This is a genomic window from Ekhidna sp., from assembly GCF_965228795.1.
Lineage (GTDB): Bacteria > Bacteroidota > Bacteroidia > Cytophagales > Cyclobacteriaceae > Ekhidna.
This window is the reverse complement of sequence record NZ_OZ245839.1, coordinates 1614800-1730142: the sequence shown is the minus strand read 5'-3', so window position 1 is coordinate 1730142 and position 115343 is coordinate 1614800. Positions and strand designations below refer to the sequence as shown.

Here is a 115343-nt window from a genome sequence, read left to right as displayed (position 1 = left end):
TGCCGGTCAATACGGTGCTGGTTCGAATTTGATCAGGTATTTGGTCTACTCCTATTCCCATGGTTGTCAGAGGTTTGGCTACTTCAAATATAGCATCTCCACTCGCTCTGGCATACCAATTTCCACCCATTCTTGCCACCGCATCCAGTTTGTTTGGGTGAATTTTTCCGTTTTCATCCAAAATCCGATCTGCAATATGCATCAACTGCACCTCACAGATCACCAACTGTCCGGCTCCTCCCTGCTCTCCCAGCGATTTCACTTCTATGACCTTACACTCGAAAGAAACGGGTGCCTCTTTTACTCTTGGCGGCTTTACAACTTTCGATTTTTCTTCTGTAAACCCTGCTTTAGCAAATTCATTCACTCCTTTTTCGTACTCTGTACTGCTCAGCGACATCTGTTGCACCATGTCATGGGACACTATATTTACCGTACACTCCGGATGTTCCAGCACATTTTCCAGTGTGTGCTTAGTGGTATTGTCCCTTCCTCTCCGTGCCGGAGAAAAGATCATGATTGGAGGATTAGCACTGAACACATTGAAAAAACTGAACGGACTCAGGTTTACTTTTCCTTCCTTATCTACTGTGCCGGCAAATGCAATAGGGCGTGGCGCCACTGCTCCCAGCAGGTGTCCATGTAATTCCGGTACGGGTATTTCTTTCGGATCGATTGTCATGATATTCAAATAATTATTCCTCCCCCTTAATCCCCCTCCAAAGGGGGAGATTGGGCTTTTACTTAGCTGGCAAAACCTTTGTACTCACCTCACCAAAACCAATACGAACTCCATCCTTCTTCCCATGTCCACGCATGATTACGGTATCACCATCCTGAATGAACTTACGCTCCGAACCATCCGGCATAGATACGGGCTTTGTTCCTTTCCAGGAAATTTCCAGCATTGAGCCAAACTGACTTGCATCCGGACCGGAAATGGTACCGCTACCGTACATATCCCCGGTTTTAATGTTGCACCCATTCACAGTCTGGTGTGCCAGCTGCTGGGCCATGTTCCAATACATGTATTTGAAATTGGAGTTGCCAACCACTTTCTCTTCGCTATCCTCGGGCTGGATGGCAACTTCCAAATCAATATCAAAATGTTTGTTATCCTCATATTTCAAATACGGAAGTACCTCCGGATCCTGCTTCGGTCCCGGGATTCGGAAAGGCTCCAATGCATCCAATGTTACAATCCACGGTGAAATGGAAGATGCAAAATTTTTAGCTAAAAATGGCCCTAGTGGCACATATTCCCATTTCTGAATGTCTCTGGCCGACCAGTCATTAAACAGTACCATCCCGAAAATATGGTTTTCTGCCTCCTCGGTAGAGATGGAATCTCCTAATTGATTTTGGCCACAAGTAATGAACGCCATCTCCAACTCGAAATCCAATAATTTGCATGGGCCAAATACCGGAGGTTCATCCTCATTGGGTTTCTGCTGACCCTTAGGTCGATGTATCGGAACGCCCGATTCGATAATCGAAGATGCCCGTCCATGATAACCTACGGGAATGTGCTTCCAGTTTGGCATCAGTGCATTGTCCGGATCGCGGAACATGGAACCCACATTGAATGCATGCTGCTCACTCGAGTAAAAATCAGTGTAGTCTCCCACTTGTACTGGCAGGCACATCTTCACCTTATCCATGTCGTTTAAAACAGACTGAAGTGCGTAGTGATTTTTTAATTCTTCATTGCCCTCCTGCAATAATTCAGATACACGATCCCTTACCTTTCGAGCGGTCGGCTTACCCAGATTCATGAAATCATTCAGGTATTCCTTATCAAAGATGCCATCAGGCAAACCCATTCCATCAAATAATCCATGATTCTGAAGTCCGGCGAGATCCAAAACCTTTTCTCCAATGGCTACTCCTACACGTTTTACTCCCTCTTTTTTGAAAATACCGAACGGCAAATTCTGGATCGGAAAGTCTGAATTGGCGGGTACCTCTACCCAGGATTTTAGTTTTGGATTATTTGCAGCTATTTCTATCATTTCTTTTGCTTCTTAATTTTTTTTAATTCTTCAATATCCGCCAAGTCTCGAGTTCTTTTTGTAGCTTTTTTCGTCTTTAAAAGCGTTTCATAATTTATTACTCGAATACTCACCTCATTGATTGGGTAAAGTTCAGCATTTGTAAATGCTTCGTCAAATGTAATTCCCCTGCAAGCAGTCATCACATCAATCTGTATAGGAGAAACCCCGAAGGTATAAACATCATATTTTTGAGTATTTAGAAAATTCTCAAGATCACCCATTTCGCCCATCATCATACCAAATTTCTGGTGTACTTTTTTCAACCGGTTATGATTTTCTAAAGTTGGATTTACAAACAAATCCATGTCTCCGGTAGATCGTCTATAACCATGAATGTTAACTGCCATTCCGCCAAGTAATACATACTCAACTTCATAATTATTCAACAATTGGAGGTACTCTAAAAAATCCTGGTTGAAAAGATCAGCCATCAAAGACGTTTTTTTGCTATTGCACTGTTTTTATCCAATAAACTTTCCTGCGATATGCCATGATTCAAGCAATGCAATCTCCAACTCTCTATTAAGCGCTCTTCTGGAGTCTTTTCAAAAGCCCAAAACAAAATATCTTCATAATCTTTTTGCCCTATTTTACCAGCATAAGTTGGTTTCCGAATCATACTTTAAATGTAATAAATCCTTATAGGAAAGCCAGTAAAGAACTAACTTTGCGGCTTCAAAAAAATTAAAGACACAGTAGCGCGCTCATGAGCATTTCCACACAATATGACCCGACGCAGGTAGAAGACAAATGGTACCAGTACTGGATGGACCAAAACTTCTTTCACGCCACACCTAAAACCGGTAAAGAAGCATACACTATTGTCATCCCTCCTCCGAACGTCACGGGTGTCCTCCACATGGGACACATGCTTAACAACACGATTCAGGATGTTTTGATTCGGAAGGCGCGCATGGAAGGCAAAGAGGCTTGCTGGGTACCGGGTACAGACCATGCCTCGATTGCGACTGAAGCGAAAGTGGTGAAGATGCTTCGTGAAAAAGGCATTAAGAAGTCGGATCTTTCTCGTGAAGATTTCCTCAAGCATGCCTATGAGTGGAAAGATAAATACGGCGGCATCATCCTGGATCAGTTGAAAAAACTGGGTGCTTCCTGTGATTGGGAGCGAACTACGTTTACAATGGACCAGAATTACCACGACGCGGTAATCAAGCAGTTTGTTGACCTGTTTAACAAAGGCTACATCTACCGTGGCTTGCGCATGGTCAACTGGGACTGTGAGGCGCAGACCACTATTTCTAACGAAGAGGTTATCTATAACGAAGATGGTGAGAAAGCGATTCTTTATCACGTTAAATACCAGATCAAAGACTCAGACGAGTTTGTTACCATCGCCACGCAGCGACCAGAAACAATCATGGGTGATACTGGAATTGCTGTAAACCCTAACGACGATCGATTCAAGCATTTGATCGGGAAAAAAGCTCTTGTTCCTTTCATCAACCGTGAGATCCCAATCATTGGGGATGATTATGTGGAGCTGGATTTTGGTACAGGCTGCTTAAAAGTGACACCAGCCCACGATCCGAATGACTATGAGATCGGTCAGCGACACAACCTGGAGATCGTAGACACCATCAACCTTGATGGAACGCTCAATGAAAAGTGTGAGATTGACAAGTATGTTGGTCAGGATCGATTCAAGGTTCGCAAGATGGTCGTGAAGGATCTGAAAGAGGCGGGTATCCTCGTTCATGAAGAAGAGTTTATAACCAAGATTGGTCGTTCAGAGCGAACTAATTCTGTAGTGGAGCCTAAGCTTTCTCTACAGTGGTTCATTAAGATGAAAGAGATTTCCAAGCGGGCACATAAAGCCGTGATGGATGATGAAATTCAACTTTTCCCATCCAAATTCAAGAACACTTACAACCACTGGATGGAGAATGTACGCGACTGGTGTATCTCTCGTCAGCTGTGGTGGGGTCAGCGAATACCTGCCTACTACTACGGTGATGGAGAGAATGATTTTGTGGTTGCTGAAAATATAGAGCAGGCTCTTGAAGAAGCACGAAAGACAACAGGGAACGAAAGTCTAACAGCTGATGACCTCAAGCAAGATAAAGATGTACTGGACACTTGGGCATCATCTAACCTATGGCCAATTGCGGTTTTTGATGGGTTTAATGAAAAGTGTTACGATCCTGCAACCGGAAAGATTGACAAGAGCAAGAACGAAGAGCTCAACTTCTTCTACCCGACCAACACATTGGTGACTGCACCTGAGATTCTGTTCTTCTGGGTAGCCCGTATGGTCATTGCCGGGTATGAATACCTGGATGAAAAGCCATTCGAAAATGTGTATCTGACAGGAATCGTTCGTGACAAGCAGCGACGCAAGATGTCTAAATCGTTGGGTAACTCTCCTGATCCATTAGACCTGATCAAACAGTACGGCGCGGACGGAGTGAGAACCGGAATGCTCTTTAGCTCTCCTGCTGGAAACGACCTGCTGTTTGACGAGAAGCTGTGTGAGCAGGGTAGAAACTTTTCTAACAAGATCTGGAATGCCTTCCGACTGGTGAGTGGATGGGAAACGACCGATGAAGCACAACCTGAAGTGAATGCTCAAGCTATTACATGGTTTGAAAGTAAGCTCAATAAAGCATTGACGGAGTTGGAAGATCACTTTTGCAAGTTCCGAATGTCGGATGCCTTGATGACTGCATATAAGCTCGTGTGGAATGACTTCTGTAGCTGGTACCTGGAGTGGATCAAGCCGGAGTACGGCAAACCAATTGATGCTAAAACTAAAGCCAAAACAATCGAACTGTTTGAGCAGGTCTTGAAGGTATTACATCCATTTATGCCGTTCATCACAGAGGAACTATGGCACGAGCTAAAAGATCGAAAAGACGATGAGGCAATCATTGTTGCTGAATGGCCAAAGGCTTCCGGTTTTGATATGGAAATTCTGAAAGAAGCTGATCTACTTTTTGAGATTACGTCAGCTGTTAGAAACATTCGAAGCTCCAAAGGCATTTCTCCTAAGGAAGATTTTGAACTGACAACCAATGCGAAATCCGTAGATTCAATAAGTGAATCATTGAAAAAACTGGCTAACCTGAGTGATATCAAATCAGGATATAAGCCTGAGAATGCATTCAGCTTTGTGGTAGGATCAGATGAGTTCTTTATTCCTGCGTCTGACAATGTGGATATGGAAGCAGAGAAGAAGAAGATTGAGGAAGAACTTAACTACACACGTGGTTTCATGAAGTCGGTGCAGAAAAAGCTTTCCAACGAACGATTTGTAAACAATGCCCCTGAGCAGGTGGTAGCCACAGAGCGTAAGAAACTGGCAGATGCCGAGGCGAAGATTAAGACATTGGAGGAAAGTTTGGCTGGGTTATTATAACGTTCCCCTCTGGCCGGGGAGGCCCTTCTTTCTCCTTAGATGAGAAAGAAGCAAAGAATCAAGCCAAAACCAAATCCCGGCCAACACACTTTCAACCCCGTGGTTTTGGCGATTGTCTCCGAATTCCAGCCCTCCTCCCCATATTGAGCTCAGCAAAATTATATGATTCCATTATGGATATGTTCAAGTAAAACCTGAAACACAAGTTCAAATAAACGGCCAACATGGAAGATATTTACAGGTGGAATATTAATTCTCAATTGCTACGAAAAACTAGGTAATTCCACCAATGGTAATTTACTTGGAGCATTAAATGATAATGACCTTGGTAGGGTTAAGCCTAAAAGTACCCATAGCGGCTAGTTAAATTCAAGATTCGAAAAAACCATCATTATAAAGACCTAAATCCTGGCCGCCATAAACAAGCTGATATCTTTAAAAGCAAGATTAAATCGCTTTGCAAGAGCGAGGTTAGTCAGTGTTCCTTTATAAGAATAAACACCTTTTTGCAGCCACGGATGTGTATAGATCATCTCATCAAACCCGCCACAATCACCAGCCTCCAGTAGAATTGGAGTGAAGATATTAGAAATGGCTAAGGAAGCTGTTCTTGCTACACGCGAGGCGATATTTGGCACACAATAATGTGTCACATCGTGCTTCACAAACGTAGGTTTTTTATGATTGGTGAGCTCAGAGGTTTCGATACATCCTCCCTGATCAATGCTCACGTCTATGATCACAGCGCCAGGTTTCATGCTCATGACCATATCTTCTGTCACCAGCATCTTTGTTTTACCTTTTTCAAAGCGAACAGCACCTATTAACACATCCGCTTCCTTTACTTCTTTGGCTAGTAGCGATTCATCGTAGGTAGAGGTGTATATTTCCTGACCAAGCGAGTGTTTGAGTCTTCTCATCTTGTAAATCTGATTGTCGAAAACGCGAACCTCTGCACCATGACCAAGTGCAGCTCGTGCAGCAAATTCCGCGACTGTACCCGCTCCTATAATTACGACACGTGTAGGAGGAACACCAGTGATTCCTCCAAGAATCACTCCTCTTCCTTCATTGGCACTACTGAGATATTCTGCAGCAATTACCATTACTGTGCTACCTGCCACCTCACTCATAGCGCGAACCAATGGCAATCCACCTACTTTATCCTGAATGAATTCATACCCGATTGCAATGAGTTTCTTCTTGTTGATGGCCTCCAGGTATTTTACATTTTGCTTACCTGCTTGAAAAGCTGAGATCAGTGTACTGCCCGGCTTCATCATTTCAATTTCTTTGATAGTGGGTGGTTCCACTTTCAAGACCACATGACACTCAAAAACCTCTTTCGCACTGTAGGCGATCTTTGCACCCGCATCGCTGTATTCTTTATCTGAAAAATTAGCTGATTCACCAGCTCCAGATTCTATCAACACTTCATGTCCATTAGCTACCATAACACCCACAGAAGAGGGTTTAATTGGCATTCGCTTCTCTTGATCTGCTATTTCTTGAGGAACTCCAATTTGTAAGTTCTGATGCTTTTTAGAGATTTTTGCAGGAGCTTCCTGAGGATAAAGTGTTTGCTCCTGTGCCAACTTCGCAAATCCGGATTTTGACGATTCGTTCATTTAGGTTGTGCAATTAGTGATCGGGTATTATCACCTACTAATTTAATGCTTATTTGCAGGTATTCATCAGGTAAAAGTGGCTGAATAATATCCGGCCATTCTAATAGACAAAGATTCCCTGAAAAAAGATAATCTTCCACACCTATATCGATGGCCTCATCAATATCTTTCAGCCGATAAAAATCAAAATGATAGATTTCGTTCTTATTACTATCCAGATATTCATTGACAATAGAGAAAGTTGGTGAGCTCATTTCATCCTCCACCCCAAGTTCATTACAAATTTGCTTGATCAGTGTCGTTTTACCCGCTCCCATCTCTGCATCAAAGTACCACACTTTCAATCCTCCAAAGTTGCTAATTAGCTTTCGTGCTACTTCCTGAAGCTCGTCTTCATGGTAATTCGGAATTGTCATTTGTTAGAAAGGGTTATCAATGGAATCATAATTTCTTCCATAGAAATTCCTCCGTGCTGGAAGGTGTCTTTATAATGCCTGGCGTAATGGTTGTAATTGTTTGGATATGCAAAGAAATGGTCATCCATTGCAAAAGCATAGCTGGAACTAACGTGGACTTTTGGTAGCCCCAGCTTTTCCGGCTCTCGAGTAAAAAACACACTATCCTCATCGAAAGCTAGGTTTCTTCCTACTTTGTATCTCAGATTGGTGTTGGTATTTCGATCACCCACTATTTTCTGAGGTTTATTCACCCGTATAGTTCCATGATCGGTTGTTATAATCACTTTGACCTTTTGATTGGCCAATGCCTTAAGTGTATCATAGAGCGAAGAATGCGAAAACCATGATTTAGTAAGTGATCGATAGGCTGATTCATCAGGTGCCAGCTCCCTGATCATTTGCATGTCTGTTCGTGCATGAGAGAGCATATCCACAAAATTAAAAACAATGGTGTTCAGCCGGTTACCCATCAAATTTGTGATACTCTCACTTAAGTTTTTACCTTCTTCAGCACGTAATATTTTGTGGTAACTAAATTTTTCCTGAATGCGATTACGGGCCATGTTTGCCTCCAGCAGCTCTGCTTCTTTTAGGTTTTTACCTCCTTCTTCTTCCTCTTCCACCCAAAGATCCGGATATCTCCTGGATATCTCCAAAGGTGTTAAACCTCCAAAAAGTGCATTTCTAGCATAGGAAGTCGTCGTGGGGAGAATTGAGAAATACATCTCTTCAGAATCAATGCTAAACAATTCAGCAACCTCCGGTTCTATCATTTTCCATTGGTCATACCTGAGATTATCGATAACAATAAGGAATACAGGGTCTTCACCAATCTGAGGAAAAACTTTATGCTTCAGCAGATTATGCGAAAGCAGTGGTCGCTCAATATCCGGATCTGTTATCCATGATTCATAATTTGATGTAATGAATTCTGAAAAATTCCCATCTGCTTCTACTTTTTGAGCATTTAAAACTTCAACCATGCTCTTATCCTCTGTTTCGTCTATTTCCAGCTCCCAATAAACCAGCTTTTTGTAAATATCCATCCAGTCGTGATGATCTTGAGCATCCACCACGCTCATTGCGAGTTGCTGAAATTCCTTTTGATATCCCTGATTGGTTTTTTCAGAAATGATTCGTTTGTTGTCCAGAATTTTCTTAACTGAAAGCAGAATTTGATTCGGATTGAGTGGTTTAATCAGATAATCAGCAATTTTAGCTCCAATGGCCTCTTCCATGATTTCTTCAGCCTCATTCCTGGTGATCATCACCACCGGGATATTAGGGTGAGTGGATTTAATATAATTGAGCGTTTCGAGTCCACTCATTCCCGGCATATTTTCATCCAGAAAAACGATATCGAAATAGTTATGGTCTATTTCTTCCAGCGCATCTGCTCCACTGTTGACAGGAGTAAGCTGAAAACCCTTTTGTTCCAGAAATAAAATATGAGGCTTGAGAAGGTCGATTTCATCGTCCGCCCATAAGATTTTAAATTGCTGCATTAATTCAGTTTTGGCATTCTTTTGCTAAGTAAATCACAAACGCTGTTGAACAAAAAGAAAATTCTTAATGATCCGGTTTACGGATTCATCAATATACCCAACGATCTCCTCTTCGACATCATTGAGCATCGTTATTTTCAGCGACTAAGGCGTATCAAGCAACTTGGCCTCACTGATTTAGTCTATCCCGGTGCTTTGCATACCCGATTTCACCATGCTTTAGGGGCAATGGATTTAATGCGAAGAGCGCTTAACTCCCTGCAAGAGAAAGGAATAGAAATTTCAGAAGAAGAACGAAAAGCCAGTATGATGGCTATACTGCTACATGATGTGGGACATGGACCGTTCTCTCACACGCTTGAATTTTCCTTGTTTAAAGGAGTACATCATGAAATGGTTGGCAAATGGATGATGGAACGATTGAATAAAACGTTTAATGGCGCACTCGATTTGACCCTGAAAATATTCCAAGACCAGTATGAGCGTCCATTTTTCCATCAGCTTGTGTCTAGTCAATTGGATATCGATCGGCTGGATTACTTGAAACGAGATTCATTTTTTACCGGCGTTTATGAGGGTGCAATTGGTTCTGAGCGCATTATAAAAATGCTCAATGTTTCCAATGAACAATTGGTAGTTGAAGAAAAGGGCATTTACAGTATCGAAAACTTTCTAAGTGCCCGAAGACTGATGTACTGGCAGGTTTACTTGCACAAGACAGCAGTTAGTGCAGAAGTTATGCTTATCGAGCTGATCAAGCGAGCAAAATATCTTACACAATCGGGAGAAAAACTAACCGCTACCCCCGCCTTAAAGATTTTCCTTGAAAGAAACATTACGATGCAAGACTTTGAGGAAGACCCGGATATACTGGAGATTTATTCTCTTTTAGATGACAATGACATTTGGGGATCTATCAAGTTCTGGCAGGAACATGACGACATCATATTACGCACATTAAGTGAAAAGTTACTGAATAGAAAGCTTATGGGTATTTCATTTTCAAATGATCCCTTAGGGAGAATTGTAACAGATGATTTAATTCATAAGGCCGCTCAAATGTTTGGTGTCAATGATGAAGACGCTTCCTACCTGGTAAAAACTGGCTCTGTAAGCAATTCAGCATACATAGCTTCCGGGCAATCGATCAAAATTCTCAGAAAACACGGAGGAGTCGTAGATGTGGCTGACGCTTCTGATCTACCTAATATTAAGGCTATGAGTAAAATTGTTACCAAACACTATTTATGTGCACCAAAAGAGCTTTTAAGTAATTAACATATGCTGCTGGTTGGAGATAACATTGGCAAAAAGTTTGGAAAGAACTGGATATTTAGAAATCAAAACTTTGAACTTGATCAAGGTAACGTAGTAGCTATAACTGGAAAAAACGGATCAGGAAAATCAACATTACTCCAAATAATGGCTGGATATTTAACACCAAGCGAAGGAAAAGTACTATCAAATGATACCTTACTAGAAGAAGCTCAGCCTTCAATTTCGTTCATTGGACCTTACACTGAAGTCATTGAAGAGTTTACGCTAAGAGAGCTTTTATCTTTTCATCAAAAGTTTAAAAATCCTATTGTAGAGATGAAAGAAATGGCAGAATCAGCTTCTCTACCATTAGATAAGTTAATTGCTGAGTTTTCAACCGGCATGAAACAGCGAACAAAACTGATTACTGCATTTTATTTTGAAAATGACATTTTATTTATGGATGAGCCAACTGCAAACCTTGATCAAGAAGGATTTGATTGGTGGTCAAATGAGCTGAAAAAGTTGTCTAATAAGCTAATTTTAGTGGCCTCTAATGATTCTAATGAAATAAATATGTGTCAAAAAAGCATTAATCTTTAAAAAAAACAGCCTCAGCGAATAATTTCATGAGCATTTTAGAGTTTAGTAGGTATAAATGTCAAAAAGTCCTACTTTTGATTTAATCTTATATCTAATCAGAATACAGAATTTATGAAACGATTATCAAACTTACTTGCTGCCTTAGTTTTTGCTTCCTTAGTTATTTTTATGTCATGCGGTGGCGGTGGTGATGATCCCGCTCCAGATCCATTGGAGGAGCTGGCTGCAGATTTGACTGTTTCCGGATGGGCTCAACCTTCAACAGTGCAAACTGATGACGGTACAGCAGATGGAGACTGGTCTAACTTCAGCATTAGTTTTTCTGGTACCAAAGACGGTGGTTCATACACTGTAAGTGGTGTACCGGATGGATTCAGTGATGTCTGGGCAAATGGAACATGGTCATTCGGAAATTCGTCTGGTTCAGTTATCACCAAAGTTCAAAACGGTGTAACTACCGATATGACTGCATCAGTTTCCGAAAACAGTCTTTCTCTTGAATTTGATGTACAGGAGTCTACAGCAAGGACAAGTGGAATTACCGGAGAGTGGACGTTCGTTTTTAATTAATCAATTAAGATTTTTAAAATTTGAAGGGTAACTTTGTGTTACCCTTTTTTTATGCTCATCGAAGAAAAATATTTTGCTCAGGACAAGAATTATCTCCTTAAGTCCGTTCAGGCTTTCTCCAAGGAAGCACTTCTGAAAAACTGGCTTCACGAAATTTTAAAAGCGTACAACATCCAGCACAACCCTATGGAGCTTGAAGATGACTTTATTATCGAGCTAAAAAAGAAAATCCATTTCGCTAAAGAATTACTCGAAGAAAATTACGACATCCTTGCAGCAATTTATCGACATGACCATGCCGACAATCAGCTAGAGATAATGTGGGATGGCAGATCCCATATGGAAGCTTATGATAGTGACTGGAAAGAAATGTATGCACAATGGGTTTCTAAGCTTTCTTTGATCAAAGAAGTACAAAGACCAATCATCAAGTTTGCTGTTTCAGAAGGAGGTGTTAATCACACGTTTTTGAAACAATCGATTAGGCGCGCCATCCTTTCTAATTTTAACCTGAGGATGCGATCACAGACACTCTATAGAGTGAGTGCCTAACAAACTCTACTTAATGTCTACTAGGTTGGGGAGACAAGGATCTTTAGTGGCTTAATGCTTAATTCTGCACACCTTGCAAAACTTCTGCTTACCGGGAGGTCGCTTTTTAGGAGGCCGTTTATGCCCATGAAATTTTTCTCCTTTCTTAGCTTCCCTTTTTTTGTGCTTAACAACCTTCCTTTCCACCTTGGCATTTTCGGCGTATGCCTTGCTAACTCTTTTTCGGAAGGCTATTAGCTCCTCCTGAGATGTTTTAAGTTCTGCTTTTTTATCTTTCTTGAAAAAATCAAAAAATCCCTTTTTCTCCTTTTTTGTTGCCTGATATTGTGGACGAGGTGGCTTTCTTACTTCGGCACTTCGTGTATCCTGCGCGTAAGAAACACACGTGATACTAATTACAAATAGAATCAATAGACTTTTTCGCATAACACCTTTCTTATCCTCTCAACGATCTCAATGAAAAATATTGCCAAAACTGAGAAAAGATTTCCACCTATCATAAAATTGGTTAATCTTTTGCATAGAGTGAGACTTAACCCATCAAACCATTTTAATTTTCCGGTCGTTATCAAAGCTTCATGAGGCAATTAATCTTTTATACCCTATTGTTTATCTCCATCATCTCGTATGGCCAGATTGTCCGTGAATCTGAACTCATAAAAAAGATGGAGCGCGGCGCAGAGTTAATGGCTACAGGGAAATATGATAGTGCTCAAATACTTTTTCAGTTCGTGCTTCAGAACAAAGAAAAACTTCCATCAGAAATGGCGTATTTCTTTGGTAGGAATAGTTATCACCTGGGTAAATACAAGCAAAGTATCAACTGGTTAAATAAGTACATCCAACTTAAGGGTACTAAAGGCAAATATTATGAACCTGCCATTCAGTTTTTGCAATTTGCAGAGGACGAATATTTAAGAATTCAGCGTTCCCAGTCAGAACAATTGACCGTCGATTTAGAGTCTGCAGAATATGATTGTGGAGGACTGGAAAAAATGCTTTGCCCGGTCTGTCATGGTTCCGGCGTAGTAGTACAGCAAGGTATTTTCGATGAAGTATATAAAACATGCCCCTACTCTCTTGGTGAGGGATATCTATCATGTAAAGAATACAACATGTTCATGAGGGGTAGCTTAGAGCCTAAGCTCAGGGATTGATTTGTTGAAAAGTTACCTTTAAGTATCTTAAAAAGTCTGTCATCCTGAAGTTATGAAGGATCTCACCGCAAAGACTACATAAACTTCTAAATACTGAGATTCTTCCTTCGTCAGAATGACAGTTAATCCCATATTCCGGGTTAATATCTTTAAGACCTTTTTAGACACACTCTTATTTTCTCAGGAAAGGCGGTTTTTGAAATCGGAATAGTCAAATTCTTTAATCAGGTCAAAATCACCATTCTCCCTTTTGATTCCGATCGAAGGATGTTTAACCCCGTTAAATGTACTGGTTTTAACCATGGTGTAGTGGATCATATCCTTGAAAATAATTGGATCTCCCTCCTTAAGTGGTTTTTCAAACCAGTATTCATCCAAAAAATCCCCTGCTAAACAGCTAACACCTCCTAGTCGATATGCATGCCATCCTTCAATTTTAGTATCTGATCCCGATTCTAATTTTGGTCGATAGGGCATCTCCAGACAGTCAGGCATATGGCATGTAAAAGAACCATCAAAGATGGCGGTTTTTTTTCCTCCATTTTCCACTACATCCAACACTGTTGTGTACAGATCTCCGGTCTGCCATGCAAAGGCACTGCCTGGTTCCAGTATGATATCTATCTGATGCCTTTCCTTGAATTTCTTTAAAAGATCAATCAAATGATTCGTATCATACCCCTCGCGAGTCATCAAATGTCCTCCTCCCATATTCACCCATTTTACTTGAGAGAGGAAATGACCAAATTTTTCTTCAAATGCATGTAAAACATGTTCCAATGCTACTGAGTCAGATTCGCATAAAACATGAAAATGAAGTCCTTCAACTCGATCCGGAAGTTCTTCCAAATTCGCACTGGTAATACCTAACCTGGAAACAGGACTGGAAGGGTTGTATAAATCGGTATCTACATCAGACCACTCCGGGTTTACCCGTAATCCAACGCTAACATCCTCAGGAACACGATCAATGAACCTCTGGTATTGTGCAATCGAGTTGAAAGTGATGTGAGAAGATTTTGATACAATCTCATCGAATTCATCGTTAGAATATGCCACGCAATACGTATGTGACTTCACACCCATCTCTTCATTACATAACCTTACCTCGTTAAGAGAGCTTGCAGTAGCGCCTGATATGTACTTTTTAAGCAATGGGAACGTCCCCCACATTGCAAAACCCTTGAAAGCCAGGATTATTTCAACACCTGCCTGCTTTTGAATACTATTGATTAGCTCAAGGTTTTGAATGAGTTTCTTTTCATCAAGCACATAACATGGAGACGGTGTTTTCACTGAGTGTACCTTTCTTGAATAATATTCAAATGATGTTTTAGATGACCGGAAATAATGAATCCGAGAGTTTCTACTGACATTTCAACTCCATTTGACACTCCCACCCTTTGCCTTATATCACCAGGTATGGAAGTGAAGAGATCAACAGTACTTGCCCTTACGCTGGTAAATTCAGTCAACAAACTATGAATGGACCTTTTGTTTGCTTTGGACTCAGGCACATAATCGTCTTGTTCAAATCCGGGTAATTCTGTTTTGTCATTCCGAGCAAAGCATAACACGCGATAGGCAAAGATTCTCTCCGAGTCAATGACATGCTGAATCACTTCCTTAATGCTCCACTTTCCCTCAGCATATCTATACAGTCCTTGTTGTTCAGTCAACCTTTTGCAATAGTCCAGGAAATCATCTCCTGTTTTCAACAACAGTGGCACAAGCTCACCCTCGCCAAGGATTTGTACATATCCCCTATAAAATTCAGGTACTTTTTGAATATCCATCATGATTAATCCATTCCCAGGTCAATATCATGTTTTTCATGCCACGGCAACCCTGAAGTAGCGAGCTTTTCAAGGAACGGATCGGAATCAAACTCCTCTACGTTGAATACGCCAGCACCTGTCCACTTGTCAGTGAGCATCATATAGGCTCCAATCATTGCAGGAACTCCAGTGGTATAGGATACTCCTTGTGCGCCTGTTTCTTCGTATGCAGCTTTGTGGCTACAGTTATTCCAGATATAATACGTTTTCTCTTTACCGTCTTTTATGCCCTTGATTCGACACCCTATGGATGTTTCTCCTTCATAATTTTCACCTAACTCGCCCGGGTTTGGTAGCACAGCCTTCAAAAACTGAAGCGGAACAATCTCTTTACCTTCATAATTCACCGGCTCTATTGACGCCATACCTATGTTTTGAATCACTCTGAGGTGGGTAAGGTATTCATCTCCAAAGGTCATCCAGAAGCGAGCCCTTTTAATTGTTGGGTAATTCTTTACAAGTGATTCCAACTCTTCATGATAAAGCAAGTATGAAGGTCGCTTACCAATATTTGGATACTCTAACTCCTTTCTAAATTCAAAAGGATTGGTCTCTACCCATTTTCCATCTTCCCAATATTTTCCTTTTTGAGTAATCTCTCTGATATTGATCTCAGGATTAAAATTGGTAGCAAAGGCTTTTCCATGATCTCCTGCATTACAATCCACAATGTCCAGGTAATGGATTTCATCAAAAAAGTGTTTTGCAGCTCTAGAAGTAAACACGCCTGTTACCCCTGGATCAAAGCCACACCCCAAAACGGCTGTAAGGCCTGCATTCTTGAATTTATCCTGATATGCCCATTGCCATTTGTATTCAAACTTTGCTTCTTCTGGTGGCTCATAGTTTGCCGTATCGAGGTAATGCACCCCTGCTTCAAGGCAAGCATCCATGATGGTTAGATCCTGATAAGGCAAGGCTACATTAATCACCATTTTTGGTTGATGTTTTTTGAACAATGCCACTACCTGATCGACATGATCAGCATCAACCTGGTCAGTTTCAATCGTCACACCATGCTGTTTTTTCACATCAGCGGCGATATCATCACATTTCGATTTTGTACGAGATGCAAGAACGATCTCTGAAAAGACATCCGTATTCTGAGCGCATTTGAAGGCGGTTACTCGCCCAACTCCTCCTGCTCCAATGATTACTACTTTGGACATATTTGATATTTAAGATTTGTCCAAATTTAGCAGGAACTGTATCAAAGAATAAATCGATAGGTGTATTTAATCAAGAAAGTATTGTTTCCGGAAAGACCTGTAAGTTGAGAGGAAAGATCACTGAAACTGTTATTACGGGATTGGTCAAAGTAGGATCCATTATTTGCCCACACCAAAAACAAAGTTGATCCGGGAATATACTCCCATCTCATCACGAAATTTGAACGAATCTGAACAATATTAAAATTGGGATCATTAAAAGTATAGTCCGGCTCATTGTCTCCATTTTCAAACACTTCATATATACCTTCAGATTCGTCATAATTAATTTCAGATGCATCAAAAATGTAGAATCTACTGGAGTAGTTTTCAGCATTCGGTAGATGTACTCTTTTAAACTGGCTGTATTCTCCGGCCGCAATAAAAGGCTGGCCCCAGAATTCCAGTGTCAGATTGGGTGTAATGTTATAGTTAGCCCTTATTGACATACTATATGTCTCTTGCTCCACTCTGCCGAGCAGATATCTCATTTCACCATTAAACTCTTGCTGGGTGATGTACTGTAAGTCGTTTCTGTTCCAGTTGATATTTGGAGAAATAGAGATTTGAAGTGCATCAGAAGCCCTTAGATTTAAATTAACTGATATTCCTGAGCTTTTTCTGAAATCGTTTTGACCCCAGTTGAACCAATTATTGAAAGATACTCTAAAATTCTTTCGACTGTTAGTGCCTATCCAATACCAATAATTAACATTCCCGGGATATTTGATAGAAGGTCCTCCTCTTAGGTCTGCATTTGATACTCTGGTACCGCCTACCCAAACACCCTGTCCAAATCCCCAGTAGTTTTTAAACTCCCAGTTCATATTGAAATTCATTCCCCTGTTTGTCACTGCTCCGCCAAAATCATTATTGTATTCCGCATAAAAATTATAGTTCTGCCAACGGAACGTATTCGTTACTTTATTCACTCTATACTGGGTCCAGAACCAATTATTAATATCATCTGTCTGGCGTAAAAATCCGGCATCATTTAAAGCGAGTTCAGGAGACTTAAAATTGGATCCTACAGTCCACCTCCAGTTACCACTCCTCTTGCCAAAGGAAAACGTTGCTGCCGATCCTGTCAATACTGTTCGTGTAGTGTCTACATCCTTGTGGTTATTGTCCGGCCGCTGGAAAAATCTTTCTGATGCGGTTTGGGTATTATAAATAGCACCCTGCGTCCCCTCTACCCTACTAAACATCGCCTTGAACTCCATACCATATTTTCTGTCTTTGAAATTGTGATCCAGATCTATTCCTGCGCTGGTTGCATTATCGTGAAGGTATTCCAATCCATTGCCACTATTATCAAATCTCTTTACATGGGTAGCCAGCGCTCCTACGACTGTCTTGCCTCCATCAATATCTTGCTGAACCCTTCCGACTAAAAAATTGGTATATGGCTCAACCCTTTCTTGTCCTCTTTCACCGTTTTCATAGACTACATTAGCATGTTCCTCATTAGTAACCGACTCTAACAGTCCCCAAGAAAATCCTTTGGCGTTCTTACCGGTAACTTTAGCTGCTCCGAGAATTCGGGTATTATTTGGGTAATCAATGTACTCCACATTTTCAGGGGATCCATGAGGCCTCCCACCTATCCGTCTGGAGTAGAACAGATTATTCGGGCCACCACTCGTCCTAAATGAAAGCAAATTGCTACCTTCTAAAAAGAAAGGTCGTCGCTCTCTAAAGAAAAGCTGAAAAGCAGATAGATTAACTGCTGAGGGGTCTGCATCAACTTGTCCAAAATCTGGATTGAACGTTAAGTCCAAGGTAATATCTGAGGTAATTCCAACTTTAGCATCTAACCCTAGATTACCTGTAAATTCCTTACCTGAATTTCTAAACGGGTTTTCTTCGTCTTTGGGATATTTTTCTAACGATGCTAGTACATAAGGCTGTATCTCTAATTGTTTCTGAGGCTTTATTCCTTTAATACCGTTCAATTCACCGAACAAATGAACCCATCCTGGTGCATTGGGGTCAACAGGTTGCCAGGTAGATCGCTCCTCTTCCCGAAAAATTCTACGAGTGAATTGAATACCCCAGGTATGATTTTCTTTATTAGCAAAGCGCAGTTGAGAAAGTGGGATTTTAAACTCAGCAATCCAGCCCTTATCATCAATACTTGTCCTCAAATACCATATAGGATCCCAGGTAGAGTCCCAATCATCACCATTATTAGAAACATATTCATCTCCTTTTACTCCCGAAACTGAGGCTGTAAATGAAAAAGCTGTCCGCTTATCGAAGTAGCTGTCAATGTTTATTTCAACAAAGTCACCGTCGAAACCATCTCTACGTGACATTCGCTCAACGATCTTCTCTGGTTCGGTATCATGAGCTCTAATCCCCACATAAAGGAACTTAGCGTCATATAAAATTTTAAACTGAGTTTGTTGCTTAGGAGCTACATTGTATTCCGGACGATGACCAACAAAGTCTCCGCCCCATTCTACCTGACCCCAGGCATCATCATCTAATTTTCCATCTAATACAATCGGACTTTCTGCCCATGCAGTGGTATAGGACTTTTTCGAGGGAAGTTCTGTTTGAGAAAAGCCGCTAAAACACAATAATGACCAAAGGCCAAAAGATAGTAGTCCAGTAGAGCGCATGTTTTGAGTTAGTTGACCAGTAAAAGAAGCAACACCATAAAAATGTTGCATCCTCTTTGAGATACTCTATCTGTGATGAGAGGTTACATCTTTTATGCGAAATAGGACTTTTTAATGATGGAAGGCTACTTCAGGGTATATCTAAAGCCTGTCTGTACAATGATTCTTGATGGAGAATTAACTGAATTACTGATTGGAGTGATTGAATGCCTGTAGTTTGGCTCTACTGTTAGATCAAACTTATCGAAGAGTGAATATCCAAATTCGAAACCTCCTACACCGTCAAATGACCATTCGTTGTACAAGTTCAATTCATCACTATTCAAAATTTCACGAGTTGGGTCAGATAAATTACCCTCCACCAGGTAATTCGCTGATAATCCGGCATTCACCCTCAGGCTAATTTTCTTATTTAAAACAAAGTAACCAGCCTTAAGTGGAATGGAGGCAAACTGCACGTTATTGTTTAAGTCGATTTGGTGATCATAGTTTTCCTCAATCTCAATGGTCGCTTCCCTAGAACTAAATCCCGGTTGAACTCCATCATCAATGCCACCATTTTCGTTTATCAAATCCTGATTATCAATTGTATATACATCAAGAACATTGATTGAGGCTGAACCTCTATTATCCATACTGGTATAGGCAAGTCCACTTTCAAGTGTCCACCTTTTTCCCAATGCCACACCAAAATCAATTCCAATAGAAGTCGCAATTCCTTCTTCCATTTCCTGTTGAATATTAGTTGTTGGATTGACGAAATTACCAGAACCAACTGCTGAAGCAAGTCCCGCTGGTTTCAGAGAGTTTGATAGAACTCCCGATCCTGCAAAGTCTGCATTGAATGTACCCGCTCCGGCTTCAACACCTGCCCACATCTTCTGATTATCTTTTGTAGAGGCTTTCTTACTCTTTGTATATGCAACCCCAGCGAAGTAGTATGGGTAAATTTCAGCTTCAACATCTGCTTGAGGAAGGTCTAACTTTCGTGAATCGAGAACTAAAATTCTGCTTTTTTCGGTAGTTAAAATGTTTTCAAATTGTCCCGTTTTTTCCTCTTGCTCAGGAGAAATTGATACTGGTGTGAAATTGAATGAAACAGGCTCATATGCCTCTGATGAATAATAGTAATTTGAATAATCCCAATCATTCTCTAACAGTGCATTATATGAGTTGCTACTTTGTTGCTTTACTTCGGAGTTTATTGGGAAGACAAGAACTCCAAGTAGAAGAACAGCAATAAATACTGCAGCTACAGACACCCATTTATAGATAGAATGTTGTGACGCGTATACCGCCACAAATTCAGCATTTAGGGCGTTTTCAATGTTTTCCCAAACACGTTCTGGCGCTTTTATCGTTTGATTCTCAAACTTTTTTTGGATGCTATTTTCAAAGCTCTCCGGACCCATATCTTATCTTGTCTCTCTGCATGACCTTTTCCGCAAGTAATGATTTAGCTCTGGAGTATTGAGATTTGGAAGTGCCTTCACTAATCTTCAACTTCTTTGCTATCTCATGATGCTTAAATCCTTCAATCGCGAATAGGTTGAAAATAACCTGGCAGCCGGTTGGCAACTGCCTGATCAGATCTAATAGTTCGTCATAGCTTAGCGCTGAAATCGCAGACTCTTTCTCACTCCAACTATCCAGGTCATTTACATCGACCATAGGATAGAGATAAAGTTTGCTACGTTGATGATTCAGTGCTGTATTCACAACTATTCGCTTTATCCAGTACGCCAATGAAGAGTCTTTCCTGAATTTTTTAATATTCTTAAAAACCTTTATGAAAGCCTCCTGCAAAATATCTTCCGCTTCCTGCTGTGCTTTCGAATACCTTAAAGCCACGAGATACATACCATCACAATACTTGTCATAAAGTGCTTGTTGGTATTCTCTTTTGCCTTTTTGGCAACCTTTAATCAATTTTTCTTCAGAAACCGACATTCATGTTGGCATTTAAATAGACCCAATGCTGTTTATTATAGTTGCAATCTCTAATTTGGGATTTTAGTACCTCTAAAGATATGAAGAACCTGACGATAATTACAATTTGTTTTCTATTAGTACAATGTGAACCCATTGTACCCCAACAATCTGTACAGAATAAAAAAATAATTTTTGATAATTACGAATATGAGAACATGGTGGGTTTTACCAATGTGCTTCCAATCGAAAACGGTCAGGCCAAAGAACTAGAAAACCCAATTGTAACTCAAAATGACTCAGAGCAACTCATTTTAACTTTCGATCTTCTGACAGATCAATTCGAAAACTTAAGTGCTAAAATCTACCATTGCAATAAAGACTGGACACAATCACGGTTGAGGGATATGGAATTTCTAAACGAAATCAACAATTATCGAGTCACTGATTTTGATTACTCAGTCAATACTGTTCAACCGTACATTAATTATCGTTTTCAAATACCTAAACCTTTCCTATCCGGTAACTACATTGTCGCAGTTTTTAGACGCGCTAATCCCGACGACCTCATTCTGACTCGAAAATTTATGGTTGTGAACCCGATTGCCTCGATTGATCATACAGTCAGAATTAGTACAACCATTGACAAAAGGGAAGAAAACCAGCAAATAGAATATGGAGTCCGATACGGAAACCTTCAGGTAAACTCTCCGATTCAGGATATAAGTACTGTCTTACTCCAGAATCACAACTGGCGAACAGCAATCAGAAATGTAGAACCAACGCTCATTCGAGCCAACGATGGCTATGTGGAATACAGACATCTTGACTTAAAAACGAATTTTTATGGATGGAATGAGTTTCGATTTGCAGATCTCAGAACACTCAGTGTTGCCGGAAGAAATGTAGGTAGAATCACCAATACAGGAACCAAAATAGTAGCTCCCCTGAAGCTTGATGGTACCCGAGGAAACATCACCTACACCCAAAATTTTCAGGATATCAATGGGAATTTCATTGTTCAAAACAATGATCCGGGAGAGGGCAATCTCAATGCAGACTATGCACAGGTGGTTTTTAATCTTAAGTCAGAACCCATAGCAGGAGATGTTTATGTAACTGGAAGATTTAATAACTGGCGACTAACAGATAAAAACCGAATGAGATATACCAACGATAACGGGCCGGGCAGATATCAAACCTCATTAATTCTAAAGCAGGGATATTATGAGTATTTGTATTTTGTGCAAAGTGAAGATGTTATACCTTATCACTTTGAAGGTAGTCATTTACTAACTGAGAATGAATATGAAATTTTGGTTTACTATCGCAAACCCGGAAACATCAATGATGAGCTGATTGGTTACAAGCGTTTTAGATCAGTTGAGCAGTAATTATACATTGAATCTAAAATGCATCACATCTCCATCCTTCACTACATATTCCTTTCCTTCAATGGATAGTTTACCTGCCTCACGACATCCGGCTTCCGTTTTATATTGCTGATAATCAGGTATTTTGATTACCTCAGCCTTGATAAATCCTTTTTCAAAGTCTGTGTGAATCACACCGGCAGCCTGTGGCGCCTTCCACCCTTTTTTGATAGTCCATGCACGCACCTCGGTCTCCCCTGCAGTGAAATAGGTAATCAAATCGAGTAGCGAATAAGAAGCTTTGATGAGTCTGTTCAGACCTGATTCCTTCAATCCATACTCTTCCAAAAACATCTGTTTCTCTTCCGGATCATCAAATTCTGCAATTTGCTCCTCCAGACCGGCTGAAACTAGGATCAACTGAGCATCCTCATTTTTAATATTTTCTTCTAACTTCTTACTCCATTCATTGCCGGTGTTAATGGACTCCTCATCCACATTTGCAACATAAATAATCGGCTTATTCGTTAGCAATTGTAATGTCTTAACCCAGGCCCTTTGCTCCTTATCCATCTCAAGAGATCGAGCGTTTTGACCACTTTCCAGATGGGTCTTGAATTTCAAAAGAACATCATATTCAGCTTTTGCATCCTTGTCTCCGGATTTAGCAATTTTTTGCACTCGTTCGATTCGCTTATCAATGGATTCAAGATCCTTTAACTGAAGCTCAGTATCTATAACTTCTTTGTCTTCAATAGGATCCACTTTTCCAGAAACATGAACGATGTTGTCATTATCAAAGCATCGGATTACATGAATTATAGCATCTACTTCGCGAATGTTTGCTAGAAATTGATTTCCCAACCCTTCTCCTTTACTAGCTCCTTTTACCAGACCTGCGATATCCACAAATTCAATAACAGTAGGAAGTACTTTTTTCGGATTAACCAGGTCAGTGAGTATTTGGAGACGCTCGTCCGGCACTGTTATCACTCCGACATTGGGTTCAATGGTGCAAAATGGAAAGTTTGCTGCTTCCGCTTTTGCGTTAGATAATGCGTTAAAAAGTGTTGATTTCCCTACATTAGGTAGACCAACGATTCCACACTGTAATCCCATAGAATTTGCTTAAAGAGTATTTATTTCTGTTTCGGAGCGCAAAACTACTGGATATTAAAATAAAAAACCCTGATCCCGTAGGTACGGAACAGGGTTCTCCTCTTCATACTTAAAAAAAATTATCTTATCAATCCCACTTAAGGTCTGAGTCAGAATCGGATACCTCTGCATTAGCTACAGCATGTTCCTCGTCAGAGTTTCTATCAAATTGTGTGAAATCAACTTCAGGCATTAATTCATCCTTCACGTGATTCACTGTAGAATTAAGTGCATTTACAAATTTGTTGAAATCTTCTTTATACAAGAAAATTTTATGCTTTTCATAGAAAAAACCATCGTCTTTTGGTTTCCTTTTACTTTCCGTAATCGTCAAGTAATAATCATTCGACCGTGTCGCTTTCACATCAAAAAAGTATGTACGCTTTCCCGCCTTTACTCTCTCAGAATAGATCTCGTCTCTTCCTTTTTCGTTATTATCTTCCACTTGTAAAAATTTTGTGTTAGGTGTTAGTTTGTTACCAAAATCGGGGCTAAATATACTGCTTTATATTTTTTATATGCAAAACAAATGGCGGATTAGCCGTTGAATAGTACCATATGACTTCAAACATCTCTGAAATTAACCAATATGATAACCTGGGATTAATTGCCAAGCAGCTAGTTGATGGCTTTATCACAGGACTTCATAAGTCTCCTTATCATGGTTTCTCTGTAGAGTTTGCAGAGCATAAACTCTACAATTTTGGTGAAAGTACCAGACACATCGATTGGAAGGTGTATTCCCGAACTGATCGCTTATACACCAAACAATACGAGGAAGAGACGAATTTAAGGTGCAGAATTCTGATTGATAATTCTGCCTCTATGCATTACCCTAAGCCCGGAAAGGACAAACTCAAATTTTCAATTTTTGCTGCATCAGCCCTGTCTTATTTGCTGACTAAGCAAAGAGATGTGGTGGGGCTATCTGTGTTCTCTGACAAAATAGAAGAGGAAACGGACCTGAGAAGCACTAAATCGCACTTAAATACCATACTCACTAAACTTTCAGATCTTCAACAAACTACTTCAGAAGGAAAAACCAATATCTCTACTGTCCTACATGAAATCGCAGACAAAATCCATAAACGATCATTGGTGGTGATTTTTTCTGACATGTTCCAAAACAGCAATGAAGATGAATTACTAAATGCACTACAGCATTTAAAGCACAATAAACATGAAGTCATCTTATTTCATGTATCTGATTATGAAACCGAATTAAACTTCGAATTTGAAGATCGCCCCTATAGGTTCATAGATTTAGAAACTAAGGAATCTATCAAAATCAATCCTCATGACATCAAAGACGAGTATCGGAGGGAAACTTCAAAATTCTATCAAGACCTGAAGATTAAGTGTGGAATGATGAAAGTAGATTTCGTACCAGTCAATACAAACGATTCATTTGATAAAATCCTGGGGGCTTACCTGATAAAGCGTAAGAAAATGAGGTGATTACAAGTGTAACCACTCTTTCTTTGCTGTCAGCTCTTCTTCTGACTCTACGTAATCAGGATCCGGAACACAACAATCCACCGGGCATACAGCAGCGCATTGAGGCTCTTCATGAAAGCCTGTACATTCAGTGCACTTACCAGGAACGATGTAGTAAAACTCATCTGAAACTGGTTCCTGTACTTCTTTAGCATCTACCTTAGACCCATCTTCCATTTCAATATCCTGGAGATCAGTACCATCTGCCCATTTCCACTCAACTCCACCCTCATAAATCGCCGTATTTGGGCATTCGGGTTCGCATGCACCACAGTTGATGCATTCATCGGTGATCATAATTGCCATAAAAAATACTTTTTGTCGTGTTCTAAATGAGGGAACAAAATTAAACCCAATAAGTTTGCAGCCCAACCCGCATTTAGAGACTATTTCAACTTTTTTATGAATATTCAAGATAAAATCAAGGCATTTACACTTCTAGGAGAAAAATTCGCCGCTCTTTCGGACGAAGAAATTGAAGAATTAGCTAGCGTAGCTCAATCAAGAAACGGATGGTTTAGTAAGGAAAGTATTCAAAATGTATTCTCAGGAATTGCATTTATGCTGAAGGAAGAAAAGCTAAACACATGGACTTCCAAATATGATTTTGAGTCAATCATACCTAAGGTTGTAGGGATAGTAATGGCTGGAAATATTCCATTAGTTGGGTTTCATGATTTACTATCTGTATTGATCTCAGGACATTTTGCAGCAATCAAACCAAGTAGCAACGATGAGTTCCTAACCAGAACAGTCATAGACTGGATTTTAGAAATTGAGCCACGATTCAAAAAGAGTATTGAAATAAGAGAAAAGCTTACGAATATCGATGCTGTTATTGCCACCGGTAGTGATAATACAGCCAGGTACTTTGAATATTATTTTAAGGATATTCCTCACATCATTCGAAAAAACAGGACATCAGTAGCAATTTTAACCGGAGAGGAGTCAGAGGAGGATTTCAAAGAATTAGGATCAGATATATTTTCCTACTTTGGTTTAGGATGTCGCAACGTATCTAAAGTATTCACTCCTAAAGGATTCGATTTAACAAAAATCTTTCCTCACTTCGAGCCATTCAGCGATATCGCAAATCACAATAAATACCGTAATAATTACGATTATTATAAATCCATCTATTTGGTAAACAAAACCCCTCATCTGGATACCGGATTTCTACTTGTTACCAGTAATGATAATCTGGTGTCACCCATAGGTGTACTTTTTCATCAGGAATATGACGATAAACAACGCTTAGAAACGATTCTTACAGATCAAAAAGATAAGATTCAATGCATTGTTGGAAAAGATTACATCCCTTTTGGCAAAGCCCAACGACCTGAATTATGGGACTATGCAGATGATGTGAATACGCTTAAGTTTTTGTCAGAATTGTAAGAATTCTTACGTCTATTTCAATTTTGATTGAGGTATCGAAATCAAAATTGAAATCAATTATTTTTGCTCGCTTTTAGTCGGGATATGAACAGCGAAAGAATTTAGAATGAATACATACAACGAATACATCAAGGAAATAGAAGAAAGAAAAGCTCAGGGGCTTCAACCAAAGCCAATCGATGGTGGTGAATTGCTACGTGAGATCATTGAATTAATCAAAGACACTGACAATGCTCATCATGCAGACGCGCTTCAATTCTTCATTTACAACACCTTGCCCGGAACTACACCTGCAGCGGTTGTAAAGGCAAAGTTTTTAAAGGAAATCATACTTGGTGAATCGGTTGTGGAAGAAATCACTCCTTCTTTCGCTTTTGAATTGCTTTCTCACATGAAAGGTGGTCCATCCATTGAGGTGCTTCTTGATATTGCATTGGATGATAATGAAACCACTGCTAAGCAAGCAGCTGATGTGCTGAAGACGCAGGTATTCTTATATGATGCAGATTACGATCGGTTAAAGGAAGCTTTTGAAAACGGCCATGAAATCGCGAAGGAACTATTAGCGAGTTACGCAAAGGCTGAATTTTTTACCCAGCTTCCTGAAGTAGAAGAAGAAATTAAGATCGTTACTTTCATTGCCGGGGAAGGAGATATATCTACCGACTTGCTTTCTCCCGGAGCAGATGCCCATTCCAGATCTGACAGAGAGCTGCACGGACACTCCATTTTTGAACACAACAAGGAAAAACAGAATGAGCTAAAAGCTATAAAAGAGCAGCACCCTGATAAGCGTGTGATGTTGGTTGCAGAAAAAGGAACGATGGGAGTTGGTTCTTCCAGAATGTCAGGTGTAAACAACGTAGCACTTTGGACGGGTATCCAGGCCAGTCCATATGTACCGTTTGTTAACATTGCTCCGATCATTGCCGGAACGAATGGCATTTCACCGATCTTTTTAACTACCGTTGGAGTTACAGGCGGTATTGGCATTGACTTGAAAAATTGGAGGAAAAAGACTGATGCAGATGGAAACATTGTTGTTGATGAAAATGGGGAGCCAGTTTTGGAAGAAGTATACTCGGTAGCAACTGGTACCGTGCTTACCATCAACACTAAAAAGAAAAAGCTATTCAAAGGAGATCAGGAGTTGATTGACATCTCCGCCTCTTTGACGCCTCAGAAACTTGAATTTATTCGGGCGGGAGGTTCCTATGCAGTTGTTTTCGGGAAGAAGCTACAAACATTTGCAGCTAAGACATTAGGTATAGAAGCGCCAACCGTTTTTGCTCCATCGAAGGAGGTTTCAAAAGAAGGTCAAGGGCTTACAGCTGTTGAGAAGATCTTCAATAAAAATGCCGTTGGAACTACCCCTGGTAAAACATTGCATGCCGGATCGGATGTACGTGTAGAAGTAAATATTGTAGGATCGCAGGATACAACAGGCCTAATGACTGCACAGGAATTGGAGTCGATGGCAGCTACTATCATATCTCCGATTGTGGATGCCGGTTATCAGTCAGGGTGCCACACAGCTTCTGTTTGGGATAAAAAAGCACAAGCGAACATTCCTAAGCTAATGAAATTCATGAATGATTTCGGACTTATCACAGGACGTGATCCGAAAGGAGTATATCCGGCCATGACCGATGTGATTCATAAAGTATTGAATGACATCACCGTTAATGACTGGGATATCATCATTGGAGGTGATTCACATACACGAATGTCAAAAGGTGTCGCTTTTGGAGCTGACTCAGGTACGGTGGCATTAGCGCTTGCAACCGGGGAAGCTTCAATGCCTATCCCGGAATCAGTAAAAGTGACTTTCAAAGGAGAGATGAAATCTTACATGGACTTCCGAGATGTGGTTCATGCTACGCAACAGCAAATGCTAAAGCAATTCGGTGGTGAAAACGTATTTCAGGGTCGAGTAATAGAGGTACATATTGGCACACTGACTGCTGATCAAGCTTTCACATTTACGGACTGGACCGCTGAGATGAAGGCAAAAGCTTCTATTTGTATTTCAGAAGATGAAACCTTAATTGAATCATTGGAGATTGCAAAAGGTAGAATCCAGATCATGATCGACAAGGGCATGGACAATGAGCAACAAGTGCTTCAAGGACTCATTGACAAAGCAAACAAGCGAATCACAGAAATCAGATCAGGAGAAAAACCTGCGCTTACCCCAGACGCCAGTGCAAAGTATTATGCTGAAGTAGTTGTGGATCTTGATATTCTAGGTGAGCCTATGATTGCGGACCCTGACGTAAACAATGAAGATGTCTCAAAAAGATATACGCACGATACCATCAGACCACTTTCATACTATGGTGGAACCAAAAAAGTTGATCTTGGATTCGTTGGTTCTTGCATGGTTCACAAGGGAGACATGAAGATTCTTGCACAAATGCTGAAAAACATCGAGCAGCAACATGGAAAAGTGGAGTTCAAGGCTCCTTTAGTTGTTGCACCTCCTACTTACAATATTGTAGATGAGCTAAAAGCCGAAGGTGACTGGGAAGTATTGCAGAAATACTCAGGATTTGAATTTGATGACAATAAACCTAAAGCTGCTGCCCGCACGAAATACGAAAACATGTTGTACCTGGAGCGTCCCGGATGCAACCTATGTATGGGTAACCAGGAAAAAGCTGAGCCGGGTGACACGGTCATGGCTACTTCGACCCGATTATTCCAGGGTAGAGTAGTGAAAGATTCAGATGAGAAAAAAGGAGAATCTTTGCTCTCATCGACTCCTGTTGTCGTGTTATCCACGATCCTTGGTCGCACACCTACCATGCAAGAATATGAAGCTGCTGTAGCAGGCATTGACCTGACTAAGTTTAAGCCATCGAGCAAGAAGCTTGTAGCTGCGTAGTTTAGCTAATCTATAAAAACAGAAGCCCGAGTCATTGATTCGGGCTTTTTTTATAAAAGTTGGTCACTCCAAATTCTATTAATACCTTCCATCATTTTTAGTTGATTGCTTTTTATATACTTGCCGGCAACAGTAAAGAATATCCACGCAACTAATCTCAAATGAACAAACTGAATCCATCCATCAAAAACCATTTACTGGTGGGCCTGCTCTTCGCTGTGTGGGGTTTTCTGTTCATGTGGATGATAAAACCATTTAGTGATGATACAACGGGTTTAATATTTTGGATCAGATCTAGTGTTGGATTCAACGTGATCGCGTTCTTTACATACGCACTCATCGCTGTTGTTCAAAAAGCGGTTTATGTCAAATTAAAAAGATGGTCAATTGGCCTTGAAATCTCTATACTCTTACTTTTCTACATCCTACACACAGTAGGCACTTTCGCGTTGTATAAGAGTCCGTTAATCACCGGGGGATATACTTTTCTTGAATGGAATACAGAAGTCATGATGAAAGCGGCCATTGTCAACCTCACCATTTTAGCCATTGCTAGAAGTTACCTCATCAAGCTTTTACCTACTAAGGAAAATATACTGACCATAAAGGGTGATAACAAACTAGACATTTTAAAAATTAAGCAATCAGAATTGATTTGCGTATCTAATGCGCAGAATTATGTTGAGGTTTTTTACATTCAAAGCGAAGCACTTCATTCCAAACTCTTACGAACCTCTTTAAAGAATCTTAAAGAAGAATTTGATTTCTTACTTCAAGTTCACCGGTCACACCTCATTAATCCATCTCACTTCAAATCCTGGAAGAACTCAAGCACTATATGCCTGACCGAACTGGAGCTACCCGTTGCTAAAACCTTCAAAAAGGAACTGCTACCCTGCTGATTTTCATACCTGAAACCTAGGCTTTGGTACCAGGCTATTTTTTGCGCCTTTTTTTATACCTAAAAGGAGCAATTTCATACCTAAACCTCTAAAAAAACTCAATAGAGAAGTTTTTCGATTCAGTTTTGTCTCAAATCGAAAAACAAAAAGACCATGAACAAATTCACTTTACGGCAAATACTTATTCCATTTATTACTACTTCAATGATCATCTTCATATGGTTCGGGCCTATTCCTAGAAATCCATTAGAGAACATCTTGATTTCAATATTGATCATTTTTGCCAACTATCTGGAATTCGGAGGAAAACCATTTTTTAGACTTGGATTTCGGTGTGAAAAATTCACTCTAAAGAACATCCTTGTACTAGCCCCTTTGATCAGCTTAGCACTCTTTGCTTTTTATGTTTTTGTCGTGGTTCCTGGAATTACTAAGCTCACTGGAGTTCCTATTGATTATTCAAGCTTTGATCGATTGGAAGGAAATCTCCAAGGATGTTTAATTGCCCTCATAGTAGTATGGGCCACTGCGGCATTTGGAGAAGAAATTATTTTTCGAGGTTACTTCATGAGGCAACTTGTGAAGTTCTTTGGAGAAAGTAAGGTTAGCATTCTATTGAATATCGTCCTGCTAAGTTCATTTTTTGGTTTTATGCATGGCTATCAAGGCATCACAGGGCAACTTGTTGCGGGAGTTATTGGGGCGCTCTTAGCCACGATTTTCTACCTACGTAAATACGATTTATGGTTCGTCATTGCTGTACATGGCTTTTTTGACACATTCGCTTTAGCATGCATTTATTTTGGCATGACATGATTTCATAGTAACAGCCATTAGATTGGTGTCTTTATGTAAACTTGGCTGACTTGCTATCAAAAATCTTCTCCTCGAACCATTTCAGTGCATAAATGGTTATTTTACAAATTGTTTAACCTTTAAATGCCAAACCGAATGCCTCAAGATTTTCTAGGAATTGAAAAACAACTATCAAGTCGATTAGGAGAACACAAGTATTTTAGCCTTTCTGAATTGGCAAAAAACAAGTCAGTCGTTAAAAAACTCCCCTACTCCATTCGAATCCTTTTAGAAAACGTCATCCGAAACTATGACGGATTTGCAGTCACTGAGGATCATATTGAAACGGTGCTTAATTGGAAAGAAACTGCAGGAAAAAAAGACATTCCGTATAGCCCGGCAAGGGTATTGATGCAAGATTTCACCGGTGTGCCTGCTGTTGTTGACATTGCGTCGATTCGGGCAGAAGTTGCACGAAAAGGAAAAGACACCAGCAAAACTAACCCGGTAGTACCAGCAGATATGGTCATTGACCACTCAGTAGTTGTTGATTTTTTCGGTGCAGCTGATTCTTATCAGAAAAACGTGGATCTTGAATATGAAAGAAATGAAGAACGATATAAACTTCTAAAGTGGGGACAACAAGCATTCACAAACTTCTCAGTAGTTCCTCCTGGAATGGGAATATGCCACCAGGTAAACCTTGAGTATCTGGCAAAAGGAGTCATTGAACGAGATGGCTATTTATTCCCTGATACACTTGTAGGTACTGACTCTCATACACCGATGGTAAACGGTATTGGTGTACTTGGCTGGGGTGTTGGAGGTATAGAAGCGGAAGCTGCCATGCTTGGACAGCCTATTTACATGATCCTGCCGCAGGTTATTGGACTGAAGATTACAGGCAAAATGAAAGAAGGAACGACCTCCACTGACCTGGTACTTACTATTACGAAGCTTTTAAGAGATTATGGTGTAGTAGGAAAAATTGTCGAAGTTTTCGGCCCGGGACTTGAAAACCTGGCCGTTACGGATCGGGCTACTATTTCCAACATGTCACCAGAGTTTGGATGTACAGATACCCACTGGCCAATTGATCAACGTACCCTTGATTACATGCGAAATACCAGTCGCACCGAGGATCACATTGACATGGTGGAAGCGTATGCAAAAACCAATATGCTTTGGAGAGATGATAATGCCGAAATTGAATATACGGATGTTGTAGAGTTGGATTTAGGAACTGTTGAGCCAACCATTTCCGGACCTAAGCGGCCTCAGGATAAAATCCTATTGCGAGAAGCTAAAGAGAAAGTCATTGGTCTACTGAAGGAGCAGGGTAGAGAATACATCTCTATTGCAGATCGAACGGCCGATTGGGCAAATGAAGGCGGCATGCCTGCACCTACTGTCAAGAACAAAAACGGAGTTCGAAGTGTAGATGTGAACATCGACGGAAAAGATTACGCCCTTTCAGATGCGTCAGTTGTAGTAGCTGCAATCACTTCATGTACCAATACTTCCAATCCAAGTGTAATGATAGGTGCCGGACTAGTAGCTAAAAAAGCATCAGAATTAGGGCTGAAAGTTAAACCTTGGGTTAAGACCTCATTAGCTCCGGGATCACGGGTAGTTACCGAATACCTGGAGAAATCAAATCTGCTTTCATATTTAGAAGATTTAAAGTTTTATACAGTAGGATACGGTTGTACCACTTGCATCGGTAACTCCGGAGACATGATCCCATCTGTGCAAAAGGCGGTAATCGAGAATGATATGGTAGTGAGTTCAGTGCTTTCAGGTAACAGAAACTTCGAAGCACGTATTCACCCAAACATTAAAATGAACTTCTTGGCTTCACCAATGCTGGTGGTAGCTTACGCACTTGCAGGGCATACTGACTTTGATATGAATAATGAGCCACTGGGTAGAGACAAGGATGGCAATGAGGTTTATCTAAAAGATCTCTGGCCTACCTCTCAGGAAATAGATGAGGTAATGACCAGTGTGCTAAGTCCGGAAGACTACAAGGATAATTACGAAACCATTTTTGATGGGGATGATACCTGGAGAAATCTTTCTGCACCAACCGGTCAGACATATGAATGGGACAGCAAATCAACATACATTCAGGAAGCGCCATTCTTCAAAAATATTTCTGAAGATGTTCCAGATCCAGATGATATCAAAGGTGCAAAAGTATTGCTTCAGGTTGGTGACATGGTTACTACCGACCACATCTCACCTGCTGGTAAATTTTTACCGGAACATCCGGCAGGTCAATACCTTGTTGATCGCAATGTTGATAAGAAAGACTTTAATTCCTACGGTTCCAGAAGAGGAAACCATGAGGTAATGATGCGAGGGACCTTTGCCAACGTTCGAATTAAAAACAAGCTGGCATCCCGAGAAGGTGGCTGGACCACCTATCAACCTACAGGTGAAGAAATGACCGTATTTGATGCCTCTATGAAGTATCAGGAGGAAGGCACTCCACTGGTGGTGATCGGAGGAAAAGAATATGGGTCAGGATCCTCACGTGACTGGGCTGCTAAAGGAACCCAACTTTTAGGAGTAAAAGCAGTGATTACCGAAAGTTACGAACGGATCCACCGCTCCAATTTAGTTGGCATGGGTGTTTTGCCCCTTCAATTCGCTGAAGGTGAGACTCAAGATACCCTCGGGTTAGATGGTAAGGAAACCTACGATATAAATGGAATATCAGAGAATTTAACTCCGGGTAAAATGGTGCATGTGACCGCAACCAAAGGAGATGGTACTAAGATTGAATTCAAAGCAAAGGTACGACTGGATTCCGGTGTGGATGTAGAATACTACAAGCATGGAGGAATCTTGAATTATGTTCTTCGGAACTTTCTGAAGGAGAATTAAGGACAAATAGACCGAATCGAAAAAAACCGGATCAAAAGTCCGGTTTTTTTGTTATTAATATCAGATAGTATCTTTAAACAAACAGAAACAACCTAAATATGAAAACGAATAAGCTTGGATTATTATCATTTTTAATGATTACCCTCATTGGGTTTTCATGCACAAATACCAAAAAATCAGAAGAAGGTTCCGATGAAAGTGCCGCATCTGAACCACAGATTACATTGACAAAAGCTCCTCCTTCTCCGGAATTCCCGATTGCAAACCTTATTGAGAGAGGAGATGCAGCAATAACACCAACAGACAGTGGGTATGCTGTAAACTACACATTTGATGTGCAAGAATACAATCTTGGAGAGCCTACTGAAGATTATGAAACCAGAGGAATAGCAAATTCTGCAAAAGGCCAACACATTCACTTTATTGTAAATAATGGCCCATATTCTGCGCATTATATGAATAGTCTAAATACTGAATTAGATGCTGGTAATTATGTGGTATTAGCATTTCTTTCACGCTCTTACCATGAGAGTGTAAAAAGTCCGGATGCTTTTCACATAGAGAACTTAGTAGTAGGTGATGTGGAACCAGATTCAGCTGATTTGAATGCTCCTCACCTATTTTACAGCAGGCCTAAAGGAACTTACGCAGGAGCTGATACTAAAAAGGTTATGCTTGACTTTTACCTATTGAATACTACGCTTTCAGCAGATGGAAACAAGGTGAAAGCAACCATCAATGGGAATGAATTTATGATTGATGAGTGGGCTCCATATTACATTGAAGGACTGCCTATGGGCAGAACCGAAATTAAGCTCGAGCTGATTGATGCAGAAGGAAACCTTATTCCAGGACCTTTCAATTCAGTTGAAAGAGCGATTACCTTGGAAGATGGCTCAGAAGAAATGTAAGCTTAGTCTTACGTCAGGAATTTGAAGTCGTCCTGCCTATGTGGTGGGGCGATTTTTTTTTGAATTGACCATAACACGACCATAATATCAATCCCCCTAGCCCCCTTCGCCAAGGGGGAAATTGTATCGTCCTAAATTATTTCGATTAGTTAACTCTAAATCTGGGGCAAAAAGGCTTCCAAAGTCCTAATTACATTATTGAAGTCTTTGATGACTTCTCTTTCGGAAAATCTAACAACCTGATATCCCTGATTTTTAAGGAACTCATCTCTCGCTCTATCATCTGCAACTTTAAATTGATGACTCCTTCCGTCTATTTCAATCACTAATCTTAGCCTTCGACATACGAAATCCACTATATAATTTCCAATTATGAACTGACGGTTAAATTGATAACCATAAAAACCTTTGGCTCTCAATAATTCAGACCAGAGTTTAACTTCAGCTGGAGTACTATTATTTCTTTGGTTTCTTGCTAACTGCTTTAAATTGTTACTCATTAATCAATCCCTGACCCCATTCACCTAGGGGTGGTAGTTATCACATAAAGAAAAATATAAAAATAGTAAGTTGATCAATATTAAACCTGATCAGATCACGAGTAATCTATTGGCAGATATCAGTTCCCCCTTTTTGAAAAGGGGGTGAGGGGGATTAGGTCATTTAAATTATCAATCCACCCACTCAGCCACAAAGAGATTCGTATCTCGTGTGCCTCCATTGTTTCGGTTTGAAGCCCAAACTAAATACTTTCCATCTGGGCTAAACATTGGGAAAGAATCAAAAGTGTCATCGAAGGTGACTTGCTCCAACCCTGTTCCATCCAGGTTGACTATGAAAAGATTAAATGGGAATCCACGCTTGGAAGCATGGTTAGAAGAGAACAATATCTTTTGTCCATTTGGGGTAAAGAATGGTGCCCAGTTGGCATTTCCTAAGCTGGTGATTTTCCTCGCATCCGAGCCATCCGCATTTGCCACATACAACTCCATTTTAGTAGGCTGTACCAGACCTTGAGACAATAGCTCTTTGTACTCTTTGATTTCTTCCTCTGTTTGTGGTCGCGAAGCTCTCCATACGATCTTGCTTCCATCCGGAGAGAAAAATGCTCCTCCATCATAACCCAACTCATCGGTTAGCTGAACTACATCAGTACCATCTAAATTCATGGTATAAAGTTCCAAATCACCCGATCGAGTAGAGGTAAAAATGATTCGATCTCCATTAGGTGAAACAGTCGCCTCTGCATCATATCCTTTCTCAGATGTTAATTGATTAACAATGTTTCCTTCAAGATCCGCAACGAAAATGTCATAACCGTCATAGATTGGCCATACATATTTACCGCTGGTTCGCTCAGGAGTAGCCGGACAAAGACTATCAGCTAAATGTGTGGATCCATAAACGATCAATGAATCTCCGGGCAGGAAGTAAGCACATGTGGTTCTTCCCAGCCCTGTACTTACCATATTGGGACGCTCTCCTTTTTGGGGATTGCTTACATCCAGCGTAAATATCTGATCGCATTCCACACCCCACTCTGAGTAGTCTGATTGAAATACCAAGCTTGCCCCATCAAAACTCCAATAGGCCTCCGCATTGTTACCTCCCCAGGTGAGTTGACGCACATTTTTCAAATGTACTTCCTGCTCATATCTTAGTGAATCTACATTGGTAGATTCTTGCTCTGTACTGGAGGATTGCTGGCAAGAAATTATGGCTAGCGATAGAAATAAAATCGTAAAGTTCTTCATCATTGGTATCTTCGAGATGCGAATCTAAACCAGAATGTATTTGTATGAAAAAGCATTTATCACCTCTTCTACTGAGTTTCCTTGTTTGCGCTTGTTCCCAAACCGAACAGTACAACCCAATATCTGCTATTGAAGCTGACATTTCAATTCTTGCCAGCGACTCACTCGCTGGTCGGGAAGTAGGAACACCAGGCGAAAAAATGGCTGCTGATTATATCGTATCAGAGCTAAAAGCTGCTGGTGCTCAACCAAAAGGGACGGATGGTTACTATCAATCTTTCTTCGTGAAAGATGCCGATAACCCTCATGCTCAACCGTCGAGTGAGACTGGTGAAAATGGTATTACCGGCTACAATGTCGTTGGAATGATCGACAATCCAGGTGATGGGTTGGTAATTGTGGGTGCACACTATGATCACTTGGGGATGGGTGGGTTTTCTTCTTTACACAGAGGAGAACAAGCCGTTCACAACGGAGCAGATGATAATGCAAGTGGGATTGCTGCTATGCTTCACCTGGCTCGCATATTGTCAGACCAGGAATTAAACAGAGATATCGTGTTTATTGGTTTCTCCGGCGAGGAAAAAGGACTTTGGGGTTCCAATTATTTCACCAAAAACCCAACGGTCGATCTATCTAAAGTAAACTTCATGATCAATATGGATATGGTCGGACGACTGGATGAAACTAAAGGGCTCGCAGTGAATGGAACAGGTACCTCTCCCATTTGGAATTGGCTGCTTGATGAGGTGAATGCAGATAGTTTAAAGCTGATAAAAAGTGAATCGGGTGTGGGCCCTTCTGATCACACTTCTTTCTATCTACAGGATATCCCGGTGCTGCATTTCTTCACGGGACAACACGTGGACTACCACAAGCCCGGTGACGATCCTGAAAAAATCAATGAAGAAGGCATTCTCAAAGTTGCGTCGATGATTGAGCAGATGATCCTTCTTATGGATGATGATGAAAAGATTGCTTTCACTAAGACGAAGGATCAATCAGATAACACTCCCCGATTCACAGTTACTTTAGGTGTAATCCCAGATTATATGTACGATGGTGAAGGCATGCGTATCGATGGGGTAAGTGAAGATAAACCTGCTATCAAGGCAGGTATTGAAAAAGGTGATGTCGTAGTACAACTTGGTGATAGCACTGTCACTGATATGATGAGCTACATGCGTGCGCTTTCAATTTTTGAGAAAGGAGATCGAACCACAGTAGTAGTGGATCGGGCAGGCCAACAATTGAGTTTTGAGATTGAGTTTTAGTTGCGGATTACATCCCCCTGCCATCGCTATTCCTATCACTCCCCCCTTCAAAGGGGGAATTCTACTAAACTTTGTTCTGTATGTCATGGTTTACACAGCGAAGAATCTTTGAACTTAGGTAAAGATTTCTCCTATCGTCGAAATGACATGATTTAATACTTTTTCAGGGGTTAGGATGAGTTACTTCTCCACAGCCTCCCCCACCGACTCAAACAACGGCAACCATAATGTAAAAGTGGTACCCTTACCTTCTTCACTTGCCACTTCGATTTTGCCATTGTTCATCTCCATGAACTCATGTACCAGTTGAAGTCCAAGCCCCAGTCCTTTTTCCCCTGAAGTACCATAGGTACTCTTCTTATCCTGTAGTTGAAACAGTTTCTTCAGCTTATCCTTTGGCATACCTACACCAGTATCATAGATCTCGATTTTTGCCATTTCTCCATCCTCATGGGCGCGGATTCCTACTTTTCCTCCTTCGGGAGTAAACTTCAGGGCATTGCTGACCAGATTTCTCAAGATGGTCATCGTTGTATTTTTATCTGACCATAATTCCAGCTCTTCAGGAACATCTGCTACCAGTTCAATAGACTTTCCTTGTGCCATGGTAGACAAGGTTTTCACCAGATCATGAGCCATTTCTTTCAAGCTGAGTTTTTCAGGCACATTAGGTACATGGCCCTGCTGCTGCATGGCCCAGTTGAGTAGATTATCCAACAATTTCGAAAGCTGATCTACTGACTCATCGATGTGTTCTGTCATTTCCAGCAGCTGATCTGTTTGCTTGGTTTGTACCATCATTTTGATCATCTGGCTAATGCCATGAAAGCCTGCAACTGGACTTCTAAGGTCATGAGAGATAATGGAAAAAAACTTATCCTTTGTGCTGTTCAATCGCTCAAGTTCCGCTTTTTGCTCGGCAAGGATTTTATTGATTTTCGCTTTAGATCGGTAGTATTTGTAAATGATAGCTGCGAGCACAATGAGGATAAAAGCAAACGCCCCAACCGCAAGCGTTATAATTCTTTGTGTGCGTTTTTCTGCAGTCAGCAGGTCTACTTCTGCCTGTTTCTGCCCTACTTCAAATTCGGTTCGAAGATCCGCCATTTGCTGAACCGTTTCGATATCTGTAAGACTATCTTTATAAATCAAATATTGCTCGTGGTACCGAAGGGCATCATCAGAGTTTCCCATCTTTTTGTAAAGCTCGTATAGCTTTAAATTAGCATCACGGATTTGTTGTCGGAGTTTGTGATCCATGGCCATATCCAGACTTTCGCGCGCATATCGAAGGGCTCGATCATACTGTTGCTTTTCAAAGTATATATCAGCCATATAAGTATAGAAAATAGATATGGCATAATAATCCTGGTACCGAATAAGTATAGAAACTGCTTTTTCAATAGAAGTTTCAGCTGATTCATAGTCCTCTAATCCGGCTAGAGCTAAACCGATATTTCCGAAGGTATACGCTATTGCCATTTCATTAGACAGGGACTCCCAAATCACCTTTGCTTTATTAAAGAAGTATAAAGCAGTATCGTGATTATTAATAGCTAGATAACCATCACCTGCGTTCGTATAAGCAAGAGCTAACGCCCACTTTTCTCCAGATTGGAGGCTATCGAGCTGATTAATTATTTCAATAGCCTTATTATAATGCCTAAAGGCATTTGTGTAATCGTCACTACGCTTATAAACATCGCCTAATGCAGTATGCACTTCACTTTTTGTTTGTGGAACATCCGCATATTTCAAAACTTCATAAAATGTTTCTATGGCTGATGAAAGATTCCCTAATTGTTTCTCAGCGGTTGCTTTATAGTAAAGAGCGTTATAAAAAAAAATTGGTTGATCTGAAATTTTAGCAAACGCATAAAGTTCCTCGGCGTATCGTTTCTGATCAACTGGATTACTTTCATAATACGCAAGCCGACTTAAGACAATGCCCTTAAGGGAATCAGTTATGTTTTTAGATTCTAAAACTTGAAGCAAGCTGTCCACCTTTTCATTTGATTGTGAAAAGGTGGTGCTTGATAATGATAGTATTATAAAAATTAAAGCTAATCGCATTGATTAAGGATTGCCTCCGCCTTTGAAATCTGGATCTACCTCTATCGGCTGTCCTCCACCATCTGGCTTCACCTTGATGCTATATGCATCTACATCTGATGTACTAGTGGTATCAATTATTGTGACAACAACTGTATTCGAATCTTCGCCTCTTTTCGATTTAATCAATTTCTTACCCGTGCCCTTTTCATCGATTTTCTGAATTTTTTTAATTCCATTCCCTGCATGGAAAGTGACAGTATCTGTTCCATTCACCGTAGTTGATGGACTTGAAGGACCAACTGGAGAGTAGGAACCGCCATCCGTAGATGACCATTCAAGAGTTGTTCCATTGAGTCTCAGATAGATATCGTGATTCATTGTTAGTTTGGTTTAGTGATTAAAATTTTAGGTGCTCAATATATCAAATGATAATGTGAAATCAATCGATACAGGAAGTGAACCATTCATATACTTTTTTATCGATGCATCGTGAGTGCAACGGAATTGTCTAATTTTAGTCACCCTACTCGTCAATTAAACATGTCTGAATATATAGTAATTATAGCCGCTGAAAATGAGCGAAACTTATCTCCGTCAGAAGAACAGCATTGTATTGTTGAATATGGCAAATGGGCAGAGGACCTTGCAGAAAAGCATATTGTCGCCAGACGACTTTCACTGGAGAGTGGTGAACTAATTCCAAGCAAAAATTCTGTAACGACAGATGGCCCGTTTGTGGAAGCCAAAGAGCTCATCGCAGGATTCATATTGATCGAGGCTAAGGATCAAATCGCTGCTAACAAAATAGCCTCCTCTTGCCCGCTTAACCAGTATTTTCATTTATTTGTAAAGGCGGTGAATTGATAGAATACCCCCCCTATCCGCTGCGAACGACGCAGGATTGAGACTTAAAGATCTTTTACCTCTCTGAATCAGGTTACCATGTCTCAGGCACCCATCAGCTGCCTTCCTATGGGAATACGTATGTTTTACTAGTACAACATTCTTTCTGATCATGCGTATGTACTATGTATTAACAAGTACTGATTAATACAATTAAAAGAAACCTTTAATGCAACCTTTTGTCATTAAAAGGCATCAAACCCAAAAGAAAACCTAAACTCAAATGACAATGACTGGACTAAAAAACTACTTAAAAACACTTCTAGCGGCATTCACTTTAATTGCATTTTTCTCAGCCTCTGCTCAGGATGAAGGATTCATCTATGGAAAAGTTACAACCGAGGATGGAGATGTTTACGAGGGCCCATTAAGATGGGGAAAAGAGGAAGTGTATTGGACAGACATGTTCAATGCTTCCAAAAGAGAAAACAAAAATCTGGACTACCTATCAAGTCGAGAATTGGACCGATTGGAAGATCGGTATGATGAAAATGACAATCTCATCTCACGTTTTGTAAATATTACATGGGATGACGATGATAACCGATTTGTACATGAGTTTTCAACAGAATTCGGAAACCTTGCTGCTTTGAGAATACGAAGCGGTGACCGAGTGGAGGTGAAGCTAAAAAATGGTGAATACCTCGAGGTAGATGGATCCGGGTACAATGACATTGGTGCTAAAATTACCGTTTTGGATCGTGAGCTTGGAAAAATAAGACTCTCGTGGAACAACCTGGAAGAAATCGAATTCCTCCCTACCCCATCCAATTTGGATGAAAAATTTGGCGACCCACTTTATGGCACAGTAATCTGTGACCTTGGGGAATTCACCGGATTCGTACAGTGGGATCATGATGAGCGTGTAGGAACAGACATTCTGGACGGTGAAGAAGATGGAGATGATTATGAAATTGCTTTTGATAAAATAGCATCCATTGAACGAGATGGGTACAGTAGCAGTCTTGTCAAATTAAAGTCTGGGAGAACGCTGGATCTCAGAGGAACCAACGATGTAGATGATGACAATAAAGGCATTATCGTTACTGTAAAAGGGCTTGGCAGAGTGGATATTGAATGGGATGATTTCGATAAAGTTGAATTCAGAGAGGCACCAAATAGTGGCCCGGCATATAGCTCCTTTTCATCCCCTAAGAAAATCAAAGGAACGGTAGAGGTAGATAATGGAGATCGACATACCGGTGAAATCATCTATGATCTGGATGAAGAATACACCTTTGAACTGCTCAATGGTGAAAATGACGATGTTAAATTTATCATTCCGTTTTATAATGTGAAAGCCATTCAGCCTCGTCGATCAGATGAAGCAGAAGTGACCCTTACAAGTGGAGACACAATCATTTTAGAGGATGGACAGGATGTGAGCGAAAAGAATCTAGGAGTACTAATTAAAACCGGTTCAGATCGAGTTTACGTTCCGTGGGATCGAATTGAAAAAATCACTTTGGACTAATCGACCTTTACCCGGAACCAAGGGCTCGGTTAACTTTCAGGTACTCCTTTAGGCAAGGTAAAAATCTGAACATGATGAAGGACTAATCAAGGACTACAGGACTACAACAACAAACTCAAAGGACAAAAACTCAAAACCATGTTAAAGAACTATTTCAATGTTGCGTTGCGCAACCTGTTTAAGCATAAATTTTATTCACTCATCAATATATTGGGATTATCAGTAGGGCTTACTTGCTTTCTGATGATATCCCTCTATGTTGTGGATGAACTCAGCTACGACACCTTTCATTCAGATGCTGATCGTATCTATCGCATGGATTTTAGCGGTACGATCAATGGATCTGAATTTATTACAGCATTGGCTAGTGCACCTGCAGGCCCTACTATGCCGGTAGAATTTCCTGAAGTGGAAGAAGCTACCAGACTAAGAGGAACAGGAAACTGGATCATTAAGGAGAAAAATACCGAGGATGCCTTTAATGAAGATGCAGTAGTTTTCGCTGATAAAAACTTTTTCACTTTTTGGGATTTCAATTTGACCTCTGGTAATCCCGAAACTTGTTTGGAACGTCCAAACACACTAGTAATAAGTGAATCATTGGCAACCAAAATATTTGGCAATGAAGATCCTGTTGGTAGGATTGTGGTTTTAGATAATAATGACGATTGGGAAGTGACTGGGGTATATGAAGATATGCCTTCTAACTCTCACTTCAGTTTCGAAATGCTACTTTCCATGGAAAGCAGAGAGGAAGCTAAATCTACCATGTGGATGAGCTTCAACTTTAATACCTATCTAAAGCTACAGGAGGGCTATAATCCTAAAGATTTAGAAGCAAAATTTCCGGGGTTAATTGAAAAGTACATCGGGCCTGAAATACAAAATTTTATGGGTGCTTCATTAGAAGAGTTTTATCAATCCGGAAACGATGCGGGTTTCTACCTCTTCCCTCTTTTAGATATCCATCTTAAATCAGACAAACTTGGAGAGTTGACAGTAAATGGTGATATGAAATATGTGTTGATTTTCACAGCCATTGCCATGTTTATTTTGATTCTTGCATGTATCAACTTCATGAACTTATCCACTGCCAGATCGGCCGGAAGGGCTAAAGAGGTAGGAGTGAGAAAAGTAATGGGTGCATATAAGAGTCAATTGAGAAAGCAATTTCTTACAGAAGCTTTTTTGATCACTTTCATCTCCATACTTATCGCATATAGTCTTTCCTTCCTTTTACTTGACCAGTTCAATGAACTTGCAGACAAGGCAATGAATTTTAGCGGTCTCCTTTCTCCTGCCTTTCTTTTGATTATGGTAGGAGTCTTAATCATAGTAGGATTTCTGGCAGGAAGCTACCCGGCATTCTTCCTTTCTAAATTTCGTCCGGTTGAAGTATTAAAAGGCAAACTCAACCTTGGATTGAAAGGTGGCGGACTGAGAAGTACGCTTGTGGTTCTCCAATTTTGTGTGAGCATCATTATGATTATAGGTACAGCGATTGTATTTCAGCAACTTTCATACATTCAGAATAAAAAGCTCGGATACAGTAAAGACCACATTTTAATGATTCACGATCCATGGTTAATGGATGATAAAGCGGAATCGTATAAAAACGAAGCACTGCAGCACTCCAATATCCTTTCCGGAACCATGTCAAGTTTCTTACCCGTAAATACAGCAAATAATAACAATGCCTGGTTTCCGGGATCTAATGCCACCAAAAGTGAAACTTATATTTTTCACGAATACCGTGTGGATCATGATTACATGGAAACGCTTGGGATTGAAATAAAAAATGGCAGAAGTTTTTCCAAAGATTTCCCAAGTGACAGCCTGGCTGTAGTCATCAATGAAACAGCCATGCATCGTTTGGGCTGGACCGAAGAGGAAGCTGTTGGTAAAACACTGTCTACTTTTGATGGTGGTCAGGACACCACCTATACCGTATCTTATAAAGTCATTGGCATAGTGAAAGATTTCCATTTCACCTCACTCAAAGAGCAAATTGAACCTCTCATTTTTGAGTTAGGCAGAAGCCGTGGCTTTGTTTCCTTTAAAGTTTCAAGTGAGAATATTCTTGCTACCATCGGCTTTCTGGAAGACAAATGGAACGAGTTTGCACCAAGCCAGCCATTTGCCTATAGCTTCCTGGATGAACGATTCAATGAAATGTATGAGAATGAGCAGAAGCTTGGAAAAATATTTGGAGTATTTGCCTTCCTGGCCATTTTCATTGCATGCCTGGGACTTTATGGGCTAGCAGCATTCACTGCCGAACAGCGAAGAAAAGAAATAGGTGTCAGAAAAGTATTGGGTGCCTCCATTGCAAGCATCATCACCTTGCTGTCGAAAGAATTTTTGAAGCTGGTAGGGATTGCATTCGTGATAGCAGCTCCTATCGCCTACATATTTATGAATAAATGGCTTCAGGATTTTGAAAATAGAACCAACATCAACCTTATGGTTTTCATATTGGCTGGAATAGTAGCTCTGGTGATTGCATGGGTCACCATGAGCTTCCAGTCATGGAATGCGGCAAGAGTCAATCCTGCCAGATCATTAAAAGATGAATGATTTCACCTACTCTACTATGGGCCCGCTCCGATCTGGTGTGGGCTTTTTTACTAGAGGCAACCATTTTATATTCTGTGCATCAATACCATAACTAACTCCTACTGCTATGTTTAAAAACTATTTCAATGTTGCACTTAGAAATCTACTCAAGCACAAATTCTACTCATTACTAAACATCATTGGGTTATCTGTAGGCCTTGCCTGCTTTATGCTTATCACACTTTTTGTTAAAGATGAATTAAGCTACGACTCACATTTCGAAACGGCAGATAGAATCTATCGGATCGATTTCGCAGCGACACTTAATGGCTCTGATCACATTTCTGCTGCAGTTGGTGCTCCTACCGCGCTTGCACTAAAAACAGACTATCCGGAGGTTGAGGATGCTGTTAGATGCAGAAATAGTGGAAACTGGTTTGTGAAAAGAAAAGGGCAAACGGAAACATTCAAAGAGGAGCACGTGCTCATGGCGGATTCAAACTTTTTCAAATTCTTTTCACTCGATTTGGTTTATGGAGACCCGGAAAATGCTTTAAACAGGCCAAATACCCTAGTGATGGATCTCAGCACATCCAGAAAGATTTTTGGAGATATTAACCCTGTTGGAGAAGTGCTGGTTCTTGATAATGAACATGACTATGAGGTGGCCGGCGTTTATGCAGATATTCCTCAAAACACACATTTCCATCATAACCTGATGCTGGCCATGAGTACGTTTGATTGGGCCAATAACCAAAATTGGTTGAGTACTAATTTCAACACGTATGTAAAACTGAACAAAGGTACTCCTGGAGAAGTGCTGGAAGCAAAGTTTCCAGGAATGATCCAGACCTATTGTGCTCCATTAATTGAGCAGTTCCTAAATATGAATATGGAGGAATTTCGAAATAGTGGGAATGCATTAGGATTCTCTCTATTTCCTCTAACTGATATCCACCTCAAGTCCAACAAGGACAGTGACCTTGAAGCCAATGGAGATATAAAATATGTATTCATCTTCTCAGCAGTAGGTTTGTTCATCCTCCTTCTTGCATGTATCAATTTCATGAACCTGGCCACCGCCAGATCAGCTAACCGAGCAAAAGAAGTGGGTGTACGAAAAGCGATGGGTGCTCGTAAAAAACAACTTATCAACCAATTTATTTCTGAGGCCTTACTTATTTCAGTGCTGGCCTTTCTCCTTGCTTATTTAATGTCACTCATCGCAATCCCGTCATTTAATGCATTGGCATCTAAGCAGTTGAGCTTTATAAAACTGCTTGAAGGCGAATTTATTTTGTTAATGGTGGGTGTTATGGTACTTGTAGGGTTACTGGCAGGTAGCTACCCGGCCTTTTACATGTCAATGTTCAGACCTGTTGAGGTTTTAAAGGGCTTAGTGAGGCAAGGAATGAAAAGCGGACCAATCAGAAGTGCGCTGGTCATCTTTCAGTTTTCCATTTCCATCATCATGATCATTGGTACAGCTATTGTTTTTGATCAACTTTCTTTTATCCAGAATAAAAAATTAGGATACGAAAAAGATCAGATTCTAATGGTTAATGACGCATGGATACTTCGCGACCAAGTAAACGCATACAAAGAAGAAGCTTCCAGGAATTCCAATATACTGAATAGTACCATTTCAAGCTTCACACCCATGGGAAACACCAATAATTCTGACCTCTATTTCAAAAATGCCAGTGCTGCATCCGATGAAAGCCTGGTAATAAACATAGCAGTTGTAGACCATGATTTTGTCAATACAATGGGTATCGAAATCAAGGAAGGTAGATATTTCTCGGAAGATTTTACGAGCGATTCTACGGCAGTACTTATCAATGAAACTGCAGCTCAAAATTTCGGATATGATAATCCCGTTGGATCGATGATTTACAATTATGGTGGCTCCAATGACAACCCTGAGGTAGAGGGATATAAAATTATCGGAGTGGTAAGTGACTTTCATTTCAAGTCACTAAGAAGCAATATAGAGCCTTTGATAATGCACCTCGGCCAAAACTCCGGTTTTGCATTGTTTAAAATCCAGACGGAAAACACAGATGAGACAATAGATTACCTGAAAACCACCTGGGATCAATTTGCTCCAGGCCAACCCTTTGAATACCAGTTTATGAATCAGGAATTCAATGCCATGTATGAAGCAGAAAACAAGGTTGGCAAAATCTTTACCGTCTTTGCAGTATTAACCATTTTCATAGCATGTCTTGGATTGTTTGGGTTAGCAGCTTTTACGGCAGAACAAAAAACCAAGGAAATAGGCATACGCAAAACACTGGGTGCGTCCATCCCTAGCATCATCAATTTGTTGTCCAAAAACTTTCTTAAGCTTATCATTATTGCGTTAATCATTGCTATCCCTATTGCTTCAATCGCAATGAACTATTGGCTGGAAGCTTTTGCTTACCGAACCGGACTTAAGCCATCAACATACATTATTTCAGGTATGATCGCGATAGCAATTGCTTGGATTACAATCAGCTTTCAATCCTGGAAAGCTGCACGGGTTAATCCTGCTCAATCGTTAAAAGATGAGTAACATATGTTTAATAATTTGATAATTTGATTAAACAGTTATCCCCATATCCACAAGTTATCCACAGCTCCGATTCTTCGGGGCTTTTTTTATTTTCATAGGCTGTGATTGTGTTATTTTGAATAGCAATTCAAACCACCCTTATGTACCTCATTTTCGATACGGAAACTACCGGTTTACCTCACAACAAAACTGCTCCGGTAGAACAATTGGACAACTGGCCAAGATTGGTCCAGATCGCCTGGCAGCTACACGATAGTAGCGGAAAATTATTATCTACAGGTAATCACATCGTAAAACCGGAAGGCTTCACCATCCCCTTTAATGCCGAAAAGGTACATGGCATCTCTACACAAAGAGCACTTGAGGTCGGAGAAGATTTATCAGAAGTACTGGATAAATTCTCAGAAGATGTCAAACGAGCAGAAGTACTTGTTGGTCATAACATTGAGTTTGATAACAAGATTATTGGTGCAGAATACCTCAGAACCGAAAAAGAGAACCTTTTAGCTGATGCTAAAAACATTGATACCGCAGAAGATACCAAAGAGTTTTGCCAGCTACAAGGAGGTATCGGAGGTCGTTTAAAATCACCGAAACTCATCGAGCTTTATGAAAAGCTGTTTGGGGAGCCGTTTAAAGATGCTCATGATGCAGCGTACGATGTAGATGCTACAGCCAAAGCATTCTTTGAATGTTTGAAACGCTCGATCATCCCAACGATTGACGACACCCTTCCGGAGGGTATCATCTATGAAGCTCCGGACCTGGATGCTGCAAACTTTGCTACCAAGCGTCAGAAGTCATCTGGTAAAATCGGCACTGAGGAAGTAAAAGCAGAAGACATCAAGGGGGCCTTCTGTCACCTGCACGGTCACTCCCAGTTTTCAGTACTGCAGGCCACCCCTGATGTTGGCGCTATCATCGCCAAAGCAAAAAATTATGAAATGCCGGCAGTGGCTCTCACAGATTTGGGCAATATGTTTGGTGCATTCAAGTTCGTACGGGCTGCCAAAGGAGCTGGCATCAAACCCATTCTTGGTTGTGAGTTCTTTGTTGCAGAAGAGCGACTCAAGCTTCAGTTTACCAAAGACAATCCCGACAAACGATTCAAGCAAGTCTTGTTAGCCAAATCGAAGAAAGGCTATGAGAATCTCATCAAACTAAGCTCCATCGCCTACAAAGAAGGTAACTATGGACTCTACCCTCGTATTGACAAAGCGCTGATTGAGGAATACAAAGAAGATCTCATTGCATTGAGTGGCAGCCTTGGTGGTGAAATACCTCACCTTGTTTTGAACGTGGGTGAAACGCAGGCTGAGGAAGCTGTCCTTTACTGGAAGGACTTGTTTGGAGATAACTTTTACCTGGAGCTCAACAGGCATGGACTGGAAGAAGAGGATCGACTGAATGAAATACTAGCAGGATTTGCTAAGAAGCATGATATCAAGCTCATTGCTGCAAACGAGTACTTCTACCTTGATAAAGCAGATGCCAAAGCACACGATGTGTTGATCTGTATTAAAGAAAATGAAAGGCAAAGTACGCCAATTGGAAGGGGTCGTGGTTTCCGTCCGGGTTTACCAAACGATAACTACTACTTCAAATCTCAGCAAGAGATGAAAGAGGCTTTTGGAGATGTGCCTGAAGCCATTGAAAACATTTCAGAGCTGATTGATAAAATAGAGGAGTACTCACTTGAACGTGAGGTGCTTCTACCTGCCTTTGATATTCCGGAGGAATTCAAAGATCCGGAAGATGAAAAAGATGGTGGCAAGCGTGGAGAGAATGCCTACCTCCGACACCTCACCTATGAAGGAGCAAAGAAGCGGTATGAGGAGATTACTGATGAGGTCAGGGAACGATTGGATTTTGAGCTGGAAACGATTGCCAACACAGGGTATCCCGGTTACTTCCTTATCGTTCAGGATTTCACAGCCAAGGCCAGAGAGATGGGTGTTGCCGTTGGGCCGGGACGGGGATCCGCAGCGGGATCTGCTGTCGCCTACTGCATCGGTATCACCAACGTTGACCCGATCGCATATGATCTCCTTTTTGAGCGTTTCCTGAATCCGGACAGGGTATCCCTTCCCGATATTGATATTGACTTTGACAATGAGGGTCGGGAGAAAGTGATCAAGTATGTGATCGACAAGTATGGATTTGATCAGGTAGCCCAGATCATCACCTATGGTACCATGGCTCCTAAATCAGCCATTCGAGATGCCGGACGTGTGATGGAGTTACCACTTCCTGAAACGGATGCTATTGCTAAGCTCGTTCCGGAAAAACCCGGGGCTAAGTTTTCAAAGGTGTTCGAGGAAGTCAAGGAACTGGAAGACCTTAAAAAAGGAAAAGATCTCCCCTCTCAAGTGTTGAACCAGGCGGTGGTTCTTGAAGGATCCCTGAGAAATACAGGAATCCATGCCTGCGGAGTAATCATCACCCCTGATGACATGAGCAAGTTTGTACCACTTGCCAAATCAAAAGACTCAGAACTTCTGGTCACCCAGTTTGACAACAGTGTGGTAGAAGATGCAGGCATGCTGAAGATGGACTTTTTGGGTTTAAAAACTCTGTCCATCATAAAGACCGCTGTAGAAAACGTAGAGAAGCGACATGGGATCAAAATTGATATTGATAAGATTCCATTGGATGATCAAAAGACGTATGAGCTGTACCAACGAGGTGAAACCAATGGTACCTTCCAGTTTGAGTCTCCAGGGATGCAAAAGCACCTTCGTGCACTGAAGCCGGATAAGTTTGAGGATCTCATCGCCATGAACGCTCTTTATCGACCGGGCCCGATGGAGTACATTCCAAACTTCATTGCACGTAAACACGGAAAAGAAGCGATCTCTTATGACATTCCTGAAATGGAAGAATACCTCGCTGAAACGTATGGTATTACGGTCTACCAAGAGCAGGTGATGCTTCTCTCTCAATCACTTGCTGGCTTTACCAAAGGTGAGGCCGATGTATTGCGGAAAGCAATGGGTAAAAAGAAGCGGGACGTACTGGATGAGATGAAGCCCAAGTTCATTGAGCAAGCCAAGGAAAAAGGCCACCCGGAAGATAAGCTCGAAAAGGTATGGACGGACTGGGAAGCGTTTGCCGCCTATGCGTTCAACAAATCCCACAGTACGTGCTATTCTGTAGTGGCGTATCACACCGGTTATTTAAAAGCCAACTATCCTGCCGAGTATATGGCTTCTGTGCTCACACACAATCAGAACAGCATTGACAAAGTGAGCTTTTTCATGGAAGAGTGTAAGAACAGAAATATACCGGTACTCGGACCGCATGTCAATGAATCACAGAAAGACTTTGCAGTGAACGCTGAAGGTGAGATTCGATTTGGGATGGGTGCTATTAAGGGAACAGGTGAATCAGCTGTCATGGCAATCATTGAAGAGCGTGATGAAAACGGACCATTTGCCGACATCTTCGATTTTGCCAAGCGAGTAAACCTCAGAACGGTCAATAAAAAGTCATTTGAAAGTCTGGCCAAAGCGGGTGGATTTGATTGTTTTGAGGAGTTTCACAGACGGCAATATGTAGAACCAGATGAGGAAGGCAACTCACTAATTGAAAAATCCATTCGATATGCCAATCGTATGCAAGAAGAAGAAGCCAGCAATCAGTCTTCCCTGTTTGGTGGTGCCTCAGGAACAGACATTTCTAAACCTAAGGTGGGTCGTATTGAGCCATACGGTGATATCGAAAAACTGAATATAGAGAAAGAGATGGTTGGACTGTATATCTCCGGTCATCCCCTTAATCAATTCAAGTTCGAAATGGATCACCTGACCAATGCAGGCATTCACCAACTATCCGAACCAGAAAAATTACAAGGAAGAGAAGTGCGCATTGGTGGAGTGGTGAGTGATGTTCAGCATCGAACCTCGAAGAAAGGGAATCCATTTGGACAATTTACGCTCGAAGATTTTAATGATAATTATACCTTTTACTTGTTCGGTCAGGATTACCTAAAATTCAAGCCAATGTTGGAAAAAGGTTGGTTCCTATACTTAACGGGGAACATCCAAAACCGATGGAACAGTGAGGAGTTGGAATTTAAGATCCAAAACATAGAGCACCTGAGTGAGATCCGCGAGAAGATGACCAAAGGGTTGGAAATAAAAATGAGGCTGGAAGATGTGAATGCCATTATCGTGGACGAGGTAGAGCGAATCGCAGAGCAGCATCCTGGTAAGTCATTACTAAAAATGTCGCTGGTAGGTGTTTATGAAAATAGAGCCATCAACCTTGAGATGCTGAGTAGGAAGTTCACCATTGAACCATCTGATGAGTTGATCAAAGAGTTGGAAGGCATTGAGGAGTTGAGGTATCGGGTACTACTTCAAAAAAACTAAAACTTTTAACCGCGGAGAGCACTGAGGAGTTGAGGTGTCGGGTGTTACTTCAGAAAAACTAAACTTCTTTTAACCATAGGGGACACGGAGAATTCCACAAAGAGCACAGAGTTAGTCCACAAAAAAGTATTATACATACTCCTCAGGTTTCTCTGCGATTAATCTCAGATTATCTCGGCGTTTAAGAGCTAAACTAAATGTCAAGTTGGCAACAAACTCTCCTTTTATCAAAAGAGAATAAACTATTCAAATTACTTTTGTGTTCGAATCACAAGAAGACAAAATATCAACAGATAAGACAATGGCAAAAGCAGTAGAAATTACAGATAACAACTTTGAAGAAATTATCAATTCAGATCAACCAGTTTTGGTTGACTTCTGGGCAGAGTGGTGCGGTCCTTGTAAAATGATTGGTCCTGTTGTAGAAGAACTTGCAGGCGATTTTGAAGGAAAAGCAGTAATCGGCAAAGTGGACGTAGATGCAAACCCCGAAGTATCTGCAAAATTTGGCATCCGATCCATCCCTACCCTCCTCGTTTTCAAAAACGGTGAAGTAGTAGACAAGCAAATCGGAGCAGTACCTAAGAATGTACTAAGCGACAAGATCACTGCACAGATGGCATAAGCCAGGTTGAAAATCTTTAAGCCCTATTCATTAAGTTGAATAGGGCTTTTTTTATGATATTTATTGGATGAAGCTCTTCTCACACTCATCCATTATCCTTCCTGTGCCGAATGTAAAAGAAGCCACGGAATATTACCGGGATATTCTAGGGTTCAAGATTTCATTTCTTTGGCAAGATCCTCCAACATATGGAGTAGTAAATCGAGAGGATGCTGTTGGGATTCATTTTACAGAATCATCGGATCCTCTATTTACAGCGCATGCAAAACTTTACATATTCGTAAATGATACCGATGCTGTATTTGATGAGTATAAAAAATCCCGTGCTAATATTATCGAGCCCATCAACGATACCGATTACAAAATGCGAGAGTTTGTCATTGAAGACCTGAATGGATACAAAATTGTGATTGGAAAAGGAATTTAATATGATTATCAACCTGATCTCCGGACCAAGAAACATTTCCACTGCACTAATGTACTCCTTTGCTCAGCACAGTCAGATCAAAGTTGTGGATGAGCCCTTTTATGCGCACTACCTGATTCATACCAGATTGGATCATCCGGGTCGTGAAGAAACCATCGCCAGTATGTCGGCAGATGCCAACACAGTGCTGAATGAAATTCATACCTTGGAAAAAGAGCATGGAATCGTTTTTCTTAAAAACATGGCCCACCATCATGAAGGACTGGATTGGAGTTATTCCCTACCTATGCAGAATATCTTATTAATTCGAGATCCTAAACAATTGATCGCATCCTTTGCGCAGGTAATTTCTCAACCAACCCTTCAGGATATCGGATTAAAACATGAAGCGGACATTCTGGATTACCTCGTTGAAAATGGGATTACACCTATTGTCATTGATTCAAATGATATTTTGATTGATCCACATCGGGGATTAAATCAACTTTGTAAACAACTCGAAATCGACTTTGAAGAAGGAATGCTCACATGGAAGAAAGGGCCTATCCCTGAGGACGGGTCATGGGCGAAATATTGGTATAAAAATGTTCATAACTCGACCGGATTTGCTAAACAAAAAACCAGCGAGAGACCATTACCTCAACATTGTGAAGGCTTGTATAAAGAAGCGTTTCCTTACTATCAGAAACTTAAAAATTATAAATTGAAGCATGCTACAAAAATTCAATCCAAAAAATAAGAATATAAAAATATGGGTCGGTGATAAGCTATATCCACGAGACGAGGCTAAAGTTTCTGTTTTTGATTCATCTGTCCAGGGAGGAGATACTGTTTGGGAAGGTCTGAGGGTTTACAAAGAAGGAATTCTTCATCTGGATCAACACCTTGATCGCATGTATGAATCCGCTAAAGCGCTGGCTTTTGATCATGTCCCTACTAGACAATTTGTCAAGGATGCGATCAAAAAAACACTAGAGGCCAACAAAATGGATGAAGATGTACACATTCGTCTTACGCTCAGTAGAGGTGAGAAGGTGACATCCGGTATGGATCCACGACTTAACCAGAAAGGTAGTTGCCTAATCGTACTGGCCGAATGGAAGCCATTGGTTTATGACAATGAATCCGGCATTCGAGTGATCACATCCACTCAGAGAAGAAATGGCCCGCAGTTTCTGGATTCCAAAATCCATCATAGTAATCTCTTAAATAATATTCTGGCTAAGATTCAGGCCAATGTTGCGGGGGTAGATGCAGCCATTATGCTGGACGATCGTGGATTTGTTGCCGAACTAAACGACACCAATCTATTTATGGTAAAAGATGGCATACTTTATACGCCTCATGCTAACGCATGTCTTCATGGCATTACGAGAGCCTTTGTGATCGAGCTAGCACTTGCAAATGGCATTCCATGTCATGAAAAAGATTTAAGCCTGGTGGAGTTTTACAATGCTGATGAAGTATTTGCTACTGGCACCATGGGGGAGTTAACACCCGTGGTAGAAATAGATGGACGAACAATCGAAAGCGCCATTGGATCAGATCTTCGTAATCAGTTGTCCATTTTTATGTTTGATCACTTAAAAGAACGATGTGTGAAACTTTAAAGTGAATACGAAAATCACGTAAATCGTTGATTACCAAAATCACCGTTACATAAAACTGGCCATAGATACATCTTTGAATATTAATTAAAAGAAGTAAAAAGCTATGGAAATCGCAAGCAACGAACTAACGCACCTCTCCTACGAATATGTTGTAAACGGGAAGCTCATCAAACGAAATGCTATTGATCAGAAATCGGATGCTGAGGGCAATCTTTGGGTGCTGGTGGAGACTACAGGAGACAGACACTCAGCTAATACCCAATGGGTGGAACTAAGCTTCTTTAAAATGTGGCTGGTAAGAATGAGTACGGCGGCTTAGAAGAACATAAAAAAAGCGAACTCAATGAGAGTTCGCTTTTACTTTCATAGTATATCTAATTAGTATTCGCTATTGTCACTATCTCTATTCAACAAGTACCTTATTTCTAAATCTCCAGCATTTCCACCAGAAATAGTCTGTACTAACTGCATTTTAGAATAAGATTGAAAAACAATGGCAAAACTAAAAACAGTTCCATCAGACGCATTAAGCGTAAGTTGTGTATCAGAAGCAGTCCATGTTCCTGCAAAGAAGATACCATTGATATCCTCCAATACAAATGATCCATCACGCTCAAGAATAAACCGATCGAATAAGTCAACTGATCCTTGAGTCTGACCATTTACATAAACTTCAGCTACCTCCCAATCTCCCGGCACCATTTGTGTAGGCGTAGGGGCGGAGGTTTCAGCGCAAGAGTATGATAGTAGCACCACTCCCGCTAACATTAAAATATTATATAATCTTTTCATTTTATTGATGTTTTAAGGGAAGTAGTAGGGATTGCTCCCTACTACTCTACTCTATTTACTTTTTAACAATTCTAAAACTCTGAATCTCATTACCTTTTCTGATGATCAGGGTATAAATACCTTTCTCAATCGATCGGATATCTACAGTCATGGAATCTTCTTCCTCTGTCTTGTTGAATTCCTCAGAAAGCATCACCTGTCCCGAGAGGTTAGCGACACTTACAGCATAAGATCCAAGATCTCCACCCTTCATGTCTACATTAATGAAATCTGAACTTGGGTTTGGATACGTAGAAGCATTCAACTCTCCAAAGAATGTTTGAATACGTGCTCCTTCAACTGCTACTGCATTTGTTGTAATTACACAAGCTCCATCATCAAATGTTACTTCCGCAGAATATTCAGCATTATCAGTAACAAATATCGAGTTATCACCGCTTCTCTGCTGAAGCCTAACTCCATTTCTAAACCACTCGATTTCGTCATAACTAAATCCACCGGAAGTTACTGCGCGAATGTTGTTGCCATCCAGTTCTAATTCTACATTATAGAATGAAACAGTAAATGTAGTCGATGGCTCAGGTGAAGGACATCCTTCACCAGAAGCGTAACTAGATATTACATAAAAATCTGTTTGCTCAGTAACATCAATATCCACAAAGATTGAAGCTGTGTTGTTATTACCTCTAAAAGGATTTCCAACTGCAGCATCTGTTACATTATTATAAATCTGATAATTATAATCATCTAATGTACCAGTAATCTCATATCGAGCCGTACCTGGTCCACACAGAATTCCAACCTGATTAACACCAACTCCATCAAAGGCATATTGTCTGACATTGACATCAATCTCATTGGATTGTGTGCTGAAACAGCTTGTTCCATCAACTTCATTCGATACCTGGACTGAGAATAGCCCTGAATAATCTACGGTAATTGAGTTATTCGTATTACCAAATCCATCAGAGTTAGAATCTATCACACTGCCATTATTCAACCATCTATATTGTGCAAAACCAGCTGGAGCCGTGATGGTTACGGAACCTTCACCTTCACAAAAATCTGTTGCATCTGTTGTAGAGACAGTAACAGCATCAGGTCTTTCAAATATGTTCAACGTGAATGTAACAGACGAAACCGTGCAAGCAGAAACATTGTTTGGAACATCGTCATTTATCCAGTTGAAGCTATAGTCACCAGACTGATCCAGAGTAACAAAGGAACTCGTTGTGAAACCATCACTTACTCCATCTCTGATGATTTCAATAGTACCACCGCTTGCAGTCCATGAAGTTTCATCATGGAAATAAATGATTTGAGACTCACATGCGTCAATCACTTCACCATCTACGACTACATCGCCAGCAGTAATACTACCGGTTTTTGAAAGCCCAAATTCTGCAAGTTCATACCTTTCAACATATACAGGATCAGAAGAAGCACTAGCACAACCAGAGTTAGTCCCATTGAATGGAAAGTTCGATACTCTAACGGTATACGTTCCTTCATCCTCTGCTTCGATTACTCTACTTGTTAACGTTCCAGACGGAGTACTCCATTCATAATAAGCAAAACCATCAGTTGCTTCAAGTATTGCCGGATCGGCTCCTTCACAACCAATTAAACCACCACTTGTAAGAGTAATAGATGGCTTATCAGGAGATGCAATAATATTAATGGTAATAGCTTCAGTATTATACTGACATTCTCCATCTGTGATTCTCGCAAAATAGTCACCAGACTTATTGTTGATATCATCTTCATCGATTGCACTTCCAGTTGCAATAGGTGTATTGATATCATCTCTGAACCACTCAACCAAGGTCACACTAAATGATGCATCGTTAGCATCTCTTCCAACACGTAAGTCAATCGCAGCATCTTCGCAAAGATCTATTGACTGACCATTGGCTACTTCCTCATAAATACTAAGGTTTGTGTTTTGAACAAAAGCAAGACCATTCTCGACCAACTCTACTTCTAATTCAAATGTAGATGTTAATGTTCTACACGCAGTGCCAGTTGAAGTATTTGAAGTAATCTGAAGACCTAATACTACATCTTCTGTAATGACACCCAAATCAACTTCAGTTTCTCCATCTTCAGGATCATAAGTTAATGTGCCCAGTACACTATCATCAGAAGTATCAATTACTTCATAAGTGAAGTAGTTCTGTACATCATCAATATTCACCATAAGGCTTTCGCCCTCACAAGCTTTATCACCTGATGCAACAGAAATTTCTGCGTCTAAGTTGATTTTAGCTACTACCTCCAGACTTTTTTCACTTAAAGGCTCAGAGGTACTTTCATAGTCCTCATCATCTTCCTTATAAGTATCATCATCATAATTCAACCGGAATCTGAAATTCTTATTGTTGTCGTTTGAAGCAAAAACAGTTGTTGGAAGCGTAAATCCTTCCAAAGTTCCTGTTCCAGAAACAATACCAGCAAATTCCTTCGTTAATGATCCATCTGAAGATCCATTCACTTGATCGTATGATACTGTTACGATGTTATCTGCACCAAATGAACCTCTCACTTCGTAAGAAAGTACAATATCATCTACTAAACAAGACTGTTCAGAACCAACAGAAGTAACTAATAATACTTGATTAGCAATATTCTGCATATCCGACTGATATTCGAATGGAAGTACATTTCCAGATTTAAATGAGAACTTATCAATCGTGATATCATTTCCATTGCGCTCCTCTACTCTGAATCTAAATATGGATTCATTCGACTTCATATCATCTAACACATCCACCAAATATGTTCCAGTCGCATTTTCTTCTGGCTCATCTACATCTGGGAACGTTCCTAATTCTGTGTAAGTAGCACCTCCATCAATTGAATACTCAAAGATCAAGTATTGCTCTGAAGTCAAGTCTTCAGGGGTTTTGTTGAAAGTTAAGTCAAACTCAATCAAAGTAGTACCATCTAACTCACCAGCCTCAAACGGACGAGTAGTGATTAATCCACGTCCATTGGTGTTTTCAAATGATAATGTTAGATCAAATGATCCGCCGGTTGCATCTTCTGGGTCTACATTTGAAAGTTCACCACTAAATATTTGATTCTCTTCACCGGACTCATCATCTTCCCTTATTACTACATTTTCAATCGTCGCATCACCAGTAAAATACCAGTAGAACTGCACAGTGGAGCCAGGACTTAGTGTACCAGACTCACTTGACTGAGTAGCTGTGAGGTTAGTTCCAGTTCCATAGAAATTAATGTAGGCAGGTGTTCCTCCATCTATACTTCTATATAGCTGAACAGAACCACTTGTTACTTCAATATCAAATACTGCTTCATAACGATCACTTTCCACAACTGTAGCAGGACCTGCAGACAAAGCGTAGGGTTCAAAAAATCCATTCACAAAATTGTCAGTTACATCATCCTCCAAATTGGTAAGATCATTGGTGTCTCCAATAAGATCTCCAACACTTCCTAATGCAGCACCTTCTGAAAGCTGTACTTCAAACGTGAAGTTGCTACCTCTTACATATGGAGGTAAATCCACTGTCATGGGATCAACACCTTCTTGTGTTGCAACCACTAGATCATCGCCACCTGAGTAATTTTTAATTAATAAGGTTGCAAATAATCCATCAGTACCCGCTGTATTAGATTCATCATTTTCTATATCAATGTTTACTGTAACAGTTTCACCTGCATATAGTATGTCATTGGCATCAAAATCTACCTCTGTATTAACTACCCTTAAGAAGACCGCCAGATCACCTACATCATTTCCACCATCTTCATCACCAACTAAGTATACTTTTTCACCGTCTACCATCAGGCTAACAGCAACCTCTACATCATAATTGTCATTTTCGACATAAAAAGGTATGGTCGCTGTAAAGTCACCTAGTGCTGTGGTGCTTCCTATAATTAATGGAAGATTAGTCTCTGGATCGATGATATAATCAGTACCATCATGTAAGTAAAACTCAAATAATGATCCTGATGGGAACAATGGCACATTGTCCGGATTCAAATCAGATTTGATATCCCAGTTAGCAGTAAATGTCTCTCCATTAAATACCGCATCCTGTAAGTCTGCCTGGGCAAACAAGAAGTTAGAAGTAGCAGGAGTATTGATATCTACTGATTGCTCATTATTTGCTGATGTTGTGTAGATATTATCATCTAATGCATTTTCATCACCCAAAGTAACAGTTAGACTCGAAACACCAAACGTATTTTCGTTCGATCCAAGATTCAATGGCTGTGAAATACGGAAGTGTGTTGTAGCTGTTCCTACAGGTAATTCCACTTCATATGTATCTGCATCATACAATAAACCATCAGTTGTAGAAGCATCGTCTCCATCGGCATCCGTATAAGTTGCCTCCACAACTGTAAACGTAGCTCCTCCATCGGTGGTAATCTCCACTCGAGGGACTAGGTTCTTATTCACACCAGAACCAAATGAAGTATTTGTTGTGAATTCTAATGTTGCTGATGATTCATCACTCAAGTCAATGGCATTTGATAAAAAGAATCGCTCTCCATTTTCGTTGAACGTGAACGTACTAGCCATACTTGAGGTACCCTCAAATGAAAGGTAGTCATCAATCGAATTGAATGGAACTTCTTCACCTTCTTCATAATCTCCTCCAGCTGTAGCAGGAATGTATGGAATCACTTCAATATCAAACCCATCGCTTCCATCTGAATCATCATCGATAGTTGGAACCACATTTGGAATTGTACCAGTAATGGTGCCTGCACCATTTGTCAGTGTATTGGTTTTGCCAAGAATAAGAAACTCCTCATCTTCAGCATCGCCTCTATCTGCTCTTAGTACCAATGCATACTCTACATCAGAAGTAAATCCTATTGCAGTAAAATCTACCGTAATGGATTCCTCTAAATTAAAATCTGTAGACTCATAGGCATTAACAGTTAAACTCGGACGCTGTAATTCAAACGTTTCTTCATCTGTAGCAACATCAACTAATTCAGGAATATCAACAGTGAACTCCTGAATTTCAAACGTATTTTGACTTGCTGTAGCGTCTTCTGAAACGATTCTAAACTTAGTAGTACTTGACCACAAGCTATTTTCAAGATTCGCTGAAAGCGTCCAATCGGCATTGAATGTAATCGTTTGATCATCAATTTCCTCCCACGTAGTGCCATCTGTACTCGCCTCTAAGACTACATCGAAAGAGCTATTAAAGACAATTACATCAAGAACGGCTGTAACAGATGCTCCTGTAGAGACATCAAGTGAAACTGTAGTAGCAGATCTATCTCCTGCCTGATCAAAAATATCTGAATTATCCCCTTGCCTAGTAGCACCGACGACTGTCTCAAAGATTTCACTATCTAAAGATTCATCTAGCGTGAAGTTTTCGAAACTTACCAATTCTTCAGTATTACTATAGTCCAATACATCTGTACCAAGATCCACAGATAATTCAACGGTTTGCGTTGAACCTGCTGCATAGTCGAAATCCGTAGGAAGTGTCGCTGCAATAGAACCAGAGGAAGCAGCATCTGCAGCAGATCCAATCATGATGAAATCACCATTGTCATCTTCCAGATTCAACATTACCTGAGCACCTGTGCTTAAACTACCTTCTGAGATCGAATAATTTACTGTGATACTACCACCAACTGTCGCTCTATCCTCACCACCAACAACAATTGGATCAGTGATATCGATAGATGTAATCTCTACAGCTAATCCATAAATCTGAAGTGGCACTGAACTATATACTTCATCATTCACCACTAAGTATATATTATACTGACCTCTTTCAATTGTAGGAACAGTAAATGTGATTGACTCGGTTGTTACATCTGTAATTGAAGTAAGACTTAAATCTAGATCAGGGTTAAATCCATTTTGCTCCTGATCTATAAATAACTCTGCACCCGTACTTGCAGGGAATGCACCATCTGTCACGTCATAAGTAAATGTTAATGACTCTCCAGGGAAAGCTTGCCCATCTCCTCCTACAGTGATTTGATCCAAAGCAATAACTGGTCTTTCAACATCTAAAGTGGTTGAAAGTGTCAGCTGATTAATTTCAGTAGACGGTATAATATTAGATTCATTTTCAATGTCAAAATCTCTAATGATAAATGCATCCAAATCAGCTCCACCATTTGCAGACTGACGAATTCTAAAGGAAGTGCTTGTAGAAACAGCTCCTGCAGGCCAATTGCTTATCGTTACTGGGGTTGAATTATCATCAACATCTATTGCATTTAAATCTATACTACTTACTGTTTCTTCATCATTTGTTCCTTCATTAAGAATGAGCTCAGTAAAAGCAGCATATGTAGTTCCATCAGTAGAATATTCAACTACCACCTCTGTACCAGATGCAGATAGTAAATTATTTTTTCTAGCGATATCGAAATTGATTTCACCAGTAGTACCTGTAATATTAAATGCTTGAGTAGTTACTTGTCTTGTAGCATCCTCATCAAATACAATTCCTTCTCCTGCTTCTCTCTCACCTCCTTCTACAGTGAAATCATCAAATTCTAAGTCTTCAGGAAATAGGTCTGTGAAATCAGTTTCAGAAAACTCTAATCCAAGTTGTGGAGAAGTTCCTTCAAACGCTCTTAAAAATAAGTCCCACGTATTGCTTGAATTATAAGTAATGTCTGTTGGAATAGTAGCGTCAACTATGCTGAAGTTTCCATTGGTATTATCAATAGTTGCATCAGAACCTATCACAACCTCGACACCATCCGGATCTCTAAAAACAGCTGCAACTCCTTTACCTGCAGAGATATCCATGATATCAGAAATGCTACCATTGATCGTAAATTGATCACCTGGGTAGATTGTAGCTGCTAAAACTCCGACAGGATCTGTATCTGTTAAGGATATGCCTGGTAAAGCAACAGCTTCATCAGATGAAAAATTGGCTAACTCAGTATCTGGTGTACCAGCATTATTGTCATAGTCAGCAGATAGCTTAGCATAAGCGTTACCTGTCTGAATTGAAATAGAAGCTACAGACCATGATTTGCCCGTTCCATAATCTACGGTTCCTTTCTGTACAATTCTAAAACTTGTATTAGCTGATTTAGCGCCAGAAGGCAATACATATGTGAAATTTGTACCATCTGAAGATACAATTTCCGATTCTGTGCCTCCATTCCAATCTAGCGGTAAACCGGCAGTTGCAAATCCATCTTGGGAGTATTGCACTTCTAGCGGATTATCCGTGTCAGCATTGTTAAAACCTAAGTTAACAGTAACGGTAATGGTTTCAGATGCTGAAACATCAAACGCATCAGTTGTTAACTGGCGAGTACTGGCAGTTCCAAAAGTATATGTGAAATCTGTCTGAGAAGTACCTACTACGGTAACCTCAGAATTATCCAGATTATCAACAATCGCTTCTTGAATGTCTCCAGTAAACGCATTAAATCTCATTCTTAATGTTCCGGAAGATTCAGGTGTAAAATCAATATCCTGATCTGTTCCATCATCAACAGTAGAAGTCCCTAAAATGTCTTCATCTGTATCCAATAACCCATCGTTATCCGCATCATCCCATAAAATAAATGTTGTAGACGCAGGAAAATCCTGAGCATTAAATGTAAATGTTGCCTCTTTATTGACAACTAACCCCGTTGGGAATGTAGTAGTACTCACCGTGGGGGCTTGCGCATTCGCACTAAAAGCAAAAAGCCCGGTCAACATGACCAGCATCAATGCTCTTAGGTATAAAATATTATTGTATAATTTTTTCATTATTCTAGACGATTAGTTAAAGTAGTTTAAATCCAATTCTGAATGAATTGCTGGTTTTTACACCAGATTCGAAAAATTTGATGCCGCTTTGATAAAGCGTACCATCAATTTCCACATCAGAACTTTTACCGGTTACGAAATAGAACCCTATTTCGGCACCCATGTAAAATCTGGACGAAAAGTGATAATCGGCACCTACCGCACCCATTGCCCCAATACCAAAAAAGCCTCGATTATTGAAGCTAAATGATTGGTTAGGTTGAGAAATGATAGAAGATACATCAGAACCACCAGGTAGTGCTCCAGAAATATCAGAATCCGTTTCACTCGTTTGTTTAACAGATCTACTGGAAATGATCACATCCAAAGCGGCATAAGAAGTAAATCCATTTTCATTTAAAAAATGGTACTCAACACCAGGTGTAAACATAAATTGAGATACTGTTTGCGTAACGTCAGGAGTAGACATACCATCTTTATTATCGTCGATGGCAAACCAAATTCCTAAACGTGGTACAAGAACGTCATTCAGAAAATATCGCGCTCTGAATTGACCGAAGTTCAGCAAGGTTGTACTACTCGAGGAGTAGTTATTAACATCCCTACCAAACGGTGAAGAGGTGATTTCTATTAATAATTCCCCTGACGAAGGACTTGTCCCGCCGGAATCGTCCTGCGCAGATATGGCGCTAGTCAGGAAAATCATTAGAGAAACCAGAAGTAGTTTCTGCATAATGATTGTTTTATGGTTTAGTAAACAAATTAAAAGGCTATAGCAATCTAAAGAGACTTTTAAAGTATTGCAAAAATTGATTCGGTAGAAATTTAATGTTGACACAGAGTTTTTCTACCCGTAACACTTACATAAAATTTGGCTTTAGAACTTGTATGGAGCTATTATTCGCAATCGATTGCGGCATTTTTCATGAATATGCAAATCGATTAATCACCAAAATTTTTAGATAAAAAAATACCTATTGGGACAATAACTTAAATCTCCCTAAGTGAAATAGCTAGATTCGTACGCCAAAGATGATTGAAACCAATTTTGAAATTGGTGATTTGTGTTTTAGTCGGGATACCAATTTCGTAACCTAACTTCTGTAGAAACATCGACTGACTCAACTCTTTGTTTGAATGATTCCACATCACTAAGACCACCTTTCCCGCGATAGTGAAATGGATAAACTATCGCCGGCTTGAAAGCTTTAACTGCACTTGCAGCCTGCTCAATATCCATCGTGTACGGAAGATTCATACATACGAAAGCCACATCAATATTTTTTAGGTTTCTCATTTCAGGGATATCCTCAGTATCACCGGAAATATAAAGTCGTTTATCTCCCAGAGTCAGAACATATCCGTTACCTCTACCTTTAGGATGACGAGAGTCCTCTGTCTCAGGTAGGTTATACATTGGGATACCCAAAATTTCTACTTCTTCAAATACTATTGTTTGACCATTATCAATCACGGCTGCTCTTTTTTTCATTTCCTCCGGTAATTTTTCTCTAACCGCTTTAGGGACAATGAACTGAGCTCGTCCTATATCAAGAGCATCCAGTGTTTTCTGGTTTAAATGATCTCCATGAATATCCGTTATCAATATCAAGCTTGGATCTTTCAACCCATCGAATCGCTCCGCACCTCCATATGGATCTACATAGATGGTGTGACCATTCCAGCTTAGTACCAATGTACCATGGATGATTGGCTGAATGATTAACTCTCCTTTATTAGTGGCTATCGTATCAGGAGTTGCACGGTTTTGTGAAAAAGAAAGAGATGATGGTAATAAAGCAAAAAGGATAGGTAGGATATTTTTCATAGCGAAAATTTTCTTTCATCAACCTCATGAAGTTAAAGTTGTTTCAAGACAAACAAAAAGAAGCTATCTCAAAAGATTTATCATCCTGACCTGATAAGGAGATTCTTCCTTAGTCAGAATGACATTCTAATAGTAAAACCTTTGAGACAGCTTTTTCTAGAAATTTGGTTAGTCGTTAACAACAATCCTCTCCATCACATCATCCTCTTTGATCTGATCAATCACCTCTAAACCCTCAACTACCTTTCCAAAAACCGTATGATTCCTGTCCAGATGAGCTGTATTATCTCTATTGTGGCAAATGAAGAATTGAGAACCTCCTGTATTTCTTCCAGCATGTGCCATAGAAAGAACCCCCTTGTCATGGTATTGATTATCACCATCCAACTCACAATCAATTTGATATCCCGGCCCTCCGGTTCCATCCCCTTTCGGACAACCACCCTGAATCACAAAATTTGGAATCACCCTGTGAAAGGTCAATCCATCGTAATATCCATCATTTGCAAGATCAATGAAATTCTTTACTGTGTTAGGAGCATCTTCCTCGAAGAATTCTATTTTCATTACTCCTCTTTTTGTATGTATTTCTGCTGTTTTCATATCAGATAGCAAAGGTACTGCTTCTGTTAAAAATCATTAATTATGATGAATGGCTGAAACTATATCCTATATCACGAGTATCCTAATATCAAGTCACAAACTCAAATCCTATGCTCAAAAACTACTTCCTGGTGGCCATACGTCATCTCAAACGCCAACCTGGCTATGCCATACTCAATATTCTAGGACTTACCATTGGTATCGCTTCAGCCATGCTAATCGTGCTGTATCTCAATCAAGAGACCAGCTTTGATAGGTATCATCCTAATGCAGCAAATATTTATCGCATTTCCGCTGACATCACCGAGCCGGATAACGCTTTCAGATGGGCAGTCTCTCAACCACCCTTAGGAAAAACGGTAAAAGAAGAATTTCAGGAGATTAAGCAATTCACACGTTTTGCAGGTGGTGGGAATACCCGGTTTAGATATGACGACCGAAACTATGAAGCTGAAAATTGGTACCTCGTAGATTCAACTGTTTTTGATGTCTTTAAAGTGGATTTCATCCAGGGAGATCCTGAAACGGCCCTTGCTGCTCCCAATTGTATTGTACTGAGCAAAACCTTGGCAGAAAGAGTATTTAAAGGTGAAAATCCAATGGGTCAACTTTTGGAGACTGAACGGTTTTCATACAAGGTGACAGGTGTTTACGAAGACATTCCGGTCACCTCTCACATTCGACCGGATGCAATGTCCTCCTTCAGCACAAATGAACGATACGCAAATTCTCAGAGCTGGGGTGGCTTTGGTCTTTACACCTATGTAGTATTAAATGACGGAGTAGATCCAAGCTATATTGAGCAGCGTTTGAATGAGGAGATCATTCCAAAATATGTCGCAACTATTTTTGATCAATTTGACATTAAGGTCAAGTACGAAATGATCAACATTCAGGACATTCACTTGTATTCTGATTTTCAGAATGAACCATCTGCACTAGGCAACATCGATTACATCTACATTTTTCTGGCGGTAGCTATTTTTCTGGTATTGATCGCCTGCATAAACTACATGAACCTGGCCACAGCACGATCCATGCGCCGCTCACTGGAAGTTGGAATCAGAAAAGTGATGGGAGCAGTCAGAGGAGCTCTAATACGTCAGTTCATTGTGGAGTCCGTTTTGATTGCACTAGTCTCGGTGTTTCTAAGCATTATTATCCTACTAGTAGCTGTCCCAATGATTAACAATCAACTTGGAATATCACTATTACTTAGTGATTTATTATCGACAGAGATTGTTTTAACCTTAGTTGGAATTTTGATTTTCACCGGATTGGTTAGTGGCTCCTACCCTGCTTTTTATTTATCCGGTTTTAGTCCGATTAAAGCAATTAAAGGGGGATCAGGCAGCAAACGAACCGGCAATGTTTGGTTAAGAAGAGTGCTGGTTGGCATACAGTTTTCAATTTCCATCTTTATGCTGATTGGCACATTCGTGATTTATCAGCAAATGCAATTTGTCAGAAACGCGGATCTTGGTTTTGATAAAGATCAGGTGGTGAATTTTGCCTTAAACAGAAGTACCAGCGAGCGATGGGAAGCATTGAGAACCGAACTGCTTAAAAATTCAAATATTGAGAACGCATCTACCTCTATGGTAGTGCCAGGCAATGGATTTGGAAAAAATGTAATGTCCGTTGAAACCAACGAAGGTGTAATGGAGATTTATGGTGTGGACTGGTTTGGAGTGGACTATGACTATGTAGATGTATTGGGAATCGAATTGGTGGCAGGAAGAAATTTTTCCAGAGAGTTCCCGAGTGATACTGCCTCCGGGGTTTTGGTAAATGAAGCGATGGTCGAACGATTTGGCTGGGATAATCCGATTGGGAAGCGGTTTCAATTTGATCAGGATAGCACTGTTTTTCATAAAGTGATCGGTGTAATCAAGGACTTTCATCACCGATCACTTTACAACCCCATTGAATCATTCATGATATTCCCTAACATGAACAACCGACAGGCAATGGTAAAAATATCTGGAGATTTAGAGGATGGTCTTGACCACATTGAAGCGACCTGGAGCGAGGTATTTCCCAATATTCCACTCGAATATGAATTGATTGATCAGCATTTTCTTCGAGATTATGAAAGTGATCAATTAAGAGGACAATTATTCCTTGGATTTGCGCTAATGATGATCATCATTTCAGGTCTTGGATTACTTGGCTTGGCATCATTTACCGCCGAACAACGAACAAAAGAAATCAGTGTAAGAAAAGTATTAGGGGCTGATGTAAAAGGGCTGGTGCTTCTACTGGTAAAGGATTTTATATGGCTGGTACTGGTTGGCGCGTTACCGGCATTTATCATCGGATATAAAATCATGAATGGTTGGCTTGATGATTTTGAATATCATACAGAGATTAATGTGATGGTTTTTGTTATCGTGCTTGTCACTGTGGCAGTATTCGTAATGCTAACTACCGGCTTCCAGGCTTATAAAGCAGCTACCACAAATCCATCTGATAATCTCAAATATGAATAAAAAGAAAGCCCCATCCACAATAGCGGATGGGGCTTCTCAATACTCATTTATCTATTACCTTAAAAACAACATTTCTCTATATTTAGGAAGCGGCCAATCCTCGTCATCAACAAGTAGCTCTAGCTTATCTACCGCATACCTCAACGGCTCAAAATACTTGTTCTTAACATTATCACAATATTCTATCGCCCTTTCACGGATATCTTCGATCTTATTAATTCGCTTACGCTCTTCTGTCATTTCATGGGCAAGCCTCCTTACATTATTAATGTGAGTTGATACTTCTTCGATTGTCTTCTTAATCTCTGAAGCATCCAGTCCAAGGTCGTTTAAACCTTTCGCATTCTCAATCAGCTTAGATTGATATTTGGTAGCAGTTGGGATGATCATGTTACTAGCCATATCCCCCATCATTCTAGATTCTATTTGTACTTTCATGATGTAGTTTTCAAGGCGAATTTCATGTCTTGCTTCAATTTCTACCTTGCTCATCACTTTATGTTTTTCATAAAGTTTGATAGCTTTTTCAGTTACTGAAAAATCTAATGCACGCGGGGTTTCTCTTTCATTCGAGAGCTTACGCTTAGTGGCTTCTTTGACCCATTCATCAGAGTACCCATCACCTTCAAATCGGATTGGCTTAGACTCTTTGATGTAATCACGAAGCACATCAATAATGGCCAGTCTCTTTTCTCTTCCATCATCAATAAGCTTATTTACTTTCTTATAAAAGTCAGCAAGCTGCTCTGCCATAATGGTATTCAGCACCATCATAGGATCTGAAACATTCGCATCTGATCCTACTGCTCGGAACTCAAATTTATTACCCGTAAATGCAAATGGTGAAGTCCTGTTCCTGTCCGTATTATCAAGTATAATCGGAGGGATCTGGTCGATACCTAATTTCATGTAAAGGTTCTCACCTTTCTCAAGCAAAATGTCACCGGATTTCTCCAGCTTATCCAATACCTTAGTTAAGGTTGACCCAATAAAAACCGAAATAATTGCAGGTGGAGCTTCATTTGCTCCCAATCTAAAGTCGTTACCAGCTGACGCAATACTCGATCGTAGGATATCTGCGTACTCATGAACTGCTTTAATTGTGGTTACAAAAAAGGTCAGAAACAATAAGTTGTCTTTCGCACTGTTGCTCGGTTGATAAAGGTTTACACCAGTATCAGTTACCAATGACCAGTTATTATGCTTTCCACTTCCATTTAATCCTGCAAATGGCTTTTCATGAAACAATACGCGTAGGTCATGCTCATTGGCGACCTTCTCCATCACATCTTTCAAGAGCTGATTTTGATCAGTGGCTTCATTTACCGGTCCATACATTGGAGCAGCCTCGTACTGTCCCGGAGCTACCTCATTATGCCTGGTCATTAATGGAATTCCCAACTTATGAGCTTCGATCTCATAGTCTTTCATGAAATCATAAATCCTGCTAGGAATGGATCCAAAATAATGATCGTCTAATTGCTGACCTCTGGCAGGATTGTGACCATAAACCGTTCTTCCTCCCATTACAAGGTCCGGGCGAGCATTGTATAGAGCTTTATCTACGACAAAGTATTCCTGCTCCCACCCCAATGAAGCACTCACTTTGGAAATATTTCTATCAAAAAGACGACATACCTTAACTGCTGCACGATCTACGGCCTCTAATGCTTTTAATAATGGCGCCTTATGATCTAAGGCTTCTCCGGTATAGGCAACAAATATGGTAGGAATACAAAGTGTCTTGCCATAAATAAAAATGGGTGACGAAGGATCCCATGCGGTATATCCTCGTGCTTCGAATGTGCTTCTAATTCCACCGTTTGGAAAAGATGATGCATCTGGCTCTTGCTGCACAAGTGCTTCTGCTTTAAAGTTTTCGATTCCTTTACTTGGATCAAAAAAGGAGTCGTGCTTTTCTGCAGTTGCACCGGTCAATGGTTGAAACCAATGTGTATAATGTGTCACTCCTCGTTCAAGCGCCCAGTTCTTTACCGCTGATGCCACTGCATCTGCGGTATCAATATCAATTTTCTTTCTGTTTTTGATTGAATCTGTGATTCTTTTGTATACTTCAGGCGAGAGGGTTGCCTGCATTTGAGCCTTTGTAAAGGCCATTTCTCCAAAATAATCGGAGATGCGTTTTGAAGGTGCTTTTACATCAACCTTCTTTCTGGTTTGAACTAAATTAAGCGCTTGGTGTCTAAGTTGTGCCATGGTTTATATTGTTCTCAAATAAATTTAACGCCAAAATTAACGAATTTTTGCAAAATAGATTAGATAAGGATGATTTTTAAACCACATTAAAGTCTATTTGCATAAATAAATGATTTTTTAGATTCAATTTTTTATCAAAGTGACCATTTTTTACAAAAAAGACATAGAATCAGGTTCCAATACTCTTCCAGAAGAAGAATCTAAACATTGCGCACTTGTACTAAGGCATAAAGTTGGAGACAACATCAGGATATTTGACGGAAAAGGAGCTGTTTATGAATCAAAATTGACCCTGATTTCAAAAAAAGTATGTGAATTTGAAATCATCGATAAGAAAAAGGAACAACCGAAAGATTTTAAAATACACTTAGCTATAGCTCCTACTAAAAATATGGATCGTATGGAATGGTTAATTGAGAAGCTAAGTGAAATCGGAGTGGATGAGGTTTCCTTCATTCAAACTCAGCATAGCGAGAGAAAAAAAATGAGATTTGATCGTCTGGAAAAAAAGGCGATCAGCGCCATGAAACAGTCAGGAAATCCATTCCTGATTCAGATTAATGAAATTGTAACATTGGAGGACTTCCTTTCAAATTGTGATGAGGAACAAAGGTTTATTGCTCATGTGGATGAAACGCATACTTATGTGTCCGGCCTAGTTAAACCTAAGCATCCAATTTGTATCCTGATAGGACCGGAAGGTGACTTTAGTCCGTTTGAGGTGGATTCCGCTAAATCATCAGGATTTAAGCCAGTTTCGCTTGGCCACAACACCCTTAGAACAGAAACAGCAGGCTTTGTAGCCTGCTGCATCATTAACTCCATCAATAAGTATTAATAATTACTTAATAAGAATTTTATGTTTTTGGATATTGGATCCTTGTTGAACCATTAGGAAGTAAATTCCTGGTGTCATTTTACGAGTTACAGTCAGTTTCTCATCAATAAGCAATGCCCCATTGAATTCTGTCTCGACGTAAGACCTACCTGACATATCAACTATTTTCAAACTTACTTGTGTGTGATCGTCACCAGTCTGAATTCTTACATTTAGATTATCCTGCTGAGTAGGATTCGGATAGCTGGAAATCAAAATTCCTTTCAGTTGATAATCATTACTTACCTGAATAATTGGCAACAATTCATCTGCACCATCAAAATCTACCTGGCGTAAGCGGTAGTAATTAAGCCCTAAATACGGATTTCCATCCTTGAATGTGTATTCAATCGATTCGCTTGAATTACCATTTCCATCCACAATTCCAATTACCTCAAAAGAAATTCCATCAAGTGATCGCTGTACCTCAAAGAAATCATTGTTTATCTCAGTAGCTGTTTCCCAAGATAATGTCACTACATTATCCTGCGCTATTCCATTGAAATAAATAAGTTCTACTGGTAAGGCGGTGCTGGATTCTGCTCCACTGGTAAATATCTTCTCACTAAAGCTTTGTGTTAAAGTAGAAACAACATTTGCCGCACTTGGAACTCCTGAGCTTATTCCTCCAAGGTGATCCCATTCTCCACCTGCTTCATCCCATACCATTACCTGCAACAACTGATCATTAATATCATCTGAACTTAAACCAACATTGCTGATATCTATCGTAATCGCATCAAGCGTAGCTGACCCTACACCAGAGTCAATCCGCCAGTAATCCGAAGAATTGATATAAACAACCTGTTCATCCGGATCAGCATTGGTTTCAATGCTTGACATACTCGTAATATCATTCTCTCCACTTGCAAAGTCATCCGCCGTACCTGCATAATACTCCACTTCCCATGTCAGTGGGTTAGCAGACTGAGATCCATTTTGAATATCAATTTGAGTTGGTTTGTACGTATTACTTTTTCCTACTGGGAAAGAGAATACATCATCATCATTCAAGTCAACCTGAAGAGGACCATCAATAAACCCTGAAGTTCGAGACACACTACCAACGCCATTTAAGAGTCGAAGAGAAGCACCGGAAGCCTGTGTATTAATATTTCCTCCGTTCAATGTCAGGGTATTGGTAATGTTGACCACAGAACTAGCTGCCAGAATAACATTTCCGGTTGATTTATTGACAGTTAAATTATTGAAATCTTCAGTTGAAAAATCGCCAGATAAATTCTGGTTTCCAGTTCCATCCAAGATAATTGTACCATTTCCATTATTGAAAGTTGCCGCTCCCGCCAAAGTGAAATCACCTGCTAAATTTATAGCGCCGCTACCAGCATTAAAAGTACCTCCATTGATATTAAGGTCCCCAGATAAATCCACAGGTGCACCTGCCGATGTATAAGTTCCAGTAGTTATTGTGAAATTCTGTGCACTTAGTGAAGCACTTGAATTACCTAGAAGGAATGTTCCATTATTGATATTCACATTACCTGCTACTGTTGCATCATTATTGTTTATCGAATTATCAAGAATAGCTCCATCATTAATATTAATTCCGTCAGAGCCAATATTTAATGTTACAGCAGGAAGTGTTTTGGTTCCACCACCCGAGATGGTTAACCCCCTTATTCCCGAGGCAAAGTCGGGAGATATTGTATAATTACTTGCTCCTGATAGCTCAAGTGCTCCACCATTCGTCAGGAAGAACAAATCATAATTGCCACCAGGAATAGTTGAGTTGCTCAATTTTAGCGTTCCCGTCCCACTTACTTCTCCAAAGTTATGACCATCAGAATCTGAAACGTCAAGTACGCCATCAATTTGAATGCTGAAAACATTCTGATCATTATCGGTAGCTGCATCCATAGTTATTTCATCTGCAGCGCGTACAATTACTATCGTTCCAGGCTGTGGTATGCCATTTCCATCATCAAAACCATCTCCGTCTATATCTATGTCCCAATTACCAGCAAGGTTCCAAATACCGGTTGTGTTTGACCTGTACTGAGCAAGTTCATCAGGGATATCATTACCTATTGTGTATTCACCATCGAATGTTGTTCCTCCAAAAGAAGAAAGATCTGTATTCGTAAAAGTGATGGTATTGGTACTGATATTAACAAGATTACCAGATGGTTTGAACCAGTTTGGAGCTATCAGTCTGGTAGCGTTGTTTTCCCATGTTGCTTCATTTTGACCTGCGTTGTTGGCGTCTTCTTCCAAGTATTCGAATGAAATGCTTCCTGCAAAATTTGCGACTGTCGTTGGGTCAGTTGTTACCACCCAATAATAGTTTAAAACATCAGCTCCTGTTGCAGAAGGATGAGTAGCGTTTATAGGTTTAACCAATATGGATCCAGGATCATCAGAGTCATCTACGTCTAATGTTACTGGAGTGTATTTTCCTGGAGTTCCTACCGGAATTTCGAATGTTGGTGCGTCAACTGAAGCCACGAACTCTTTTTCAACTCCATCACTTTTTTTCACTCCATTAACTGAAATCATTCGATTTTCATCAAATGATGATGAAGTTGTTGCCTGGGCATCAGAATCAAAAATTAATCGATTATCTCCAAGCTTTAACACACCATTATCTAATGCCAATTCATCATTAATCAATACCTCAACAGCGGAACCTGCATTATCTCTAATAGTTACGCCATTAGAATTGTTGATTATCAGCTTATCAAATGAGGCCACCCCGTCAGGTAAATTGATGTCTTGTGCGCTCACTCCTTCCATTGAGATGCCACCATTCCCAGAGCCATCACTCACTTGATTTGTAGTGGCATTCAAATCTCCCAACAGTGTGATTCTATTTCCATTATCATCCAATTGTCCTGAAAGAATATCAAGATCTCCATTTACTGTAATAGTATTGCTTAATGTTAAACTTGTTGTTGGGTTTATCTGGAGATTATTAAAGGTAGTCGAAGTTGAGCCTAATATTTGTTGAGTAATCCCATCGAAAAGTGTGGTGTTAGTACCCGGGCTGTATGTTCCGTTATTGGTAAATCCACCACTCACATTAAGGTTAAAATTATTAGAGATTAATGTACCTCCATTTAATATTTCCAGATTATTAGATATAGTAAGAGGCTGAATCACCATTGCTAAAGTCGGTGCGTTAAAGTTGGCATTATCTATTCTGATATTTGGAATTGGAGACGCTGAATTAATCTCGTAAGTCTGATTTAATCCATTTTGGACCGTAACTCCAGCCACCATGCCATTATACCCAAAATCTATAATCGGATCTGTAGTAATGTTTACATCTACATCACTTCCAATAATGAACGTACCCAAATCAGGTGATGATTGAGCATTCACAATTGCAAAGGAAGTGGAAGCTCCACTTAAATTAAATGAACTGGTGCCTGCCACCCCTGTATTCACAACTTCAAAAACTCCTCGACTATCTTCTGGCGCTACGTTTACTCCAAAAACAGCTGTGCCTCCACTTTGCGAATAATTCAACACTCCATCATTCGAAAGAGTGCTTCGGCGTAATTGAGAACCTACCACCAGATTTCCGGATGTAATTTCAATTTCTGCTCCTCCGCCAGCACCATATTCAATATAGTTGTTTGCTCCAGATCCACCATCCAAAACTAAATCGCCCCCACTAAGGGATATTTTTCCATTAAGCCTCAATCCATTTCCACTTCCTGAACCCGAAGCTGTCATTCTAACTGTTCCTGCCTGAAGATTTAACGCTGAAGTAGCAGGAATAATGAAATCACCACTTCCTTCATTTACATCTAAATCAATGCTTGCATTATTTAATATCAATGTTCCATTTTGCAGCTCAATTGCCTTACTAACCCCTGATGATGAGGCACTTAATGTAAAATTATCATCAAATGTGAAGGAGGATGTTTGATCTGTTCCTTTATTAACAATTAACCTATACAGATCAGCATCGACACCTGTATTATTAATAAATGAATGTGTGCCAGCACCACTTACTTCCAATTCAACTTGAGCACCTGCTGCTGTAGTCAAATCAAAACCTGTTCCATCTGTCAAATCAATATTTTCATTAACCTTCAGGCGATGAATATCTGTTCCTGCGTTTTCAACACTAATATTATTCCCCGGATCATTACTATATACAATGGTTCCAGTCTCAAGAGTTACATTGGAACCAACATTAGGGAATTCAATTGTTCCCGCGCCGTTAGATCCTATTTGAACTAGGCTATCAATGGTCCAATTAGTAGAAATAGACATGGTGGTGTTATTATCAACCACTATACCAAAGGCTGTTACATCTTGTGAGAAGTCTAGTGTTCCTCCTCCTCCAAAACTTCTGAAAATTGGGAACTGGAACCTGTCAGTAATGGTAACATCAGTGGCACTTTGGAACCAGTAGAAAAATCCATTATTCTTCTCCTCGATAAAATCTCCAAGATCCCCAGTAATTGTACCTGTTTCGGGTCCAGTCCCAACGTCTTGTACCAGTTCACCAGTACCGCTTATTCTATCGGCAGCTAAAGTAAACCCTCCTCTTATTCTCACACGTGACATATCTGTTACATTCAGTGCAGAACCACCAGCCTGAGAATCAAAAATGAGTTGGGCCACAGTTACGTTACCAACTGTATTGTCTATTCGTATTTGATGTCTTCCTGTTCCGGAATTGGTACAAGGATCGCATCCCAGCGCATCGACATAGACACTTCCAACTACTGCAATATCTCCGGCTTGAGGATAATCACTTGCTGCTGCTCCAAGGTGCTGATTAACAGGGTCAGTAGACCAGTGTTGTGTATCCTGCCATTCCCACCATGATCCATTCGTGGCACGGCTATAATAAATTTCAGGTGCTCCATTCCATGCATTACTTCCTGCAGCACTGAAATTAGCATTTACTATTGTAAATCTATTACCTGGAAATGCTCCATTGTTGGAAGTTCCATTAAATACTAATTCGTTTGAGTTTCTATCGTCATCATTTGCATCCTCTTCTACTCGAGTAAATGGCGCTTCATCAAGGACATAGCCCCCATTGTACTGGTTCTCATTACCAGTAATATCTTCATCATCATAGTAAAACCTTAAGGAAATTGAAGGATCTGAAGAGAATCCATTGTGATTTAATCGCCAATAGAATGTTAGTTTGTCAGTTTCAGAAACTTCAATAGTTGGTAAAACAGCATCTGCTACATTTATTTTAACATATCCGCTATTCGCTCCACTGGTACCTGAAATAGATAATTCTGCTGGAGTATATTTATCGGTACCAGACTCCTGGTCGGTCCCGATTGGAAATAAGTAATCATCGGCATCTGACTGAATAAACATTGAAATTCCTTGATCCGAAGAGTTACCGGCTGTTCGAATATATCTGGTTGCCCCAAAGTTTCCAACTCCCCCTAAATCATCTCTGATAGGTGTTGAGGCAGTGCTTGAAATCGTTAATTGATGGATATCGATATCCAGGATTCCATTTTCAAGATTTAAAATACTATCGATTTGTTGGTCTTCAATAAATGAAACTGAATTAGTGGCATCATCAATGGTAAGAATTTCGAAACGACCATTTCCATCTCCCCCTATCTCGTGAGAGGCAGACCCTCCTGTGACCTCTATCCTCCCAGGACTTGTATAATCTGTCTCATGTATTCCTGAATTACTTATATCACCATTTACTTCGATGATTTTTCCATTATCATTTAATGTAACCCCACTACCTATGGTCAAATCCCCTAACACAACGACGGTAGCTAAATCTCCCCCAAATCTTTTTTCGGTTCCACTACCTGTAAAAACCAAGTCATTAAATCCTCCCCCTACAAGTGGAGTTGTTCCATTTAGTCTAATCTGTTGAATTGGTGAGGATCCATTAAAGTATGTTGTATTAGCGCCAGGATCATATTCCCCCCCATTGATAATCGTGAAGAGATTACCAACTGTAACATCTTCATTGTTTGCATCTAATCTTCCGTCCGTAATTGTAAGGTCATTAGAAAGAACTAATGGTTGGGCGAATTGAGCAGGTGAAGGTGTGGTGCCAGAATTATCATCGGGTAGTACACCTCCAGCACCAGGACCGAGATCATTGGAATCAATGATATCAGAAATTATCAATTCTCCAGTTCCTGAATTATTATAAGAGAGATTATAAAGTGGAGCTGTTGAAACTATCTTATAGTCTGTATTGGATGTATGTATAATATTGATATCGCTTGCAGCAACGTTATAATTTCCTTCTTTCACTCCAATTTGAATTGCCGCATTGTCTTTGCCCCTATTTCCATCCAAGGTAATGTTTATCTCGGGAGGGTTGGCAGCATCTGCTGCGTTGAGGATAAAGTTCTGATCTTCCCATGGCACACTGAAGATGGCATGGTTTCCATCAGCACCACCTTGCCCTACGTTTAAAGTACCGCCAGTCATTATAAACGATCCTCGTGGTGCGCCATCAGAACCAGTCTTATTTCTATATTGAGTGATATCTACTGTTCCACCGGTCATTTCAAAAACACCTTGATTATCAACAAGTATTGTTCTTTGACCTGTACCCGTAAAAGTTAATGTAGCATTATCAGAGACTTTTAGCTTTCCAAATGGATGAATTCCCCAATCATTGGATTTTGTAATGTGGGAGTTGCTCGCCAGCCATAACTGAGCATCCAGGTCAATGATATAGTTTCTATTTCCTCCCTGTGTTGAAGGGTCAGACCCATTGTTATCTTCTTTTGCAATTTGATCGATAACTATATTGTCCCCTAGTTTAAGGATTCCAGCTTCCAAACCTAGAGCTCTATGATTATCAATATTTGGTGTATCACCAGAATCATCACTCTGATCCATAGCAATCCTTCCTAGCAGTCTGAAGTTTGATGAAGAACTTGCATTAAATTCTGCTTTAAATGTCTGACTTGTTCCTTTTGCCACTTCAATTCTGTAAAAATCAGTCGTACCATTTAACGTAACCAATTGATCTTCAGAATCATTTGTGAATAACACTTCTACCACACCAAATTCTGCACTCGGAATATCATTTGTTCCCGTATTATTATCAGCGTCGGCTGCTGTCGGATATTTGTCCCTATATCTTCCATCAGCGATGGAGGTTGGACTTAGATTTGTGAAAGTTACTGATCCATTATTTATAAAATCACCCAATAGCTCAAGTTGATGAAAAGTGAAGACTTCACTTGTGCCAATTTCTGAAGAAGCATCCACATTTCCTGTTGTTACAGCTCCTGAAGCACCTACTGTAAAATCCCCATTCACTTGAATATTAAGAGGAGTGGTATTATCTGTAAAGCTATCTGACGTATTATCGTTAATCTGAAGTGTTCCAGAATTAACATTCAAATCGCCATTTAAGGTATAATCAGCCTTTAAGACAATAGTGTTAGAGGCAGAGTTTATGATGACATTATTGAAAGTTCTATTAGTTGTTAATTCATAATCTGCTACCGGACTCTGATCCTCATAAGACACTGTACCTCCAGCGCTTGAGTTAAAATCAGTAGCAACTCCTCCTGGAAATTCGTCTGATGCTATTTTAATCGTTCCTTCTCCGGATATTGAATTGAAATTGTGATTTATGGTGGTTCCTACATTCACAACTCCTCCGGCATTAATAGTAATTGATGAAATCACCAATCCATTAAAGTTCAAGTTCATCTCATCACCATTTAGTATGGTAACATTATCTACGAAATTGTTTGGAGTTAAACTGCTTGGGTTTACTCTGGTTGTACCTGACGGGTCTAATGTCCAACTGTCTGGATCGTCCCAATCTCCACTCCTGAAGCTATACCAGTCTGTCCCACTTCCTGACAATAGATCAGCAAGATTTATTTGCCCGTATACTGCGTCATCATCATCCCTGGCTAACAATATCCCATCTCCATCACTATCAGTAGATCCATCCAGCCTTCCATCATCAGGTGTTGTATCAGTCAAACCTACTTCATCAACGTCTTCTACTGTATCACCATCATTGTCGAGATCCCTAAAGTCAGGTGTTCCGTCAGAATCCTGATCATTGGCACTAAGAATTGATCCAAAAGTGGCGTTATTGGAGTCTACTTCATCCGGTACCCCATCCTGATCTGCATCAGTTCCTTCAAATATGCCATCATCATCCGTATCAATATTCGTGCTTCTACCACTTTCTACCAAGTCGGATATTCCATTATTGTCAGAATCAAGATCTCTGAAATCTACAGGTCCGGCTGAATCAGAGTCACTAATAGTAAAACTTCTGGTACCATTATCAACAGCAGTTTCAAGAATGTCAGCGTACCCATTTGCGCCAACACTTACCGACAGGTCTATCATCCCATCATCATTAATATCAAGTGTTGCAGCTATAGAAGTTACATCAGCATCAGCTTCCGCTCCTGACTCATATAAATCTCCAATGCCATCATTATCACTATCCAGATCTCTTGAATCTGCAATTCCATCACTGTCAGTATCTATTAGGCCACTTCCTTCGTCAGTATCCAGGAGTCCATCATTATCATCATCTAAATCATTTGCATCTGATATGCCATCATTATCCAAATCCGGATCATAAGCAATTCCAAAGAAAACCTCCCCTGAAAAGTCGATGTTAGTAAAAGTCAAAATGTCGTTTGCAAAAGAAGAGGCTGAAAACTCGGTTGGTGAAGAGAATGACGCATTATCGTCTAAGAGCAAGCGATAATTACCAATCGCATCAGGTTTAATAATCACACTTGAAAGGTCAAAATCTAATTGATCTATATTGGTAGTAGCCCCAGTAACCTGATATCTCCAAATTCTCTCAAATCTTGCGTCTCTTGAACCGGATCCACTTGTAACTGTTCCAAGGCCAGCACCATCATTTCCCCAAAAGAAATAATCACCGTCATTTAGGCTAGCATCTAAAACAGTGAGAATGGCATTTGGGCTCTCGCTCAAAGATTGTGACTGGTTTAACGATCCTGCTACATCACGGCCAATTGCAGCTATCATATTGTTGTAACCTGCATTTGTTGTATTATCCCAAATTATTGTACTGCCATTGGAAGCAACATAATTTGAGCTTAATGTGATTCCATATTTAACAGCCAGATAAGATTCAATTTGACTTCTTTCTGTCGCAGATAGAATTGATTCAAAATAAATTATCTCTGCAATACCTCCATCAATTCCACCCCCATTATCATTTCCGTTAAATGTACTCGCTTCAGAATTAGCAGCGATGTAACCAAACCTTGGAACCTCTCCCGAATCACCAAGCAGCCCACCTGTAGCACCATGTGCACCTGAATAGGTATCTCCTACTGAACCATTGAAGAAAAGATTTTTTTCATCAGAAGTAGTTGAATAGTTCGCCCCAATCAAATGAGTAACACCATCTGAGGCTGAATTGGAAGCATTATTATCATCTGTTTCGTCCGGGGCTCCTTCTACATTTGTACTTAACCCATAATTTGCGCTTCCGTTATGATTCAATGCGAATCTGAAAAAAGAAGATCGATCAAAAGAAACGATAATACCTTCATCGTTCTGACTGCTTTTAACAATCGAATAAATGGTAAATTCATCCAGAGTATTAGTTGTTAAATCATAGTTTAGGTCTACAATAGGCAAATGTGTAGATCCATTAAAAGAAATAACCGGATTATTGTTTATTGTATTTGAGGCATCATAGGTAGGTCTTTCGCCAGAATCATTTTGTTCTCCATCATATCCGTTTCCTGATTGATCTCTCCAAAAACGCACTAAATCTCCATCTTCTGTTGCATCAGAGGCCGCCTCCTCAGTGCCCGCATCACCCTTGAACCAAAAGGTAAGGTTGTTAGAAACACCCGCAGGTACTGGTAAAGTAAATGCAACTGTCATGTATATATCACCAGCAAATGATGAAAAATCCACATTTGACAGAGTTAAAACATTGCTTGAAAATGTTCCTGAAACTTCTATGGGTGAACTAAAGGATGCATTGTCATCAATTAAAAGCGCAATATCTGAAGAGCTTGATGGCAATACCGAAACAGCATTTAAATCGAACTCAAGTTGATCTACATTATTGGTAGCCCCCGTAATTTGAAGTTTCCACACTTGATCAAGTTGGCGATCAAAACTTGAAGCTGATGCTGAACTTGCAAAACCCGCATTATTATGTCCCCATACTAGATAATCATTTTCCGAAAGTGAATTATCGGTGACACGGAGTATAGCAGATGAGTTTATACTTTTGGAAGAACTTTGAGAAAGCCCTGCATCAGCATCTTCAGCCAAAGCAGCTATATCATTATGATAGGCACTATTTGCATCAGCATCCCAAACGACAGTAATGCCATCTGCTGCCAGATAATCTCCTTCACCAGCCTCAAATGCGGTTGCATCACCATCCGTATCACTACTTAGCGTGATGCCATATTTAATTGCTAAATAAGTTTCAATCTGCTGACGTTCAGTTGCGGTTGGCGCATCGGAATAATAAATGAGCTCTGCAAGATTTCCATCTAAATAATTGGTGGGTCCGATGCTTCCATTAAACGTGTTAGCTTCCGAACCAACCCCTATAAATCCAAATCTGGTAGTTCCTGTTCCAAATGCGGTATTCCCTGCATCTGTTGAATTATCAAGTGTCCCATCGAAATATAAAAATTTGTTGACACCTGAAACACCTGAATCAAAACTACCCCCTAAAATATGTGGAATCCCATCATCCTCCGGTGTTCCGTTAGCATTAAAGTCGTCAACGGTACCACTTGAATTAGTTGTACTAAGTCCAAACCCACCATCATTATTATGATCTCCTGCGAATCTGAAATATTCATTTCTATCAAAAGAGAGGATTACTCCTTCACCTGAATTAGTTGTCGTAAGAACGGCAAAAACAGAAATTGCTGAAGGGGTTGTTACTGCAGGATAGTTCAATGAGTTTATTGGAAAATAGTCGTCATTACCGTCAAAAACGAATACTGGATTGCCATTGATGGTATTGGTTAAATCCAGAATTGGCCTAAATGAACTAGTTCCTTGCTCAGCGTCGTATCCATTTCCTGATTGATCTCTCCAGAATTCAACCGGATCACCATCTTCGGCTGGGTCTGCATTTGCTTCTTCTGCACCAGTGTTCGCTTTATACCACAACTGTAAATCAGCCGTGACTCCACCCGGACTTTGGGCGAAAATGTCATTTCCAAAAAATATAGCTATGACTAATGGTAAAAATTTACGCATACGCATTCAGATAAATCAGATGTTTATACATTAAAATTCAAAAAAGTAATCCCAAATAGATAATCTTTTCGTTCAAATGGCGAAAATAATTGTTATACAAGGTGGTTTAGATAGATACGGCGAGTTTATCTACAATATTAGATTTAGCTCAATGATAAGGGAAAATCATTAAAACCTACAGCGAAAGAATTGAATTTAAGCTAAGAATACGACTTGCTATTTAACAATAATCTTCTTTTGAGAGGTATAATTTCCTTGTTTTAGAACTAAGAAATAGATCCCTGGAGTCAGCTTGGTTTTTGAAACAATTCGCTGATTAATTTTAGTTGAAGGATCAAAAATCTTATGGTAAAAAGACTGACCTAGTTGATTGGTAAGCCTTACTTCTAATGGAGAGTTTTCGTCTTCTGTTATTATGCTAATGTTTAGATTATCAGGACTTGTTGGATTTGGATAAACGGCGAAAGACAATCCGTCTATAGACAATTTGTTACTTATTTGAATGATTGGTAATATCTCCTCAGTTCCATCATAATCAACTTGTATTAATCGATAATAACTTAATCCATAATATGGGTCCTTATCTGTGAAAGAATAGTTTGATTCTTCACTTGTTGTTCCATTTCCATCAACTGATCCAAGAGCTTCAAAATTAATACCATCTTTGGATCGCTGAACTTCAAAAGCAGCGTTGTTCTGTTCAGAAGCTGTTGTCCATTGTAGTCTTACATCACCTTCTTCCACTTTACCAAAGAAACTAATTAACTCTACCGGCAATGGATTTTGAGCGTCATCTGTAGTTGCTAATGTGATCGGTGAAAATGAGTCGAAGTTATTTGCTGAGGTAATTGTACCTGAAGATGCAGTCCCAGTAGTACTTCCATTCCCTTCATCATCCCAAGACGCTCCGTTGTAGTGAGCTACGGTTAGTGAAGAGGGCTGAGTGACTTCACTCACAGCATCCCAGTAAAGGGTAACCAAAGGCTCACCGCTATGGGCATTTAAGTTGATTAAATCCCAATACTCCAATGAACTTACTCTTATAATGTTTCCGTTTTTAGGATCTGAGATATTTGCTTGTTGCGTGTAGAAGTATTCAGCACTGTACCGATCTGTAGCAGAAGAAGAATTAATCGATGAAATCCCGATTCTTCCATGCCTGGAACCCTCACCGATTGGGAAGACAAAATCATCATCTCCTATTTTAACAACCGGTCCCACAGCATAGCTATTTCCATCGGTCGTTATTCCGGTAGGTGTGCTTTCAGCAACACCATCGTATGAAACAGTAGAGTTATCAGTGAAAATTAATGGATTGGAACCACTCGATTGAACGATTCCATCTGCAAAATTGGCATTTACACCTACATTCAAGTCAATATTTAATTGAACATCATTATTGCCAGCGGCAGTATTATTAATTACGATGTTATCCAGACTAATACTTCCAGAATTACCTGTGATTACTTGTATTTGTCCCCCATCAAATGATAGGCTACTTGTTCCTCCTGTAGTAACTGAACCATCTACATCCAAGCTGCTGCCTGCAAATAAGACCGTTTCATTAGAAAGTGCTAGTGTGGTTCCGGTTCCAATAGACAAGTCTCCATTAATATCTAACTGTTCTCTAACCATTTTTACACCTGTGCCGGCAAGCGATAAGTTAAAAAAGGATATTGTGGTGCCGGCTCCACTTCCAATATCCTGTGCATCACCATCGAAGGTGACTGTAGAAACATTGTCAACAAATGAACCATTGGTTGCATCCACAATAAAGTCTCCACCGATAGTCAGGGAATGTGAAGCGTCTGTTATCTGATAGACTCCATCCGTAATTGTGAAATCATTGTCAACATCCAAAGCAGCGGAGCTTGAGAAAACGATTCCTGCACCAGTACCTGCACCATCGATCGTTAAATTATAAAAGCTTGCTCCTCCAGAAACTGTAACATCTGCTCCGGCAGAGAAAGTAACAGTAGAATTGCCCGGAACAAATGTCCCATTATTGGTCCAACTGTCGCCTACATTAATTACCCCTGTTGTTGTTCCCGGAATTGTGATCGTTCCCGAATTAGATAATTCATTTGCGATGGTCAGAGTTTGTCCATCATCGATGGTAAGTTCAGCGTTTGCAAAAATTGTAACGCTGGCAGCAGCTTCATCACCTGAAACAGCATCTATTACCGGGTATCTGTTTGAGCCAGCACTTACATCAGGTATTTGAACTGTATTTGATGAGGTTGGAAATGTCGCTGGACTTGTACCAAATTCATCTTCCCAGTTTGCATTTAGATCCCATTGAGTACTGGTTCCTCCAACCCAAACTCTAAGCGGATTGGTATAGGTCCATCTTATTTCACCGGTGGATGGATCGCCATCGTCCAGCTCAAATGTAGGTCCTGAAAATGCGCCACTTGCATCTGCAAATATCACGTTGCTTCCTGCTCCCTCGTTTCTTCTTACATTATTAGTGGGACCTGTATTAAACGATATGTTGGTAGCCGTTAAATCAGTTCCAAGATCATTACTTAATCTTAAGTAATAAGAAGCATTTGATCCATTTTGGAATGTGCCATCGTCCAAACTAGCCAATGTTGCCCCGGATTGAAGCCAAATTCCTTCATCTTCCATATGCTCAATCAAGAAAAAGTTAGCTTCGAACGTTCCTCCGGATTGTACTGTGAAATCATAAGATCCGACCGATCTCCTGGTCAAAGTAGCTACATTATTGTCATCCGAACCATTAAACCTCAAGTCGCCACCACTGGAAACCACAAGAACTGCATCATTGCCTAACGCTAATCTTTCATTTGCTTCTACAAGGATTGTCCCTCCTATTGTGATGTTGTCTTGAATACCATTGCTATTTCCTAAATTCAAATCATTACCATTAGGATCAACAGTCCCCAGCACTAAATTAAAATGTCTATTTAGGGTGAGATCATTTTGCAAATCATATTCTACATTATTCCCGGCAAGAGCGCCGATAGTGATACTGTTATATGCTGAGCTTCCCGGATCAAAAGTTTTTGGTGAAGTAGCATTGGTTGGGATTAAACTTATTCTCCTTGCGCCTGAGTTTATAGTGCTTGAGTTAGAGAAATTACCACCTACAGTTAAATCAGAACTACCAAGACTAAATGTGCCACTCGAAACTGTGAAATCATTAGTCACGGTAAATGAATTAGCCATAGTAGCGGTTCCAGACACATTAATAATGAGATCATAAAAACCATTGGAGTTACTAATAGTCTCAGTGCCTGCGATAGAATTGAAAGTGACCTCACTGGTTCCTTTCGTAAACAATGCAGTGGATAGTCTTAACCAACTTCCACCTACTTCGATATCATCATCAGTCCCAATGCTCTCCAATCTACTACTAGCTTCAAAAACCAGGTCTCCACCTATTTGTAAGTCTACGGCATCAGCATCATCTGTATCTATAATTAAAGCTGCATTTACCTCAAGTGTTAAATTGTCGGCTTCTGCTACACTGATATTATCCGTTATTATTGGTTCATTGAGTGTTTGAGGAATGATTACATTTTGAGTTGATAGTGGAACTGAACCAGAATCCCAGTTTCCGGCAGTAAACCAGTCATTGCTTACTGCGCCCGTCCATGTGACTGTTGGTGGATCTAACCAGGTGATTAAATCGTTTGGATCTTCATCGAAATCTTCTCCTGAAAATGAGCCTGAATAATTGAATATTTCTATATCACCAGTTACTGCGGTAGATTTAAATACATTCGTTGCACCACCACCCGGATTGTCGTCAAAAACTACATTTTCAATACGATTTGACCCGGTTAAATCCTGATCATTCTCTATACGTAGGTATTTACCCCCTGCAAATCCATTTTGGAAAGTACCATCACTAAAATTATTCGTAGCATCAATTACAGTATTCGCATTTATATATATACCATCTGCTCCAACGTATTCAATGAGATAATTTCTGGCAGCTATATTGCCCGGATTTCCTCCTGTACCAGTTACAGAGAATATATAGTCTGTTGTTCCAGTGCTAGTTACTGTAGCTGGAGACCCACTGGTACCTACAATATTTATTGTGCCTCCAGGATTTACTACTAACTGCACATCATTACCCAAAGCAAGCGTACCACCAGGCTTAGTAGCAGTACTTACATTGAGTGTTCCAAAAATATCAACCACATCTTCGAAATTACCTATCGAAAGTGTCTGACCATTTACATCTAGTGTCCCGGCTGTCAGCGTGAAATTACCCAGGGTAACAAAATCATCGACCAGTTCATACGTTCTTCCGGGAGCATTAATTTCAATATCTCCATCAATAGAAGACTCATTTGTGCCAATGGTTGGTGTTCCTGAAGATGCATTCAAATAGTATAGGCCATTCCCATTATTTGCATACTGACCGGTACCTGAAGCATTCATATTGCCACCAATAGTGACAGTTAGTCCATTTCCGTCAAACGTTCCATTGAACACATTAATGTCTCCACTAATAGTCATATTGCTAGTAGCAACTTCTACATTACCACCAGTTTTGTTCACCAAAATATTATTGAAGGTTTGGGTACCTGTTTCTGCAATGTCTAAAACCTGATCTGCTGCACCATCGAATGTAACCGTACCATCTCTTGCTATAAATGAGCCATCATCATTGCCATTGTTTGTATCCCATCTGCCGGCAAGATTTATAGAATAGTTGCTTGCAGAAGCATCTAGTACGGAGTTTCTGAATAAGAGATCACCATCAATATCAATGTTCCCACCTAAGGTTTTGGTGGTCGCATTGTTCATGTAAAAATTACCATAAGTAACTCCTCCTCTTACTGTTTGATCAATCGTGCCATAATAGTAGGTGAAACTTCCATCAGCTAAGTTATAGGTACCAAAATTTGATGGAAAGTTATTGGCGCCTTCTACCCGAATCACTTCTCCATCAGCTAAGGTAAATGTTCCAGTACCAGATGTATTATCTATTAGATAGTCATTGACGTCCAGAATATTGATTGTGTTATTTACAACAAGGTCACCAGAGATATCAATATTACCATCTGTCTGATCTCCTCCAATTAATCTGCCCAATTGGATTTGTGCATTACCACTAAGTGTAAGGTTATTGAATGCTACCGGGTTATCTCCATCGGTAATTTGCCTGATATATTGAGTGCCTGCCAGACGATTAAATACTACAGTACCAGCTCCTGTGTAGCTATTTGCTGCTGCATTCCAATCATCTCCAGTAAAAGTATATGTCTGGCTAGCGACCCCATTAAAGGTGCCATTTATATAAACATCGCCATTCATTGTAATTGCTCCGCCACCGGAAAGAATAACACCAGACTCTACATCAAGATCATCATTGATCACCGTTGTACCACTCGTTGTTTTAGCACCAGATCCTGAGGCTGTAAGTTCATCAAAGGACATATCGGTGATTGTCTGATCCGAACCACTGAGAACTACCTCGCCATCTACATTGGTATCAAACTCGCCACCAGTGCTTGTAATGTCACCAGCGATTGAAAAAACATATCCATTGGTAGAAGGAATTACTTTTGCTGAATTTTCGATGATCAGATCTCCCTCAATTTCAAAAGTTGCATTTACAATATTGAAATCTCCTGCGGCTGTTGAATGTGTGAATGTTACGCTATTGAAATTTTGATCGCCCGGAGCAATTGATACGGTAGCTCCGGCAGCAGCGTCAAAGGTCACCGTACCATCCCCATTATCAAATATGGCATTGGCTGAGGTAGTCCATGAGCCTTCCACATTAATTGAAGAGGTATTGTCCATGATCAAAGCACCACCGGTACCATCACCAAGGGTAAGATCTCCATCTAAATCAAGTACCCCAGAGCTAATAACTTTTAGAATACCATCATTAATCACCAAAGCACTAATATTAACTGTGCCATCTCCAGTCTCAATCGTTGGATTAAATGGAGATCCAAGATTTATTATAGCTTCTCTATCATTTCCAGAAATTGATGGTATTCCGTTATCCCAATTTCCGGCAGTGCTCCAATCTGTGCTTAACGCTCCGGTCCATTGTGTATCTAAAGGAAGATCCCATGTAAGCTGACCCGTAGATTCCGGTGGACTTCCACCTGCACCATCTTCTTCATAATTGAATCCTGTCCGTCCAAGAGGTCCGGATGTATTGTTCCAGTCTATGGTCAGGTTTCCACCGGCATTTGAACGAGTTACATTATAATGCTGACCAATAGTAGGACTTCCATCAAAGTTGAAAACAACATCTGAGATGGTGAGTGCTGCGTCAGATTCTATTGTCAAATATCTATTTCCGGCAATAGGGTTATCGTCTCCGCCAGTACCGTCACCGGCATCTGTTTCAAGGTTGGAGAAGGTTCCGTTACTAAAGTTGTTGGTAGCATTCACAGTGGCTCCATCCTCTACTTCCAGCCCTTCATCTGTTAGGTATTGTATATTGTAGTATCTCGCAGCAATCTCTCCACCACTTTCAATATTGATATCTATTCTATTGCCACCATCTGATCTTGTGACATTTGCAACATCCGTGGTATTACCAACAATGCTAAGAATCCCTCCGCTTTGGACATCCAGATTTCCACCTATTTCGGTATCTGCTACATCTCCACCATCATCAAACGTATTAAATTGAAGCGTTGCTCCTGCATCTACCATTAACGTGCCATCTGCACCTATTATATTCAACTCAGCATCCGGATCTCCACTATCATTGTCACCAAGCGTAAGGATATTGCCATTCAAATCTAGTGTAGCTGCAGCCAGGGTCAACCCAGCCCCTGAGTCATTTCCTTCAACCTGCATATTACTCTCCAAAGTGTAAACCCGTTCAGGTGAAGTAGCAGTTCCCTGAAAAACAACTGTTGCAAAATCTTCACCGTTTGGATCGATCGTTTTTGCATTGGTATCATCTGCATTGAAAACGACAGTACCTTCTCTCTCAAAGAAATCACCTCCGTTATTGTCCCAGCTTCCATTTACGGTTATTTGATAATTATTAGCAGCAGTAACATCAAGGTTTGTATTCGCACCGATGGTTAGATCATCGACAATGATCGATCCTGTCAATGTTTTAGTGCCTGCAACACTTAGTATAATAGATGGGGCACCAGTAATATTTGCGTTTCCTTCATCAATGACAGGAATATTTTGACCTCCATTTTGATCAAAATCTAACGTTGCTCCTGTTAGTATCCATGATCCGCTGGCGTCATTGATTACGCTTTCGGATTCTAGATTATGAGTGAGATTACTGAAGTCAATTTCTGCATTTGCACTTATATTAAAATCTCCGGTACCCAAATCAAATCCATTATTTTGAATGGTAACCGTTGTTCCTCCGGTATTTGATACCGTCAGCGCTGCAATATCATTGGTTCCCGGATCTATGGTAGCATCTCCTCCATCAAACACCAAAGGTCTAGCATTATTTGACAGTGTAAATTGTCCATTATTCGTCCATGAGCTACCACTATATTCTAATCCTCGATTTGTTGTTACAATAACCCCTGAATTAATCGTAACTGTTCCGGAAATATCTGTAACCTCATCACCTGCATTAGGTGTAAGTGTTTTTGTTCCACCTCCTCCAAATACTGCATTCTCGAAAACAAGATCTTGACCGGATCCATCATTATCCATTATAAGCTGATCTCCTGACCTACTAAATGTGATGGTCGTAGCTGCGGTAGGTGTGTAATCTTGTATATCGATTGTAGAGCCATTTAAGGTAATATCAAAACCTCCATCAGCAAGGGTAGAGTTACCATTCATATCAAAATCACCCTGAACAATTAGGTCACCGTCAAGAGTAGCCGTGCCAACGGTAAACACCCGTAATTCGCCGTAATCCAAGGTTCCTGAATTTGTAAAAATTGTTTGGTTCCCGGAGGCTTGCAGGTCTACACGACTATCCGGATCGATTGAATAGGAAGCAAAGCCAGTAGGAAATGCTACTCCCACCACTCGGTTGTCAAGGATTGCATTCTGTTCCATCGTGTAAGTATCACCTCCATCATTAGTGATAGTCCAGGTAAGCTGCTCAAGTTCAACTCCTTCCCCAACGGTCAGATTACCATTTACAGCTATATCTGAATTTGGTCTCTTTCTATCGGTTCCATTTAAAATTAGGTTTTCAAAACTTCTAGTCGTTGTATTGAAATCTGCATCCATGCCCCAGAAATCACCGGTATGAATGAGCGTCCCTCCGTTCCATGTGAGTACCTCATCCGATTCGACTGTCATTACATCTCCGAGGGTGATTGTAAACCCCGCTACATCCAATGTGACAGCACCATCATCAAGAACCAAATCATCGTTTACCGTAATATCTCCTAAAAGTGTAGCAGTCGTACTACCCCCTCCATTGTCACGAATCTCGATATCGTTAAATGTCACGTCCGCAGGAAGCGTCTGAGCTCCATCATTTCTAAACTCAACTTCGCCACCTGTTAAGCTATATCCTCCGGTAGCTGTGGGAAAATTGCTATCAAAAATCCTCATTTCTCCGCCAGTCTGGGATAAAGTACCCGTTACAGAAACCGTCACTCCTGTTTCAAAGTCCACAAATGTATTTTCTGAAATCACCGAGAGATTCCCATTTATAGTGGTGTTCCTAAGAAAATTTTTAACACCTGCATTCTGGAAAATGACATTGTTAAATGTCAGGTCGAACGTTCTGTCTAAAAGATTTTGAGTGGCTGTTCCATTAAAAATCACTGTTCCTGTCCCCTCATCAAAACCTCCTGAAACATTTAAATCCCAATTGCCTCCAACAAAAATGGTGCGATCATTCCCAAGCACTGTGCCGCTGGAGCCAGCAATTACTAAATCGTCAGCTGCGGAAATGTTCCCATCTATACTTTTATCAGCAGCACCTTCAAATAACACATCCCACATGGTACCTCCTGAAATACTTTGTGTACCTGAGGTACCATTAAAACGGACTCTACCCTGACCTGGAGAAAAGGTTCCTCCATTTACTGTCCAATCATTATTGATGAAAATATCAAACCCACTGGAGCCATCAAATGTACCATCTGAAAGGGTGAAAGCATTTCCAACTGTAAGTATTGATCCAAGTGTATATGTGGCTCCATTTCCGTTTATTGTCAAGTTATAAAAAGGATCTCCATTACCTAACGTGGTTATGGAGTGGGTTCCGGAAGTACCAATGAATGAAACAGTTGCTGTTCCCTCATTGAAAGTGCCTGCATTGGCCCACGCTCCCCCGATGTTCAAGGTTGATGTGGCACTTGCAGACATATCAACTGTACTACCGGAAAACACGGTGAAGTTTCCATTAACAGTAAGCGAACCATCTCCTGTAAAAGTTAAAACACCATTGTTTCGTATAGTAATTCGGGCTACAGTAAAACTTTCTCCCCCTGCAATCACCGGGTCAAATGCTGCATTTTCAATGTAAATAATATCATCTGCATCTGGAATTCCATCCGGATCACCACTGGTATCATTCCAGTTTCCTGCCGTATTCCATGCTGTTGTTCCTGCCCCACCAGTCCATGTAAAGCCCGGATCTTCACTCCACTGAATGTACCCAGTGGTAGCTCCCCCATCCGGACTATCAAGTTCATCTTGTGGGCCTGCCAAAGAACCTCCGGCCACTACAAATTCTATATCTCCACTACTAGGCAGGTTTCCAAGATCAACAGCTACATTATTAGCCGGACCTGCATTAAAGATTACATCTGAGGCTACAATATTCCCTATGGCTAAGTTTGCCAAAGTTAAGTAAGAAGTACCTGCACCACTAGTGAAAGTACCATCACTGAAATTATTTCCTGTTCCTCCTGTATCTATTGTACCTCCTTCAAGTCGAATTCCATCTCCACTTGTATTAGCGATTGTATAATATCGTGCTTGAAAGTCACCGGATGTTTGTGTAAACGTAAATCCATCATCGTCGATTGAACTGAGTGTCGCAGGACTGCCGTCAATACCCACAATTTGAAGAGTACCGCCTGTTTTATTAAAATCAGGATCTACAGCAATGTCATTCAAAAGCAAAGAAGCTCCTTCATCAACCACAAGTGTACCTCCAGACATATCCAGTCCACCACGATTAACTGTGAGGATATTTCCGTTTAAATGAAGTGTCCCGGCAGATAATTCGAATGCATTATCAGTATCATCACGCATTAAAAAATCTCCTGTTAATTGGTAGGTTGCTCCGGAAGCGTTGATTTCAAAATCTCTTACCTGATCACCTCCTAAATCAATGTTGTGAGTGCCGGAAGTGCCATTCATTCTTATTCGAGCATCTTCTTGCCTGAATTCGAAACCATTGCCTTGATTAATCAGACTTCCTCCTACATTCAAAAGAGCGGGTCCGGGATCTACATCACCATCATCTTCAACTAATCGAAAAATTCCGGTTGTGATTGTGAGATTATTCAGTACATCAATCTGATCATTTAAAACGACACCTTCCTGTTCTACATCAAATCTTGAGTCAGGATCCGTATTTATAGTTAGGTTAAAAAAGGCCTTATCTGCCTGTGCTCCGGAATTAGGATCTACCAATGAAAAACTTCTAAAATCTGATTGACCTCCGGTAAAAGTGACCGTTCCATTTCTAGCATTAAATACTCCATAATTATTCCAATCCTCCTCAACAGTGATGGCATAATTGCTAGCTGAAACATCCAGGGTACCATTGGAGAATATATTCATTTCTCCACTCAATGTGATATTACCAGCAAGAGTGACCGTGGTAGTGACAGAGCCATCATTTGTTCCTATTTCAATATCATGAAATGAGGAAGTACTAACAGAAGTTGATCCTCCATTATTTAAAAAATTGACACTATTGTTATGCTGGAAATTTCCATTATTAGTCCAGTTTGATCCCTCAAAATTGATCTCAAAGCCATTGCCCTGAAATGTGGATTCATTCGCAATGCTCAAATCCCCTTCGACTGTCAAAATGTTGTTCACAAGCTCCTTATTTCCTACGCCTTCAAACTGAAGTGTTGGGAAATTTTGAGAAGCGTTGATGTTTCTTAAATCCTGCTCACTACTACCATCCATTATGATAATACTTGAGGAGGCAGTGCTATAAGAAATGGTAGCTGTATTATTTATTCTGATATCTCTGCTTACCCGAATGGTTTCACCTTCTATGTTTAAATCAGACCCATCAGCAATATCTAAATCTCTCCCGATCTGTACAGTTGAATTGATATCGACCGTTGTGTTATTCGTAATATCCAGATCATTAAACATTGATCCTGTATTCTGAGTAATGGTCTGCGTTCCTCCACCATTAAAATCAGTGGTTGATCCTGATTGTGTAAATGTGCCCGTTCCATTTTCAGTCCAATTGCCCGCTATATCTATCGCTTCTGATCCTGCATTTACTGAAACAGCATCATTGATTGTAATGTCTCCATTTATAAGCAGTGTACCTGTTATTGTCTTAGTACCGGATCCTGAAAAAACCACATTATTAAAATCAGATGCACTAATATTCTGATTGACTCCATCAAAAGTAATTGTGCCCTGTTCACTGTCCCCGGTATATGCTGTTCCCATATTCCAATTGCCGGAAACAGTATGATTGGTAGCCACTGGAACTTCAAAACCTCCAAAGTCAAGTGTACCCGGTCTGAAAACCGGAGTACCACCCACTCTTGTTACATCTCCATCAATATTCAGGTTATTACTAATGTACTTATTACCGCTTCCTGCAAACTGAATATTCCCAAATACTCCTCCATTGAAGTTCGGGATACTTTGATTTCCAGTCCGATCAAACCTTACAATACTGTTAGCGTCAATATTAATTACATCTCCTCCATCATCAAATGCTTCGGCAAATCCGTCCGTATCATCTGTACTGGTATAGATTATACAATTAGATCCCAGCGTAAATGTCTCCCCGTCACCGGGTTCAGCAAAAATTTGATTATCATCCAAATCAACAATCAAACTGTTCGCCGCAGTGCCGTTGGGGTTTGCAACAGTAAATGCAATATCAACTGCTATGTTATCATCAACAAACACTGTCCTAGTCGTAGTTGGAGTAGCTGTATTGGTAATAATCCAGGTATCTACCTCATAGTTGCCTGCAACAGGACCATCCACGACCTGATTCGTATTGGCATCCATGGTAACAGTAGCATTTGCAGCATTAAATACAGGCGAACCCGCCGTGCTACCATCATCTGCTCTTATATCTTCCCCAAATTCCAAATTAGCAGTATGAGTTACCAAAAACTGCACACCATTAACCATGTCAAACTGGCCATTCACCTGTAAATCATCATCAGATGTAAGAAGCTGTCGTGTTCGCTGGGCTGACGCATCATCCTGACTTAAATAAAGTCTTCCGTAAGGTATGGTGGTATTCGCACTGTTTTCTCCAACAATTAATTGGTCAAAGTCCGCATCGTATCGAACCAGACTTGTAAGATCAAGTGAATAGGTGGTAAAACCTGTTGGGAAATTATCATATCCTCTGATGAACAAATCTGCACCGGGCCCCATGGTCAATGTTCGAGTACCTATGATATTTAACTCAGAATCGCTTTCCCCTGCAGGAATTGTAGCATCTGTTCCATTTATCACTAAATATCCATCAGCAGTGATTTCCACATCTCCTTCTACTGTTAATTGGTCATCTCGTTCAATGCTACAGTTGCCATCGAAAGTTATGGTTGGACCTGTTGTGCCGATTGGATCCGACATGTCTATCGTACCATCAGTAGCTGCATTATCTCCAAACCTAATCTCACCACCAGTGAATGTAACGGATCCACCGGTAAGTGCAACACCTGCAGCATTCTTCACTTCAAATATGGCTATTTGATGAGTTCCCCCATTATTGGTCCAAATGGCATCAGCAGTGATTTCAAATGTACCATCGGAAATAAGATTACCAGTTACTGTTTTATTACTGTTATCGAATGTTAAATTATTGAAGTTTGCAACGCCACCAGAGATAGCAATAGCTTGTGCTCCTGCACCATCGAAAAACTGGGTACTATTAGTCGCGGTAAATGTAGCGTTATTGGTAAGCGTGAAATTCCCATCAAAATTATGATTTGAAGTGGTTGTAATATCAGTTCCGCTTGCATCGGCTACAAAATTGCCATTCACATCAATGGAGGCGATTAGAATTAGCCCTGCTCCACCATTTATAGTAAGATCATTAAAAACCATCGTACTTCCAGAGAGCACAGAAGTCGAAGTATTAGGAAGCGTTACGTTAGCAAGCCCGGTCCCATTATCTAAATCAAAAGTCCCTCCATTATTTACAACATCACTTGCAATGCTTACAGTGTGAGTATTGCCATCGTTGTTATTTGTTTGGAATACTGAAGATGACTGAATTACTAAGGAGCCATTAAGTGTTAATGCTGCTGCAGAACTTGAATTTCCTATGGTAAGAGTCCCTGTTCCTCCTCCTTGCCCAACCTCAATTGAATTGATTGTAATAGCAGCTCCTCCATCAATGGTGATAACATCTCCATCTGCTACAATAAACGTATTTAGTCCATCGGTAAAATCACTAGCTATGGGTGATGGGGACCAGACAGATGGCCCGGTAGTAGCAAAACTGCCTGAGCCGACACTTGTAAAGGTTGTTTGCGCATTACTTTGAACATAGATCAGCAAGCACAGGAGGGGGATTAGTAATCTCATGGTGTATTTTGAAAAATAAGGCTATTCAAAATAACAAGAAATTACTTATCTAACGTCTAATGCATCAAAGTTCTATGGAATACTTAGGCAGACTTACTCGATTATTCGATGAAAACAATACCGCTTACTCATAACAAGCAGCGTACAACATCTTAAAATACAGTCACTTAAGACTTAGTCTGCATATTATTCAGCAGCGTAGCTGATCCTTTCAGCATTAATGGTCAAGGTTAGTGATTTCGATGTGATTGATTCTACCAACCAAAAATCACCATCAGAGAAGTTGAGGGAATCAGTAAACAGTAAACCATCAGGTAAGTTAGATGCCTCAGCTCTGCCAACAAATGAGGTGTCTTGATAATCACAAAGCTCTCCAGGAATAAGACGATAAATATCGATTGAATCACTTGCTCTTTCAACCAGAAGCCTCAAAGAATCTTCGCAATCCTCAGAGTTAACGATCTGCATCCATACTTTACTCTCTCCTGCGCTTAAAAGTCTTTCTATCTGATAGTCATAAAGCCCTGGCGGAAGATTTTCTTCTCCGCAAGCCATAAGTATGATAAATGCCAATAAAACAAGAAGTTTATCTCGCATTCCCTGTTCTATCTATCACCACATATCCTAGCTCATCAGAATCTAAAGGTAATTGCTCTTCAGGGTAGAGCAGTATTGTTAATTCCTGCGTCAAATCATCGAATTTGAAATCAACCGGACGTTTTGAAACAGTCACCAAAGTTCCCCAATTTAACTCACCTGAAGGCGTGTAGCTCACCACCACAAAGTTGTTTTCTTCCGCAGAAGTATTGTAGATGTAAAAGCTGCTAGAACCTTTAATCGTAGGAATAGAGTCGCTTTCGTATTGAACAGCCTCTGTTCCCGGTAAATCAAACTCTACCTTCCACTTCGAAAGGCGATCAGGACCAAATGCTGCCACATAACCTTTCTCACTATTTAAATCAGCTCCGTATGCTACAATTTCCTCGGGAGATTTAACGGGCACTCCCATTGTCATAAATCCTCCCTCAGGAGCATCCTGTACATATAAGGGATATCTCACCTCCTCATCCTCAGCATCTATACCCCATCTGTTTTTTTGTTCCCAAAATTCAACCGATTTACCTATCCATTCTTTATTCCTACGTGACCAGGTTTGCATGTCTGTTACATACTTTGAAGCGGTTACATATTTCTGGAAAAAGCTTTCTATGTAGTCTGTATATTTCTTTTTAGCTACTGCTAAATCATCCGAAGTAATGGATTCTACAATCAGGTTCATTTCTTTGACATCATCATAGGCTGCTTCGTAAATAGCTAATTGGGACCCGATTAAAGATGAATCCATCAATGCGGGATTTAGCTGCAGGTCTGTCTGTTTTATAACTTTAGCCTCATACATCTCTACTTTAAGCAGCTTTTCTGCAGTTGATTCAGGGTCGTATTTATCAAACTGAGACGCTAAATTTTCAGGGAATTCTCCAATATCTGCATCTTGGCTGTTTTGTACTCTTGCTTTCTTCTCCCTGATTTCATCGGCATAGTTTTTTACCATGGTTTTAAAAAGTGCAACACCTCCAAGTATTTCAGACTTTGCGTTTCTAGCCCACTCTTCAAAATTCCAGATTTCTATTTCACCGGATCGAAGATTGGCTGCATTCATCCCATCAACACCAAATTGGTCAATGCTTTTCATTACAAGTTCTTCGCTGTATTTGTCAGAGCCTAGCTTGTCTGCTAATTCCTGAACATTATTTGCATTTTCAACTCCCTTTCGTCCGTTCTCCTCAATGGAGGATAACTTATCCTGAACTTCTTGATCAGCGGCTATCAACATGCTATTGTAGCTATTAAATTGATTGGCAAGTGACTGGTATTGCTCCATTGCTGCCTGTTGATTGTTTTCAACTTTCAACACACTTCGATGCATCTCTTTCACATCTGAGGTTCTCGTTTGTATCGCCTCGATCTTTTTTTCAATATCCAAGTGAACATCTGAGACTTTAATCCCAAATTCTCCGGTTCGTAAATCCCGACGAAAGAATGCCTGATAATACTCATCTCTTTTCTTAAGCTCCTTCTCATCAATAAGACTTTTGGCCGTTTCCAGGTATAAGATGGCAGAGTCACCCACATCATACAATTTGCTTGAATCATCTACTACATCATAGGTATTAAACCTGTACTCATACCACAATCCCATTTGGAGATTGGGATTGGCCTCATCCTGATTTTTTTCATCTGAAAGGTACAATTTGAGCTTTGGAATGCCCTCATGATAGTTTTTTGCATCCAGCACAGGAAATAAATCTTTGTATTTGATTTTTTGTGCTTGTGATGTGAAAAAAGAGAAAATGATAAGTATTATAGCTGCTGACCTGATCTTCATGTGCATGATGAGATTTTTGTTCTGCTAAGTTATAAAATACTAAGTGGATTTATAAAAAAACACAGAATCCGGCAAGACAGACTATCTGTCATTTAAATGAATCATTTCTTCGGTTTAACTGTATTATCACATGATTGATAAACCATGAAGTCAAAAATAAAAAAGGAACTCATTGAATGGATTCTTCTGATCTCAGTAGCTGGAATCATCTATTTAGGTGGGTGGCATACGACTATTATTGGGAAAATTCAGCAAGGTATTTTGGCAACTGGTATTATTAGGCCAGATACTCCGGAAGAGAAAAAATATGCTAATTACGATTTTGATCTTGAAAGTCTAGATGGAGAATCTAATTCATTCAGTTCATTCAAAGGAGAAGTGATTTTTGTAAACTTTTGGGCCACTTGGTGTCCACCGTGTATTGCTGAAATGCCAGACATTCATCAATTGTACCAAGAGAAGAATCAACAAATTTCTTTTATTATGATATCTGTAGACGACAATGAAGAAAAAGCAAAGGATTTTATCGAAAAGAAACAATTCGATTTTCCAGTCTATTTTTTGCGTTCTTCACTGCCTGACTCATACGACATTCACTCCATACCTACGACATATGTCATCGATAAAAATGGGATGATACACATAGAAAATCATGGAATGGCTAAATACAATACAGATTCTTTTAAAGAATTGCTATCAGACCTTGCGACAAATTAGAAAGACTCACCCCTTCTCTTGTCGTTTCCTGATGTCATCTATCCTGTTTTCTATATCTAGATGTACATCGGAAACTTTCACTCCAAATTTCCCAGTTCTCAAATCTCTTCGCTTGAATTCCAGATAGTATTCTTCTCTCTTTTTTACTTCCTTTTCATCGATGAGATTCTTAGCTTTTTTAAGAAAGTAAACAGCCGAATCCCCTACCTCGGTTAATTGTGCTTCATCATCTATATTCTTTAATCTTTCATGCAACCATATCCCCATTTCTAAGTTTGGACTAGCTTCTTCGCTATTTTCTCCCACAGCCAAATACTGCTTAAGTTGTGGGATCCCCTTTTCGTAATTCTTGCTTTTCAAATATGGATAAATGTCCTTGTATTTGAGTTTTTGGGCAGTACTACCTAAGGACATAATGATCAGTAGGGTGGTGAATAAAATCTTTATTTGCATTGTTAAAAAATTTTAGTTGGGAATTTAATTGAGCTACATCTAAGTATTAGGTCTATTAAGGATATATCCATTCTAATTGATCCTGAGAAACGCCCGTTAAAACAGCCAGTCGGTAAATGACACGAGCAGCAACATTCGCATCCCATGAACCGTCTCCCGCTTCACAAACATCAAATCCAATAATCTTTCTACCTGTACGAACAACCTGCTCGATCAGATACATTGCTTCGTTGAACTGTAGTCCTCCCGGCACGGGCGTTCCGGTATTAGGACAAAGTGAAGGATCCAGCCCATCCATATCAAAGCTGACATATACTTCTTGTGGGAGTGTTTCCACAATTTCTTCAACCTTTGCTTTCCAAGCTAGACCATTTAGACGATCTTTAAATATTTGTTCATCGTAGAACACATGAATTGGTTTTTCAGACGATGCAATAAACTGTATCTCCTCTTCACAAAAATCCCTGATGCCAACCTGAGTTATGGACTGTACACCAGTTTCTTTTAACGCATTATACATGATGCTCGCATGTGAATAAATGAAACCCTCGTATGCACTTCTCAAATCCATATGTGCGTCAATCTGAAGAATTCCAAAATCTTGTCGCTTGCTTAATGCTCTGATCAGACCAAGTGGTGAAGAATGGTCACCACCAATTACTCCTACCGTCTTTCCAAAATCTAAAAAGGAATCGCTTGTTTCTTGAATTTTAAAGTGCGTACTTTCACAATACTCATTAACGAAATCTAGCTGGTCGGTTTCTGGATCTTTTCCGGCTTCTAAAGCTTTAATAATATTTAATGCCCTTCCTCTGTGAATTTCATTTTGGCTGGCAACAATCAATCGATCGAACATTGCCATTTTTAGTTTCCACGGATTTTTAATGCTTATCAAGGACAAGTCCAACTGAGAAGATTCTTCCAGTATTAAATCCGGTGCTTTGGAAGTACCGTGTCCATATGACACAGTGACATCTAAGTGAACAGGGAGTAATATCAGGGCTGACTCTTCTAAAGAGTAAGGTAAGCCAAAAATACTCCCCTTCTTACCTACATCGCTTGGGTTATACATCAATGATTGGGATGATAATATCCTTCAAAAATACCAGCCCCTTGAGATACCTCAGCCCATTTTAGTTTTTCAATTTTAATGGTGACAACTCCTGCAGGCTCCATGTTTCCGATAATCGCATCGGAAAGGTATTCACCAAAAAAGGTGATGGTTGGGTTGTGTCCAATTATCGCAACCTCTTTGTGGTCACCAGAAACTTCATTTAAAGTGCTCAGAAGTTCACGCACAGAAGCATTATAAATGATATCCTTATAGTCGACTATCTGTTCGCTAATCTCAAGCTCCTCAACCAAGTTAACTGCTGTTTCTCGTGTTCTAATAGCAGAGCTACATAAGATAATATCCGGATTGAAATTTTGATTGATAAGGTGTCTACCTAATGCTCTTACTGTACTTTGTCCCTCATGCGTAAGGTGACGATCAATGTCTCTTTTCCCATTAGGCTCTTCAGCGTAGGAGTGCCTTATTAAATAGAGCTTTCTATTCATAGATTAGGTTCATTTAACTTAAATATAATTGATCCAAATCACAGACGGGAAATGATTAAAAGTAAGTTTTTCAATTTTGCGTTGAACAGGATTTAAATAGTCGTGTTATGTTTACGCGCTAATTGAGATGCTCTAAGCACTATAAAAACAAAATTCATGGGAAAAAATCTGGTAATAGTAGAGTCACCGGCGAAAGCCAAAACAATTGAAGGGTATTTGGGAAAAGATTTTGAAGTGAAATCATCATATGGTCATGTTCGCGATCTTCCAAAAGATGATTCAGCTATTGACATAGAAAATGATTTCAAGCCCACTTATGAGATTTCTAAAGACAAGAAAGACGTAGTAAAGGAACTTAAAAAACTAGCTAAGAGCGCAGAGACTATCTACCTCGCATCGGATGATGACCGTGAAGGAGAGGCTATTTCATGGCACCTTGCTGAGGCATTGGATCTGGATGATAAAAAGACCAGAAGAATCGTTTTTAGAGAGATTACCAAAAACGCCATTCAAAATGCCATCAAAAACCCTCGAGGCATTGATATCGATTTGGTAAATGCCCAGCAAGCAAGAAGAATTCTTGATCGTTTGGTTGGCTTTGAGCTTTCACCCGTACTGTGGAAAAAGATAAAAGGTGGCCTTTCTGCCGGTCGAGTTCAGTCTGTAGCTGTTCGTCTGGTGGTAGAAAGGGAGCGAGAGATTGCCAATTTCAAACCAGAGTCTTCTTTCAGAATTACTGCTGAGTTTAACCTGGAAGGCGGGAAAATTCTAAAATCTGAGCTACCTAAAAAATTCAAAACAGAAGAAGAAGCAACTGACTTCTTGAATAAGTGTAACGGGGCTGATTTCAATATCGAAAATCTTGAAACCAAGCCGGCTAAAAAATCCCCAGCTCCTCCATTTACTACCTCCACACTTCAACAAGAAGCCAGTAGAAAATTGGGCTTTTCGGTAGCCAGAACTATGTCCGTGGCTCAAAAACTTTATGAAGCCGGTAAGATCTCCTATATGCGAACAGACTCATTGAATTTATCAGATGAGGCGCTAAGTGGTGCCGCATCAGCTATCCATTCAAACTTCGGAGAAAAATATGCTCATAAGCGCGTATTTAAAACAAAAAAGGCGGGTGCGCAGGAAGCTCACGAAGCAATTAGACCTACCAACTTCGGTGTTCAGGTAACCGGAAAAGATGATGCCGAAAAACGTCTTTATGAGCTGATCTGGAAGCGGGCAATCGCTTCTCAAATGGCAGAGGCTAAACTAGAGAAAACAACCGCTACTATTGGAATTTCTACAACGGACGAGAAGCTGGTTGCCAAAGGTGAGGTAGTCAAGTTTGATGGTTTCTTAAAGGTTTACATTGAGTCTACCGATGATGATAGTGGCGAAGAAGAAAATACCAAAATCCTGCCTCCTCTTTCTGTGGGTCAGTCATTAGATCTAAAAGAGATCTTAGCCAAGCAAGGATTTACCAGGCATCCACCAAGATATACAGAAGCAAGCCTAGTGAAAAAACTTGAAGAAATGGGAATAGGCAGACCATCTACGTATGCACCTACTATTTCGACAGTACAAAAGAGAAATTATGTAGAGAAAGATTCTCGTGAAGGTCATGAAAGAATTTCCATTGAAACGCGATTAACAGATGGCGAACTAAAACGTACTGAAGCCAAAGAAATCACAGGCGCGGAGAAAAATAAACTTTTCCCTACCAACACTGCCATGGTAGTGAACGACTTTCTGGTGGATCACTTTCCAAATGTGATCGATTATCATTTTACTGCTGATGTAGAACAGCAGTTTGATGATATCGCTCAAGGGAAGACTGTTTGGAATAAGATGATCGATAATTTCTACGGTGGATTTCACTCCACGGTAGAAAAATCAAAAGACCTGGATCGATCAGAGGTAAATCAGGTAAGAGAGCTGGGCGAGCATCCTGAAAGCGGCGAAAAAATCTATGCACGGCATGGTAAGTATGGTGCATACGTTCAAAAAGGAGAGCTGGTAGAAGGTGAAGAAAAACCGCAATATGCAAGCCTCAAGCATGGACAGTTCATGGACACAATTACCCTTGAAGAAGCACTAGAGTTATTCAAACTTCCACGTGAAGTTGGAACGTTTGAAGACAAACCAATGGTCGCAGCGGTGGGTAGATATGGACCATATATTCGACATGATGGTAAATTCGTGTCACTCAAAAAAGAACAAGATCCATTGACAATTACTGCTGATGAAGCGATTGAACTCATCCACGAAAAGCGTGAGGCAGACGCCAACAAATACATCAAAACATTCGACGAAGATGATGAAGTGTTTGTGCTGAACGGACGATATGGTCCTTACATCAAGTTTGGCAAGAAGAATGTGAAGATTCCGAAGGACAAGAAACCAGAGGAACTTACTTACGAAGAATGTAAGGAGCTTGCTGACAAAGCGCCAGAGAAAAAAGGAAGAGGTAGAAAGACGGCTAAGAAAAAATAATTTTTATCCCTATGAAATAAATTAGGGCTTTCATCTACTAACACCTCAAACGTGTCGGAAGACTTCTTCAAATCGTACGTAGAAGAGCACATGTCCATCATCATGCACCTGTGCAGGGCTTATGCGCGTGATGAAGAGTCGTTGAAGGATTTGGTACAAGAAGTAACATTGCAACTGTGGCGATCTCACAAGTCTTTTCAGGGAAATTCTCAACTTTCTACATGGGTGTATCGTGTGACCTTAAATGTTTGTCTCTCACACTCAAAGCGACTAAAAAGAAAGGTGGAAACTGTACCACTGGAATGGCGAGTAGATTCACCTGAACAAACTGATCCTGAAAAAGAACAAATCGAGAAGCTCTATCAGGGCATAAGAAAGCTGAAAGAGTCTGAGAGAGCCATTATCCTTCTCTATCTGGAGGATAAAAGCTACAAGGAGATGAGTGAGATTCTGGGGATTACAGTAAGCAACGTTGGTGTAAAGGTGAACCGACTAAAAGAAAAATTAAAGAGCATCATCAATGGCTGAAGAATTTGACATACAATCAGTCTGGAAGAAGAGTAAGGAGAAAGGAGCTAACGACTCCTTACTAATCAACACGCTGGAGCGCAAGGGAACGAGAACTACGCTCTATTGGATAAAGACCATACTCTGGATCGAGTTCTGGTTGAGTATTGTCGGGGCACCAATAATGTTATGGTATCTTGACGATAAGGGTGATTCCTTTTGGTTTACAATCCTTTACATTGTAATCACTATTATTTATTTGGTCTACTATCAATTTTTGATTCGGAAAATAAACGAATTCAGGTATGATGGGAACGTGGTGCATAGCCTTAAAAAGGTGTATGGATACTTATGGTTTTACCTGCTCCACTATAAAGTAGTCATTTGGGCCTCTATGATTTTCGGGCTTATCTATGGTTTTATCGCACCGGAAAATCAAGAAGGACTTTCAAAATTGGAAACCACAAATCAATGGCTAATTGCGATTGGCATATCTACGTTTATAGTGCTGGTAATCGGAGGAATCATGCACTTTTTGGTACACTTAATCTATGGAAGAAAGATCAAGCGTTTACGCAGAATGGTGAAGGATCTGGAAAATCAGGAATAAAAAAAGCGATACCGTTTAAGTATCGCTTCTAAATTCTTTAAATGACTTTCGACTATACTTGATTATTAAGCATTACCGGCATTACCAGCATTAGAATATCCTCCTCTTCGTCTTTTTCATTTGGAGTTATGATACCTGCCTTGTTTGGAGCGCTTAGTCTTAATGTTATATCATCTGAATCGATGTTGCCGAGCATCTCTACCAAAAACTTCGCATTGAATCCAATTTCAAGATCCTCACCATCATGCTCGCATGAAAGTCTTTCATTTGCTTCATTTGAGAAGTCCAAATCTTCTGCTGAAATCATCAACTCACTCCCGGTGATTTTTAATCTTACCTGATGTGTGGTCTTGTTCGCATAGATGGCAATTCGCTTCAATGAGCTCAAAAGCTCATTTTTCTTCACAACCACTGTATTGTTGTTATCAAGTGGGATTACATTCTCATAATCAGGGAAACGTTCGTCGATCAATCGACAAATCATCTTCACCTGATTGAAATTAAAGAACGCATTTGAGGCATTAAACTCAACGTTTACATTCGTTAATTCTGATGGCAATGTAGCTTTCAACAAGGTTAATGCCTTGCGAGGAATGATCATGCTGTGGGCCATATCAGCTGCCACATCTACCCTTCGATACCGAATCAATCGGTGACTATCAGTAGCAACGAATGTTGTATTTGTTTCATCCAACTTAACAAACACACCTGTCATTGCAGGTCTGAGTTCATCATTGGATGTAGCAAAAATGGTATTATTGATTGCTCTCCCAAGCACCTCTGAAGACATATTCACTGAATAGCCATCTGATACAGTAGGTATTTTCGGGAAATCTGTAGCATTTTCTCCTGCTAGCTTATACCGTCCATTATCAGAATTGATTTCAATGCTATACGTATTGCTATCGATTGAGAATGTCACCGGCTGCTCAGGAAGATTTCTAAGCGTCTCTAGAAGAATTTTTGCCGGAATGGCTATGCTTCCATCTTCTTTCGCTTCAACTTGAAGCTCAGTAATCATACTGGTCTGCAGATCTGAAGCTGTCACAGTCAGGTTGCCATCATTGATTTCAAAAAGAAAATTTTCAAGAATTGGCACTACCGGATTGGTAGTAATCACGCCATTAATGGCTGACAGTTGCTTTAAAAGATAGGATGATGATACTATGAATTTCATGTGTATTGTAAAGCTTATTGATTAAAGGCTCTAACCTCAATTTTCGGGACGCTAATTTAACCCCTATTATTCATTAGAAAATGAATAATTGACGAAAAATACAACAAGTATGCTTTTTGTCATGGTTAAACCCAGACATTTGAAAATCGTCAATGATTTTTCTAGCCAGTTTGGCTAACTTGTTGATTTTCAAATCGTCTGATTTTTCATATTTATTATGAAAAATTAAGGTTTAAGCACAAATTATGAGATAAACAGTTGAAATATGATCAGTTAAGTGCACTTGGATTTTGTAAAATCTGCTGCACTCTCCTACTGTCAATAACCATGCGTCGACCTGAAGCATCTATCACTAAATGATAAGGTTGATTTTTAACATTTGCATAAATTGACATCACAAACGGTTGTTCATTTTTTATATCTTCGATTTGTACTGAAGCGATTGGTTCCGTTTCAGAAATACTATCCAAAACAGGAAATCTGCCCTTGGAGATCATCTCATTGGCCTGGAATTGTTGGAATTGATTTAGATAATTAACTACCGCTGTGCTATCAGACGGTGGATTTCCATTCACTAAAAAGAACGTATCATCGAACTGAATCTCAAACCTCGTACCATCATTGTTCTCAACCTTTAAGCGCTGGATGGTACGCCAACTCCCATCAAAAACCATCCGTTCTCTCCACTGATCCGGATGAAGGGTGAAAATATCAGCCACATTATCTCTATAACCGGGAACGGCTACTTCACGGGCTTCACCATTGTTTACAAAGTAAGTTTTAGTCTGTGTAGGATTGGTAGCTATCTGAAAAGTGTATTCTGAATCATCACCGAATGTGACATAAACTTTACCTAAGGTCGGGTTGTCCCAATTTTCTATCGTTCGGCCAGCCTCTACACGTTCAAGGACAGAGATTAAGGAATTTACAAATCCTGCGTCCGCCTTGTATGTATTGTTTAGCATCCACTCTCCTTGTGATCGTTCAATCTTTGTGGTGTCTCCATTTACAATGAACAAAAATTTACTTACTGCATCCAAATCTTCAACCTGGAAGTACTTAGTTGACTTGGGTGAATCACTTGAATCATCACTAAAAAACAGTGCAAGGTTCAGTCCCAATAGAAATGCAACGGCTATTATGTATTTCGCTGACTTACTCACTGCTTCACATATTTACTTTTCCTTAAATACCATTTTATCCCTCCGATCAATAAGATTAAAACGACTGGTGCTATTAAGTTGATCAACTGCCACTTAGTTCGTTCCTGTTGCACTTTCACCCGGTCCAATGGACGAATTTTAACCTCACGCGAGCGTGTCTCAATGAGCCCGGACTCATCCACCATGTAATCCAAAATATTTAATACAAACTCCTCGTTGGCATAAGTGGTCTTGGTAAATGGCTCCACTCCCAACCCAAGTGGTTCTTCGGTTTCGGGATCGAGATCGTTTCGAATGATATCACCATCGCCAATTACAATTACCTTACCCTTCTGCCCTTTGTCAATAAATGAAGCTTTATCAAATCCTGGTGGCACTAAACGATTTGCATAGAGTGAGGTGAACTTACCTTCCAGCAAATAACCAACTGTCTTTGGCCCATCCGTGAATTTTTCAGGCCTGAGTTCATCTCGTAGGTCATTAAATGCAACCCGTACAGGTGGACCCAGAACCTTTGTATAAGGGCTGGTATTAATTAATGGAATCTTCGTGATTCCTTCAGCTTTTACCGTATCAATTTCCGAAATGAAGCGTCCAAGAATAGCATCAAGATTCCTCACAGAGGGGTGTTTGCTAAAATTGGTTAACACAGGGAAAAACGGCCATGGAATCATTTGAATCTGTGGTTGATTACCCATATTTCCTGCGACAACCGGAAACTGGCCACTATTGACGTCCAAGACGTAGTTTTGATTGACCCTCACTCCGTATTTAAATAACTGATCGGTGAGGTTTGTTTCATAAGGGATGGCTACTGTCCCTTCTCCAGCGGCACTATCCATGTTTACGCTCAGGGCATCAATAAAATAAATGAGATTACCTCCACGCATTAAATACTGATCAACCAGGTATTTTTCTTTTTCTGTAAAGGGTTTTGTGGGCTTTCCTATAACCACAGCGTCATACCCGGTCAATTCATTGCGACCATTTAGTGAAACATTGAATAGGTCAAATTTGGAAAGAACAACACTCCTGAAGCCGGCAATATCCAATGAATCAGGAGAACCATGTCCTGTGATGTAAGCAATCTTTTTAGTGCCACCATCAACCAGTTGGGCTATGGACGAAGCAAGCTCATATTCCAGGCCTTCAATGCTTTGATTCAAAATTCCCTCAGGGCCGGCTGCACTATTGCCCTTTAGTAGGTTAGCCGGAACTTCGCCCATCCCCTGAGAGGCTAGTGCTCCCGGAAATATGAGTTTTTCCATCTTGTCACCGTCAGCATTTTTGTAGTTTAGGTTCGTTGGCTGAATGCCTTTATCAATCAAAGACTGATAGTACTGGTTCCTTGCCTGCATGTTTGTGGCTTGGGAAGGATCAGTGAACTTATATTGAATCCTGTTATTGCTCTCAATGACGAATTGATCCAACATTTCACCGATTGATTTCTGAAAACGTTCAAAATTTGAAGGGAGCTCTCCAGCCAGGAATACCTCAAAATAAACATCTTCATCTAAGGACTTCAATAACGATTTTGTGGCATCAGATATGGTGTATCGTTTTTCTTCTGTAAGGTCGATTTGCACCCTGTATCTGTCTGCTAGCTGATTAACCAACCAAACAGATAAAACAACCACCAAAGATTGAAGTATGACAATTTTCTTTGCTTCACTCATCCCTTCTGCACGTTTAATACAATTCGTGTGACATACAAAAACAGCACAATCATAGACAAGAAGTAAACAACATCACTCAGGTCAATCAAGCCCTTACTTAAAGTTTCATAGTGCGATAAAATCCCGACTTGTGCGATGATATACGAAGTATCTGACCAGATATTGATAGACGCAATGGAATCAAAGCCTGCATAAAAGGTGAAGCACAGAAAGGCAGCTAGGATGAAAGAAACAATCTGATTACCCGTCAACGCAGATGATAGAATACCGATTGAGGTAAAAATTCCTCCAAGCAGAATCAATCCAATATAAGAACCAATTATTCCTGCCGTATCCAGGTTTCCAACCGGATTACCTAAGTATGAAATGGAAAAGTAATAAACCAGTGTGGGGAGTATGGAAAAAATGACGAGTAAAAATCCGGCCATGAATTTACCTATTACGATTTCAATATCCCTGAAAGGAAGCGTATATAGCAGCTCAATTGTGCCGCTTCTTTTCTCCTCAGCAAATGCTTTCATCGTAATGGCAGGAATCAAAAACATGAAAACATATGGCGCCAATGAAAACAATGTTTCCATGCTGGCATATCCATAATCAAGCACGTTGGTATCAGGGAACACCCACATCAGGAGACCTATACCAATCAAAAAGATCCCAATCACTACATAAGCGATAAGTGAATCCAGAAATTCGTTTATTTCTTTTTTGAGGATTGTGATCATTGGTCAAAACTTTTTAAAGACACCCCTGTAGTCCCCTCAAGGGACAATTACCTTGATTTAAAAGTATCTTTCTGTCGTTGGAGATTCCCCCCTTTGGAACCTGTCGGTGGAATTGAAACCCAAGCTGCTTTTTCCTGATTTCTTGCCACAGCAATACCTCTGATAGCGTACTATCCTTTCTCATTTCTCTAGCCTTCGTTTTAAGGTCTTTTCGATATGAAATGATTTCATTTTTCACTTCCCTTTCGTTAATTCCTGAAAAACGTTTTCCAATGTCTGCTCTTGTTTTGAAATATTCAGTAACGGCAACTCATGTTCACCCGCAATTTTCATTATAAGCTTTCTCGGATCATCTTTTGATGATAGTTGATACACATTGTCCTCCATCTTATTGATTTCCAAGCCTTCTTTTTCAAAGAGATCAGGATCAATACCGGACTCAAACTCAACTCTGTAGCTGACTGAATCAGACTTCATCGCCTTCAGATTCTTCACATCATCATCAGCTACTATTTGACCTTTATTGATGATGATAACTTTGTCACAAAGCGCTTCCACCTCCTGCATGATATGGGTCGATAAGATCACCGTCTTGTTCTTACTAGCCTCTTTGATCACCTTTCTTATTTCCACCAATTGGTTCGGGTCCAATCCACTTGTAGGCTCATCTAAAATGAGTACCTCCGGATCATGGATCAGTGCCTGAGCCAATCCTACCCGCTGACGATACCCTTTTGACAGTGCCCCGATTTTCTTATGCTGCTCTCTCTCAAGTCCACACATTTCAATCATTTCATCAACACGCTGCTTCTTGTTTGAAAGACCATATGCCGATGCAATGAACCCTAAGTATTCCTTCACATACATCTCTAAATAAAGTGGATTATGCTCCGGAAGATAGCCGGTGAGCTTCTTCACTTTCAGTGGTTCTTTCGAAACATCTATCCCACTGACGTGCACTGTGCCAGATGTATGGCCTATATATCCCGTAGCTATTTTCATGGTCGTCGACTTACCAGCTCCGTTTGGACCAAGAAATCCTGTGATTTTGCCTTTTTCAGCAAAAAACGATATGCCGTCCAATGCTTTTTGTTCGCCGTAAACTTTGGTGAGATGATCTACTGTGATGGACATTTTGAACTAAAAGTCGTTCTTCGGGTTTACAGGTTTGTGTTTTCTTTGCGGTCTCGGTAAGACCTGAAAACGCAATTATCGGGCAAATATTTCTATATGCGTCCATTTCTACAATTTTGATTTAGAAAATCCTGTATGATTACCATCATTAGCGGCACCAACCGAAAGAATTCAGTAAGCAAACAAGTGGCCCTTCAGTATCAAGATATATTGAATGATCACGGAGTGGAATCAACCATAGTGGATCTTGAGAAGCTTCCGGCGGATTTTATCTCTTCTGCACTTTATGAAAATCAAGGCACCAATGTAGATTTCAACCCGATAAGGGAACACATGAAAGAAGCACAAAAATATGTATTCATCGTGCCAGAGTATAATGGCTCTTTCCCGGGGATCTTAAAGACTTTTCTGGATGCATTGGAATTCCCTGGGACTCTAAAAGGAAAAAAATGTGCAATGGTAGGGCTTTCATCAGGCGTACAGGGTGGAGTTATGGCAATGAGCCACCTCACCGATATTTTTAATTACCTGGGTATGCATGTGCTGGCGCTTAAGCCTAAGCTGATTCGCATCAATGGGAAAATGGAAAATGGAAAAGTAACTGATGAAGCAGATTTAAGACGTTTGGTAGGACAGGCAAAAGCCATTATTGAGTTTTAGACAATTTTTCATCGTAGATGTAAGTGCGTTGATAGGAAAAGCAGCACTTTCCTGTGAGTATTTTAATATCCTTGTAAACTCTTAGATCAAATTTTAAGGATACCTATGCTAAGAATAGCCACAGTTGGTCTTATTCTCCTTTTCAGTTTTAAAATCAGTGGTCAAACCTGTTTGCAAAAGCTTGATAGTGCCGATCGCTTTAAGTATTCCTATCCTGTTAAAGCAAAGTTTTACGCGAATTCGCTCTTAACAGATCTTGACTCTGCAAAATGTATTAGTGAAATAGGAATAGCCAGCTTGTACAACAATGCAGGTCTTATTCTATGGGAGGTCAATGACAAACAAAAAAGCTTAACAGCATTTAAAAATGGCATCTCTCAAGAGATCAGATCCAAAGATTCGCTACATCAAGACCTGCTAGGGTTATACTATAATATTTCAGCACTTTATCAGGAGCTTGGCAAATTTGAAGAAGCGGGTAAGTTTTTAGATTTAGCCGGAAGGATTACTGAATCCCAATTGGTCGATGATAAAAAAGCGCAAATAAGATATTACTTCAGTAAAGGCCTTTATAACAAAGACGTTGGAAACTTTAAGGAAAGTTTGGACGCGTTGAATCAGGCGATTGGTATCGGTCGTGGGGTTAGCGATTCCATAACTATTTCCCTGCAAATAGAACTAGGTACCACCTATAGACACTTTGGAGACCTTCAGCAAAGCGAAACAGAATTGATTAAGGCCATCGAATTGGCTAAAGGAAAAGACGAAATTCAATACTTCCGAGCGATCGATCGACTTTCGGCTTTAAAGATTGAGCAAGGTGAGTATTCGGATTCCGAAAGCTACTTGCTGCATAACCTGGAAAGTAAAACCAATAAGTACCAGGATGAACCCATTATGATGCTGGAAACGCTGAACGGCCTCAGTATGCTATACTATCGATTAAATGACCTAAAGTCAGCAAATGAATACATCGATCAGGCACTTGATGTGGCTGGTGAAATTCGAACCATTCGCCCTTATATGATTAATAACCTGGGGAATATTTATTTACGTCAGGGTGAGATCGAAAAAGCTGAGGAATGCTTTAAGGAAAGTTCCGAAGGGTTTCTTGAGCTATTTGGGTCTATGAACCCGGATTATGCCAGCAGTCTAAACAACCTTGCTAATATTTATAAATTGAAAGGTGAATTAGGAAGAGCACTGGACATGTACATGAAGGTACTTGACATGGATAAAGTGATCTACGGTACAGCGCATGCTAATTATGCCACCTCGCTTAATAATGTAGCCCTGCTTTATCTTCAATTTGGAAACTTTTCGCTAGCGGGAAAACTCCTCCAGCAAGCAAAGGAAATCAGAGCGAATACATTAGGAAACTACCACCCTTTGTACATCAAAACTGTCAATGACCTTGGACTTTACTACATGATTGTAAAGGATTATCAAAAGGCGATGGAGACTTTCGATCATGCGCTAGATGCTGAGATTAAACACATGCAGGATATTTTCCCTGTATTGACAGATAAGCAACGCAAACTTTATTTTGATGAAACACGGTACAACATTGAGCGTTTTTGTTCGCTTGCTTTCAGAGATGAAAATATAAAAAGTATTTATGCTGAAAACGCCTTAAATCACTTTTTAAATACACGAGGTATCCTTTTTTATGCTTCAGAAAAAATGCGTAAACTCATCCAAAACAGTGATGATGACAAAATCAAAGAAGACTACAATACCTGGAGAGAGAAAAAATATAGCCTTGCCCAAGCGTATCTTTTGACTGAAGATGATCGGAAACAAAAAGGAATATCTATCACCCAGCTAGAGGAAGAATGCGCCAGCCTCGAAAAAGATCTATCCAGAAAGTTCAAAGTGTTCGCCGATCAGGAGAAAACAGCCTACCATCATTGGGCTGAAATCAGTAATATGCTTGAAGATAGTGCTGCAATGGTAGATATCATTCAATATCGCGATTACTCGGTTGAGGTAATCGATGAAAAAATTGATCAAGGCTTTGAGGATGAATCACACTATGTCGGATTCATTATTAAAAAAGACAGTGTGCTGGAGCCGGTAAAACTGGCAGCTATGGACTTTACAAAAGGATTCGCAACCTATAGAAATGCTTTAAAGTATGGTGTAAGAGACAAGAAAAGCTACGGGATATTCTGGAAGCCAATTGACCAACATTTAAATGATGTAAACAAACTTTACATCTCGCCTGATGGAATTTACCACAAAATGAATCCGGTGGTTTTTTATGACGAATCTACCAATCGATTTATGGCAGACAAGTATGACATCATAAACATCACCAGTGGTAAAGACCTGTTGTATAGAGATGATAAAGAACTCACCAGGGAAGCCAAAATTATTGGCAACCCGGACTTCTCAAAAATTGAAGGCTATTCCATGCCGCAACTCCCCGGTGCAGAAAGAGAAGCCGGTGACATAACAGAAATTTTGGACGTCAGAAGATGGAAAACGGAGACCTTCTATTTTGCTGATGCTACAGAAGATCAAATCAAAAGCTTTTCCAATCCGGGAATTATTCATATTGCAACCCACGGATATTTTATAGAGGATCCAAACTTCAAAGACCCTCTACATAGCTCAGGCCTCTTTCTGAGCAGAAATGAAAATACTGAAAATGACGGTCTGCTATCGGCGTATGAAGCTATGAACTTAGTGTTGGATCAAACCAATCTGGTGGTATTAGCCGCATGTGAAACCGGACTTGGTAAGGTACAAAATGGCGAAGGCGTTTTTGGCCTACAACGATCGTTCCTAGTAGCCGGAGCTCAAAATGTAATCTTGTCTCTCGTAAAGATCAATGATCAAGCTGCCAGACGATTTATGAATCTTTATTATGAGTCATTATTAGAGGTAACAGATCCCCAGGAGGCATTTTTCAATGCAAGAGCAAAATTCAGAGAGGAAGATAACAATCCGTATAATTGGGGAGCGTACATCTTAGTCTCTAAGGGCTGATCATTCTTTGCTTTTAGATATAAAAAGACTGAGATCATCTTCCCCGACAAAGAATTGAATCGGTATGGATTGCGTCTGACTTTCTACAATTCGAATGGTTTCTCCGGCATTAAGAATGTTGTTTATGTCACCGTTCCATTCTTTCAATAAGTCAATAGAAACGCCCAGTGCACTTGCAAGATCCCCAATCAGCGCAGTTTTTCGTACAATGTATGGTGTTGCTTTTTCCAGATTTAACGGCTCAGAAGATTTAATAATTATTTCCACTCTTCTTCTTAAAATACGATCATACCAGTGATCAATGTGTGCCTCTGGATGCACCTCACCTCTTGGAAACACACTAATCTTAGATGAATCCACTCCTAGCGAAAACAAGTATGATTTTGCGGCAGCACCTCTTCTTTTACTCAACCTTAAATTACCGGCTTGATTGCCAATACTATCCGTAAATGCAAGAATACTGATCGACTCTACATTCACTTTTTCTATCTGATCTACCAGATTCTTTAACGCCACTTTAGATTCAGGTCGCAGGTTCGCTGATGCATAGCTGAAAAATAGTTTTTCAAACTTAAACTCTGAAAGTGTACCCTCCCCATCTTCCAAAATTTTAGGCTTGCCTTTAGATGGCCTTATTGGCTCAAACAGGTCATATCCGGCATAATCTTCCACTCGGAATGTTACCAAATCCAAAGACATCACATCCTTGTATTTTGAGGCTAAACGTGCATCAATCAAAGACTCTCCGGATATTAGTAGTGACAAAAACAAGCGTTCATTGCTTACTGGAAAACTATAGATATTCAAAATTTCATGGTCCTGCCTATTCGTTGAAAGAAAGCCGACGGAATCTGAAATAGAAAAGTAGGTATCATCCCAGGTAGAGTTGAATGGATCACCTAAATTGTAAATTTCCGGCTCAAAGAATGACTCACCTTTTGCAGCATACAAATCATAGCCGCCATATCCCACATGACCATCACTGGCAAATAACAACCCTTGAAAAGCAGATGAATAGTAAGGAGTCGTTTCGTTTTCAGGTGTATTGATCACCCCTCCCATGTTAATTGCAGGAGTCCATGATTCTTTCTCCAGACCTTTCAGACTCATCCAAATATCGCTTCCACCATTTCCGCCAATTCTATTGGAACTAAAGAATAATGTATCACCTGTTGCTGATATGGAAGGGTGCTTATTCTCTGAGCCGGGCTCATTGATGTATTTATTGAGCGGAACCGGAGCAGACCAATTACCATCCTCCAAATAGCTAACCATAATCATGCAACCCGAAGTGCTATCGCCCGGACAAGTAGAAAAATAAAAGGTATCTCCAGTTTTTGTAAATGATCCCGATCCCTCCGGCCATTGAGTATTCAGGCGTCCAAATTTCTGATCCGAAGATGACATCCGCCAGCGGTCATTGCCCCTGCTCTCGAATGCCACCAAATCTGGCAGAAGACCTTCAAACTGAAGATCCTCGTACTG

The 115343-nt window shown here is 40.2% G+C and carries 74 protein-coding genes (2 of these 74 running past the window's edge); 33 read left to right on the top strand and 41 right to left on the bottom strand.

Annotation, left to right across the window (positions count from 1 at the left end; translation table 11 throughout):
* The 4 genes in view from ACQK2H_RS07880 to ACQK2H_RS07865 are tightly spaced (at most 58 nt apart) and all read right to left on the bottom strand, a layout consistent with a single transcriptional unit that may run on beyond the window.
* A protein-coding gene (locus tag ACQK2H_RS07880; protein ID WP_425390889.1) for a flavin reductase family protein crosses the window boundary here: on the bottom strand, positions 1-682 show its 5' portion. The gene continues 203 nt to the left of window position 1, outside the view; only the first 682 of its 885 coding nucleotides appear in the window; it begins with the start codon at positions 680-682; its stop codon lies beyond the left edge, outside the window.
* A 58-nt stretch (positions 683-740) separates the two neighbouring features.
* On the bottom strand, positions 741-2012 hold the full coding sequence (gene fahA, locus ACQK2H_RS07875; protein WP_425390888.1) for a fumarylacetoacetase: 1272 nt from the start codon (positions 2010-2012) through the stop codon (positions 741-743).
* The gene (locus tag ACQK2H_RS07870) at positions 2009-2485 is read right to left on the bottom strand and encodes a nucleotidyltransferase (RefSeq protein WP_425390887.1); all 477 of its coding nucleotides are present in this window, start codon (positions 2483-2485) and stop codon (positions 2009-2011) included. Before ACQK2H_RS07870 ends, fahA begins: the two co-directional genes overlap by 4 nt.
* Positions 2485-2673, bottom strand: coding sequence for a hypothetical protein (locus ACQK2H_RS07865; protein ID WP_425390886.1), 189 nt, complete (start codon positions 2671-2673; stop codon positions 2485-2487). Before ACQK2H_RS07865 ends, ACQK2H_RS07870 begins: the two co-directional genes overlap by 1 nt.
* 87 nt (positions 2674-2760) lie before the next feature.
* Between ACQK2H_RS07865 and ACQK2H_RS07860 the strand changes: the two genes are divergently transcribed.
* Positions 2761-5430 carry a valine--tRNA ligase gene (locus ACQK2H_RS07860; protein WP_425390885.1) on the top strand — a complete coding sequence of 890 codons (2670 nt, stop codon included), beginning with the start codon at positions 2761-2763 and terminating at the stop codon, positions 5428-5430.
* A gap of 401 nt (positions 5431-5831) precedes the next feature.
* Here ACQK2H_RS07860 and ACQK2H_RS07855 read toward each other — a convergent pair whose 3' ends face one another.
* Genes ACQK2H_RS07855 through ACQK2H_RS07845 form a run of 3 tightly spaced genes read right to left on the bottom strand, consistent with a single transcriptional unit; the run spans position 5832 to position 9021 of the window.
* Positions 5832-7058 carry an alanine dehydrogenase gene (locus ACQK2H_RS07855; protein ID WP_425390884.1) on the bottom strand — a complete coding sequence of 409 codons (1227 nt, stop codon included), beginning with the start codon at positions 7056-7058 and terminating at the stop codon, positions 5832-5834.
* Positions 7055-7474, bottom strand: coding sequence for a tRNA (adenosine(37)-N6)-threonylcarbamoyltransferase complex ATPase subunit type 1 TsaE (tsaE, locus tag ACQK2H_RS07850; protein WP_425390883.1), 420 nt, complete (start codon positions 7472-7474; stop codon positions 7055-7057). Before tsaE ends, ACQK2H_RS07855 begins: the two co-directional genes overlap by 4 nt.
* A complete protein-coding gene (locus ACQK2H_RS07845; RefSeq protein WP_425390882.1) occupies positions 7471-9021 on the bottom strand; it encodes a PglZ domain-containing protein in 1551 nt (516 codons plus the stop codon). The genes tsaE and ACQK2H_RS07845 overlap by 4 nt, the downstream gene beginning before the upstream one ends.
* A 45-nt stretch (positions 9022-9066) precedes the next feature.
* Here ACQK2H_RS07845 and ACQK2H_RS07840 point away from each other — a divergent pair, with 45 nt between their 5' ends.
* The 4 genes from ACQK2H_RS07840 to ACQK2H_RS07825 all read left to right on the top strand — a co-directional run bounded on the left by ACQK2H_RS07840 (position 9067) and on the right by ACQK2H_RS07825 (position 12003).
* Entirely contained in the window at positions 9067-10299 is a 1233-nt protein-coding gene (locus tag ACQK2H_RS07840; protein WP_425390881.1) for an HD domain-containing protein, read from the top strand.
* A gap of 3 nt (positions 10300-10302) precedes the next feature.
* Complete coding sequence (locus ACQK2H_RS07835; protein WP_425390880.1) at positions 10303-10881, top strand: ABC transporter ATP-binding protein; 579 nt, start codon at positions 10303-10305, stop codon at positions 10879-10881.
* A 111-nt stretch (positions 10882-10992) separates the two neighbouring features.
* The gene (locus ACQK2H_RS07830) at positions 10993-11451 is read left to right on the top strand and encodes a hypothetical protein (RefSeq protein ID WP_425390879.1); all 459 of its coding nucleotides are present in this window, start codon (positions 10993-10995) and stop codon (positions 11449-11451) included.
* A 51-nt stretch (positions 11452-11502) separates the two neighbouring features.
* Positions 11503-12003, top strand: a complete 501-nt coding sequence (locus ACQK2H_RS07825) for a hypothetical protein (RefSeq protein ID WP_425390878.1) — start codon at positions 11503-11505, stop codon at positions 12001-12003.
* A gap of 51 nt (positions 12004-12054) precedes the next feature.
* Here ACQK2H_RS07825 and ACQK2H_RS07820 read toward each other — a convergent pair whose 3' ends face one another.
* Complete coding sequence (locus tag ACQK2H_RS07820) at positions 12055-12429, bottom strand: hypothetical protein (RefSeq protein ID WP_425390877.1); 375 nt, start codon at positions 12427-12429, stop codon at positions 12055-12057.
* A 152-nt stretch (positions 12430-12581) separates the two neighbouring features.
* Between ACQK2H_RS07820 and ACQK2H_RS07815 the strand changes: the two genes are divergently transcribed.
* Positions 12582-13160: a hypothetical protein gene (locus ACQK2H_RS07815; protein WP_425390876.1), complete on the top strand. Its 579-nt coding sequence runs from the start codon at positions 12582-12584 to the stop codon at positions 13158-13160.
* 180 nt (positions 13161-13340) lie between these two features.
* On the opposite strand, the gene nspC is transcribed toward ACQK2H_RS07815, so the two are convergent.
* The 6 genes from nspC to ACQK2H_RS07785 all read right to left on the bottom strand — a co-directional run bounded on the left by nspC (position 13341) and on the right by ACQK2H_RS07785 (position 20783).
* Complete coding sequence (gene nspC, locus ACQK2H_RS07810) at positions 13341-14456, bottom strand: carboxynorspermidine decarboxylase (RefSeq protein WP_425390875.1); 1116 nt, start codon at positions 14454-14456, stop codon at positions 13341-13343.
* On the bottom strand, positions 14453-14959 hold the full coding sequence (locus ACQK2H_RS07805) for a DinB family protein (RefSeq protein WP_425390874.1): 507 nt from the start codon (positions 14957-14959) through the stop codon (positions 14453-14455). Before ACQK2H_RS07805 ends, nspC begins: the two co-directional genes overlap by 4 nt.
* Positions 14960-14961: 2 nt before the next feature.
* Positions 14962-16167, bottom strand: coding sequence for a saccharopine dehydrogenase C-terminal domain-containing protein (locus ACQK2H_RS07800; protein WP_425390873.1), 1206 nt, complete (start codon positions 16165-16167; stop codon positions 14962-14964).
* Between the two features lie 41 nt (positions 16168-16208).
* On the bottom strand, positions 16209-18884 hold the full coding sequence (locus ACQK2H_RS07795) for a DUF5916 domain-containing protein (protein ID WP_425390872.1): 2676 nt from the start codon (positions 18882-18884) through the stop codon (positions 16209-16211).
* A gap of 74 nt (positions 18885-18958) precedes the next feature.
* Entirely contained in the window at positions 18959-20245 is a 1287-nt protein-coding gene (locus ACQK2H_RS07790) for an outer membrane beta-barrel protein (RefSeq protein WP_425390871.1), read from the bottom strand.
* On the bottom strand, positions 20226-20783 hold the full coding sequence (locus tag ACQK2H_RS07785; protein ID WP_425390870.1) for an RNA polymerase sigma factor: 558 nt from the start codon (positions 20781-20783) through the stop codon (positions 20226-20228). Before ACQK2H_RS07785 ends, ACQK2H_RS07790 begins: the two co-directional genes overlap by 20 nt.
* A gap of 80 nt (positions 20784-20863) precedes the next feature.
* Here ACQK2H_RS07785 and ACQK2H_RS07780 point away from each other — a divergent pair, with 80 nt between their 5' ends.
* Positions 20864-22156, top strand: a complete 1293-nt coding sequence (locus ACQK2H_RS07780; protein ID WP_425390869.1) for a type IX secretion system plug protein domain-containing protein — start codon at positions 20864-20866, stop codon at positions 22154-22156.
* On the opposite strand, the gene ychF is transcribed toward ACQK2H_RS07780, so the two are convergent.
* Both ychF and ACQK2H_RS07770 read right to left on the bottom strand, forming a co-directional pair.
* Positions 22157-23254 (bottom strand): redox-regulated ATPase YchF, encoded by a 1098-nt coding sequence (gene ychF, locus ACQK2H_RS07775; protein WP_425390868.1) that lies wholly within the window; start codon positions 23252-23254, stop codon positions 22157-22159.
* Positions 23255-23381: 127 nt separating this feature from the next.
* Positions 23382-23738, bottom strand: a complete 357-nt coding sequence (locus ACQK2H_RS07770; protein ID WP_425390867.1) for a DUF3276 family protein — start codon at positions 23736-23738, stop codon at positions 23382-23384.
* A gap of 113 nt (positions 23739-23851) precedes the next feature.
* On the opposite strand from ACQK2H_RS07770, the gene ACQK2H_RS07765 reads away from it, so the two are divergent.
* A complete protein-coding gene (locus ACQK2H_RS07765) occupies positions 23852-24751 on the top strand; it encodes a DUF58 domain-containing protein (RefSeq protein WP_425390866.1) in 900 nt (299 codons plus the stop codon).
* Here the strand turns inward: ACQK2H_RS07765 and ACQK2H_RS07760 are convergent, their stop codons facing one another.
* On the bottom strand, positions 24752-25096 hold the full coding sequence (locus ACQK2H_RS07760; RefSeq protein ID WP_350216332.1) for a 4Fe-4S dicluster domain-containing protein: 345 nt from the start codon (positions 25094-25096) through the stop codon (positions 24752-24754).
* Between the two features lie 96 nt (positions 25097-25192).
* On the opposite strand from ACQK2H_RS07760, the gene ACQK2H_RS07755 reads away from it, so the two are divergent.
* From ACQK2H_RS07755 to ACQK2H_RS07730, 6 genes are all read left to right on the top strand, one after another.
* Positions 25193-26188 (top strand): acyl-CoA reductase, encoded by a 996-nt coding sequence (locus ACQK2H_RS07755; protein ID WP_425390865.1) that lies wholly within the window; start codon positions 25193-25195, stop codon positions 26186-26188.
* Between the two features lie 106 nt (positions 26189-26294).
* Positions 26295-29075 carry a bifunctional aconitate hydratase 2/2-methylisocitrate dehydratase gene (locus tag ACQK2H_RS07750; RefSeq protein WP_425390864.1) on the top strand — a complete coding sequence of 927 codons (2781 nt, stop codon included), beginning with the start codon at positions 26295-26297 and terminating at the stop codon, positions 29073-29075.
* 161 nt (positions 29076-29236) lie between these two features.
* A complete protein-coding gene (locus ACQK2H_RS07745; protein WP_425390863.1) occupies positions 29237-29977 on the top strand; it encodes a LytTR family DNA-binding domain-containing protein in 741 nt (246 codons plus the stop codon).
* A gap of 153 nt (positions 29978-30130) precedes the next feature.
* On the top strand, positions 30131-30793 hold the full coding sequence (locus tag ACQK2H_RS07740; protein WP_425390862.1) for a CPBP family intramembrane glutamic endopeptidase: 663 nt from the start codon (positions 30131-30133) through the stop codon (positions 30791-30793).
* A 135-nt stretch (positions 30794-30928) separates the two neighbouring features.
* Positions 30929-33664: an aconitate hydratase AcnA gene (gene acnA, locus ACQK2H_RS07735; protein WP_425390861.1), complete on the top strand. Its 2736-nt coding sequence runs from the start codon at positions 30929-30931 to the stop codon at positions 33662-33664.
* A 98-nt stretch (positions 33665-33762) separates the two neighbouring features.
* Complete coding sequence (locus ACQK2H_RS07730; RefSeq protein ID WP_425390860.1) at positions 33763-34575, top strand: phosphopeptide-binding protein; 813 nt, start codon at positions 33763-33765, stop codon at positions 34573-34575.
* A gap of 155 nt (positions 34576-34730) precedes the next feature.
* Here ACQK2H_RS07730 and ACQK2H_RS07725 read toward each other — a convergent pair whose 3' ends face one another.
* Positions 34731-35075, bottom strand: a complete 345-nt coding sequence (locus ACQK2H_RS07725; RefSeq protein WP_425390859.1) for an endonuclease domain-containing protein — start codon at positions 35073-35075, stop codon at positions 34731-34733.
* 171 nt (positions 35076-35246) lie between these two features.
* Positions 35247-36332, bottom strand: a complete 1086-nt coding sequence (locus ACQK2H_RS07720) for a TolB family protein (protein ID WP_425390858.1) — start codon at positions 36330-36332, stop codon at positions 35247-35249.
* A 41-nt stretch (positions 36333-36373) separates the two neighbouring features.
* On the opposite strand from ACQK2H_RS07720, the gene ACQK2H_RS07715 reads away from it, so the two are divergent.
* A complete protein-coding gene (locus tag ACQK2H_RS07715) occupies positions 36374-37603 on the top strand; it encodes a M20/M25/M40 family metallo-hydrolase (protein ID WP_425390857.1) in 1230 nt (409 codons plus the stop codon).
* Between the two features lie 180 nt (positions 37604-37783).
* Here the strand turns inward: ACQK2H_RS07715 and ACQK2H_RS07710 are convergent, their stop codons facing one another.
* On the bottom strand, positions 37784-39676 hold the full coding sequence (locus ACQK2H_RS07710) for an ATP-binding protein (protein ID WP_425390856.1): 1893 nt from the start codon (positions 39674-39676) through the stop codon (positions 37784-37786).
* Positions 39677-39679: 3 nt separating this feature from the next.
* Positions 39680-40036: a hypothetical protein gene (locus tag ACQK2H_RS07705; RefSeq protein ID WP_425390855.1), complete on the bottom strand. Its 357-nt coding sequence runs from the start codon at positions 40034-40036 to the stop codon at positions 39680-39682.
* A gap of 162 nt (positions 40037-40198) precedes the next feature.
* Between ACQK2H_RS07705 and ACQK2H_RS07700 the strand changes: the two genes are divergently transcribed.
* The 10 genes from ACQK2H_RS07700 to ACQK2H_RS07655 all read left to right on the top strand — a co-directional run bounded on the left by ACQK2H_RS07700 (position 40199) and on the right by ACQK2H_RS07655 (position 54505).
* Entirely contained in the window at positions 40199-40522 is a 324-nt protein-coding gene (locus ACQK2H_RS07700) for a YciI family protein (protein ID WP_425390854.1), read from the top strand.
* Positions 40523-40790: 268 nt separating this feature from the next.
* Positions 40791-42035: a hypothetical protein gene (locus tag ACQK2H_RS07695; protein ID WP_425390853.1), complete on the top strand. Its 1245-nt coding sequence runs from the start codon at positions 40791-40793 to the stop codon at positions 42033-42035.
* A 138-nt stretch (positions 42036-42173) separates the two neighbouring features.
* Positions 42174-44612: an ABC transporter permease gene (locus ACQK2H_RS07690; protein ID WP_425390852.1), complete on the top strand. Its 2439-nt coding sequence runs from the start codon at positions 42174-42176 to the stop codon at positions 44610-44612.
* Positions 44613-44718: 106 nt separating this feature from the next.
* Positions 44719-47151 (top strand): ABC transporter permease, encoded by a 2433-nt coding sequence (locus ACQK2H_RS07685; protein WP_425390851.1) that lies wholly within the window; start codon positions 44719-44721, stop codon positions 47149-47151.
* Positions 47152-47291: 140 nt separating this feature from the next.
* Positions 47292-51524 carry a DNA polymerase III subunit alpha gene (dnaE, locus tag ACQK2H_RS07680; RefSeq protein WP_425390850.1) on the top strand — a complete coding sequence of 1411 codons (4233 nt, stop codon included), beginning with the start codon at positions 47292-47294 and terminating at the stop codon, positions 51522-51524.
* A 301-nt stretch (positions 51525-51825) separates the two neighbouring features.
* Positions 51826-52149: a thioredoxin gene (gene trxA / locus ACQK2H_RS07675; protein ID WP_349563152.1), complete on the top strand. Its 324-nt coding sequence runs from the start codon at positions 51826-51828 to the stop codon at positions 52147-52149.
* 67 nt (positions 52150-52216) lie between these two features.
* Complete coding sequence (locus ACQK2H_RS07670) at positions 52217-52576, top strand: VOC family protein (protein ID WP_425390849.1); 360 nt, start codon at positions 52217-52219, stop codon at positions 52574-52576.
* Entirely contained in the window at positions 52560-53315 is a 756-nt protein-coding gene (locus ACQK2H_RS07665) for a sulfotransferase family protein (protein WP_425390848.1), read from the top strand. Before ACQK2H_RS07670 ends, ACQK2H_RS07665 begins: the two co-directional genes overlap by 17 nt.
* Positions 53287-54186 carry an aminotransferase class IV gene (locus ACQK2H_RS07660; RefSeq protein ID WP_425390847.1) on the top strand — a complete coding sequence of 300 codons (900 nt, stop codon included), beginning with the start codon at positions 53287-53289 and terminating at the stop codon, positions 54184-54186. The genes ACQK2H_RS07665 and ACQK2H_RS07660 overlap by 29 nt, the downstream gene beginning before the upstream one ends.
* Positions 54187-54289: 103 nt before the next feature.
* Positions 54290-54505: a hypothetical protein gene (locus ACQK2H_RS07655; protein WP_425390846.1), complete on the top strand. Its 216-nt coding sequence runs from the start codon at positions 54290-54292 to the stop codon at positions 54503-54505.
* A 59-nt stretch (positions 54506-54564) separates the two neighbouring features.
* Here the strand turns inward: ACQK2H_RS07655 and ACQK2H_RS07650 are convergent, their stop codons facing one another.
* The 5 genes from ACQK2H_RS07650 to ACQK2H_RS07630 form a co-directional block, all read right to left on the bottom strand.
* On the bottom strand, positions 54565-54978 hold the full coding sequence (locus ACQK2H_RS07650; RefSeq protein WP_425390845.1) for a hypothetical protein: 414 nt from the start codon (positions 54976-54978) through the stop codon (positions 54565-54567).
* Positions 54979-55033: 55 nt separating this feature from the next.
* On the bottom strand, positions 55034-62725 hold the full coding sequence (locus ACQK2H_RS07645; protein WP_425390844.1) for a T9SS type A sorting domain-containing protein: 7692 nt from the start codon (positions 62723-62725) through the stop codon (positions 55034-55036).
* A 16-nt stretch (positions 62726-62741) separates the two neighbouring features.
* A complete protein-coding gene (locus ACQK2H_RS07640; RefSeq protein WP_425390843.1) occupies positions 62742-63458 on the bottom strand; it encodes a hypothetical protein in 717 nt (238 codons plus the stop codon).
* Between the two features lie 336 nt (positions 63459-63794).
* Positions 63795-64553, bottom strand: coding sequence for an MBL fold metallo-hydrolase (locus ACQK2H_RS07635; protein ID WP_425390842.1), 759 nt, complete (start codon positions 64551-64553; stop codon positions 63795-63797).
* A gap of 168 nt (positions 64554-64721) precedes the next feature.
* Positions 64722-65156, bottom strand: a complete 435-nt coding sequence (locus ACQK2H_RS07630; protein WP_425390841.1) for a peptidylprolyl isomerase — start codon at positions 65154-65156, stop codon at positions 64722-64724.
* Between the two features lie 110 nt (positions 65157-65266).
* Here ACQK2H_RS07630 and ACQK2H_RS07625 point away from each other — a divergent pair, with 110 nt between their 5' ends.
* A complete protein-coding gene (locus ACQK2H_RS07625; RefSeq protein WP_425390840.1) occupies positions 65267-67648 on the top strand; it encodes an ABC transporter permease in 2382 nt (793 codons plus the stop codon).
* Positions 67649-67702: 54 nt separating this feature from the next.
* Here the strand turns inward: ACQK2H_RS07625 and ACQK2H_RS07620 are convergent, their stop codons facing one another.
* Positions 67703-69865: a glutamine synthetase III gene (locus ACQK2H_RS07620; protein ID WP_425390839.1), complete on the bottom strand. Its 2163-nt coding sequence runs from the start codon at positions 69863-69865 to the stop codon at positions 67703-67705.
* Between the two features lie 139 nt (positions 69866-70004).
* On the opposite strand from ACQK2H_RS07620, the gene ACQK2H_RS07615 reads away from it, so the two are divergent.
* Positions 70005-70703 (top strand): 16S rRNA (uracil(1498)-N(3))-methyltransferase, encoded by a 699-nt coding sequence (locus ACQK2H_RS07615; RefSeq protein WP_425390838.1) that lies wholly within the window; start codon positions 70005-70007, stop codon positions 70701-70703.
* Between the two features lie 3 nt (positions 70704-70706).
* On the opposite strand, the gene ACQK2H_RS07610 is transcribed toward ACQK2H_RS07615, so the two are convergent.
* From ACQK2H_RS07610 to ACQK2H_RS07595, 4 genes are all read right to left on the bottom strand, one after another.
* On the bottom strand, positions 70707-81941 hold the full coding sequence (locus ACQK2H_RS07610; protein WP_425390837.1) for a T9SS type A sorting domain-containing protein: 11235 nt from the start codon (positions 81939-81941) through the stop codon (positions 70707-70709).
* 216 nt (positions 81942-82157) lie between these two features.
* On the bottom strand, positions 82158-95612 hold the full coding sequence (locus ACQK2H_RS07605; protein WP_425390836.1) for a T9SS type A sorting domain-containing protein: 13455 nt from the start codon (positions 95610-95612) through the stop codon (positions 82158-82160).
* 186 nt (positions 95613-95798) lie between these two features.
* A complete protein-coding gene (locus tag ACQK2H_RS07600; RefSeq protein ID WP_425390835.1) occupies positions 95799-96209 on the bottom strand; it encodes a hypothetical protein in 411 nt (136 codons plus the stop codon).
* Positions 96199-97998 (bottom strand): hypothetical protein, encoded by a 1800-nt coding sequence (locus ACQK2H_RS07595; RefSeq protein ID WP_425390834.1) that lies wholly within the window; start codon positions 97996-97998, stop codon positions 96199-96201. The genes ACQK2H_RS07600 and ACQK2H_RS07595 overlap by 11 nt, the downstream gene beginning before the upstream one ends.
* A 144-nt stretch (positions 97999-98142) precedes the next feature.
* Between ACQK2H_RS07595 and ACQK2H_RS07590 the strand changes: the two genes are divergently transcribed.
* Positions 98143-98715: a TlpA family protein disulfide reductase gene (locus ACQK2H_RS07590; protein WP_425390833.1), complete on the top strand. Its 573-nt coding sequence runs from the start codon at positions 98143-98145 to the stop codon at positions 98713-98715.
* Between the two features lie 6 nt (positions 98716-98721).
* Here the strand turns inward: ACQK2H_RS07590 and ACQK2H_RS07585 are convergent, their stop codons facing one another.
* Genes ACQK2H_RS07585 through ACQK2H_RS07575 form a run of 3 tightly spaced genes read right to left on the bottom strand, consistent with a single transcriptional unit; the run spans position 98722 to position 100728 of the window.
* A complete protein-coding gene (locus ACQK2H_RS07585) occupies positions 98722-99168 on the bottom strand; it encodes a hypothetical protein (RefSeq protein ID WP_425390832.1) in 447 nt (148 codons plus the stop codon).
* Positions 99169-99223: 55 nt separating this feature from the next.
* Positions 99224-100240: an agmatinase family protein gene (locus ACQK2H_RS07580; protein WP_425390831.1), complete on the bottom strand. Its 1017-nt coding sequence runs from the start codon at positions 100238-100240 to the stop codon at positions 99224-99226.
* Entirely contained in the window at positions 100240-100728 is a 489-nt protein-coding gene (locus ACQK2H_RS07575) for a SixA phosphatase family protein (protein ID WP_425390830.1), read from the bottom strand. Before ACQK2H_RS07575 ends, ACQK2H_RS07580 begins: the two co-directional genes overlap by 1 nt.
* A 156-nt stretch (positions 100729-100884) precedes the next feature.
* On the opposite strand from ACQK2H_RS07575, the gene topA reads away from it, so the two are divergent.
* Genes topA through ACQK2H_RS07560 form a run of 3 tightly spaced genes read left to right on the top strand, consistent with a single transcriptional unit; the run spans position 100885 to position 104329 of the window.
* Positions 100885-103212: a type I DNA topoisomerase gene (topA, locus tag ACQK2H_RS07570; RefSeq protein ID WP_425390829.1), complete on the top strand. Its 2328-nt coding sequence runs from the start codon at positions 100885-100887 to the stop codon at positions 103210-103212.
* Positions 103213-103263: 51 nt separating this feature from the next.
* Positions 103264-103740 carry an RNA polymerase sigma factor gene (locus tag ACQK2H_RS07565; RefSeq protein WP_425390828.1) on the top strand — a complete coding sequence of 159 codons (477 nt, stop codon included), beginning with the start codon at positions 103264-103266 and terminating at the stop codon, positions 103738-103740.
* Positions 103733-104329, top strand: coding sequence for a hypothetical protein (locus ACQK2H_RS07560; RefSeq protein ID WP_425390827.1), 597 nt, complete (start codon positions 103733-103735; stop codon positions 104327-104329). The genes ACQK2H_RS07565 and ACQK2H_RS07560 overlap by 8 nt, the downstream gene beginning before the upstream one ends.
* A 52-nt stretch (positions 104330-104381) precedes the next feature.
* Here ACQK2H_RS07560 and dnaN read toward each other — a convergent pair whose 3' ends face one another.
* The 6 genes from dnaN to gldA all read right to left on the bottom strand — a co-directional run bounded on the left by dnaN (position 104382) and on the right by gldA (position 110204).
* On the bottom strand, positions 104382-105506 hold the full coding sequence (gene dnaN / locus ACQK2H_RS07555) for a DNA polymerase III subunit beta (protein WP_425390826.1): 1125 nt from the start codon (positions 105504-105506) through the stop codon (positions 104382-104384).
* Positions 105507-105775: 269 nt separating this feature from the next.
* Entirely contained in the window at positions 105776-106669 is an 894-nt protein-coding gene (locus tag ACQK2H_RS07550; RefSeq protein ID WP_425390825.1) for a DUF4340 domain-containing protein, read from the bottom strand.
* Positions 106666-108345 carry a gliding motility-associated ABC transporter substrate-binding protein GldG gene (gene gldG / locus ACQK2H_RS07545; RefSeq protein WP_425390824.1) on the bottom strand — a complete coding sequence of 560 codons (1680 nt, stop codon included), beginning with the start codon at positions 108343-108345 and terminating at the stop codon, positions 106666-106668. The genes ACQK2H_RS07550 and gldG overlap by 4 nt, the downstream gene beginning before the upstream one ends.
* Positions 108342-109070, bottom strand: coding sequence for a gliding motility-associated ABC transporter permease subunit GldF (gene gldF / locus ACQK2H_RS07540; RefSeq protein WP_425390823.1), 729 nt, complete (start codon positions 109068-109070; stop codon positions 108342-108344). Before gldF ends, gldG begins: the two co-directional genes overlap by 4 nt.
* A 13-nt stretch (positions 109071-109083) precedes the next feature.
* Positions 109084-109308: a DUF559 domain-containing protein gene (locus ACQK2H_RS07535; RefSeq protein ID WP_425390822.1), complete on the bottom strand. Its 225-nt coding sequence runs from the start codon at positions 109306-109308 to the stop codon at positions 109084-109086.
* The gene (gene gldA, locus ACQK2H_RS07530; RefSeq protein WP_425390821.1) at positions 109305-110204 is read right to left on the bottom strand and encodes a gliding motility-associated ABC transporter ATP-binding subunit GldA; all 900 of its coding nucleotides are present in this window, start codon (positions 110202-110204) and stop codon (positions 109305-109307) included. Before gldA ends, ACQK2H_RS07535 begins: the two co-directional genes overlap by 4 nt.
* A gap of 135 nt (positions 110205-110339) precedes the next feature.
* On the opposite strand from gldA, the gene ACQK2H_RS07525 reads away from it, so the two are divergent.
* Positions 110340-110864, top strand: a complete 525-nt coding sequence (locus tag ACQK2H_RS07525) for an NADPH-dependent FMN reductase (protein WP_425390820.1) — start codon at positions 110340-110342, stop codon at positions 110862-110864.
* A gap of 105 nt (positions 110865-110969) precedes the next feature.
* A complete protein-coding gene (locus ACQK2H_RS07520) occupies positions 110970-113858 on the top strand; it encodes a CHAT domain-containing protein (protein ID WP_425390819.1) in 2889 nt (962 codons plus the stop codon).
* Here the strand turns inward: ACQK2H_RS07520 and ACQK2H_RS07515 are convergent, their stop codons facing one another.
* Positions 113859-115343: the 3' portion of an OmpA family protein gene (locus tag ACQK2H_RS07515; protein ID WP_425390818.1), read on the bottom strand. 567 nt of this gene lie beyond the right edge of the window; 1485 of the gene's 2052 nt are visible here — the last part of the coding sequence; its start codon lies off the right edge, out of view; the stop codon is at positions 113859-113861.

Coding starts and splice junctions, on each gene's coding strand:
- ACQK2H_RS07585 (WP_425390832.1), bottom strand. CDS start 99,168: ATGCAAATAAAGATTTTATTCACCACCCTACTGATCATTATGTCCTTA.
- ACQK2H_RS07720 (WP_425390858.1), bottom strand. CDS start 36,332: ATGATGAAGAACTTTACGATTTTATTTCTATCGCTAGCCATAATTTCT.
- ACQK2H_RS07605 (WP_425390836.1), bottom strand. CDS start 95,612: ATGAGATTACTAATCCCCCTCCTGTGCTTGCTGATCTATGTTCAAAGT.
- ACQK2H_RS07765 (WP_425390866.1), top strand. CDS start 23,852: ATGACTTCAAACATCTCTGAAATTAACCAATATGATAACCTGGGATTA.
- ACQK2H_RS07635 (WP_425390842.1), bottom strand. CDS start 64,553: ATGAAAAATATCCTACCTATCCTTTTTGCTTTATTACCATCATCTCTT.
- ACQK2H_RS07845 (WP_425390882.1), bottom strand. CDS start 9,021: ATGCAGCAATTTAAAATCTTATGGGCGGACGATGAAATCGACCTTCTC.
- tsaE (WP_425390883.1), bottom strand. CDS start 7,474: ATGACAATTCCGAATTACCATGAAGACGAGCTTCAGGAAGTAGCACGA.
- gldG (WP_425390824.1), bottom strand. CDS start 108,345: ATGAGTGAAGCAAAGAAAATTGTCATACTTCAATCTTTGGTGGTTGTT.
- ACQK2H_RS07740 (WP_425390862.1), top strand. CDS start 30,131: ATGAACAAATTCACTTTACGGCAAATACTTATTCCATTTATTACTACT.
- ACQK2H_RS07815 (WP_425390876.1), top strand. CDS start 12,582: ATGAGGCAATTAATCTTTTATACCCTATTGTTTATCTCCATCATCTCG.
- ACQK2H_RS07645 (WP_425390844.1), bottom strand. CDS start 62,725: ATGAAAAAATTATACAATAATATTTTATACCTAAGAGCATTGATGCTG.
- ACQK2H_RS07835 (WP_425390880.1), top strand. CDS start 10,303: ATGCTGCTGGTTGGAGATAACATTGGCAAAAAGTTTGGAAAGAACTGG.
- ACQK2H_RS07630 (WP_425390841.1), bottom strand. CDS start 65,156: ATGAAAACAGCAGAAATACATACAAAAAGAGGAGTAATGAAAATAGAA.
- ACQK2H_RS07600 (WP_425390835.1), bottom strand. CDS start 96,209: ATGCGAGATAAACTTCTTGTTTTATTGGCATTTATCATACTTATGGCT.
- ACQK2H_RS07780 (WP_425390869.1), top strand. CDS start 20,864: ATGAAGAACCTGACGATAATTACAATTTGTTTTCTATTAGTACAATGT.
- ACQK2H_RS07520 (WP_425390819.1), top strand. CDS start 110,970: ATGCTAAGAATAGCCACAGTTGGTCTTATTCTCCTTTTCAGTTTTAAA.
- ACQK2H_RS07655 (WP_425390846.1), top strand. CDS start 54,290: ATGGAAATCGCAAGCAACGAACTAACGCACCTCTCCTACGAATATGTT.
- ACQK2H_RS07800 (WP_425390873.1), bottom strand. CDS start 16,167: ATGTCCAAAGTAGTAATCATTGGAGCAGGAGGAGTTGGGCGAGTAACC.
- ACQK2H_RS07620 (WP_425390839.1), bottom strand. CDS start 69,865: ATGGCACAACTTAGACACCAAGCGCTTAATTTAGTTCAAACCAGAAAG.
- ACQK2H_RS07690 (WP_425390852.1), top strand. CDS start 42,174: ATGTTAAAGAACTATTTCAATGTTGCGTTGCGCAACCTGTTTAAGCAT.
- ACQK2H_RS07805 (WP_425390874.1), bottom strand. CDS start 14,959: ATGATGGATATTCAAAAAGTACCTGAATTTTATAGGGGATATGTACAA.
- ACQK2H_RS07860 (WP_425390885.1), top strand. CDS start 2,761: ATGAGCATTTCCACACAATATGACCCGACGCAGGTAGAAGACAAATGG.
- ACQK2H_RS07795 (WP_425390872.1), bottom strand. CDS start 18,884: ATGCAACATTTTTATGGTGTTGCTTCTTTTACTGGTCAACTAACTCAA.
- ACQK2H_RS07575 (WP_425390830.1), bottom strand. CDS start 100,728: ATGAATAGAAAGCTCTATTTAATAAGGCACTCCTACGCTGAAGAGCCT.
- ACQK2H_RS07705 (WP_425390855.1), bottom strand. CDS start 40,036: ATGAATCACGATATCTATCTGAGACTCAATGGAACAACTCTTGAATGG.
- dnaN (WP_425390826.1), bottom strand. CDS start 105,506: ATGAAATTCATAGTATCATCATCCTATCTTTTAAAGCAACTGTCAGCC.
- ACQK2H_RS07790 (WP_425390871.1), bottom strand. CDS start 20,245: ATGGGTCCGGAGAGCTTTGAAAATAGCATCCAAAAAAAGTTTGAGAAT.
- ACQK2H_RS07870 (WP_425390887.1), bottom strand. CDS start 2,485: ATGGCTGATCTTTTCAACCAGGATTTTTTAGAGTACCTCCAATTGTTG.
- ACQK2H_RS07755 (WP_425390865.1), top strand. CDS start 25,193: ATGAATATTCAAGATAAAATCAAGGCATTTACACTTCTAGGAGAAAAA.
- ACQK2H_RS07580 (WP_425390831.1), bottom strand. CDS start 100,240: ATGTATAACCCAAGCGATGTAGGTAAGAAGGGGAGTATTTTTGGCTTA.
- ACQK2H_RS07660 (WP_425390847.1), top strand. CDS start 53,287: ATGCTACAAAAATTCAATCCAAAAAATAAGAATATAAAAATATGGGTC.
- ACQK2H_RS07785 (WP_425390870.1), bottom strand. CDS start 20,783: ATGTCGGTTTCTGAAGAAAAATTGATTAAAGGTTGCCAAAAAGGCAAA.
- ACQK2H_RS07715 (WP_425390857.1), top strand. CDS start 36,374: ATGAAAAAGCATTTATCACCTCTTCTACTGAGTTTCCTTGTTTGCGCT.
- ACQK2H_RS07750 (WP_425390864.1), top strand. CDS start 26,295: ATGAATACATACAACGAATACATCAAGGAAATAGAAGAAAGAAAAGCT.
- ACQK2H_RS07670 (WP_425390849.1), top strand. CDS start 52,217: ATGAAGCTCTTCTCACACTCATCCATTATCCTTCCTGTGCCGAATGTA.
- ACQK2H_RS07725 (WP_425390859.1), bottom strand. CDS start 35,075: ATGAGTAACAATTTAAAGCAGTTAGCAAGAAACCAAAGAAATAATAGT.
- ACQK2H_RS07525 (WP_425390820.1), top strand. CDS start 110,340: ATGATTACCATCATTAGCGGCACCAACCGAAAGAATTCAGTAAGCAAA.
- trxA (WP_349563152.1), top strand. CDS start 51,826: ATGGCAAAAGCAGTAGAAATTACAGATAACAACTTTGAAGAAATTATC.
- ACQK2H_RS07625 (WP_425390840.1), top strand. CDS start 65,267: ATGCTCAAAAACTACTTCCTGGTGGCCATACGTCATCTCAAACGCCAA.
- topA (WP_425390829.1), top strand. CDS start 100,885: ATGGGAAAAAATCTGGTAATAGTAGAGTCACCGGCGAAAGCCAAAACA.
- gldF (WP_425390823.1), bottom strand. CDS start 109,070: ATGATCACAATCCTCAAAAAAGAAATAAACGAATTTCTGGATTCACTT.
- ACQK2H_RS07730 (WP_425390860.1), top strand. CDS start 33,763: ATGAAAACGAATAAGCTTGGATTATTATCATTTTTAATGATTACCCTC.
- ACQK2H_RS07700 (WP_425390854.1), top strand. CDS start 40,199: ATGTCTGAATATATAGTAATTATAGCCGCTGAAAATGAGCGAAACTTA.
- ACQK2H_RS07830 (WP_425390879.1), top strand. CDS start 10,993: ATGAAACGATTATCAAACTTACTTGCTGCCTTAGTTTTTGCTTCCTTA.
- ACQK2H_RS07595 (WP_425390834.1), bottom strand. CDS start 97,998: ATGAAGATCAGGTCAGCAGCTATAATACTTATCATTTTCTCTTTTTTC.
- ACQK2H_RS07745 (WP_425390863.1), top strand. CDS start 29,237: ATGAACAAACTGAATCCATCCATCAAAAACCATTTACTGGTGGGCCTG.
- dnaE (WP_425390850.1), top strand. CDS start 47,292: ATGTACCTCATTTTCGATACGGAAACTACCGGTTTACCTCACAACAAA.
- gldA (WP_425390821.1), bottom strand. CDS start 110,204: ATGTCCATCACAGTAGATCATCTCACCAAAGTTTACGGCGAACAAAAA.
- ACQK2H_RS07590 (WP_425390833.1), top strand. CDS start 98,143: ATGAAGTCAAAAATAAAAAAGGAACTCATTGAATGGATTCTTCTGATC.
- ACQK2H_RS07820 (WP_425390877.1), bottom strand. CDS start 12,429: ATGCGAAAAAGTCTATTGATTCTATTTGTAATTAGTATCACGTGTGTT.
- ACQK2H_RS07640 (WP_425390843.1), bottom strand. CDS start 63,458: ATGCAGAAACTACTTCTGGTTTCTCTAATGATTTTCCTGACTAGCGCC.
- ACQK2H_RS07855 (WP_425390884.1), bottom strand. CDS start 7,058: ATGAACGAATCGTCAAAATCCGGATTTGCGAAGTTGGCACAGGAGCAA.
- acnA (WP_425390861.1), top strand. CDS start 30,929: ATGCCTCAAGATTTTCTAGGAATTGAAAAACAACTATCAAGTCGATTA.
- ACQK2H_RS07610 (WP_425390837.1), bottom strand. CDS start 81,941: ATGCGTAAATTTTTACCATTAGTCATAGCTATATTTTTTGGAAATGAC.
- ACQK2H_RS07695 (WP_425390853.1), top strand. CDS start 40,791: ATGACTGGACTAAAAAACTACTTAAAAACACTTCTAGCGGCATTCACT.
- fahA (WP_425390888.1), bottom strand. CDS start 2,012: ATGATAGAAATAGCTGCAAATAATCCAAAACTAAAATCCTGGGTAGAG.
- ACQK2H_RS07685 (WP_425390851.1), top strand. CDS start 44,719: ATGTTTAAAAACTATTTCAATGTTGCACTTAGAAATCTACTCAAGCAC.
- ACQK2H_RS07710 (WP_425390856.1), bottom strand. CDS start 39,676: ATGCGATTAGCTTTAATTTTTATAATACTATCATTATCAAGCACCACC.
- ACQK2H_RS07650 (WP_425390845.1), bottom strand. CDS start 54,978: ATGAAAAGATTATATAATATTTTAATGTTAGCGGGAGTGGTGCTACTA.
- ACQK2H_RS07760 (WP_350216332.1), bottom strand. CDS start 25,096: ATGGCAATTATGATCACCGATGAATGCATCAACTGTGGTGCATGCGAA.
- ychF (WP_425390868.1), bottom strand. CDS start 23,254: ATGGGATTACAGTGTGGAATCGTTGGTCTACCTAATGTAGGGAAATCA.
- ACQK2H_RS07865 (WP_425390886.1), bottom strand. CDS start 2,673: ATGATTCGGAAACCAACTTATGCTGGTAAAATAGGGCAAAAAGATTAT.
- ACQK2H_RS07825 (WP_425390878.1), top strand. CDS start 11,503: ATGCTCATCGAAGAAAAATATTTTGCTCAGGACAAGAATTATCTCCTT.
- ACQK2H_RS07560 (WP_425390827.1), top strand. CDS start 103,733: ATGGCTGAAGAATTTGACATACAATCAGTCTGGAAGAAGAGTAAGGAG.